Origin of the sequence: Pseudomonas sp. RIT-To-2 (assembly GCF_029623465.1) — a bacterium.
In the GTDB taxonomy this organism is placed as follows: domain Bacteria; phylum Pseudomonadota; class Gammaproteobacteria; order Pseudomonadales; family Pseudomonadaceae; genus Aquipseudomonas; species Aquipseudomonas silvicola.
In genome coordinates this window covers 54,246-166,665 of sequence record NZ_JAPYKM010000005.1, presented here as the reverse complement: position 1 = coordinate 166,665, position 112,420 = coordinate 54,246, and the positions used below count along the sequence as shown (strand labels likewise).

110 protein-coding genes (2 of these 110 only partly in view) are annotated in these 112,420 nt (G+C 61.2%); 51 read left to right on the top strand and 59 right to left on the bottom strand.

All coding sequences use genetic code 11. From position 1 onward, the window contains the following. The 12 genes from QBK88_RS06760 to QBK88_RS06705 all read left to right on the top strand — a co-directional run. On the top strand, positions 1–540 hold the 3' portion of the coding sequence (locus tag QBK88_RS06760) for an IclR family transcriptional regulator (RefSeq protein WP_268146984.1). The gene continues 285 nt to the left of window position 1, outside the view; the window shows 540 of its 825 coding nt (coding positions 286–825); its start codon lies beyond the left edge, outside the window; its stop codon occupies positions 538–540. Between the two features lies 1 nt (position 541). Then, on the top strand, positions 542–1,339 hold the full coding sequence (locus QBK88_RS06755; RefSeq protein WP_277961440.1) for an SDR family oxidoreductase: 798 nt from the start codon (positions 542–544) through the stop codon (positions 1,337–1,339). Then, on the top strand, positions 1,332–3,014 hold the full coding sequence (locus QBK88_RS06750) for a thiamine pyrophosphate-binding protein (protein ID WP_158152730.1): 1,683 nt from the start codon (positions 1,332–1,334) through the stop codon (positions 3,012–3,014). Before QBK88_RS06755 ends, QBK88_RS06750 begins: the two co-directional genes overlap by 8 nt. Before the next feature lie 10 nt (positions 3,015–3,024). Continuing rightward, positions 3,025–3,828, top strand: a complete 804-nt coding sequence (locus QBK88_RS06745; protein ID WP_268146977.1) for an aspartate dehydrogenase — start codon at positions 3,025–3,027, stop codon at positions 3,826–3,828. A gap of 9 nt (positions 3,829–3,837) precedes the next feature. Then, the gene (locus QBK88_RS06740; RefSeq protein ID WP_277961439.1) at positions 3,838–5,334 is read left to right on the top strand and encodes an aldehyde dehydrogenase; all 1,497 of its coding nucleotides are present in this window, start codon (positions 3,838–3,840) and stop codon (positions 5,332–5,334) included. Further along, entirely contained in the window at positions 5,331–6,308 is a 978-nt protein-coding gene (locus tag QBK88_RS06735; RefSeq protein WP_277961438.1) for a VOC family protein, read from the top strand. Before QBK88_RS06740 ends, QBK88_RS06735 begins: the two co-directional genes overlap by 4 nt. Further along, positions 6,305–6,622, top strand: coding sequence for a hypothetical protein (locus tag QBK88_RS06730; protein ID WP_277961437.1), 318 nt, complete (start codon positions 6,305–6,307; stop codon positions 6,620–6,622). The genes QBK88_RS06735 and QBK88_RS06730 overlap by 4 nt, the downstream gene beginning before the upstream one ends. A 1-nt stretch (position 6,623) precedes the next feature. Further along, the gene (locus QBK88_RS06725; protein ID WP_277961436.1) at positions 6,624–6,851 is read left to right on the top strand and encodes a recombinase-like helix-turn-helix domain-containing protein; all 228 of its coding nucleotides are present in this window, start codon (positions 6,624–6,626) and stop codon (positions 6,849–6,851) included. 19 nt (positions 6,852–6,870) lie between these two features. Next, entirely contained in the window at positions 6,871–7,905 is a 1,035-nt protein-coding gene (locus QBK88_RS06720) for an aromatic ring-hydroxylating oxygenase subunit alpha (protein ID WP_277961435.1), read from the top strand. After that, positions 7,902–8,339, top strand: a complete 438-nt coding sequence (locus QBK88_RS06715) for a Rid family hydrolase (RefSeq protein WP_277961434.1) — start codon at positions 7,902–7,904, stop codon at positions 8,337–8,339. The genes QBK88_RS06720 and QBK88_RS06715 overlap by 4 nt, the downstream gene beginning before the upstream one ends. Before the next feature lie 3 nt (positions 8,340–8,342). Beyond that, positions 8,343–9,302: a PDR/VanB family oxidoreductase gene (locus QBK88_RS06710; protein WP_277961433.1), complete on the top strand. Its 960-nt coding sequence runs from the start codon at positions 8,343–8,345 to the stop codon at positions 9,300–9,302. A 372-nt stretch (positions 9,303–9,674) separates the two neighbouring features. Next, positions 9,675–10,904: a hypothetical protein gene (locus tag QBK88_RS06705; RefSeq protein ID WP_277961510.1), complete on the top strand. Its 1,230-nt coding sequence runs from the start codon at positions 9,675–9,677 to the stop codon at positions 10,902–10,904. Positions 10,905–10,967: 63 nt separating this feature from the next. Here the strand turns inward: QBK88_RS06705 and QBK88_RS06700 are convergent, their stop codons facing one another. Further along, positions 10,968–11,780 (bottom strand): helix-turn-helix domain-containing protein, encoded by an 813-nt coding sequence (locus QBK88_RS06700; protein ID WP_277961432.1) that lies wholly within the window; start codon positions 11,778–11,780, stop codon positions 10,968–10,970. Between the two features lie 188 nt (positions 11,781–11,968). Here QBK88_RS06700 and QBK88_RS06695 point away from each other — a divergent pair, with 188 nt between their 5' ends. From QBK88_RS06695 to QBK88_RS06685, 3 genes are read left to right on the top strand one after another with little or no spacing between them, the layout of a single operon-like run. After that, positions 11,969–13,411, top strand: coding sequence for an alanine/glycine:cation symporter family protein (locus QBK88_RS06695; RefSeq protein ID WP_268146961.1), 1,443 nt, complete (start codon positions 11,969–11,971; stop codon positions 13,409–13,411). Between the two features lie 16 nt (positions 13,412–13,427). After that, the gene (locus tag QBK88_RS06690; RefSeq protein WP_277961431.1) at positions 13,428–14,168 is read left to right on the top strand and encodes an aspartate/glutamate racemase family protein; all 741 of its coding nucleotides are present in this window, start codon (positions 13,428–13,430) and stop codon (positions 14,166–14,168) included. Next, the gene (locus QBK88_RS06685; RefSeq protein WP_277961430.1) at positions 14,165–15,169 is read left to right on the top strand and encodes an asparaginase; all 1,005 of its coding nucleotides are present in this window, start codon (positions 14,165–14,167) and stop codon (positions 15,167–15,169) included. Before QBK88_RS06690 ends, QBK88_RS06685 begins: the two co-directional genes overlap by 4 nt. A 490-nt stretch (positions 15,170–15,659) precedes the next feature. Here the strand turns inward: QBK88_RS06685 and pdxR are convergent, their stop codons facing one another. Then, entirely contained in the window at positions 15,660–17,201 is a 1,542-nt protein-coding gene (pdxR, locus tag QBK88_RS06680) for a MocR-like pyridoxine biosynthesis transcription factor PdxR (protein ID WP_277961429.1), read from the bottom strand. A 92-nt stretch (positions 17,202–17,293) separates the two neighbouring features. Between pdxR and QBK88_RS06675 the strand changes: the two genes are divergently transcribed. From QBK88_RS06675 to QBK88_RS06665, 3 genes are read left to right on the top strand one after another with little or no spacing between them, the layout of a single operon-like run. Then, positions 17,294–17,920 carry an FMN-binding negative transcriptional regulator gene (locus QBK88_RS06675; RefSeq protein WP_277961428.1) on the top strand — a complete coding sequence of 209 codons (627 nt, stop codon included), beginning with the start codon at positions 17,294–17,296 and terminating at the stop codon, positions 17,918–17,920. Between the two features lie 9 nt (positions 17,921–17,929). Then, positions 17,930–18,373, top strand: coding sequence for a GNAT family N-acetyltransferase (locus QBK88_RS06670; protein ID WP_277961427.1), 444 nt, complete (start codon positions 17,930–17,932; stop codon positions 18,371–18,373). Positions 18,374–18,382: 9 nt separating this feature from the next. Then, complete coding sequence (locus QBK88_RS06665) at positions 18,383–19,051, top strand: GNAT family N-acetyltransferase (protein ID WP_277961426.1); 669 nt, start codon at positions 18,383–18,385, stop codon at positions 19,049–19,051. On the opposite strand, the gene QBK88_RS06660 is transcribed toward QBK88_RS06665, so the two are convergent. Further along, the gene (locus QBK88_RS06660; protein WP_277961425.1) at positions 19,048–19,944 is read right to left on the bottom strand and encodes a homocysteine S-methyltransferase family protein; all 897 of its coding nucleotides are present in this window, start codon (positions 19,942–19,944) and stop codon (positions 19,048–19,050) included. The two genes, QBK88_RS06665 and QBK88_RS06660, sit on opposite strands and share 4 nt — an antisense overlap. 110 nt (positions 19,945–20,054) lie before the next feature. On the opposite strand from QBK88_RS06660, the gene QBK88_RS06655 reads away from it, so the two are divergent. The 3 genes from QBK88_RS06655 (at position 20,055) to QBK88_RS06645 (ending at position 22,403) form a co-directional block, all read left to right on the top strand. Then, positions 20,055–20,876, top strand: coding sequence for an ABC transporter substrate-binding protein (locus tag QBK88_RS06655; protein ID WP_277961424.1), 822 nt, complete (start codon positions 20,055–20,057; stop codon positions 20,874–20,876). Continuing rightward, positions 20,873–21,706 (top strand): amino acid ABC transporter permease, encoded by an 834-nt coding sequence (locus QBK88_RS06650; protein WP_277961423.1) that lies wholly within the window; start codon positions 20,873–20,875, stop codon positions 21,704–21,706. Before QBK88_RS06655 ends, QBK88_RS06650 begins: the two co-directional genes overlap by 4 nt. Before the next feature lie 124 nt (positions 21,707–21,830). Then, a complete protein-coding gene (locus QBK88_RS06645) occupies positions 21,831–22,403 on the top strand; it encodes a hypothetical protein (protein ID WP_277961422.1) in 573 nt (190 codons plus the stop codon). A gap of 84 nt (positions 22,404–22,487) precedes the next feature. On the opposite strand, the gene oadA is transcribed toward QBK88_RS06645, so the two are convergent. Both oadA and QBK88_RS06635 read right to left on the bottom strand, forming a co-directional pair. After that, positions 22,488–24,296: a sodium-extruding oxaloacetate decarboxylase subunit alpha gene (gene oadA / locus QBK88_RS06640; RefSeq protein WP_277961421.1), complete on the bottom strand. Its 1,809-nt coding sequence runs from the start codon at positions 24,294–24,296 to the stop codon at positions 22,488–22,490. 104 nt (positions 24,297–24,400) lie between these two features. Continuing rightward, on the bottom strand, positions 24,401–25,816 hold the full coding sequence (locus tag QBK88_RS06635; protein ID WP_277961420.1) for an acetyl-CoA carboxylase biotin carboxylase subunit: 1,416 nt from the start codon (positions 25,814–25,816) through the stop codon (positions 24,401–24,403). A gap of 187 nt (positions 25,817–26,003) precedes the next feature. On the opposite strand from QBK88_RS06635, the gene QBK88_RS06630 reads away from it, so the two are divergent. Next, positions 26,004–26,966: a LysR family transcriptional regulator gene (locus QBK88_RS06630; protein ID WP_277961419.1), complete on the top strand. Its 963-nt coding sequence runs from the start codon at positions 26,004–26,006 to the stop codon at positions 26,964–26,966. Here the strand turns inward: QBK88_RS06630 and QBK88_RS06625 are convergent. The 3 genes from QBK88_RS06625 to QBK88_RS06615 all read right to left on the bottom strand — a co-directional run bounded on the left by QBK88_RS06625 (position 26,908) and on the right by QBK88_RS06615 (position 31,132). After that, entirely contained in the window at positions 26,908–27,126 is a 219-nt protein-coding gene (locus tag QBK88_RS06625) for a PA3496 family putative envelope integrity protein (protein WP_268146934.1), read from the bottom strand. The two genes, QBK88_RS06630 and QBK88_RS06625, sit on opposite strands and share 59 nt — an antisense overlap. A 180-nt stretch (positions 27,127–27,306) precedes the next feature. Next, positions 27,307–28,173 (bottom strand): transcriptional regulator HexR, encoded by an 867-nt coding sequence (hexR, locus tag QBK88_RS06620; protein ID WP_158152959.1) that lies wholly within the window; start codon positions 28,171–28,173, stop codon positions 27,307–27,309. Between the two features lie 88 nt (positions 28,174–28,261). Then, positions 28,262–31,132, bottom strand: a complete 2,871-nt coding sequence (locus QBK88_RS06615) for a putative bifunctional diguanylate cyclase/phosphodiesterase (RefSeq protein ID WP_445764903.1) — start codon at positions 31,130–31,132, stop codon at positions 28,262–28,264. A gap of 187 nt (positions 31,133–31,319) precedes the next feature. Here QBK88_RS06615 and uvrD point away from each other — a divergent pair, with 187 nt between their 5' ends. From uvrD to QBK88_RS06600, 3 genes are all read left to right on the top strand, one after another. Next, a complete protein-coding gene (uvrD, locus tag QBK88_RS06610; RefSeq protein WP_277961417.1) occupies positions 31,320–33,503 on the top strand; it encodes a DNA helicase II in 2,184 nt (727 codons plus the stop codon). 227 nt (positions 33,504–33,730) lie between these two features. Further along, positions 33,731–34,579: a Tim44 domain-containing protein gene (locus QBK88_RS06605; protein ID WP_277961416.1), complete on the top strand. Its 849-nt coding sequence runs from the start codon at positions 33,731–33,733 to the stop codon at positions 34,577–34,579. A gap of 119 nt (positions 34,580–34,698) precedes the next feature. Next, positions 34,699–35,106: an SMI1/KNR4 family protein gene (locus tag QBK88_RS06600; RefSeq protein WP_158152963.1), complete on the top strand. Its 408-nt coding sequence runs from the start codon at positions 34,699–34,701 to the stop codon at positions 35,104–35,106. Positions 35,107–35,155: 49 nt separating this feature from the next. On the opposite strand, the gene QBK88_RS06595 is transcribed toward QBK88_RS06600, so the two are convergent. Further along, a complete protein-coding gene (locus QBK88_RS06595; RefSeq protein ID WP_277961415.1) occupies positions 35,156–36,913 on the bottom strand; it encodes a cation:proton antiporter in 1,758 nt (585 codons plus the stop codon). Positions 36,914–37,134: 221 nt separating this feature from the next. Between QBK88_RS06595 and QBK88_RS06590 the strand changes: the two genes are divergently transcribed. Next, positions 37,135–37,620 (top strand): acyl-CoA thioesterase, encoded by a 486-nt coding sequence (locus tag QBK88_RS06590; protein ID WP_158152965.1) that lies wholly within the window; start codon positions 37,135–37,137, stop codon positions 37,618–37,620. On the opposite strand, the gene pdxY is transcribed toward QBK88_RS06590, so the two are convergent. Further along, a complete protein-coding gene (gene pdxY / locus QBK88_RS06585; protein ID WP_277961414.1) occupies positions 37,617–38,489 on the bottom strand; it encodes a pyridoxal kinase PdxY in 873 nt (290 codons plus the stop codon). The two genes, QBK88_RS06590 and pdxY, sit on opposite strands and share 4 nt — an antisense overlap. A gap of 117 nt (positions 38,490–38,606) precedes the next feature. On the opposite strand from pdxY, the gene QBK88_RS06580 reads away from it, so the two are divergent. Further along, positions 38,607–38,996 (top strand): DUF3301 domain-containing protein, encoded by a 390-nt coding sequence (locus QBK88_RS06580; RefSeq protein ID WP_277961413.1) that lies wholly within the window; start codon positions 38,607–38,609, stop codon positions 38,994–38,996. Between the two features lie 78 nt (positions 38,997–39,074). Here the strand turns inward: QBK88_RS06580 and QBK88_RS06575 are convergent, their stop codons facing one another. Beyond that, positions 39,075–40,040, bottom strand: coding sequence for a CobW family GTP-binding protein (locus QBK88_RS06575; protein WP_277961412.1), 966 nt, complete (start codon positions 40,038–40,040; stop codon positions 39,075–39,077). Positions 40,041–40,067: 27 nt separating this feature from the next. Here QBK88_RS06575 and QBK88_RS06570 point away from each other — a divergent pair, with 27 nt between their 5' ends. Beyond that, on the top strand, positions 40,068–40,421 hold the full coding sequence (locus QBK88_RS06570; protein ID WP_277961411.1) for an NADH:ubiquinone oxidoreductase: 354 nt from the start codon (positions 40,068–40,070) through the stop codon (positions 40,419–40,421). Here QBK88_RS06570 and zigA read toward each other — a convergent pair whose 3' ends face one another. The 3 genes from zigA to QBK88_RS06555 all read right to left on the bottom strand — a co-directional run bounded on the left by zigA (position 40,422) and on the right by QBK88_RS06555 (position 43,822). Then, positions 40,422–41,627, bottom strand: a complete 1,206-nt coding sequence (zigA, locus tag QBK88_RS06565) for a zinc metallochaperone GTPase ZigA (protein WP_277961410.1) — start codon at positions 41,625–41,627, stop codon at positions 40,422–40,424. It abuts the gene before it with no gap. A 102-nt stretch (positions 41,628–41,729) separates the two neighbouring features. Next, positions 41,730–42,974, bottom strand: coding sequence for an N-acetylmuramoyl-L-alanine amidase (locus QBK88_RS06560; protein WP_277961409.1), 1,245 nt, complete (start codon positions 42,972–42,974; stop codon positions 41,730–41,732). 320 nt (positions 42,975–43,294) lie between these two features. Next, entirely contained in the window at positions 43,295–43,822 is a 528-nt protein-coding gene (locus QBK88_RS06555) for a DUF3617 domain-containing protein (RefSeq protein ID WP_268146910.1), read from the bottom strand. A 149-nt stretch (positions 43,823–43,971) separates the two neighbouring features. Here QBK88_RS06555 and cls point away from each other — a divergent pair, with 149 nt between their 5' ends. Beyond that, complete coding sequence (gene cls / locus QBK88_RS06550) at positions 43,972–45,411, top strand: cardiolipin synthase (RefSeq protein ID WP_268146908.1); 1,440 nt, start codon at positions 43,972–43,974, stop codon at positions 45,409–45,411. Between the two features lie 18 nt (positions 45,412–45,429). On the opposite strand, the gene cfaB is transcribed toward cls, so the two are convergent. After that, on the bottom strand, positions 45,430–46,614 hold the full coding sequence (gene cfaB, locus QBK88_RS06545) for a C17 cyclopropane fatty acid synthase CfaB (protein WP_277961408.1): 1,185 nt from the start codon (positions 46,612–46,614) through the stop codon (positions 45,430–45,432). Positions 46,615–46,880: 266 nt separating this feature from the next. Here cfaB and QBK88_RS06540 point away from each other — a divergent pair, with 266 nt between their 5' ends. From QBK88_RS06540 to QBK88_RS06530, 3 genes are all read left to right on the top strand, one after another. Then, positions 46,881–47,309 carry a DUF2231 domain-containing protein gene (locus QBK88_RS06540; RefSeq protein ID WP_277961407.1) on the top strand — a complete coding sequence of 143 codons (429 nt, stop codon included), beginning with the start codon at positions 46,881–46,883 and terminating at the stop codon, positions 47,307–47,309. Further along, positions 47,306–48,598 (top strand): PQQ-dependent sugar dehydrogenase, encoded by a 1,293-nt coding sequence (locus QBK88_RS06535; protein WP_277961406.1) that lies wholly within the window; start codon positions 47,306–47,308, stop codon positions 48,596–48,598. Before QBK88_RS06540 ends, QBK88_RS06535 begins: the two co-directional genes overlap by 4 nt. Positions 48,599–48,767: 169 nt before the next feature. Further along, on the top strand, positions 48,768–48,974 hold the full coding sequence (locus QBK88_RS06530) for a hypothetical protein (protein ID WP_277961405.1): 207 nt from the start codon (positions 48,768–48,770) through the stop codon (positions 48,972–48,974). Positions 48,975–49,063: 89 nt separating this feature from the next. On the opposite strand, the gene glmS is transcribed toward QBK88_RS06530, so the two are convergent. The 20 genes from glmS to QBK88_RS06430 all read right to left on the bottom strand — a co-directional run bounded on the left by glmS (position 49,064) and on the right by QBK88_RS06430 (position 67,785). Further along, complete coding sequence (gene glmS, locus QBK88_RS06525; protein ID WP_277961404.1) at positions 49,064–50,899, bottom strand: glutamine--fructose-6-phosphate transaminase (isomerizing); 1,836 nt, start codon at positions 50,897–50,899, stop codon at positions 49,064–49,066. An 11-nt stretch (positions 50,900–50,910) separates the two neighbouring features. Further along, positions 50,911–51,678, bottom strand: a complete 768-nt coding sequence (locus tag QBK88_RS06520) for a DeoR/GlpR family DNA-binding transcription regulator (protein WP_268146843.1) — start codon at positions 51,676–51,678, stop codon at positions 50,911–50,913. A gap of 166 nt (positions 51,679–51,844) precedes the next feature. Then, positions 51,845–53,212, bottom strand: coding sequence for a bifunctional UDP-N-acetylglucosamine diphosphorylase/glucosamine-1-phosphate N-acetyltransferase GlmU (gene glmU, locus QBK88_RS06515; RefSeq protein ID WP_277961403.1), 1,368 nt, complete (start codon positions 53,210–53,212; stop codon positions 51,845–51,847). A gap of 112 nt (positions 53,213–53,324) precedes the next feature. After that, positions 53,325–53,750, bottom strand: coding sequence for a F0F1 ATP synthase subunit epsilon (locus QBK88_RS06510; RefSeq protein ID WP_158152982.1), 426 nt, complete (start codon positions 53,748–53,750; stop codon positions 53,325–53,327). Positions 53,751–53,794: 44 nt separating this feature from the next. Next, positions 53,795–55,171, bottom strand: a complete 1,377-nt coding sequence (atpD, locus tag QBK88_RS06505; protein WP_277961402.1) for a F0F1 ATP synthase subunit beta — start codon at positions 55,169–55,171, stop codon at positions 53,795–53,797. Positions 55,172–55,198: 27 nt separating this feature from the next. Further along, the gene (atpG, locus tag QBK88_RS06500) at positions 55,199–56,059 is read right to left on the bottom strand and encodes a F0F1 ATP synthase subunit gamma (RefSeq protein WP_158152984.1); all 861 of its coding nucleotides are present in this window, start codon (positions 56,057–56,059) and stop codon (positions 55,199–55,201) included. Between the two features lie 50 nt (positions 56,060–56,109). Then, a complete protein-coding gene (gene atpA, locus QBK88_RS06495; RefSeq protein WP_158152985.1) occupies positions 56,110–57,654 on the bottom strand; it encodes a F0F1 ATP synthase subunit alpha in 1,545 nt (514 codons plus the stop codon). A gap of 21 nt (positions 57,655–57,675) precedes the next feature. Next, positions 57,676–58,212 carry a F0F1 ATP synthase subunit delta gene (locus QBK88_RS06490; RefSeq protein WP_277961401.1) on the bottom strand — a complete coding sequence of 179 codons (537 nt, stop codon included), beginning with the start codon at positions 58,210–58,212 and terminating at the stop codon, positions 57,676–57,678. Positions 58,213–58,224: 12 nt separating this feature from the next. Beyond that, positions 58,225–58,695 carry a F0F1 ATP synthase subunit B gene (locus QBK88_RS06485; protein WP_008367083.1) on the bottom strand — a complete coding sequence of 157 codons (471 nt, stop codon included), beginning with the start codon at positions 58,693–58,695 and terminating at the stop codon, positions 58,225–58,227. 54 nt (positions 58,696–58,749) lie between these two features. Then, positions 58,750–59,007: a F0F1 ATP synthase subunit C gene (atpE, locus tag QBK88_RS06480; RefSeq protein ID WP_002555987.1), complete on the bottom strand. Its 258-nt coding sequence runs from the start codon at positions 59,005–59,007 to the stop codon at positions 58,750–58,752. A 147-nt stretch (positions 59,008–59,154) separates the two neighbouring features. Beyond that, positions 59,155–60,024 carry a F0F1 ATP synthase subunit A gene (gene atpB / locus QBK88_RS06475; RefSeq protein ID WP_268146834.1) on the bottom strand — a complete coding sequence of 290 codons (870 nt, stop codon included), beginning with the start codon at positions 60,022–60,024 and terminating at the stop codon, positions 59,155–59,157. Positions 60,025–60,040: 16 nt separating this feature from the next. Beyond that, on the bottom strand, positions 60,041–60,448 hold the full coding sequence (locus tag QBK88_RS06470; protein WP_277961400.1) for a F0F1 ATP synthase subunit I: 408 nt from the start codon (positions 60,446–60,448) through the stop codon (positions 60,041–60,043). A 148-nt stretch (positions 60,449–60,596) separates the two neighbouring features. Continuing rightward, positions 60,597–61,469 carry a ParB/RepB/Spo0J family partition protein gene (locus QBK88_RS06465; RefSeq protein WP_268146832.1) on the bottom strand — a complete coding sequence of 291 codons (873 nt, stop codon included), beginning with the start codon at positions 61,467–61,469 and terminating at the stop codon, positions 60,597–60,599. 9 nt (positions 61,470–61,478) lie between these two features. Then, a complete protein-coding gene (locus QBK88_RS06460; protein WP_158152990.1) occupies positions 61,479–62,267 on the bottom strand; it encodes a ParA family protein in 789 nt (262 codons plus the stop codon). A gap of 18 nt (positions 62,268–62,285) precedes the next feature. Then, positions 62,286–62,924 (bottom strand): 16S rRNA (guanine(527)-N(7))-methyltransferase RsmG, encoded by a 639-nt coding sequence (gene rsmG, locus QBK88_RS06455; RefSeq protein WP_268151262.1) that lies wholly within the window; start codon positions 62,922–62,924, stop codon positions 62,286–62,288. Positions 62,925–62,929: 5 nt separating this feature from the next. After that, the gene (mnmG, locus tag QBK88_RS06450; RefSeq protein WP_277961399.1) at positions 62,930–64,822 is read right to left on the bottom strand and encodes a tRNA uridine-5-carboxymethylaminomethyl(34) synthesis enzyme MnmG; all 1,893 of its coding nucleotides are present in this window, start codon (positions 64,820–64,822) and stop codon (positions 62,930–62,932) included. Positions 64,823–65,293: 471 nt separating this feature from the next. After that, on the bottom strand, positions 65,294–65,974 hold the full coding sequence (gene msrA, locus QBK88_RS06445; protein WP_277961398.1) for a peptide-methionine (S)-S-oxide reductase MsrA: 681 nt from the start codon (positions 65,972–65,974) through the stop codon (positions 65,294–65,296). A gap of 95 nt (positions 65,975–66,069) precedes the next feature. Next, positions 66,070–66,333: a pentapeptide MXKDX repeat protein gene (locus QBK88_RS06440; RefSeq protein WP_277961397.1), complete on the bottom strand. Its 264-nt coding sequence runs from the start codon at positions 66,331–66,333 to the stop codon at positions 66,070–66,072. A gap of 70 nt (positions 66,334–66,403) precedes the next feature. Further along, a complete protein-coding gene (locus tag QBK88_RS06435) occupies positions 66,404–67,165 on the bottom strand; it encodes a molybdopterin-dependent oxidoreductase (protein ID WP_277961396.1) in 762 nt (253 codons plus the stop codon). Continuing rightward, positions 67,162–67,785: a cytochrome b/b6 domain-containing protein gene (locus QBK88_RS06430; RefSeq protein ID WP_277961395.1), complete on the bottom strand. Its 624-nt coding sequence runs from the start codon at positions 67,783–67,785 to the stop codon at positions 67,162–67,164. The genes QBK88_RS06435 and QBK88_RS06430 overlap by 4 nt, the downstream gene beginning before the upstream one ends. 145 nt (positions 67,786–67,930) lie before the next feature. Between QBK88_RS06430 and QBK88_RS06425 the strand changes: the two genes are divergently transcribed. Together QBK88_RS06425 and QBK88_RS06420 are read left to right on the top strand one after the other, a co-directional pair. Further along, positions 67,931–68,659 (top strand): response regulator transcription factor, encoded by a 729-nt coding sequence (locus QBK88_RS06425; protein WP_277961394.1) that lies wholly within the window; start codon positions 67,931–67,933, stop codon positions 68,657–68,659. After that, positions 68,656–70,116, top strand: a complete 1,461-nt coding sequence (locus tag QBK88_RS06420; RefSeq protein WP_277961393.1) for a sensor histidine kinase — start codon at positions 68,656–68,658, stop codon at positions 70,114–70,116. Before QBK88_RS06425 ends, QBK88_RS06420 begins: the two co-directional genes overlap by 4 nt. A 3-nt stretch (positions 70,117–70,119) precedes the next feature. On the opposite strand, the gene mnmE is transcribed toward QBK88_RS06420, so the two are convergent. From mnmE to rpmH, 5 genes are all read right to left on the bottom strand, one after another. After that, complete coding sequence (gene mnmE / locus QBK88_RS06415) at positions 70,120–71,490, bottom strand: tRNA uridine-5-carboxymethylaminomethyl(34) synthesis GTPase MnmE (RefSeq protein ID WP_268146815.1); 1,371 nt, start codon at positions 71,488–71,490, stop codon at positions 70,120–70,122. 82 nt (positions 71,491–71,572) lie between these two features. Then, positions 71,573–73,258 (bottom strand): membrane protein insertase YidC, encoded by a 1,686-nt coding sequence (yidC, locus tag QBK88_RS06410; protein ID WP_268146813.1) that lies wholly within the window; start codon positions 73,256–73,258, stop codon positions 71,573–71,575. A 2-nt stretch (positions 73,259–73,260) separates the two neighbouring features. Next, the gene (yidD, locus tag QBK88_RS06405) at positions 73,261–73,506 is read right to left on the bottom strand and encodes a membrane protein insertion efficiency factor YidD (RefSeq protein ID WP_158152999.1); all 246 of its coding nucleotides are present in this window, start codon (positions 73,504–73,506) and stop codon (positions 73,261–73,263) included. Beyond that, positions 73,499–73,900 carry a ribonuclease P protein component gene (gene rnpA / locus QBK88_RS06400; protein ID WP_268146810.1) on the bottom strand — a complete coding sequence of 134 codons (402 nt, stop codon included), beginning with the start codon at positions 73,898–73,900 and terminating at the stop codon, positions 73,499–73,501. The genes yidD and rnpA overlap by 8 nt, the downstream gene beginning before the upstream one ends. Positions 73,901–73,916: 16 nt before the next feature. Beyond that, the gene (gene rpmH, locus QBK88_RS06395; RefSeq protein WP_003213577.1) at positions 73,917–74,051 is read right to left on the bottom strand and encodes a 50S ribosomal protein L34; all 135 of its coding nucleotides are present in this window, start codon (positions 74,049–74,051) and stop codon (positions 73,917–73,919) included. A gap of 563 nt (positions 74,052–74,614) precedes the next feature. Here rpmH and dnaA point away from each other — a divergent pair. From dnaA to gyrB, 4 genes are read left to right on the top strand one after another with little or no spacing between them, the layout of a single operon-like run. Next, positions 74,615–76,141 carry a chromosomal replication initiator protein DnaA gene (dnaA, locus tag QBK88_RS06390; RefSeq protein WP_277961392.1) on the top strand — a complete coding sequence of 509 codons (1,527 nt, stop codon included), beginning with the start codon at positions 74,615–74,617 and terminating at the stop codon, positions 76,139–76,141. A 42-nt stretch (positions 76,142–76,183) separates the two neighbouring features. After that, positions 76,184–77,287, top strand: a complete 1,104-nt coding sequence (gene dnaN / locus QBK88_RS06385) for a DNA polymerase III subunit beta (protein WP_277961391.1) — start codon at positions 76,184–76,186, stop codon at positions 77,285–77,287. Positions 77,288–77,306: 19 nt separating this feature from the next. Next, complete coding sequence (recF, locus tag QBK88_RS06380; protein ID WP_268146801.1) at positions 77,307–78,410, top strand: DNA replication/repair protein RecF; 1,104 nt, start codon at positions 77,307–77,309, stop codon at positions 78,408–78,410. A gap of 4 nt (positions 78,411–78,414) precedes the next feature. Beyond that, the gene (gene gyrB / locus QBK88_RS06375) at positions 78,415–80,832 is read left to right on the top strand and encodes a DNA topoisomerase (ATP-hydrolyzing) subunit B (protein WP_277961390.1); all 2,418 of its coding nucleotides are present in this window, start codon (positions 78,415–78,417) and stop codon (positions 80,830–80,832) included. A 95-nt stretch (positions 80,833–80,927) separates the two neighbouring features. Here the strand turns inward: gyrB and QBK88_RS06370 are convergent, their stop codons facing one another. Further along, entirely contained in the window at positions 80,928–81,848 is a 921-nt protein-coding gene (locus tag QBK88_RS06370; protein ID WP_277961389.1) for a LysR substrate-binding domain-containing protein, read from the bottom strand. A 163-nt stretch (positions 81,849–82,011) separates the two neighbouring features. Between QBK88_RS06370 and QBK88_RS06365 the strand changes: the two genes are divergently transcribed. Together QBK88_RS06365 and QBK88_RS06360 are read left to right on the top strand one after the other, a co-directional pair. Beyond that, positions 82,012–82,908: a TauD/TfdA family dioxygenase gene (locus QBK88_RS06365; RefSeq protein ID WP_277961388.1), complete on the top strand. Its 897-nt coding sequence runs from the start codon at positions 82,012–82,014 to the stop codon at positions 82,906–82,908. Then, positions 82,905–83,504, top strand: coding sequence for a LysE family transporter (locus tag QBK88_RS06360; RefSeq protein WP_277961387.1), 600 nt, complete (start codon positions 82,905–82,907; stop codon positions 83,502–83,504). Before QBK88_RS06365 ends, QBK88_RS06360 begins: the two co-directional genes overlap by 4 nt. 3 nt (positions 83,505–83,507) lie before the next feature. Here the strand turns inward: QBK88_RS06360 and QBK88_RS06355 are convergent, their stop codons facing one another. Next, positions 83,508–84,395 carry a LysR family transcriptional regulator gene (locus QBK88_RS06355; RefSeq protein ID WP_277961386.1) on the bottom strand — a complete coding sequence of 296 codons (888 nt, stop codon included), beginning with the start codon at positions 84,393–84,395 and terminating at the stop codon, positions 83,508–83,510. A 135-nt stretch (positions 84,396–84,530) separates the two neighbouring features. Here QBK88_RS06355 and QBK88_RS06350 point away from each other — a divergent pair, with 135 nt between their 5' ends. Next, entirely contained in the window at positions 84,531–86,180 is a 1,650-nt protein-coding gene (locus QBK88_RS06350) for a GMC family oxidoreductase (protein ID WP_277961385.1), read from the top strand. Between the two features lie 97 nt (positions 86,181–86,277). Beyond that, on the top strand, positions 86,278–87,900 hold the full coding sequence (locus tag QBK88_RS06345; RefSeq protein ID WP_277961384.1) for an MFS transporter: 1,623 nt from the start codon (positions 86,278–86,280) through the stop codon (positions 87,898–87,900). Positions 87,901–88,155: 255 nt separating this feature from the next. On the opposite strand, the gene QBK88_RS06340 is transcribed toward QBK88_RS06345, so the two are convergent. From QBK88_RS06340 to glyQ, 4 genes are all read right to left on the bottom strand, one after another. Continuing rightward, entirely contained in the window at positions 88,156–88,944 is a 789-nt protein-coding gene (locus tag QBK88_RS06340) for a lysophospholipid acyltransferase family protein (RefSeq protein WP_277961383.1), read from the bottom strand. A 98-nt stretch (positions 88,945–89,042) separates the two neighbouring features. Further along, the gene (gene gmhB / locus QBK88_RS06335) at positions 89,043–89,576 is read right to left on the bottom strand and encodes a D-glycero-beta-D-manno-heptose 1,7-bisphosphate 7-phosphatase (protein WP_268146734.1); all 534 of its coding nucleotides are present in this window, start codon (positions 89,574–89,576) and stop codon (positions 89,043–89,045) included. A gap of 3 nt (positions 89,577–89,579) precedes the next feature. After that, the gene (gene glyS / locus QBK88_RS06330) at positions 89,580–91,634 is read right to left on the bottom strand and encodes a glycine--tRNA ligase subunit beta (RefSeq protein ID WP_277961382.1); all 2,055 of its coding nucleotides are present in this window, start codon (positions 91,632–91,634) and stop codon (positions 89,580–89,582) included. After that, entirely contained in the window at positions 91,631–92,578 is a 948-nt protein-coding gene (gene glyQ, locus QBK88_RS06325; protein WP_008367129.1) for a glycine--tRNA ligase subunit alpha, read from the bottom strand. Before glyQ ends, glyS begins: the two co-directional genes overlap by 4 nt. Before the next feature lie 82 nt (positions 92,579–92,660). On the opposite strand from glyQ, the gene QBK88_RS06320 reads away from it, so the two are divergent. Further along, positions 92,661–93,212, top strand: a complete 552-nt coding sequence (locus QBK88_RS06320) for a DNA-3-methyladenine glycosylase I (protein ID WP_277961381.1) — start codon at positions 92,661–92,663, stop codon at positions 93,210–93,212. 37 nt (positions 93,213–93,249) lie between these two features. Continuing rightward, on the top strand, positions 93,250–94,137 hold the full coding sequence (locus QBK88_RS06315; protein ID WP_277961380.1) for a lysophospholipid acyltransferase: 888 nt from the start codon (positions 93,250–93,252) through the stop codon (positions 94,135–94,137). Positions 94,138–94,247: 110 nt separating this feature from the next. Here the strand turns inward: QBK88_RS06315 and QBK88_RS06310 are convergent, their stop codons facing one another. The 5 genes from QBK88_RS06310 to def are packed head-to-tail and all read right to left on the bottom strand — an operon-like array spanning position 94,248 to position 98,769. After that, positions 94,248–94,538: a tetratricopeptide repeat protein gene (locus tag QBK88_RS06310; RefSeq protein WP_268151260.1), complete on the bottom strand. Its 291-nt coding sequence runs from the start codon at positions 94,536–94,538 to the stop codon at positions 94,248–94,250. 33 nt (positions 94,539–94,571) lie between these two features. After that, complete coding sequence (trkA, locus tag QBK88_RS06305) at positions 94,572–95,945, bottom strand: Trk system potassium transporter TrkA (protein WP_268146722.1); 1,374 nt, start codon at positions 95,943–95,945, stop codon at positions 94,572–94,574. Between the two features lie 12 nt (positions 95,946–95,957). Then, positions 95,958–97,271: a 16S rRNA (cytosine(967)-C(5))-methyltransferase RsmB gene (rsmB, locus tag QBK88_RS06300; protein ID WP_277961379.1), complete on the bottom strand. Its 1,314-nt coding sequence runs from the start codon at positions 97,269–97,271 to the stop codon at positions 95,958–95,960. After that, a complete protein-coding gene (gene fmt / locus QBK88_RS06295; RefSeq protein WP_277961378.1) occupies positions 97,268–98,206 on the bottom strand; it encodes a methionyl-tRNA formyltransferase in 939 nt (312 codons plus the stop codon). Before fmt ends, rsmB begins: the two co-directional genes overlap by 4 nt. 56 nt (positions 98,207–98,262) lie before the next feature. Then, on the bottom strand, positions 98,263–98,769 hold the full coding sequence (gene def / locus QBK88_RS06290) for a peptide deformylase (protein ID WP_268146715.1): 507 nt from the start codon (positions 98,767–98,769) through the stop codon (positions 98,263–98,265). A 148-nt stretch (positions 98,770–98,917) separates the two neighbouring features. Here def and QBK88_RS06285 point away from each other — a divergent pair, with 148 nt between their 5' ends. The 3 genes from QBK88_RS06285 (at position 98,918) to QBK88_RS06275 (ending at position 101,718) form a co-directional block, all read left to right on the top strand. After that, positions 98,918–99,943 (top strand): LysM peptidoglycan-binding domain-containing protein, encoded by a 1,026-nt coding sequence (locus QBK88_RS06285; RefSeq protein WP_277961377.1) that lies wholly within the window; start codon positions 98,918–98,920, stop codon positions 99,941–99,943. An 89-nt stretch (positions 99,944–100,032) separates the two neighbouring features. Next, a complete protein-coding gene (gene dprA / locus QBK88_RS06280) occupies positions 100,033–101,127 on the top strand; it encodes a DNA-processing protein DprA (protein WP_277961376.1) in 1,095 nt (364 codons plus the stop codon). A 36-nt stretch (positions 101,128–101,163) separates the two neighbouring features. Next, on the top strand, positions 101,164–101,718 hold the full coding sequence (locus tag QBK88_RS06275; protein WP_268146708.1) for an L-threonylcarbamoyladenylate synthase: 555 nt from the start codon (positions 101,164–101,166) through the stop codon (positions 101,716–101,718). A 120-nt stretch (positions 101,719–101,838) separates the two neighbouring features. On the opposite strand, the gene QBK88_RS06270 is transcribed toward QBK88_RS06275, so the two are convergent. Beyond that, entirely contained in the window at positions 101,839–102,813 is a 975-nt protein-coding gene (locus tag QBK88_RS06270; RefSeq protein WP_277961375.1) for an NADPH:quinone reductase, read from the bottom strand. Between the two features lie 166 nt (positions 102,814–102,979). Here QBK88_RS06270 and hemF point away from each other — a divergent pair, with 166 nt between their 5' ends. Beyond that, the gene (gene hemF, locus QBK88_RS06265; RefSeq protein WP_268146705.1) at positions 102,980–103,894 is read left to right on the top strand and encodes an oxygen-dependent coproporphyrinogen oxidase; all 915 of its coding nucleotides are present in this window, start codon (positions 102,980–102,982) and stop codon (positions 103,892–103,894) included. A gap of 53 nt (positions 103,895–103,947) precedes the next feature. Further along, the gene (aroE, locus tag QBK88_RS06260; RefSeq protein WP_277961374.1) at positions 103,948–104,772 is read left to right on the top strand and encodes a shikimate dehydrogenase; all 825 of its coding nucleotides are present in this window, start codon (positions 103,948–103,950) and stop codon (positions 104,770–104,772) included. On the opposite strand, the gene QBK88_RS06255 is transcribed toward aroE, so the two are convergent. The 3 genes from QBK88_RS06255 to betC form a co-directional block, all read right to left on the bottom strand. After that, complete coding sequence (locus QBK88_RS06255; protein ID WP_277961373.1) at positions 104,769–106,337, bottom strand: SulP family inorganic anion transporter; 1,569 nt, start codon at positions 106,335–106,337, stop codon at positions 104,769–104,771. The genes aroE and QBK88_RS06255 overlap by 4 nt on opposite strands. 75 nt (positions 106,338–106,412) lie before the next feature. Continuing rightward, the gene (choX, locus tag QBK88_RS06250) at positions 106,413–107,333 is read right to left on the bottom strand and encodes a choline ABC transporter substrate-binding protein (protein WP_277961372.1); all 921 of its coding nucleotides are present in this window, start codon (positions 107,331–107,333) and stop codon (positions 106,413–106,415) included. A gap of 18 nt (positions 107,334–107,351) precedes the next feature. Next, positions 107,352–108,872: a choline-sulfatase gene (gene betC / locus QBK88_RS06245; protein WP_277961371.1), complete on the bottom strand. Its 1,521-nt coding sequence runs from the start codon at positions 108,870–108,872 to the stop codon at positions 107,352–107,354. Positions 108,873–108,987: 115 nt separating this feature from the next. On the opposite strand from betC, the gene QBK88_RS06240 reads away from it, so the two are divergent. Beyond that, positions 108,988–109,908 carry a choline sulfate utilization transcriptional regulator gene (locus QBK88_RS06240; RefSeq protein WP_277961370.1) on the top strand — a complete coding sequence of 307 codons (921 nt, stop codon included), beginning with the start codon at positions 108,988–108,990 and terminating at the stop codon, positions 109,906–109,908. A gap of 43 nt (positions 109,909–109,951) precedes the next feature. Then, positions 109,952–110,290, top strand: a complete 339-nt coding sequence (locus tag QBK88_RS06235) for a DOPA 4,5-dioxygenase family protein (protein ID WP_277961369.1) — start codon at positions 109,952–109,954, stop codon at positions 110,288–110,290. A 106-nt stretch (positions 110,291–110,396) separates the two neighbouring features. On the opposite strand, the gene QBK88_RS06230 is transcribed toward QBK88_RS06235, so the two are convergent. The 4 genes from QBK88_RS06230 to trpB form a co-directional block, all read right to left on the bottom strand. Continuing rightward, complete coding sequence (locus tag QBK88_RS06230; protein ID WP_277961368.1) at positions 110,397–110,846, bottom strand: anti-virulence regulator CigR family protein; 450 nt, start codon at positions 110,844–110,846, stop codon at positions 110,397–110,399. A 35-nt stretch (positions 110,847–110,881) separates the two neighbouring features. Beyond that, complete coding sequence (locus tag QBK88_RS06225) at positions 110,882–111,325, bottom strand: hypothetical protein (protein ID WP_277961367.1); 444 nt, start codon at positions 111,323–111,325, stop codon at positions 110,882–110,884. Positions 111,326–111,451: 126 nt separating this feature from the next. After that, a complete protein-coding gene (trpA, locus tag QBK88_RS06220) occupies positions 111,452–112,264 on the bottom strand; it encodes a tryptophan synthase subunit alpha (RefSeq protein ID WP_277961366.1) in 813 nt (270 codons plus the stop codon). After that, positions 112,261–112,420, bottom strand: partial view of a tryptophan synthase subunit beta gene (gene trpB / locus QBK88_RS06215; RefSeq protein WP_277961365.1) — the final stretch only. It continues 1,064 nt past the right edge of the window; only the last 160 of its 1,224 coding nucleotides appear in the window; its start codon lies off the right edge, out of view; its stop codon occupies positions 112,261–112,263. Before trpB ends, trpA begins: the two co-directional genes overlap by 4 nt.

Sequence of the window (112,420 nt, the reverse complement as noted above, 5' to 3'; positions counted from 1 at the left end):
CAACCGCTGTTGGCGCGCTTGTGCGACAAGCTCAATTACCCCAGCAACCTGGTGGTGCGCGACGGCCGCTCGATTGTCTACGTGGCCAAGGTTTCGCCGCCGTCGGTGTTCTCCAGCGCCGTCAATGTCGGCACACGCCTGCCCGCCCATGCCACGGTGCTGGGGCGCATTCTGCTGGAAGACTTGTCTTTGGCCGAGCTGCGCGAGTTGTACCCTGAGGAGCACCTTGAACAGCACTCCCTGTGCACACCCAAGACCGTGCTGGAACTGTTCGACCTGGTGCAGGGCGACCGCCAGCGCGGCTATGTCAGCGGCGAGGGGTTCTTTGAATCGGCGATCTCCACAGTCGCCGCCCCGGTACGCGACCACAGCGGCCGGATCGTCGCGGCGCTGGGTGTGACCATTCCGACCACCCAGATAGGTCACGTCAACTTCGAGGAAACCCTGGCCCAGGTCCGTCGCAATGCCGACGAACTCTCGCGCTTGCTCAACTACACGCCCAGCCATGGCAGCCGTGTCACCGCGCTGATGAGGGACTGACATGAGCCTCTATCAAATCCAGGGTCGCACGGCGGTCGTCACCGGCGGCTCGTCCGGCATTGGCCTGGCCTGCGTGGAACTACTGCTGGAAGCCGGCGCCAACGTTGCCTTCTGCGGCCGCGACGAAGACCGTCTGCGCAGCGCCGAGGCCGACTTGCGTACGCGCTTTCCAGAAGCGGGTTTGCTGGCCCAGGTCTGCGATGTGCTCGACGCAGCCTCGGTCCAGGCGTTTGCCGCCGCCACCGACACGGCGTTCGGCCCGGCCCAGATGCTGATCAACAATGCCGGCCAAGGTCGCGTCTCAACGTTCGCAGACACCACTGATGCGGCCTGGACCGAAGAGTTGAACCTGAAATTCTTCTCCGTGATCAACCCGGTACGTGCCTTCATGGCCCAACTGCAACGTCAGGCCGGCGCCTCCATCGTCTGCGTTAACTCACTGCTGGCCAGCCAGCCAGAGCCACACATGGTCGCTACCTCCGCTGCCCGCGCGGGGCTGAAAAACCTGGTGCGTTCCATGGCCACCGAATTTGCTGAACAGGGCATTCGGGTCAACGGCATTCTCATCGGCCTGGTGGAGTCCGGCCAATGGCGGCGCCGCTTCGAGGCCCGCGAAGAACGCCACCTGGACTGGTCCCAGTGGACCGCGCAACTGGCGCAGCGCAAACACATTCCCTTGGGCCGCCTGGGCCTGCCCGTAGAGGCAGCCCGCGCGATCCTGTTCCTGGCTTCGCCCTTGTCGGCTTACACCACAGGCAGCCATATCGATGTTTCTGGAGGCCTGTCCCGTCATGCGTAACGACAACCAAGTCACCGTAGGTGCCGCTATCACCGCCTTCCTCGAGCAGTGCGACGTCAAGGCAGCGTTCGGCGTGATCTCCATCCACAACATGCCTATCCTCGATGCCTTCGCGGTACGCGGCAACATCCGTTTCGTCATGGCCCGCGGTGAAGCCGGCGCCACCAACATGGCCGATGCCTACGCCCGCACCACGGGCGGGCTGGGTGTGTGCCTGACCTCCACGGGAACCGCTGCGGGCAATGCTGCCGGTGCCATGGTGGAAGCACAGACCGCAGGCACACCGCTGCTGCATATCACCGGGCAGATCGAGACCCAATACCTGGACCAGGAGTTTGCCTACATCCATGAGGCGCGCGACCAACTGACCATGCTCAAGGCAGTGTCGAAAGCCGCCTTTCGGGTACGCAGCGTCGAGACTGCACTGAGCACCATGAAGCTTGCCGTGCAAACCGCACTCACCGCGCCTACAGGGCCGGTCAGTGTCGAGATCCCGATCGATATTCAATCGACCTTCATCACCATGCCAACCGACCTGGCGCCACTGCCTGTGCCGGTGGCCGTGCCGGCACCAGAAGCCCTGGATGCCCTGGCCGAGCGCATGGCTGGCGCCAAACGACCGATGCTGTGGCTGGGTGGCGGAGCGCGTCATGCGGGCAAACAAGTGAAGCGTTTGCTGGAAATGGGCGTCGGTGTCATTACCTCTACCCAAGGGCGCGGCGTCGTCAACGAAGACGATGAACGCTGCCTGGGCGCTTTCTCCCAGAACCGCGCCGTGGAACAGTTCATGCAATCCTGCGACGTACTGCTGGTAGCCGGTTCGCGTCTGCGCTCCAACGAAACCTTCAAGTACGCACTGAAACTGCCGCAGACCACCCTGCGCATCGACGCCAACCCAGCGATTGAAGGCCGCAGCTACAGCAGCGACCAGTTCGTGTGCGGCGATACCGCCCTGGCTTTGGACGGTTTGGCAGACCGGCTGGAAGGTCGGCTGAATATAGACCCAATGTTCCACGTGGAACTATTGCAGGTGCGCGCCAAGTCGCGCGCGCAGCTGAATACGGATCTGGGCCCCTACAGCGCCCTCGTGGAACAACTGCAAGCCGTCACCGGTCGCCACTTTTCCTGGGTACGCGACGTGACACTGTCCAACAGCATCTGGGGCAACCGCCTTATCAACCTGTTCCATCCACGCGCAGGCGTGCACGCCTTGGGCGGTGGTATTGGCCAAGCGCTGGCCATGGGTATTGGCGCGGCAGTTGCTGCCGCTGAGACTGCGCCGGAGCGCAAAGTGTTCGCCCTGGCTGGCGACGGTGGCTTCATTCTGAACCTGGGTGAGCTCGCGACCTTGGTGCAGGAAAAGGCCAACGTGGTGATCCTGCTGATGAACGATCAGCGCTACGGTGTGATTCGCAACATCCAGGATGCCATCTACGGCGCCCGGCACGCCTACGTGGAACTGCACACGCCGGACTACACCCAATTGGCCGCGTCCATGGGCCTGCGCCACGCGCTGGTCAGCGACCTGAAAAATTTCAGCGGCGTGATCGAAGGCGCCTTGGCCGAACCAGGTCCGTTTCTGCTGGAAGTGGACATGCTGGCGGTCGGTGGGTTTGCCACCCAGTTCGCCGGCCCGCCCAACAGCGAAACCAAGGCTCAAAAGGCCACCGCCTGAGGACTGCGCCATGCTGCATATCACCATGATCGGCTGCGGCGCCATTGGCGTCGGCGTTCTGGAACTGCTGGAAAAGGACCCGACCCTGTGCGTTGACCATGTCATCGCTTCGGCCGGGTCCGAAGACCTGGTGCGCCAGCGCCTTGCCAGCTTCGCGAGGCCACCGCAGGTACTCACCGCCCTGCCCGCCGACGCGCGCCCCGACCTGTTGGTCGAATGCGCCGGCCACCGCGCTATCGAAGAGCATGTGTTGCCTGCGCTGGAACGTGGCATCGCCTGCCTGATTGTCTCGGTGGGCGCACTTTCAGAGGTCGGCCTGGTGGAACGCCTGGAGGCAGCGGCCGAGCGCGGCCAGACCCGTATCGAACTGTTGCCTGGTGCCATCGGCGGTATCGATGCGTTGTCTGCCGCCAAGGTCGGCGGCCTGGACGCCGTGAACTACGTTGGCCGAAAACCGGCACGGGCCTGGAAGAACACTCCAGGCGAACACGCTTGCGATCTGGATGCCATCACCGAAGCAACGGTGATCTTCCAGGGCAGTGCCCGCTTGGCCGCGCAGCTCTACCCCAAAAACGCCAACGTGGCGGCCACCCTGTCGCTGGCTGGCATCGGCCTGGACCGCACCCACGTGACGTTGATCGCCGACCCGCACAGTGACGAAAACGTACACCAGTTCGAAGCCCGTGGCGCCTTTGGTGGCTTCGAGCTGAGCCTGCGCGGCAAGCCGTTGCAAGCGAACCCGAAAACCTCCGCCCTTACCGTCTACAGCGTGGTGCGTGCCCTGGGCAACCACGCCCATGCGATTTCCATCTAGGGGATGAACATGACCTTGGAACAGACTCTACCCATTTGCATCGCCGGCCACTGGCGCCTGGGCCACGGCGAGCGCTATGCCAGCCGCTACCCCGCCACTGGCGAACCCGTGGCCTGGCTCAATGCCGCCAACCTAAGCGACGTAGAAGAAGCCGTGCAAGGCGCCCATCAGGCTTTCCTGCATAGCGGCTGGGCCCAGCGCAAACCCCATGAACGCGCCAGCGTGCTGTACCGCATCGCTGCGCTGATTCGAGAGCGCAGTGAAGAACTGGCCCAATTGCAACGCCAGGACAACGGCAAACCCATCGGTGAAACGCGTGCCTTGGTGGCCAGCGCTGCAGGTACGTTTCAGTTCTTCGCCGCCGCCTGTGAAACACTGGAAGAAACCATCACGCCGTCGCGCGGCGACTTCGTGACCATGAGCGTCTATGAACCCATGGGGGTGGTCGCGGCCATCACCCCCTGGAACTCGCCCATTGCCAGCGAAGCGCAGAAGGTAGCCCCGGCGCTGGCCGCCGGTAATGCGGTGGTGATCAAGCCGGCGGAAATCACCCCGCTGCTGGCCCTGCAATTGGCGCGCATCTGCGAAGACGCCGGCCTGCCCAAAGGCTTGGTCAGCGTACTGCCCGGCAAGGGCTCGGTGCTGGGCGACGCCCTTGTCCAGCACCCGCTGGTCAAGCGTGTGTCGTTCACTGGCGGCACTCGAACCGGCAAGCATATCGCGCACATCGCCGCCGAGAAGATGATGCCGGTGTCGCTGGAACTGGGCGGCAAGTCGCCAACCATCGTCCTTGACGATGCTGATCTCGACCACGCCGTTGCCGGTGTGCTGTACGGTATTTTCAGCTCCTCGGGCGAAGCGTGCATCGCAGGTTCGCGGCTATTCGTAGCGCGCTCGCTGTATGAACCCTTCATGGAGCGCCTGGTGGCCGGCGCGGCAACATTGCGTCTGGGCGACCCAGCCGACGAAACCACGCAGATGGGGCCATTGATCAGCGCCAGCCATCGCGAATCGGTAGAACGCTATGTGGCCCTGGGGCTGGCCGAAGGGGGCACCGTGCGCCTGGGTGGGCAGCGCCCGGTGGGCGGTATCTACGACAACGGCTATTTCTTCCCCCCCACCATCATCGAAGGGCTGACCAACAGCCAGCAAACCTGCCAGGAGGAAATCTTCGGCCCGGTGCTGGTAGCCATGCCATTCGATGACGAAGCCGAACTGATCGAACAGGCAAACGACAGCCTGTATGCATTGGCAGCCGGCATCTGGACCGGTGACTACAAACGCGCCTGGGCGCTGGGCCGCAAGATCCAGGCCGGTACGGTGTGGATCAACACCTACAAGCAGTTCTCTATCTCCACGCCTTTCGGCGGCTGGCGCGACAGCGGCCTGGGCCGGGAAAAAGGCCGCCTGGGCATTGTGCAGTACATGGAACAGAAGAGCCTCTACTGGGGCATGAACGAACAGCCTCTGGCCTGGGCCAGCGGGCACCAAGGGGTAGCGTCATGAGCGTTTCAGGTATTGATGAAGTCACCTACGGCGTCGAAGACCTCGACACCTGCGCGCACTTCTTTGCCGACTGGGGCCTGAACAAGGTCAGCGAGCAGGCTGACGAAGTCGTCTTCGAAACCCTGAACGGCTGCCGCGTGGTGCTGGCTGCCATCGACAAGCCGGGCCTGCCGCCGGCCATCGAAAGCGGCTCGACCGTGCGCGAAGTGGTCTGGGGCGTGGCCAGCGAAGCCGACCTGGCGCTATACAGCGAACGCATCGCCAACGACCCGGGCTTCGTTGAAGGTAACGGCCGCATCGGCTGCACAGACCCCAACGGCCTGGCCATTCGCCTGCAAGTGACCCGCAAGCGCGAACTGGATATCGAATGCAGCGGCCACAACACCTGGCAAACCAAGGGCCGCATCAATAAACCCGCACCGATCTATGAGCGCGCGACGCCCATAGAAGTGGGCCATGTGGTGTTCTTCGTCACCGACGTGAATGCCTGCGAAGCCTTCTACCACGACCGTTTCGGCTTCCAGGCCTCGGACCGCTACCCCAACCGCGGCGCCTTCCTGCGCACCGCCGAGGAAGGCGGCCACCATGACCTGTTCATGCTGCAACTGCCTGCCCCGCGCGCCGGCCTGAACCATGTGGCCTTCACCGTTCGCGACGTGCACGAAGTGTTTGGCGGTGGCATGCATATATCGCGCAGCGGCTGGGCCACTGAAATCGGCCCGGGCCGCCACCCGGTGTCGTCAGCGTTCTTCTGGTACTTCAAGAACCCCGCTGGCGCGCTGATCGAGTACTACGCCGACGAAGACCAACTGACCGGCGAATGGCAACCACGGGAATTCGAGCCCGGCCCTACCGTGTTCGCCGAATGGGCCATTGCAGGCGGCATCGACGGTCACACCCGCCGTCAGCAACACGTTGAAGCGCCCCAGGGAAAATTCCTCACCGACAAGCCGAAAGAAGGCGGCCAGCGATGAGCGAGCACCTGCTGCTGACCGTGCTGCTCAAGCATGACCAGTCCAAGAACCTGGAAGACATCCAAGGCCACATGAAAAAGGTGGGCTGGTGGGAAAGCTTCCCGCCAGAAGGCGTGGAAGTGGTGTCGTGGACCGTGGCCATGGGCCTGGGCCAGATCGTCACCCTGCGCCTGCCTCCGAGCTTGCTGGGCAAGGTCAACGTTGAACTGGAGCGCGCCGCCTGGGGCGTATTCCGTACCGAATGCTACGCCACTTATGACTTTGTACCCGTGCGCGAAATGATCCGCGAACGGGTGCGCAATGGAGGCCAATGACATGAGCATTACCGAACCCTACGTGCAGCCCCATCAGGCACGCAAACGCCCCAACACCCCATTCGAAGAACTGTTGGGTGATTCCATCGAACGTGCCTACGGCAGTGGTATCGCCGACCTGCCTGCGCTGTTGGCACACCTGAACCATGCCGGCCCGCCCTGCCCCCTGACCTCTGGCGAGTGGACCGAACAATCCTACAAGACCCTGATGGCCCGGCTAGGCGCGTAAGACGCCGAGGTAAAAGAACATGAATATGCACGTGACCGCTGACCCTGTTGAGAACCTCTTGGCCAACGGCCTGAAAGACCTGTGGTTCCCGGTAATCCCTTCCGAGTTGCTGGGTGACAAACCGCTTTCTGTTCGGCGCCTCGGCTACAAGATCGCTTTGTGGCGCGATAACGATGGCCGGGTGCATGCGTTGGAAGACCACTGCCCTCACCGCGGTGCGCCGCTATCCCAGGGCCCGGTACTGGGCGACCGCCTGCAATGTCCTTACCACGGCGTCGAAGTACGCTGCGACGGCACTGTCACCAAGGTGCCCGGCAGCCCGGGTTGCAAATTGGAAGGCGCGCGTCCCACGCGCATGTTTCATACCCGTGAGGCGGCGGGCGCCATCTTCCTGTTCAATGCCACCGACCCCCATCTGGACACGCCGCCGGAATTGGTGCTGCCCGAGCAACTGACCTCCCCCGAGTGGAGCAGCTTCCTGTGCTACACCGAATGGAAAGGCGACTACCGCTACGTGCTCGATAACGTCATGGACCCGATGCACGGCACCTACCTGCACAAGATGTCTCACTCCATGAGCGAGGGCGAAGCCACCGCCAAGTTCGTCACCCGCGACACAGACCAGGGGTTCTTCTTCGAGAAAGAAGGCCAGCGCGGCGTCAACTTCGACTGGACCGAATTCCTCGATAACGGCTGCCACTGGCTGCGGCTGGAAATCCCCTACCCGAAAACGGGCGGCCCCGGTGGCAATTTCACCATTATCGGCAGCTATACCCCCAGCAGCCGTTCCCTGGCGGCGGTGTTCCACTGGCGCGCCCGCCCGCTCACCGGCTGGCAGCGCGATACCTGGCGTTTCCTCTACAAAAACCGCCTGGAAGCCCGCCACTGGGCCGTGCTGGAGCAAGACCGGGTATTGCTGGAGTTCATGGAGCCGGACGCCAACCAGCGCGAAAACCTCTACCAGCACGATCTCGGCGTAGTGCGCCTGCGCCGCTACCTGAAGAGCCAGGCCAAGGCCCAGCTTGAACTGATCGAAGCGAAGCAACTGCCATGAGCGCCCCTGTTCAGCGCATTCAGGCGTCGAGCCGGCCCGAACTGGCCACGGCCAGTTGGTGCAATGCCCTGCTGATCGGCAATGAGGTGGTGATGTCCGGCATGACCGGGCATCCCGCCACACGTACTGCCGCACTGGCCGGCGCACCGCTGGGCGTGTATGAGCAAACCCTGCTGGTGCTGAACAAGGCTCGCGCTCTGGTCGAAGCAGCTGGCGGCCATATCGGCAATATCTACCGGCTCACGGTGTACCTGACGGCCATCGCCGACAAGGACGAAGTGGGCCGCGCACGCCGTGAATTCTTTCACGGCTTTGCCCATTTCCCTACCTCCACCCTGGTTGAAGTGAGTGCTTTGGTATTCCCTGAGCTGGTGGTGGAAATCGAAGCCAGTGCCCGGCTCGATATTGATCTACGTGCGGCGCAGGAGAGCTGACCCATGTCCAATTCCAACACCCTCACCGCGCGGGTTCGCACCCTGCGCCATGAAGCAGAAGGCATCATCAGCGTTGAGCTGACCCCTTTCGGCGATACCGTGTTCCCCCCTTTCGAGGCCGGCTCGCACATTGACCTGCACCTGCCTAACGGCCTGGTGCGCAGCTATTCCCTGCTCAACTCGCCAACCGACCAGAGTCGTTATGTAGTGGGTATCCTGCGTGATCGCAACGGCCGCGGTGGTTCCGAGTATGTGCACACTCAAGTACGGGTGGGCATGCAACTGACGATTTCCAGGCCCCGCAACAATTTTTTCCTCGACCTGACCGCCAAGCACAGCGTGCTGGTAGCGGGTGGCATCGGGATCACGCCGGTCTACTGCATGTTTCGCCAACTGCTGGCCTTGGGAAAATCGGCGCAACTGATCTACTGCGCCCGGTCGCGACAGGAGGCAGCACTGGTGGAGGAGCTCACCAGCCTCGACGCCAATGTGGTTTACCACTTCAACGACGAAAAAGGTGCACTGCCCGACTTGTCCCATTACCTGGCCGACCAGCCCAGCGACACCCATTTCTACTGCTGTGGCCCGACACCGATGCTGGATGCCTTCGAGAGCACTTGCGAGCGTCTGGGTTATCCACACGCCCATATCGAGCGCTTCGCCGCCGAACAAGTGCCGCCGAGTGATGAGGCGCAAGCAAGTTACAGCGTGGAACTGGCCAGGTCGGGGAAAACACTGAAGGTAGAACCCGGTTTGAACTTGCTCGATGTATTACTGGAAGCCGGTTGTGATATTGATTACAGCTGCAGAGAAGGCGTGTGCGGCTCGTGTGAAACCAAAGTACTGGAAGGCGACGTCGACCACCGTGATGGTGTATTGACCAAGGCGGAACGAGCGGCCAACAAGTCCATGATGGTGTGTGTATCGGGGTGCAAGAGTCAGCGACTTGTACTGAATATATGATCCAATAACGCAGTGTTCAGCCGGCCTCCAAGGCCGGCTTTTTTATGCCCTGTTTGTGGCCCTTGTGCACTAAAGAAGCACGCGATGGTTACCGCGTCCGGCAGACGTTCCAAGGACGATACATACGGTACCGTTTCACATGTAAAGCATTGAAAGACAAGAAGTTAAATTAAATGATCATTGATATTTGGCGCTGGCATAGTTCCTGCTAAATCATTACCGAGTTCACACGCAAGACGGTGATCCACCGATAAAACAGTGAACCCCTTGTTATTGACGAGTGTGGCGCGACCTTGGTGCGTTATCCGCGCCGCAGCGTCCTGTTGCCTGTTGCTTTGTAACCGAAATGATTTGGCAGGGTTGGGGAACGTAATGAAAAAGACTATGATTTGCTTGGGCCTGATATTCAACAGCTTCGCCGCACTGGCGGCCGAACCCGGGCCTGCGGCGCCCGATGTGCCCAGTGACGTGAAAAAACCATTTCCACATATTTCCTGGCGAAGCGACGATGGCGATAGCAGCCTCGATATAGGTGGAGCATTACGCACCAATTATCGTGATGAACATTGGAAGACCACAGAAAACAATGGTCGATTTCTCTTTGATACCTTCCGCCTTGATATAAAAGCCACTTATAAACAGGCCTATGGCGACATCGGTTATTGGTTTCAGGATGATGGCAAACACTCAGTGGACCACGGCTACGTCGGGTACCGCTTTGACAGCGCTTCGAACTTGCAACTGGGCGCACCCTTCAAGCCTTTTGGCCTGGAACCTTACCCACAGTTCGGCTGGAGTTACCATATTCCCTTTTTCATGGGCTATGGCGTGAGTGCCGGTACTGGTCTCAAATACAGTTACAAGGACAAGAACTGGGACTTGCAACTGGGTTATTTCCCACGCATGTTGCCTTCCGACCTGCGCTACTCGCCTGAAATCGGCCGCTACGCCGACCTCGACAACAATGCCGTGGCCATCACTCAGTCGCGCCAGGACAATGAAAAGCGCAACCAGATCAATGCCCGCGTTGCGCGTACCTTCCGTGGCAGCGACTGGAGCACTGAAATCGGCGCATCGCTGGCCGCTTCCCAACTGTACAACGCCACTACCGACGACAATGGCAGCTACTGGGCGGCGGGGGTCCACGGTATCTTCAATAAAGGCCCCTGGTCGGTCACAGGCCAAGCCATTCGCTATGAATACGATCCGAAGAACCCGACAGGCGTGAGCGATGATTCTGTTCTGATGGGCGGCAACGGCCTGACCCCTGCCTACCTGATCGCTGCCAAGGCTACCCTTGCCTCGGTCAACGTTGGCTACGACATCTACACCCCGGCGCTGGGGCAACTGAAGAAGATCAAGCTCTACAACGACTACAGCCGCATGATGAAAGACAAGAGCGGCTGGGACGACTCGCAGATGTTCACCGTGGGCGCGCAATTCATCGCCATGCCGATCATGGCTTGGGTCGATTTTACCTGGGCGAAGAACGCCAACCCCTTTGGCGGTTCGGAAAACGGCACCGGCTGGACCAGCACCTCGTCGAGCGGAAGCAACGAGTGGTACTACCGCACCAACGTGAACATCGGTTACTACTTCTGACTTGCCCCGCCACCGCAACCTCTGTAGCCGCAGCCTGGCGGCAGCGGCTACAGGATTCGCGCGCTATCCAATCTGGAACAACCCATCCACCACCTGCGTCTGCGCCAGGCGCTCGCGCAGGTCGCTGTCGATCTCCGGGTCGTCCGGCAGGTACAGGCGCACGCGCTGGTACGCCTCGACGCGATTGATGTCCTTGCCCAGAAACTCCCACACCACCCGGGTGCAGGCCGGCGCGCGATGGTCCGCGGAAGAGACGCCTATCTTCAAGCCATTGAGCCGCTTGATGCGCGCCTTGTAGCTGGGGATCAGCACCGTCTGGCAGATTTCATTGGACGTCAGCGACTCGTAATCCACGAAAAACAGCCGATTCTGCAGCGAATAGGCCACGCCCAAGTAGCGATAACGCTCGTAATCTTCACCTTTGGCGGCCGGTGATTGCAGACGTTCGCTGCGCTCATAGGTATAGTGCCCGCCCTCCTCGCGCAGGTGCACGAGCGAGCACAGGATGCGCCCAGGAACCGACATGGAGTGGTAGTACTCGTAGTAGTACCCCACATGCGCGGCCAGATCGGGCGAAGAACGCTGGCGCAGATGCTCCAGGGCACGTTGCGGCCCGGAGGCCTGCAAGGGCTCCACGACATGACGATTGCGCACGCCGATCAACCGGGTGAACTGTTCTTCCGGCAACCCGATCTCGTACTCCTCGACCCCGAAAAAGTCGCAGATGCGCTTGAGGTTGTAGGGCGTCGGCACACTTTGGCCGCTGAGGTATTTGTTGAACTGCGCACGGTTGATATCCAGGCGCCGGCATACCTCGGCTATGGACGGATAGTGCCGACACAGCAGTTGCAGGTTGGCCGGGAGGTATTCACGCATGAGCAGCTCGTCGAAATGGCGCCAAGGAGCGCGAAGGTAGCATCAAGTAGCATCATTTTCCATCAACCCGCGAAATTGCTCCAAACGGGTCAATCGCCAACCATTTGCGCCCTGAATCGGGCGTTGGGCATTGCACCCGTACCAGGCAAATTCGCCAACATAAAAAAACAAACAGCGAGGATTACTCCATGCTTGAAGTCATCAACGACTTCCTCTCGGGCAAAGTACTGATCGTGCTTATTGTCGGCCTCGGCAGCTACTTCACGATCCGCTCGCGTTTCGTCCAGCTTCGTCACTTCTTCCACATGTTCGCCGTGTTCCGCGACAGCCTGAAAAGCAGCTCGGGGCAGCTCAGCTCGTTCCAGGCGCTGATGCTCAGCCTGGCCGGCCGTGTGGGCGCGGGCAACATCGCGGGTGTCGGCATCGCCGTTACCCTGGGCGGCCCGGGCGCTGTGTTCTGGATGTGGGTCACCGCCCTGGTGGGTATGTCCAGCAGCTTCTTCGAGTGCACCCTGGGCCAGCTGTACAAGCGCTGCGACTCCGAGGGCCAGTACCGCGGCGGCCCTTCGTATTACATCCAGCACGGCCTGGGCAACCGCAAGGTTGGCATGCTGATGGCTATCCTGCTGCTGGTGACCTTCGGCTTTGCCTTCAACGGCCTGCAATCCCACGCCGTGACCCACTCGCTGAACAACGCCTTCGGCCTGGACGTCGGCAAGACCGGCATCGCGCTGGCCGTGCTGCTGGGCCTGGTTTTCGTGGGCGGCATCAAGCGTATCGCCAAGGTTGCCGACCTGCTGGTACCGGTCAAGACCCTGGTGTACATCGGCGTGACCCTGTACGTGATCGGCCTGCAGTTCGAACACGTGCCCGCCATGCTGGAAACCATCGTCAAGAGCGCCTTCGGCTTCGATCAGGCCTTCGGCGGCCTGGTGGGCAGCGCCATCGTGATGGGCGTGAAGCGCGGCGTATTCGCCAACGAAGCCGGTCTGGGCAGCGCCCCGAACGTGGCTGCCGTGGCACAGGTCGAGCACCCGATCGCTCAAGGTGTGGTTCAGGCGTTCAGCGTGTTTCTGGACACCTTCGTGATCTGCACCTGTACTGCCCTGCTGATTCTGCTGTCGGGCTTCTACACCCCAGGCTTCGAAGGTGATGGCATCGCCCTGACCCAGAACTCGCTGGCCGCCGTGGTCGGTGACTGGGGCCGCATGTTCATCAGCGTGGCGCTGGCACTGTTCGTGTTCACCTCGATCCTCTACAACTACTACCTGGGCGAAAACAGCCTGCGCTTCCTGGTCGGGGAAAACCGCAAGGCGCTGATCGGCTACCGCGCACTGGTATTGGCGCTGATCGTGTGGGGCGCGGTGGAAGACTTGAGCACCGTGTTTGCCTTCGCCGACATCACCATGACCCTGTTGGCGTTCGTCAACCTCATCGCCCTGGCCCTGCTGTTCAATGTCGGCCTGCGCCTGCTGGCCGACTACGACGCCCAGCGCAAGGCCGGAATCAAGACCCCGGTGTTCGACGCAGCGAAGTTCCCGGACCTGGACATCGACGCCAAGGCCTGGCCCGCCGTCTCGGCACCGGCAGCCGCTGAAAACGCAGCAAACCTGGCCCAGGCTTCACGCTGACATGGCCGGGGCATTCATGCCCACCGACCTGGCCCCGGGCGACTATGTCGCCCGGCCCAGGCTCGGGATCATCACCGGCTCGGGGCCTGAAGCCGGGATGGACATGTGGGCCAAGTTGCTGGATGAAAACCGTCGCCGCCTTGGCCAGGCGTTTCGCGGCGACCTGGACGCCCCTGCGGTGTCAATCCTCTCGGACCCCGAACTGGGGTTGTCGATGGAACTGCAAAAAACCGAACAGCAAGTGTGGAATGCATTGCGCCAGGACGTGCTCGCCCTGGACGGCAAGGTAACGGCCTTCGCCATCGCCTGCAACACCTTGAACCTGTTTGCCGAACGCATTCGCGCCCTGAACCTGCAAACCACGTTCGTCTCATTCTGCGACGTACTGGAAGCCTTCCTGCGCCGCACCGGCCAGCAGCGCGTATGTCTGCTGGGCGCCAGGCCCGTGGCCGAGCTGGGCGATTGGTCGCCCTACCGCTCGCTGCGCCAGCACGTGGCATTCGAGCCAGCGCCGGCCCAGGCCTTGCATCAACTTATCTACGACATCAAGGCACTGGGACCGAAACATCCGGATCTCAGGCCGCGTTTCAGCCGCATGCTGGAGGGCATCGAATCTGACACGGTGCTGCTGGCGTGCACCGAACTGCCGTTGATTGCCGATATCGATACTGACAAACAACTGGTCGATGTCACCCAGCTGGTGGTCGAAGCCCTGCTCGACCATACCGGCGTCATTCGTGAGGAGACCGGGACATGAACCCAGCCCAAGCAGTACCCGCGCGCCAGGTCATGGTGCTCTACACCGGTGGCACCATCGGCATGCAAGCCACCGCCAATGGCCTGGCTCCGGCCTCGGGCTTCGAACAGCGCCTGCGCGAGCAACTGGCCGACCACCCGGACCTGGCCATCCCGGCCTGGCAGTTCCGTGAACTGCTGCCGCTGATCGACAGCGCCAACATGACCCCGGACTATTGGCAGCGGCTGCGCGAGGCCGTGGTACAGGCCGTGGAAGTGGACGGTTGCGACGCGGTGCTGGTGCTGCACGGTACCGACACCCTTGCCTACAGTGCGGCGGCCATGAGCTTCCAATTGCTGGGCCTGCCGGCACCAGTGGTGTTCACCGGCTCCATGCTGCCTGCCGGTGTACCGGACAGTGACGCCTGGGAAAACATCAACGGCGCGCTGGTGATGCTTGCCGAGGGCCTGCGCCACGGCGTGCAGTTGTACTTCCACGGCGAGCTGCTGGCCCCTACCCGCTGCGCCAAGGTTCGCAGCTTCGGCCGCAACCCGTTCGCCGCCCTCAAGCGCAGCGGCGGCGTGGCCCGTGCCGAGGCGGTGCCAGCGGCACTTGCCTACAATCAGCCCAAGGCGTTGGCCAACGTCGCAGTGTTGCCCCTGTTCCCGGGGTTTGGCGCACAGCCATTCCAGGCGGTCGTGGACAGCGGTGTACAGGCACTGGTGCTGGAATGCTATGGCAGCGGCACAGGCCCATGCGACAACCCAGGCTTCATCGCTGCATTGAAAGCCGCTCACGAACGTGGCGTGGTGATTGTGGCCGTGACCCAATGCCAGGAAGGCGGCGTCGAGTTCGACGTCTACGAGGCCGGCAGCGGTCTGCGCACCGCTGGGGTGCTGGCCGGTGGCGGCATGACCCGCGAAGCGGCATTTGGCAAGCTGCATGCCCTGCTGGGCGCAGGTTTGCCCGTGGCAGAGGTCCGTCGCCTGATGGAAGTCGATCTGTGTGGTGAACTGGCCTAGGCCACACCTGCACAGAAATCCCCCAGCCCGGCGTTCCCTCCCAAGGTGCCGGGCGGTGCGGTATGCCTGATGCCCCGCGGTGTGACCTTCCCGAGCTTCGCCCGGTCCCACAGGGGTTGCCGTGCAGGCATGGCTTGCACTGTGGGACCGGGCGCCAGCTCGGGAACCCGGCGCCGCGGTATGCCTGATGCCCCGCGGTGTGACCTTCCCGAGCTTCGCCCGGTCCCACAGGGGTTGCCGTGCGGGCACGGCTTCCCACTGTGGGACCGGGCGCCAGCTCGGGAACCAGGCGCCGCGGTATGCCTGATGCCCCCGCAGTGCGGCCTTCCCGAGCTTCGCCCGGTCCCACAGGGGTTGCCGCGCAGGCATGGCTTGCACTGTGGGACCGGGCGCCAGCTCGGGAACCAGGCGCCGCGGTATGCCTGATGCCCCCGCAGTGCGGCCTTCCCGAGCTTCGCCCGGTCCCACAGGGGTTGCCGTGCGGGCGATGCTAGCTTTTCCAGGCCTGGCGCAAGCGATCGAGCGCGGCCAGCGTGGCAGCGGGAGCCACGGCTGCGAACCCGAGTACCAGGCCGGCCCGGTTACCCACAGGTTCAGCGGACTCAGGCAGCCAGTAATGGCTCAGCCCATTGAGCTCTACCCCCACGGCTTCTGCGGACGCCAGCAATTGCTGCTCCCGCGCCACGCTCTCCACCGGCACCGTAAAGTGCAGGCCCGCGTTTACTTGGGGCAGCGGGCCGACCCCGGGGATGTCCTCAGGCCAATTACCCAACAAGGCATCGCGCCGCGCCAATGCCGCGCGGCGCATGCGGCGAATGTGGCGCTGGAAATGACCGTCGGCGATGAATCGCGCCATGACCCGCTGAGTGCCGATCTCGGAATGACGCAGAGCCACGGCGCGCTTGCGCGAGAACGCCTCTACCAACCCCTCTGGCACCACCAGGTAGCCGAGGCGTAACGCCGGGAAAGCCACTTTGCCGAACGTGCCGACATACAGCACCCGCCCACTGCGATCCAGCGCGGCCAACGGTGCCAGTGGCGCCCCGCTGTAGCGGTATTCACCGTCGTAGTCGTCCTCGATGATCCAGCCCCGGTTGCGCTCAGCCCATTCCAGCAACGCCAGGCGCCTGGCCAGGCTCAGGGTCACGCCCGTGGGGTACTGATGGGCGGGCGTCACGTAGACCATGCGGCACGGCTCACCTTCCTCAAGCGCCGCACCTGTCAGCCCTTCTTCATCCACCGGCACGCCCTTGAGTTTTGCACCGGCATTGACGAAGGCATGACCCGCCGCGCGGTACCCGGGATTTTCCACCGCCACGGTGTCTCCCGGGTCCACCAGCAACTGTGCACAAAGGCTTATGGCCTCCTGCGCGCCGGTGGTGATCAGAATTTGCTCAGCGCGGCAGTTCAACCCCCGCGAACTGCGCAAGTAGGCCGCGATCAGGCTACGCAGCTCAGGGTCACCGGCCGGGTCGCCATAGCCAAGCAATTCAGGGTCAGGGTTTCGCCAGAAAGCCGCGTAAAGCTTGGCCCACGTGGCAAATGGAAAGAGATCGAACGCCGGAACACCGACACGGAATGCCCGCGGCGGACCGCTGCGAAAGGGTGGAAGATGATACTCATCCAGGCATTTTGACGCTGCGGTGTGGATAACTTTACTGGATACAAAGCCAGTATCTTCAGGTGTTTTTGTGGATAACCCTGTGGAAAAACCCAGGGATAACCCTGTGGACAGTTTTGTGGATAGTTTTTCGGGCACGCCTTCCAACAGCGCCACATACGTACCATCCCCCACCCTTCCGGCAAGAAAGCCTTCGGCGTACAACTGGTCGTACGCCCGCACCACGGTATTGCGCGATACAGCGAGCGCCTGGGCCAGGTCACGGCTGGCCGGCATGCGGGTACCACTGGCCAGCCGACCATCGAGTATTCGCGCCCGCAGCGCCTGATACAGGCCTCGGCTTAGCCCCAGCTTGGCATCCAGCTGGATGCCCGCAGGGTCGAACGGCAGGGAAGCGGTGCTGGTGGTCACGTGATTGGCCCTACACAAATGACTGGAAATGGATCTTACAAAGGTCCAATTGGCTACCTAGGATAAGCACACACGCCGAGGAAGATCGAGCCATGTATTTACCCACCGCTTTCCACGACACCGACATCGAACGCCTGCAGCAGCAAATGGCCGAGACCCGCCTGGCCATCGTCGTTACCCATGGCGAGCAAGGCCTGTTAGCCAGCCATGTGCCCCTGTTGCTGGACCGCGACGAAGGTGAGTTCGGCACGCTGCGTGGCCATCTGGCCCGCGCCAACCCACAGTGGCGCGACCTGGCCAACGGCAGCGAAGCCATGGTGATCTTCAGCGGCGCCGATGCGTACGTAAGCCCTGGCTTCTACCCCAGCAAGGCCGAGCACGGCAAAGCGGTGCCGACCTGGAATTTCCTGGCGGTGCATGCCTACGGTCACGCCGAGGTGTTCAGCGAGCCAGAGCGTTTGCACGCCCTGGTCAGCCGCCTGACCAACCAGCACGAAGCTGGCCAGGCTGCGCCCTGGCAAGTGGAGGATGCGCCAGCCGACTACCTGCACGGCATGCTCAGGGCCATCGTCGGGTTTGGCGTGCCGATCCGACGCCTGGAAGGCAAACGCAAGCTCAGCCAGAACCGCAGCCCCGAAGACATCGCCGGTGTGCAACGGGGCCTCGCCGCCAGCAGCGATCCCCTGGACAACGCCGTGGCCCAGCTCATGACTCAGTAAGGAGACACCATGCCTGTTGAAATTCGCCCGGTCAGCGCCGCCGACCAAACCTACTGGCTTGCACTGTGGCAGGCCTACCTGCGCTTCTATGAGACCGAGTTGGCCCAGGAAGTCGCCGATTCCACCTGGAAGCGTTTGCTAGACCCGGCCGAGCCCACCAACGCGGCCCTGGCGTGGGAAAACGACCGCGCCGTCGGCATGGTGAATTTCATCTACCATCGTTCGAACTGGAGCATCGAGAACGCCTGTTACTTGCAGGACCTCTACGTGACCGAGCAGGCCCGCGGGCTGGGCGTGGGCCGCAAGCTGATCGAACATGTGTATGCGACGGCCGCGGCCAACGGCTGCAACAAGGTGCACTGGTTGACCCATGAAACCAATGCCACGGCGATCCAGCTCTATGAGCGCATTGCTGAACGCGGTGGCTTTATCCAATTTCGCAAAACTGTGTAGGAACTGCCCATGTCCAACACCCTCGCCGATTGGCAAGCTGCTGTTTTGCCCAGCGGCTCCACCCTGCAAGGCCGCTTCATTCGCTTGGAAAAACTGGACGCGTCCCACCACGGCGCTGACCTCTGGTCCGCGCTGCAAGGCCCCGACCCGAAGCTGTGGGATTACCTGCCCTACGGCCCATTCGCCGAGCGCGGCCTGTTCGATGCCTGGCTCAAGGGCCAGGCTGCCGGTAGCGATCCGTTGTTCTACACGGTGGTCGACAAGGCCACGGGCCAGGCCGAGGGTATCCTCAGCCTGATGTCCATCGTGCCGGAGCACGGCCGTATCGAGATTGGCCATGTGGCGTTCGGCGCGACCATGCAGCGCACACCGAAAAGCACTGAAGCGGTGTACCTGCTGGCCAAGCTGGCGTTCGCCCTGGGTAACCGCCGCCTGGAATGGAAGTGCAACAACGATAACGCCCGCTCCAGGCAGGCAGCCGAGCGCCTGGGCTTTACCTTCGAAGGGGTGTTCTGGCAGCACATGATCGTCAAGGGCCGCAACCGCGACACCGCCTGGTATTCGATCACCGACGCCCAATGGCCAGCGGTACATGCCGCGTTCGAAGCCTGGCTGGCAGATGCCAACCAGACCGCGAACGGTCAGATGAAAAGCCTGAGCGAGCTTCGCGCCGGTTAGAGGCTGGCTGCCAGCACGGCGATGTGCTCCGGGCCGATGCCACAGCAACCACCGATGTGGGTCGCACCTCGGGCGCGCCAATCGGCGGCCCACTGCAGGTAGCCGGGCGGGTCCAGGTCCTCGCGCAATTCGTCGAGGCCATCATTGGCCTTGGCGTCCTTGGGCTGCGGCGGAAACGCGTTGGCGTAAGCGCCAATGGCCACATCGGCCCCCAGGGCAGCGAACGTTTCGCGTGCAGCATCAATGGCCGCGCCGATCACTTCCGGCTGGCTGCAGTTGAACAACAACGTCTGCACACCCAGTTCGACAGCGGCTTTGGCCGCTTCCGCCACGGGCTCCCCAGAGCGCAGACGAGGCACGTCGTCGGTGTCTTCATCCTTGAGTGTGAACGATAGCCAGAATGGCTTGCCATCGGCCGGCAACCCAGCGCGGATGGCACGGGCCTCGGCGATACAACTCTGGGTCTCGGCCAGCCACAGGTCTACATGAGGGGAAAGGCCAAGGACCAAGGGTTGAAGCAGCTCCGCTACACGTTGAGGCTGGAACAAGTCCGGGCGATACGAGCCGAACAGCGGCGGCAGCGACCCCGCGACGAGTGCCTTGCCAGACGCCGCGTCAGCCGCTTCCCGTGCCAGGCGCCCGGCAATGTCAGCCAACGCCTGACCTTCACGGGCAAACCGTTCTTCGCCGATATGAAAAGGCACCACCGCGTAGCTGTTGGTGGTGATGACCTGTGAACCACTGTCGATATAAGCCGCGTGTACATCACGCACCGCTTCAGGCGCCTCACCCAGTGCCAGGGCGGACCACTCAGGCTGGCGGAACGGCGCCCCCCGGCGCTGCAGTTCCCGGCCCATGCCACCATCGAGAATTACCACTGCCGCTTGAGTCATATGCAATCCGCTTATATCGATATGAAAAAAACTCACTATGAGCGAGTTACTTATAACTATTTAATACGTCACTTCGTCTGACTTACAACCATTTTCTTCAGGAGACTTTCGTGAAACTACGCGCATTGCTGGGCCTTGGCCTGCTGGCTCTTGCCGCCTCCACTCAAGCCCTGGCGGGCGCCACGCTGCAGCGTGTGCAAGACCATAAGGAATTGGTTGGTGTACTGATGGAAAGTTATCCACCGTTCTCGTTTCTCGATGACCAGAATCAGCTGGCCGGTTTCGACGTCGACGTCGCCAAGGCCGTTGCCCAGAAGCTGGGCGTGACGCTGCGCCTCGAGACCCCCTCGTGGGACGTGATCGCCGCCGGCCACTGGAGCGGTCGTTACGACATCTGCATCTGCTCCATGACCCCAAGCAAGGCTCGCGCCGAAGTGTTCGACTTCCCGGTCGAGTACTACGCCTCGCCAGCGGTGATCGTGGTCAACGCCAATGATGACCGCATTCACTCGGCCAAGGACCTCTCGGGCATGAAAGTGGGCCTCACCAGTGCCTCCAGCTACGAAAGCTACCTGAACAAGAACCTGGTGATCGAAGGCGCGGAAGACAAACCGTTGGTCTACCCCTTCGAGAACGTTCAGGTCGCACCCTATGACACCGACAACGTTGCCTTCCAGGATCTGGGGCTGGGCGCTGGCAAGCGCCTGGATGCCATCCTCACCAACCTGGTCACCGCCCAACCGCGCCTGAACCAGGACAAACGCTTCAAACTGGCCGGTGCGCCGTTGTATGAAGAGCCCAACTCCGTGGCTATCGAAAAAGGTGACGCTCAATGGGACGCCAAGGTGCGCCAGGTGTTCGCCGAGCTGAAGCAGGACGGCACCCTGAGCAAGTTGTCGCAGAAATGGATCGGCGCCGATATCAGTAAATGACTTCTTTCGAGCCCCCACGCCCACCCCAGCAGGTACGCCAGAGCCTGCTGCAACGGGTTTTCGGTTTCCGCACCCGGCTGTACCTGACCTGGGCAGCGATGTTCTGTTTGTTCGCCGGGTTCTTCCTCAGCTTTGACCTGAAGCTGTCGATCATCGCCGACAAGTTGCCGAACCTGATCGGCTTGCACCTGGCGCCCAACGGCTTCCTGCAGGGCGCGGCCCTGACGCTGTTCCTGTGCGTGTGCTCGATCGTGGTGTCGGTGCTGCTGGGGTTCGTCACGGCCCTGGCGCGCCTGTCGAGCAGCGCCGTGGCCTTCGGCGTGGCCAGTTTCTATGCGTCGTTCTTCCGAGGCACACCGCTGCTGATCCAGATCCTGCTGATCTATCTGGGGTTGCCACAGCTCGGTATCGTCCCAGGCGCCATCAGCGCCGGTATCATCGCCCTGTCCCTGAACTACGGTGCCTACCTGAGTGAAATTTTCCGCGCCGGCATTATCGGTGTCGCCACCGGCCAGCGCGAAGCAGCCTTGGCATTGGGCCTGCGCCCTGCGCAGATCTTCTGGCGCGTCACCCTCCCCCAGGCCATGCGTACCATCATCCCGCCCACGGCGAACCAGTTCATCTCCATGCTCAAGGACTCGTCGCTGATTTCAGTGATGGGGGTGTGGGAGGTGATGTTCCTGGCCCAGTCCTACGGACGCTCAAGCTACCGCTACATCGAGATGTTGACCACCGCAGCAATCCTGTACTGGATCATGTCCATTGGCATGGAGTTGTTGCAGGCGCGGCTGGAGGCTTATTACGGCAAGGCCTACCGCGATCGACGATAGGTCGCATGACCCTTTGCGGAATGTTTTCCGAATTTCAGCAAATACTGATTTCGCCGAGAGTAAGTCCAACGCCAATCCGGTTTTCCGACCGGGTTGGTCTTACTCACGGATTGAGGAAATCAGTATGAGCAATTATGTCGACAGCGCCGAATGGTGGCGCGCTCCACAACCACAACTGCACTTGGGCAAGTATCACAGCATCATTCTTGATCACGGCGAAATGACCAAGGCGGTGCCGGACTCCAAGAATCAGTACCTGTTTTCGGAAGTCGGTGCCGGGTTGAAAACCCTCGCTACGGTGGGTACAGCCCTCCAGATCGTGGAACTGCTGGAGCGCACGGCTTCGCGCAGCATCGTCAACTCCGTTGACAATCTGTCGGATATTTACATGGGTATCGCCCTCTACGAACCCAAACAGCGCTTTGAAGGCGTGTTCCCGCCCAATGAAGTAGCCATGGACTTCATGAAATTCGGTATCGCGTTATGGGCCAAGTATCGGGATTCAAAACCGGAGAAGGTCGCGCGGTTCATCGCCGAGCTGTTGAAGGCGCCCGTGCGCGAAAAACAACAAGGCCGAAACCTGATCGTGAAACTGAGCTACCTGCCCGAGAAGGGCATGAGCAAGATCGCCAGCGGTAAAATCAGCTGCAAGGCGTTGCAGAAAATGATCCTCGACCATTTGCCGCCACTCGGTTAAGCGACAGGGCGCTCGCACTGTCTTGGACGACCGAAAAAAAGGGGGCAGAAGCCCCCCGAGGTAAATCGTAACCGCAAGGTCCTGTCAGCCAACGATCTCGATCAGGATCTCGCCCGGGTTCACCCGGTCGCCCTTGGCGATGTGGATGGCAGCTACCTTGCCGGCGACCGGCGCCTGCACTTCGGTTTCCATCTTCATCGCTTCGGTGATCAGCAACGCCTGGCCAGCCCGGACCACGTCACCTTCCTTGACCAGCACATCAACGATGTTGCCCGGCATGGTAGTGCTGACGTGGCCCGGCTCGCTGGCCTGCTTGCGCTTGCCGATGCCGCTGCCAACGAATTCGTTGAGCGGTTCGAACACTACCTCCTCGGGCATGCCGTCGATGGACAGGTAGAAGTGGCGTTTGCCCTCGGCCTTGACCCCGACCCCGGTGATGTCCACCCGGTAGGTTTCACCGTGCACGTCGATGACGAATTCGGTCGGCACGCCTTCGCCGCCAGCCGACGGCGCTTTTCCTGGCTCCGGAATGGGCAGCAGCACTTCAGGGGTCAGCTTCCCGGCTGCGCGCTCTTCGAGGAATTTGCGGCCGATATCCGGGAACATGGCATAAGTCAGCACGTCTTCTTCCGACGTGGCCAGGGTGCCGATCTCACCACGCAGGCGCACCATTTCCGGCTTCAGCAGGTCAGCGGGGCGCACATCGATGACGTCTTCGCTACCGATGGCCTGGCGACGCAGCTTCTCGTTGACCTGGCCCGGCGCCTGGCCGTAACCGCCCTGCAGGTACAGCTTCACCTCGTTGGTGATGGTTTTGTAGCGCTCGCCAGCCAGCACGTTGAAGAACGCCTGGGTGCCGACGATCTGCGAGGTGGGCGTCACCAGCGGTGGGTAGCCCAGGTCTTCGCGTACACGTGGTATCTCGGCCAGCACTTCGTTCATGCGGTTGAGGGCGCCCTGCTCCTTGAGCTGGTTGGCCAGGTTGGAAATCATCCCGCCCGGCACCTGGTTCACCTGAACACGGGTGTCGACAGCGGTGAATTCGCTTTCGAACTGGTGGTACTTCTTGCGCACGGCGTAGAAGTACAAACCGATTTCCTGCAACAGTTCCAGGCTAAGGCCGGTGTCGAATTCGCTGCCCTTGAGCGCCGCGACCATGGACTCGGTACCCGGGTGGCTGGTACCCCAGGCGAAGCTGGAGATAGCGGTGTCGATATGGTCGGCGCCGTTTTCAACGGCCTTGAGCTGGCACATGGCAGCCAGGCCGGCCGTATCATGGGAGTGGATGAATACCGGTAGCGATTGCTCAGCCTTCAGCGCCTTGACCAGTTCGCCCGTGGCATAAGGGGTCAGCAGGCCCGCCATGTCCTTGATCGCGACCGAGTCGCAGCCCATGGCTTCCATTGTCCTGGCCTGTTCCACGAAAGCCTTGATGGTGTGCACCGGGCTGGTGGTGTAGGCGATAGTACCCTGGGCGTGCTTGCCAGCGGCTTTCACCGCTTCGATGGCCACGCGCAGGTTACGCACATCGTTCATGGCGTCGAAAATGCGGAAAACATCGATACCGTTGACCGCTGCCTTGGCCACGAAGGCACGCACAACATCATCGCTGTAGTGGCGGTAGCCCAGCAGGTTCTGGCCACGCAACAGCATTTGCAGGCGGGTATTGGGCAACGCGGCGCGCAATTTGCGCAAGCGCTCCCACGGGTCTTCCTTGAGGAAGCGCACACAGGCGTCGAACGTAGCGCCGCCCCACACTTCCAGCGACCAGTAGCCAACCTTGTCCAGCTTGTCGCAGATGGGCAGCATGTCGTCAGTACGCATGCGGGTCGCCAGCAGGGACTGGTGGGCGTCGCGCAGGATAGTGTCGGTAACGAAGATCTTCTTAGTCATTGGTATCTCCTCATGAGCTGCAAGCTTCAAGCTTTTAGCTGCAAGCAAAAGCGGTTCTCACGCACTCTGCTTGCAGCTTCAAACTTGCAGCTCGCAGCTGCTGTTCATAGCCCTGCGTGGGCGGCGATGGCGGCGGCGATGGCCAGGGCCAGCTCTTCGGGTTTGCGCTTGATCGAGTAGTTGGTCAGTTCCGGGTGGCTTTCCACGAAGCTGGTATTGAACTGGCCGCTACGGAATTCCGGGTTGCGCAGGATTTCCTGGTAATAGGCGGCGGTGGTCTTGACCCCTTGCAGCCGCATGTCATCCAGGGCTCGCAGGCCGCGGTCCATGGCTTCTTCCCAGGTCAGCGCCCACACCACAAGCTTCAGGCACATGGAGTCGTAGAAAGGCGGAATGGTGTAGCCGGTGTAGATCGCCGTGTCGGTACGCACACCGGGGCCACCGGGGGCGTAGTAACGGGTGATCTTGCCGAAGCTGGGCAAGAAATTGTTCTTCGGGTCTTCGGCGTTGATGCGAAATTGCAACGCGAAACCACGGTGGTGGATGTCTTCCTGCTTCACCGACAGCGGCAGCCCGGAGGCAATGCGGATCTGCTCGCGGACGATGTCGATACCGGTTATTTCCTCGGTGATGGTGTGCTCCACCTGCACCCGAGTATTCATTTCCATGAAGTACACCTCGCCCTCGGCGAGCAGGAACTCCACGGTACCGGCGTTCTCGTAACCCACTGCCCTGGCCGCACGCACCGCCAGGTCGCCGATGTAGGCGCGCTGTTCCGGAGTGAGCTGCGGGCTGGGGGCAATTTCGATAAGTTTCTGGTTGCGGCGCTGGATGGAACAGTCGCGCTCGAACAGGTGCACCACATTGCCGAAGCTATCCCCGAGGATCTGCGCCTCGATGTGCTTGGGGTTGACGATGCACTTTTCCAGGAACACTTCAGCCGACCCAAAGGCCTTGGTCGCCTCGGAAATGACCCGAGGGAAATTCTGTTCCAGTTCTTCCCGACTGTTGCAGCGGCGAATACCGCGACCGCCACCGCCGGAGGTGGCCTTGAGCATCACCGGGTAACCAATGCGCTCACCTTCGGCAAGGGCCTCTTCGATATCGGCGACATTGCCCTCGGTACCCGGGGTGACCGGCACACCGGCCTTGATCATGCTGCGGCGTGCTTCGGTCTTGTCACCCATGCGGCGAATGACGTCGGCCGAGGGGCCGATGAACTTGATCCCCCGCTCGGCACAGATGTCAGCCAGCTCCGGGTTTTCCGAGAGGAACCCGTAACCGGGGTGCAAGGCATCACAGCCGGTTTCCACCGCCAGGTTCACCAGCTTGCGCGGGTTCAGGTAACCGGCCAGCGGCTCGGCACCGATACTGTATGCCTCGTCGGCACGCTTGACGTGCAAGGCATGGCGGTCGGCATCGGAATAGATCGCGACGGAGCGAATGCCCATTTCGGCGCAAGCACGCACTATTCGTACGGCAATTTCACCTCGGTTGGCGATCAGGATCTTTTTTATCACTTGGATGTTCCTCGACCGTTGACTATCGGACTGGCTAAACCAGTCTGCGCATGACCCGGCCTGCTTGGCCAGCCGCCAATTAACAGTAGCGCCCTGCAACAATTAATAAAAATCAATATTTGTTAGGTCAGCCATAAAGGAAGACTTATAGTCACAGCTTCCGACAGCAGGCAGCGAGGCGTAATACATGCGTAAGTCATTGATGCGTATGACATTACGGCAACTTCAGATTTTCAACGAGGTCTGCGATCTGCGCTCGTACAGCCGTGCAGCAGAAGAAATGTCGCTCACACAACCGGCTGTCAGCCTGCAGATTCGCCAGCTTGAAGAGCTGGTAGGCCAGCCATTGTTCGAATACGTGGGCAAAAAGCTCTACCTCACCGAGGCTGCCGAGGCACTGCAACGGGCCAGCCGCGACATCTTCGGGCGCCTGGAAAACTTCGACATGCAGTTGTCGGACATGCAAGGCTCGCTGCAAGGGCAGCTGAAACTGGCAGTGGAATCCAGCGCCAAGTACTTCGTGCCGCACCTGTTCGCCGCTTTCAAACGCCAGCACCCTGAAGTGAACCTTAGCCTGACGGTATGCAATCGCGCACAGGCCATCCGTCGCCTGTCGGATAACCGCGATGACCTGATCATCATGTCGATGGTGCCCCAGGACATGGGGCTGGAGTTCATGCCGTTCCTGAACAACCCGATTGTCGCCGTGGCGCCACCGGATCACCCGCTGTGCAAGCTGGACCGCCTGCGCCTGCAGGACCTGGAGCCACACACGCTACTGATGCGCGAACAGGGCTCGGGCACCCGCATGGCCTGCGAGGAGTATTTCAAGGAAAAGCGCGTGCACTTCACGCAGACGCAGGAAGTGGCCAACGCCGATGCACAGCGCGAAAGCGTCATCGCCGGGCTTGGCCTGGCCCTGTTGACCCGCCATGCGTTGAACATGGAGTTGGCCACAGGGGTGCTCAAGGAACTACCGGTCGAAGAACTGCCGCTCTATCGCAGTTGGTGCATCGTGCAGGCCAAGGCCAAGCGGCTATCGCCCGTGGCTTTGGCCTTCCAGGCATTCATCCGTACGGAGCGGATGCAGATCACTGCCCTGGCTGAGCGTTTTTCAGGCCGCCTGCCGACGCCGCCTGCCAGTAGTTGAAGGTATCGAGATCGGGGTAGTCGGAGATTTCCTGCAGCAGGCGGCGCTGCTCGGAATAGCTTTCGATCGCGCGGCGAAATTCCATGCGGCGCTGGTCTTCCTGCTGACGCTTGGTTTGCTTGCTGCCTTGCTCCTGCGAGCCATCGAAGTAACGAGCCATTGCGTGTCTCCCAGTTCGAGTGCGGGGAGTTCAGACTGGGCTTGGGCGGTTACGATTGTGGGGCACAGGTGTGACTGTTCGGTTAAATCTGTGTTGCCTGCTTCCCGAGCTTCGCCCGGTCCCACAGGGGATCGCGCGTCATGTCGGAACGGGTGACGCCTGGTAAGGGGCCAACGCCGATCAGTCGTCGAGCGCTTTGATCGACTTGGGCGACAGCCGCAGGCTGCGCAAGCTGCGCTTGACGCTCTTGAGGTGGTTCACCAGGCTCGGGCCACGGGCCATCGCCACGCCCATGGCCAGCACGTCGATCACGACCAGGTGGGCAATGCGCGAGGTCAACGGCGTGTAGATTTCGGTGTCTTCGTGCACGTCGATGGCCAGGTTGACCGTCGACAGCTCGGCGAGCGGCGTCTGGCTGGGGCACAAGGTAATCAGGGTGGCGCCGCTTTCGCGCACCAGGTTGGCGGTAATCAACAAGTCCTTGGAGCGGCCGGACTGCGAGATACAGATGGCCACATCGCCAGGCTTCAAGGTCACGGCAGACATGGCCTGCATGTGCGGGTCGGAGTAGGCCGCTGCGGTCAGCAACAGCCGGAAGAACTTGTGCTGGGCATCGGCGGCCACAGCCCCCGAAGCACCAAAACCATAGAACTCCACCCGCTGCGCCTGAGCCATGGCGGTCACGGCACGCTGCAAGGCCTGGGCATCGAGATGCTCACGCACCTCCATCAGGGTATGCAGCGTGGTGTCGAAAATTTTCAGGCTGTAGTCAGCCACCGAATCGTCTTCGTGGATGGCGAACTGGCCGAAGCTGGCGCCCGCGGCCAGGCTCTGGGCCAGTTTGAGCTTGAGGTCCTGAAACCCCGAACAACCAATGGCTCGGCAGAAACGGACGATGGTCGGTTCACTGATGCCGACGTTGTGCGCCAGGTCTGCCATGGAACTGTGCATCACGGCCGCAGGGTCAAGCAGCACATGGTCGGCGACCTTGAGCTCCGACTTGCGTAACAGGTGGCGAGACTGGGCGATGTGTTGCAACAGGTTCAATGGACAGGACTCATTCAGGATCGAAAGACCGATGTAGCTTTCTTGTAGTTATACTACATGACCTGCGACACGCCCAGCTAAACGATAGTCAAGTTCGCGAATGAACCTGCTCAAGCTGGCCGGCATAATCATGGTCTTCCATCAGCAAGCCCCGGAAAGCCTCGGCTTCCAACGGTTTGCTGATCAGGTAACCCTGAATCTCGTCACACCCATGCGCGTTCAGAAACGAAAGTTGCGCGTGCGTTTCAACACCCTCCGCCACCACTTTCAGCTGCAGGCTATGGGCCATGGCGATGATGGCGCGGGTAATGGCCGCATCTTCACTACCTTCGGCCAGGCCACGAATGAAAGCTTGGTCGATCTTCACGTAGTCCACCGGAAAGCGTTTGAGGTAGCTGAGGGAAGAGTAGCCGGTTCCGAAGTCATCGATGGCCAGTTTTACCCCTAGCGCCTGCAACTGATGGAAGGTGGCGATAATGTGCTCCACGCTGTCCAGCAACTGGGTTTCAGTGAGCTCAAGCTCCAGGAAGCGCGGCTCAAGGCCTGTATCATTCAGAACCTGACGCACCAGGCTCACCAGCTTGCCCTGACGCAACTGGTGCACCGACAGGTTCACCGCCACCCGAATGGGCCGCAGCCCCTGGCGTTGCCACTCCCAGGCTTGCCAGCAGGCCTGGCGCAACACCCATTCACCAATCGGCCCGATCAGGCCGCTTTCTTCCGCCAGCCCGATGAATTCGCCGGGCGGGACCATGCCCATGGTCGGGTGCCGCCAGCGCACCAAGGCCTCGGCTCCGTTGAGACGCCCTGTTTCCAGGCATAGCTTGGGCTGGTAGTAGACTTCCAGCTGCTGTTCATCAATCGCCTTGCGCAATTGCTGCTCAAGCTGCAGCCGCTCCAGGGTGCTGGCCTGCAGGCTCTCGGTATAGAACTGGAAGTTGTTTCCGCCCAAGTGCTTGGCGTGTTGCATGGCCATGATCGCCTGGCTGACCAGGGCCGACACTTCCCGGGCGTTGTCAGGCAGCAGGCTGATTCCGATGGACGCGCTAACCACCAGCTCCTGGTGCTCGATGACCTGCGGCACGCGCAGTTTGGCCAGCAACCGGCTGGTAACCCGGGCCAGGCTGGACAGGTTGGCGTAGGCGTCGAACAGCACGGCAAACTCGTCGCCCGACAACCGGGCAATGGTGTCGGCCTCAGGCAAGGCATTGGTGATGCGCCGGGCCATCTGCTTGAGCAACTGATCGGCGGTTTCGTGGCCCAGGGTTTCGTTGAGCAGCTTGAACCGGTCCAGGTTGATATGCAGCAGCGCCAGGCTGCGGCCGCCCTGGCGTACCCGCTGGCTGGCTTCCTGCAAGCGCTCGCGGAACAGCGCGCGGTTTGCCAGGCCGGTCAATTCGTCGTAGTGAGTGAGGAAGCGCATGCGCTCCTCAGACTCGCGCCGGGCTGAGAGATCGGCGCAAAAGGCGATGACATGGCTGATCTTTTCCCGATGGTCGCGCACCACGCTCAACTGCAGCCACTGCGGGTAAAGCTCGCCCGTCTTGCGAGCCTCCACCAGCTCACCCTGCCAGTGCCCGATTTGTTGCAGGGCATCATCAATCTGCCGATGGTGGCGGCGGGCGTCGCGACTGCAAGGCAGCTCAACGACATTGCGGCCCAGCACTTCGTCACGGCTGTAGCCGGTGATCCTGATGAAAGCCTGGTTCACTGACAGCACCGTGTAGTCGCAATCGAGAATAATGATGCCTTCACTCGATGCCTCGAAGACCATGGCGGACAGGCGTTGCTGATCCTCCTGAGCCTTGGTGGCGCTGATATCCCGGCGGGTACCGAGCATGCGCAGCACCTTGCCCGCCTCCGTACGCTCCACGGCCCTGCCGCGGTCTTCGATCCAGCGCCAGCGACCGTCGCTATGACGAATGCGGTACTCGATACGGTAGTCGTCCGTACGCCCTTTCATATGCTCGACCAGGGTGCGTTTGAGCTGCGGCACGTCCTCCGGGTGCAAGCGCGGTTTCAGGTGGCGCAGCATGTCCGTGACGTATTCGGGCTCCAGGCCGAACAGCTGCTTGACGTGGGTGTGGTGTACCTCGTCCGATTGCAGGTCCCAATCCCACAACCCCAGCTCGCTGGCCTCCAGCGCCAGCGCCAGGCGCGCCTCGCTCTTGCTCAGTGCCTGGTTGGCGACATCCAGTTCCTGGCTACGCAACGCTACACGGGTCTCAAGGCCAACGTGGGCTTCGCGCAGCTCGCTTTCGGCGTGGCGGCGCTGCTCCACTTCCCTGGCCAGCTCCTGGTTCAGGCGGGCGCTACTGGCCTGGGCTCGCTGCAGATGCTCAATCAGGTCCTGGTTCTGGAAGCGGCGCATCAGGTTGCGCTCGATCAAGCGGTTGACCTGCCAGGCCACCACGATCAAGGCCCCTAGCAGGATGAGCCCGAGCCAGCCCCAGCCATGCTGTGCCCCGGTACCGACCAGGAACAGGAAACCGATGGGCGGTAACAGGCACGGCAAGGCAAAGCTCAGGAAGGCAGGCAGGCTCACTGCATAGGCGACGCTGGCCGACAAGGTGGCCGCACCCAGCAGGCCGAAAACCCAGGCCTGCTGCACGAAGCTGTCAGTGGGCACCAGCAGCACGGCGGCCCCGGCCAGCGTCAGGCCACTGATGAACGAGCCGAACAGAAACATGCGTAGCCAGATGGGTTCTGCCTGGCGATCCGGTATCGCCGAGTCGAACGCCGCCACCTGAATGACGCGCATCGCCACCAGCGCGGTCAGCCACACCAGCCAGATGCTCACCAGCAGGTAATGCGGCGGCTCCCACAACAGCCAAGCGCATACCAGACCGTTGAGCAGCATCAACAATGTGGGCAACAGCGAGCCCTGATACAACAGGCGCGTGCGTTCCACCGCCAGCTGGGCGGCATGTTTGCGGCGAATATCCCCTTGCCCCTCCATGGAAGCGGGACCTGTAGCAAGTGTCATAGGCAGTATTCTTATTAATGTGCGAAGCCCGAACGTGCACCGAGCATACACAAGCCCGATGCCCGGCCAAAGCCCCGCTGTGCTGATGATCGTCGGTCTTTTATCGACCACTCGCACGCCAGGTTTGCTCCAATCTCGTCCAGCACCCTAAAATGGGCGGATGCGCGATGACCTCTCCCTTCTGCTGAATTCCCTCAACGATGCCCAACGTCAGGCCGTGGCGGCCCCCGTTGGCCGTCAGTTGGTCCTGGCCGGTGCTGGCTCCGGTAAAACCCGAGTGCTGGTGCACCGTATCGCCTGGTTGATCCAGGTCGAACAGGCTTCCCCCCATTCGATCCTGTCGGTGACGTTCACCAACAAGGCCGCCGCCGAGATGCGCCAGCGTATCGAGCAACTGATGGGCATCAACCCGGCCGGCATGTGGGTAGGTACCTTCCACGGCCTGGCACACCGCCTGCTGCGGGCCCACTGGCAGGAAGCGAACCTGAACCAGAACTTCCAGATCCTGGACAGCGACGACCAGCAACGGCTGGTCAAGCGCGTGATCCGCGAACTGGGGCTGGACGAACAGCGCTGGCCGGCGCGCCAGGCCCAATGGTTCATCAATGGCCAGAAAGACGAAGGCCTGCGCCCACAACACATCCAGGCAGGCGGAGACCTGTTCCTGGGCACCATGAAGTCCATCTACGAGGCCTACGAGGCTGCCTGCGCCCGTGCCGGGGTGATCGACTTTTCTGAACTGCTGCTGCGCGCCCTGGACCTGTGGCGTGACAACAAGGGCTTGCTGGAACACTACCAGCGCCGCTTCCGCCACCTGCTGGTGGATGAGTTCCAGGATACCAACGCCGTGCAGTACGCCTGGTTGCGACTGCTGGCCCAGGGCGGCGACAGCCTGATGGTAGTGGGCGATGACGACCAGTCCATTTATGGCTGGCGTGGTGCGAAAATCGAGAATATCCACCAATACTCCGCGGATTTCCCGGATGTGGAAACCATCCGTCTGGAGCAGAACTATCGCTCCACCGCCGGCATCCTCAAGGCCGCCAACGCCCTGATCGCCAACAACACCGGGCGCCTGGGCAAGGAGCTGTGGACCGATGGCGGCGACGGTGAGCCGTTGAGCCTGTACGCGGCCTTCAACGAACACGACGAAGCGCGCTATGTTGTGGAAACCATCGAAGCGGCCATCAAGACCGGCATGTCGCGCAGTGACATCGCCATCCTGTACCGCTCCAACGCCCAGTCGCGGGTACTGGAAGAAGCCCTGCTGCGCGAGCGCATTCCGTACCGCATCTATGGCGGCCAGCGCTTCTTCGAGCGCGCCGAAATCAAGAACGCCATGGCTTACCTGCGCGTGCTGGAAGGGCGCGGCAATGATTCCGCGCTAGAGCGGATCATCAATGTGCCGCCCCGCGGCATCGGCGAGAAGACCGTTGAAGCTATCCGCGACCACGCGCGCCATGCCGAGATTTCCATGTGGGAGTCCATGCGCCAGCTGGTGGCCAACAAGGGGCTGACCGGCCGTGCAGGCAATGCCCTGGGCGCTTTCATGGAATTGATCGAAAACCTGGCCGCCAAGGTCATGGACATGCCCCTGCACCTGATGACCCAGACCGTCATCGAGCAATCGGGGCTGATCATTTATCACCAGGAAGAAAAAGGTGAAAAGGGCCAGGCACGGGTAGAAAACCTTGAGGAACTGGTCAGCGCCGCGCGCAACTTCGAAACCACCGAGGAAGACGAAGAGTTGACCCCGCTGGCCGCTTTCCTTGGCCACGCCTCGCTGGAAGCCGGTGATACCCAGGCCGACGAGCACGAAGACAGCATTCAGCTGATGACGCTGCACAGCGCCAAGGGTCTGGAGTTCCCCCACGTGTTCCTGGTGGGCATGGAAGAAGGCCTGTTCCCGCACAAGATGAGCCTGGAAGAGCCTGGCCGCCTGGAAGAGGAACGCCGCCTGGCCTATGTGGGCATCACCCGTGCCATGCAGCAGCTGGTCATGACGTATGCCGAGACTCGTCGCCTGTATGGCAGCGAGACCTACAACAAGGTGTCACGCTTCGTACGCGAGATTCCAGCAGGGCTGGTGCAGGAAGTGCGCCTGTCCAATAGCGTCAGCCGGCCTTTCGGCGGCAGCCAGAAACAGTCCACCAGCAGCCTGTTCGGCGGCGCCAGCATCCCGCAGACCGAATTCACCCTGGGCCAGCGGGTGAACCACGCCGTGTTCGGCGAAGGCGTGATCCTCAACTTCGAAGGCTCCGGCGCACAGGCCCGGGTGCAGGTGAATTTCAGCGAAGGCAGCAAGTGGCTGATGCTGGGCTACGCCAAGCTCGAAGCGCTCTGACCCGGAACGTAGCACACCGGGCCGCGTCGGCGTTGTTCGCCGCGCGCCTGGTGTTGCGCGGCGCTTGTGACGCGGCCAGGTCCGCTGCTAGCGCCATGGCAGGGCGCTGCCTGATATCACGCGTGATTTGTTTCGGCCGGTAAAAGCCCGAAACATTATGTCACTGGCCAGGACCTGCCCATCTGTGCAACATGGCAGTAGTGCAATCCACACACGAGAATTTCCCTATGCAACGTTTCCTCAGCATCGCGCTCGCGCTTTGCATTGGCCTGACCATGAGCATCGACGCTCATGCCAAGCGTTTCGGCGGTGGCAAGTCGTTCGGTAACGCACCGACCCACCAGTCCGTCACCCCTTCCTCTTCCGGCGCCGCGGGCGCGGGTGCTGCGGCCGCCGCTGGCCGCGCAGCGCCTGCCGCCGGTGGTGCTTCGCGCTGGCTCGGCCCCCTGGCCGGCATCGCCGCTGGCGGCCTGCTGGCGTCCATGTTCATGGGCCATGGCTTCGAAGGGCTGCAGTTCTTCGACATACTGATCATGGCGGTCATCGCCTTCGTGATCTTCCGCTTCATCGCCGCCCGTCGGCGCAAGCAGCAGGAAGGCCTGGCTCCCGCCGGTGCGCCATTCCAGCGTGAAACCTTCGAGCAACCGCCTCAGCCGATCTTCGGCGGCTCCGGTGGCCAGCCAGTGCGCCCGGTCATCAACGCCCCGGCCTGGTTCAACCAGCAGAGCTTCCTGACCGCCGCGCGCAGCCACTTCGAGGCCCTGCAGCAGCATTGGGACGCCAACGAGATGGACAAGATCGCCGAGTTCGTTACCCCACAGATGCTACAGTTCCTGCGTCAGGAACGTGCCAGCCTTGGCGACGGCTTCCAGTCGACCTTCATCGACAACCTGCAAGTGCAGCTCGATGGCGTGGACGACCGTGCCGACAAGACCATCGCTACCCTGACCTTCAGCGGTGTGTCGAAAAATTCGCGCTTTGACCAGGGCGAAGTGTTCAGCGAAAGCTGGAACATGGAACGTGCCCAGGGCGACAACCAGCCTTGGCTGATTGCCGGGATTCGCCAGAACGGCTGATCCCGAGGTATTGCACGGACAAACCCCGGCCCAGGCCGGGGTTTTTCATTTTTAACATTGCGAAAATATCCAGCTAATGTATAAACCGCACCGCGCAATTCGTTGAGAGGATATACACCGTGGAAGAAGTGATCGAACAACTCCGGGAAGCCAATGAACCGGTACCCGTTCCACTCGAGTTGCCCGATGAGGACCAACTGGTCGAGGTTGAAGAACAACTGTTCATCAACATCCCGTTCGTCTTCAAGGAGTTCCTGCTGACCGTCAGCGACGTGGTCTACGGCAGCCTGGAGCCGGTGACCGTCACCGATCCGCAATCGCACACCTACCTGCCGGAAGTGGCGGCCAACGCCTGGGATTCGGGCGTGCCCCGCGACCTGATCCCGATCTGCCAGGACGGCGAAGACTTCTACTGCGTCGAAGAAGACGGCACGGTGGTGCTGTGGTCCGGCGAAGAAGAACTCGTTACCGAAGAAAGCTGGGAATCGGTGTGGCACTGGGCGCGGGACGTCTGGCTGGAAAGCTGAGGCTTTGCCGCCCGCCCCTGCAGGAGCGGGCGGCGAGGCAGTTCACTGGTCAGTGGCTGTCCTGGTTGTTGCCCAGGGTCTCCAGCAGGGCCACCTGCATGCGCGTGTGCACGCGGATGAACCAGCGCCACAGTACCGCGGCCACGGCCGCCGCAACCAGCCCGACCAGTACCAGCAGCTCGCTGGTGGGCAGGATGCTGGCTGACAGGGCGGCCAGCAGAAGGAAGATCACCAGCAGCGACACCAGCGGAATCACCTCGGCCACCACGCGCCTTACTCGCGCAGTATGCCTGCCCGCCATCTCCGGTTTGACGCCCATCTCCGCCAACAGCATCGACAGCGCCTTGAGCTTGCGATAGGCCGCGATCAGGAAGGCCAGCGACAGCAGCAACGCGGCGCCCCAGATCAACGCATTGTGCCAGCGAGGTTCGCTCAGCCACTGCCCGATGTAGCGGGAAAGAGGGCCGGCGAAATAGCCAGCGCTGAAGAAGATCGCCATGACCAGCGCCAGGTTCACCCCTACCTGCAACAGGATGCGCCGGATCATCGCTGCCAGCAGCGCACCTTGCCCTTGAGGCTGAATGCTGCGCAGCCATTCCCCGTACAAACCAAATACCCGCCCGACCCGTTGGGGCACCCAGCCCGCCAGTTTTTCCGACAGCGGATCAGCGGCGCGGATGAGGTAAGGCGTGGACAAGGTCGTCAGCGCCGATACCGCTACGGCCACGGGGTAGAGAAAATCACTGGTGACCTGCAAGGTCATGCCCAGCGCAGCGATGATGAAGGAAAACTCGCCAATCTGTGACAGCCCCATGCCCACCCGCAATGAGGTGCGCCCATCATTGCCGGCGATAAACGCCCCCAGCCCGCAGGAGACCATTTTCCCAAGCACCACGGCGATGGTGATCACGGCAATGGGCCAGGCGTAGGCAACCAGAATATCGGGGTCGATCATCAGGCCGATAGCCACGAAGAAAATGGCGCTGAACATGTCGCGAATCGGCTCTATCAGGCGCTCTATCTTCAGCAACTGCCGCGACTCGGCCATGATAGCGCCGATGAGAAAGGCCCCTAGCACCATGCTGTATTCCAGCTTCACCACCAGCAGGCAGAAACCGAAGCACAGCCCCAATACGGTGACCAGCAGCATCTCGTTGCTTTCAAAGCGGGCTACGTAGGCCAGCAGGCGCGGCACCAGCAGAATGCCCACGACCAGGGCGACAATCATGAACAGTGACAACTTGCCCACCGTGGAGAACACTTCACCCGAGCTGACCGAACCGCTCACGGCAATGCCCGACAGCAAGGCGATGATGCCGATGCCCAGGATGTCCTCGACGATCAACACGCCAAAGATCAACTGGGCAAAGCGCTGGTTCTTCATCTTCAGGTCATTGAGTGCCTTGACGATGATAGTGGTCGAGGAGATCGCCAGAATCGCCCCCAGGAACAAGGAGTCCATGGTGCTCCAGCCGAACCACCGGCCAATTTCGTAGCCGATCCAGATCATCAGCACAATTTCCAGGAAGGCGGCGATGAACGCGGTGGCCCCTACCTTGAACAGTTTGCGCAGGCTGAACTCCAGCCCCAGGCAGAACATCAGGAATATCACCCCGAGTTCAGCAAGGGTCTTGATGGTGTCTTCATCGTGAATAAGGCTGAAGGGCGGGGTATGCGGGCCAATCAGGAAGCCGGCGACGATATAGCCGAGCACCACCGGCTGGCGCAAGCGGTGGAAAATCACCGTGACCACACCGGCAATCAGCATGATCACGGCCAGATCCTGGATGAAACTGATGGCATGCATGGGTCCGGCTCCTGTTCACGGTGTAACATCTCAGGGCCTGAGGTTAACACCGCGAAACAGTCGTAAAGGCCGATGCAACAAGTGGAAACAGATCCGTTCGCCCAGCCCCGGCTGTGACGCACAGGCCATGGCCAACGTCCCGAAAGAGACAGGACATGCCAGCGGGCAAGCGCCAGCATAGGTGCGCCCCTCAACTACAGCAACATAACCGTGAGTGCACTATGGAACCCGGAAACGCCCAGTTGTCGATGACCGTTCTGATGACCCCGGACATGGCCAACTTTTCTGGCAATGTGCACGGCGGCACCTTGCTCAAGTACCTCGACGAAGTGGCCTACGCCTGCGCCAGCCGTTACGCCGGCCGCTACGTGGTGACCCTGTCGGTGGACCAGGTGATATTCCGCGAACCTATTCATGTGGGTGAATTGGTGACCTTCCTCGCCTCGGTGAACTACACCGGCAACACGTCGATGGAGGTCGGCATCAAAGTGGTCACGGAGAACATCCGTGAGCGCTCGGTGCGCCACACCAACAGCTGCTTCTTCACCATGGTGGCGGTCGACGACCAGCGCAAGCCCGCCCAGGTACCACGCCTGGAACCGCAGACCAGCGAGGACAAGCGCCGTTTTGTGCAGGCCCAGCAACGCCGCCAGATCCGCCAGGAACTGGAGCAGCGCTATCGGGACATCAAGGACGACGGTATTTAAAACCCCAGGCGCTGCGCTTCGAAGCGCAGCCGCGGGTGCACGATACGGTCCTGGGCACGCACCAGTTCCAGCTCGTAGCTGGCGCAGGCCTGGGTTTCCAGCAATACCTCGTGCACCGCGGCAGCGGCGAATTCGAAGGCCGCCACCTTGCTGTCACCCAGCAACAGGCGCGCCAGGAACAGTCCCGACGTGAGATCACCCACCCCCACTGGTTGGCGTGGAAATGCCAGTAGCGGACGGCGCAGGTGCCAACCGCCCTCGGCGGTGACCAGCAGCATTTCAAAGTCCTCGGCTGCCTTGCCGGGGTAGGCCAGGTGTTTGACCAGCACCGCCTTGGGTCCCCTTGCCAGCAGCAAGCGCGCCATGGCCACGCAGTCCTCCAGCGACTGCGCCGCGCGGCCACAGAAGGTGTTGAGCTCCAACTGGTTGGGGCATACCAGGTCCGCCACGGCGGCGGCCTCGTTCAGCAGAAAGTCGCTGACTTCGGAGGGTACGCTGCAGCCTTTCTCCGGGTGGCCCATGACCGGGTCGCACAGGTAAAGCGCATGGGGGTTGGCCGCCTTCACCTGGCGCACTACTTCCAGAATGGCGCGCCCCTGGGCCGCGCTGCCCAGGTAGCCGCTGAGCACCGCATCGCAGTTGCCCAGCTCACCAATCGTCGCAATCCCTTCCACCAGCGCGGGAATTTGCGCTGGCGCCAACACTTCTCCCGCCCACTGGCCATACTGAGTATGGTTGGAGAACTGCACTGTGTTCAGTGGCCAGACGTTGACCCCCACCCGTTGCATGGGGAACACGGCGGCGCCGTTACCGGCATGGCCAAACACTACGTGCGACTGGATGGCGAGCAGGTGTGGAGTACGTTTCATGCAAATATCCCGCAGCTGTAACTGATTTTCGAGGGGCGCAGTATGGCGCTAAATACCGTCTGTACGACAGACTGAAGTCGCAGTTAAGCTGGGCCTACTTAGTTGGAGCATTCCTCGATGTTTACCCTCGGAAATCTTTTTGTGCTGATGGTACTGGGCGCCGGTGCTGCCTGGCTGTGGCATAACCATGGCCTGCGCGAGCGAGCGCTGGAGCGGGTCAAGCAGCACTGCGCCAAGCTGGATCTGGAATTGCTGGATGAGAACGTGGCTTTCAAGCGTTTCGGGTTCGTACGCGATGCCAACGGCCGCCGGCGCTTCGCACGGGTCTACACGTTTGAATTCACCGTCACTGGCGAGCAGCGCCACCCCGGCACCATCACCCAGTTCGGCGGGCATGCTGTGCAGATTGAGCTCGCGCCCTACCCCTTCGAGATCAAGACCCATCCCAGCGCCGAAGTGATCGAGATGAGCCAGTGGCGCGAAGAGCACAAACGCTGGCGCCCTTGAGCTGACTCCAGCCTGTGCATAACCCTTGGCAGCAACCGTTTCTTGCAGGAACTTGGTGGGCACCAGGCGGCCGCTTGATCAAGAAGCCACCAGGCACTCCTTCAGAGCCTGCGTCAGTTCAACATCGTTCTGCGGCTGACGGAAGATCAGCTCCAGCCGCGAATCCTTGCGCCACTCACTGGCCTGCCACCCCGGCATAACGTTATCCACAGCATTGAATGATTGCCAGTTATCCCCAACCCGGACGACTCCCTTCGCCCGACGCCACTGGGTTGTGGATAACCACGACCGCAGCTTTTCCTCGTCGAAAATCCGTTCAGGGTGCCAGCGCCAGCCGATACTCCACGCTTCAGCCTGGTTATGCACAGCCGTTATTGGGCGAAACGCGTCTGTCCACAGTGTAACCGGTGATTCTTTTGCGTCCGGAATATTATCCACACCCCCGAAAACAGGGTTTATGGGGAGCTGTTCCAAATATGAAACACCTAAAAATCCGTTATTTGTAAAAAGTGTTTTTGAATCAATAAGTTGTGATTTTATCCACAAGCGTTTTTCCACAGCCACGTCGTCTATTTTATTGACAACCACAAGCCCAGCTTCGGCCAACGCCTCGCGTTGAGCCTCCGGCAGAGGTTGTCCACAGGCCAAGGTCTCGGCATCGAGTACCATGATGATCGGTTGCACAGCCAGCACACCGCGCCACGGCGCCTGCCGTAACTGCGCCAGTACTTGCAATGGATGGCCCAGCCCGGACGGCTCGATGAACAAGCGGTGCGGCCGGGACTTGCGCAATAATCGTCCGAGCCCCACCTGAAACGGCGCACCATTGACGCAACACAGGCAGCCCCCCGCCACCTCAGCCAGTGCGATACCATCCTCGCCAGGGCTCAACAACGCGGCGTCCAGGCCGATCTGACCAAACTCGTTGATCAGCACCGCCCAGCGCTCATTGGTGGGCCGCTGCGCCATCAACTGGCGTATGAGGCTGGTTTTGCCTGCCCCCAGCGGCCCGGCGATGACATAAGTGGGTATATTCTCGAGCATCGGTTTTTTCTTGAGTGGGAGGTAGGAATGCGTTTTTGCGCTGTGCTGGTGCTGACCCTCGCGAGCAGTCACGCCTGGGCCCAGGCCTGCGTTGTCCACAGCCATGCCGAGCGGTTGGATGTGAAAGTCTGCCAGCAGAACCGCAACATGCCGGAAAAGCTGTTCCACGATGGCTTCTGTGAACCTGAACTGCCGGGGCAGAAGGTCGATGTGGAATTTGTCGACCAATGCCCGGCGGGTGCCTTTGGCGTGTGCAGCAACGCCCATGTGGACAATATGCCTTATCGCCAGGATATCCACTATTACGGTGTGGCTACCGACGCCGCCTACCTTGCGCCTTTTTGCGAGCAGCGCAGCCAGGGCACCTGGCTGAAACCCTGATCAGGCAGCGTCGTCGTGCCAGGGGCCGAACGGGTCCGGCAGCTGTTGCCACTCGGTCGTGCCCAGGGCCATCTCTGCGTCAGTCAGCAGGCACACATCCAGTTCAACGGTAAGCCGGGCGAAATCCACCCCTTGGCCGATGAACACCAGTTCCTGGCGGCAATCACCGCTGTCGGTCTGCCAGTGGGCCATGATCGACGCCGTGCTTTCGGCATCCTGGGGCCAGTGGGCCTTGGGTACGAAACGCCACCAGCGCCCGGCGAAACCGTGGCGCATCAAGCCACCGGCCTGCGACCAGCTGCCGGCTTCCTGCGGCTTGCTGGCCAGCCAGAAGAAGCCCTTGGAGCGCAGCAGCTTGCCATTGGTCCATGGGCCATTGAGCCAGTCGTGAAAGCGCTCTGGGTGAAACGGCCGTCGAGCCCGGTAGGCACCGGAAGTAATGCCGTACTCTTCGCTTTCAGGCAGGTGTTCGCCGCGCAATTCGCGCAACCAGCCTGGCGCCTGCGCCGCGCGCTCGAAATCGAACAGCCCGGTGTCGAGAATTTTCCCAAGGGGCACCTGGCCCATCACCATCGGCATGACCTGGGCCTGCGGGTTCAGGCGCTTGAGGATTTGCGTCAATTCCTCGCGCTCGCTGCTGCTGATGAGGTCGATTTTGCTGATGAGGATAACGTCGGCGAATTCCACTTGCTCGATCAGCAGGTCAGTGATGGCCCGCTCGTCCTCCTCGCCCAGGGTTTCGCCCCGGCTGGCCAGGCTCTCAGCTGCCTCATAGTCACGCAGGAAGTTTACCCCGTCGACGACGGTGACCATGGTATCAAGCCGTGCCAGGTCGGCCAGGCTTCGCCCCTGTTCGTCGCGGAAGGTGAAGGTCTCGGCCACCGGCAGCGGCTCGGAGATACCGGTGGACTCGATCAGCAGGTAATCGAAGCGGCCTTCGTCGGCCAGCCGCGCCACCTCTTCGAGGAGGTCTTCGCGTAGCGTGCAGCAGATGCAGCCATTGCTCATCTCCACCAGTTTTTCTTCGGCGCGGTTAAGGCTGACATCACGCTGCACTTCGGTGCCGTCGATGTTGATTTCGCTCATGTCATTGACGATCACCGCTACACGCAGGTTATCGCGGTTGCGCAGCACGTGGTTGAGCAACGTGCTTTTGCCGGCACCCAGAAAACCTGAGAGTACAGTCACGGGGAGACGATGGGGCATGTTCTATTCCTCCAGGGCGGCCTGGTCTTATGGAATGAACTGCCAGGCTATCTCGCAATGTTATAGTATAACATTGCGAGATAGCCACTACCGATTGCCCCTTCAGGCGGTTTGCTGGGCTTTCTGCTCCTGGCGCCAGGCCACATAGGAACCGCTCGGGGGGTTCTTGGAGAAATAGGTGTTGATGCCATCGAACAAGCGGTCAGCCACTGCCTGCTGGTGCCGCGCGGTTACCAGGCGCTGGGCATCACTGGCATTGGAGATGAACCCTGTCTCCACCAGGATGGAAGGCACGTCGGGAGACTTGAGCACTGCGAAACCTGCCTGCTCGACGCGTTTCTGGTGCAGCGTAGTAATATCGGCCAGGCTCCCCAGCACCGTATGGCCCAGTTGAAGGCTGGCGGCGATAGTGGCGTTCATGGACATGTCGATGATGACGTTCGCCAGCATCGGGTCCTTGTCCTTGAGGTTGAGCAAGCTGGCGGCACCCAGCAGGTCAGCGCCGTTCTCGCGCTCGGCCATCATCCGAGCCGTGGCGGAAGTGGCGCCGTTTTCCGACAGTGCGAATACCGAGGCGCCGGACGCGGTGAGCCGCGGCGCGGCGTCGGCGTGCACCGAGATGAACATGTCGGCGTTGCGCTGGTGGGCGAATTCCACGCGCTTGCGCAACGGCACATAGAAATCATCGTTGCGCACCAGGTGCACGGTATAGCCTTTTTCACGCTTCAAGCGCCGCGCCAGCAACTGCGCGATGGACAAGACAACATCTTTCTCGCGCTCGCCTTTGCCGCCGATCGCGCCAGGGTCCTTGCCACCGTGACCGGGGTCGACCACTACAACGATGTCGCGCTTGGGGTGAAAGCTGCTGGAACTGACCTTCTCTGGCTCCACGGGCTCTACCACCTCGGCCTTCGGCGCGCTGGCAATCGCGGCGGGTACGGCGCCATGGCCGGGTTGCATCAGGTCCAGCACCAGCCGATGCCCCTGACCAGCTTGTGGGCCCAGCAGGAAGGCCGTGGTCTGCATGGGCGCCTTGAGGTCGAACACGATGCGGGTATCGCCGTGGCCGAACGGGCCGGAGCGAATGGCTCGCACACTGGTACCTGCCAGGTTCAGGTGAGCAAGGTCACCGCTGAGTTGTGCACCGGCTACATCGACGATCAGCCGGTCGGGTGCCTGCAGGGTGAAGGTCTTGAATTGCACTGGACCACTCAAATCAAAAACGACCCGTAGCTTGTCACTGCTACGCCACAATCGTGCATCGCGCACCAGCGCCGCGGAGGCGCCAAATGGCAGGGCCAGCGTGGTGCTGGCCAGGATCAGGTTGAGCAGTTGGCGTCTGTGCATGGCGAATCCGGCTGGGTTCATCTAGGGAAGTGACAATGGTCGCATTGTTATAATGTAACATGCGGATTGTCGCCAAAGATGAAATAGCGCAGGCACAGGATCCGCATCGTGCGCGACTCTAAACCGGGCCTCTCGTCCAGATTGTGAAATTTTCTACATCTTGGAAAGTGGATGTTCCACGTGGAACTATACGCCCGCGCGAGCGCACCTGAATGTGGGACCCGCCGAAGCTCGGGACGCCAGCGCCGGGTGATATCCGGGCATTCGAGCTGCGTTATTGTCGAGCCTCAACCGGTCCCACAGGGTATCTTCCAGCAGCCCTAGCTACGTGGCCGAACGCCGCCGCAATCATTGCCCAGCCATACGGCACGGGTTTCCATGCTGCCCTTCTGCTGGGTACCTGTGGCGTTGAAAGTGCCGCTGACCTTGGTCAGAAACTCTCTCTGGCTGAGGAAGGTCGCTTGGCCAGTACCTTGCGCCTTAGGGCAGCTGAAGCGGAAATTCCACACATTGCCTTGGCGGGAAGTGATTTGCTGGGTGCACCCCGACTGAGGGTCTTGCAGGGGGATATCGTTGCTTTGCACCTGGGCCTGGGTCAGGCAGCTGCGAATGCCCTTGCCCCCCACGCTGATGCCTTGCTTGGCCATAGCCTGTTCGACCATGGCTTTCTGTTCTGGCGCCAGCATCTGCATTTGCCCCAACATGACATTGAGGTCTGGCAGTGCATTGCCGTCGACCTGCATGTTGCTGGTGGTCAGCTCCCACAAGCCCGGTTGAAGCATCTGCGCCTGCGCAAAGGGCGCCGACAGACAAAGGGCCAATGCCATAGCCGGCAAACGAATATTCATGGGTAGCTCCTGGGGGGTTGTTCCAGTCTTGGCTGGATGATGTTACTTGGACGCCGAATCGCTCGGTGCGTTGCACGCAGAATTATTTCGAGACAAGCCGCCCTTAACGTGGTCTGTTAGACACAACGCATTCGGGAGCAACGCCGCGCATGGATTATCACAGCCCCTGGTTTTTTGGCTACCTGTTTGGCCTGGTTCACCTGATCGGCATCATTGCTGCCGTCCATGCGGTGCTAACGGTTCGTACCGCCCAAGGCTCGATCGCCTGGGCGCTATCGCTGGTCTTCGTACCCTACCTGACCTTGCTTCCCTACCTGGTCTTCGGCCGCAGCACCTTCGATGCCTACATCGAGGCACGGCGCCAGGCCAACCGCGAGATGCACACTGCCATCGCCGACCTGGACTGGCGCCCCTGGGTGGAAGAAGCGCTCACCGCACGCAACTCCAGCTCCTATGACTCGCTCAGGGCCATGCCCAAACTGGGACGCATGCCTTGCCTGGCGAACAACCAGGTCAGCCTGCTGATTAATGGCAAAGCTACGTTCAACGCCATTTTCGATGCCATTCGCGAAGCCCGCGAAGTCATCCTCGTGCAATTCTTCATCATCCACGACGACCATATAGGGCGTGAGCTGCAGGCCCTGCTCCTGAAAAAGGCGGCCGAGGGCGTGAAGATCTACGTGCTGTACGACAGCGTAGGAAGCCACGCGCTACCCCACGAATACAGCGATACCTTGCGCAAGGGCGGGGTCAAGGCTCGCGCTTTCGCTACTCGCAGCGGATGGCTCAACCGCTTTCAGGTCAACTTCCGCAACCACCGCAAGATCGTGGTGGTCGACGGCCTGGTCGGGTTTGTCGGCGGTCATAACGTCGGCGACGAATACCTGGGGGGCAACCCGAAGTTGTCACCCTGGCGCGATACACACGTGCGCATCACCGGCCCGGTGGTGGCCTGCCTCCAGGAATCATTCGCCGAAGACTGGTTCTGGGCCTCACGCAAACTGCCGCCGCTGATCTTGCCGGAGACCTATGCAGACGGAGGCGTCCTCTGTCAGGTGCTGGCCAGCGGCCCGGCGGACGCACAAGAGACCTGCTCGCTGTTTTTCGTGGAAGCCATCCATGCGGCCACCGAACGAGTATGGATCACTACCCCCTATTACATCCCCGATGAAGCGGTGTTCGCCGCCTTGCGCCTGGCGGTTTTACGCGGGGTCGACGTACGTATCCTGCTGCCGTCACGGCCAGACCACAAAGTGGTGTACGCAGCGTCCAGCCTGTTTGCGTTCGAGGCAGTACGAGCGGGGGTGCGCATGTTCCGCTACGGTCCGGGCTTCCTGCATCAGAAGGTGGTGCTGGTGGACAGCGAGATCAGCGCCATCGGCAGCGCCAACATGGACAACCGCTCGTTCCGGCTGAACTTCGAAATCATGCTGCTGACGGTCGACGAGGCCTTCGCCAGCCAGGTCGAGGAAATGCTCGAGGCCGATTTCGCCCTGTCGCGGGAGATCACCGTGGAGGACAGCCGGCGCACCCACCGGCTGCAGAAATTGGGTATGCGCATCGCCAGGTTGATTTCACCCATCCTGTAAATGCGCACCCGGGCGGGGTTAGCGGTACAGATCCTCGCGGGTCCATGGCAACCCATGGCTGCCGTCGGAGTAGGTCTTCACCGACAGGATCTGATGGATGTTGATCCAGCCTTGGGCAAATGCGTATGAACAACCGGCCAGGTACAGGCGCCAGATACGCAGCGCCTGGTCGGGTACCATGGCGGCAGCTTTATCCAGGTTGGCCTCCAGCCGCTTGCTCCAGAAGTCCAATGTCTTGGCGTAGTGCAGGCGCAGGCTTTCTACATCGACCACTTCAAAGCCGGCCTCGCTGATGCGTGCCGACATCATCGCTACGTGCGGCAGCTCCCCGTGGGGGAACACATAGCGTTCGATGAACTCCCCTGCCCCGCGCCCCACCGGGCGACCATCGGTGTGTTTGGCGGTAATGCCGTGGTTCATCACTAGGCCACCCTCCCGCACGGCACCGAAGAGCTTCTCGCAATACACCTGCAGGTTGGCGTGGCCGACGTGCTCGAACATGCCGACACTGACCACCTTGTCAAAACGCCCGTCCTGAGGCAGGTCGCGGTAGTCGAGCAATTGCAGCTCCACCAGATGCTCCAGCCCTTCGGCCTTGACCCGCTCGCGGGCCAGCTTGAGCTGCTCCTTGCTCAGGGTAATACCAAACACCCTGGCACCGTATTCGCGGGCGGCATAGCGCGCCAACCCGCCCCACCCGCAGCCGACATCCAGCAGATAGTCACCGGCCTGCAGGCGAAGCTTGCGACACAGGTGCTCGAACTTGGCGTGCTGGGCTTGTTCCAGCGTCTCGGTGCCAGTCTGGAAGTAGGCGCAGGAATAGGCCATGTCCTGGTCCAGCCACAGCTGGTAGAACTCGTTGGACAGGTCGTAGTGGTAGGAGATGGCAGCGGCATCGGTGTCCTTGTCGTGCACCGTGCGAATAGGCTGGTCGCCGTCATCGTCTTGCACCAGCGCCTGGCTCAGCTCGTCACATACCCGAATGACCTCACCAATCGAACCTTCCATCTCCAGCTTGCCTTCAACGAAGGCAGTGCCCAGCAGGTCGAGACTCGGGTGAGTGAACTGGGTCACCAGTTGTGGATCTTTCACCACGATAGTGACACTGGGCGAAGGGCCCAGGTTGAACTCATGACCATCCCAGAGTCTCAGGCGCAGCGGTAACTGAAGATTCTGTAAGGCCGGTGGTAATTGCGCGAGCATGTGGTAACCCCCTGATTCAGACTTCTCTGAGATTAGGGTAGTCCAGAATTTGGCGGTGTCATGCGGTGCAATACTATGGTCTTAGACCATCGTGCGGATTTTTGTGGGATTTCTTACGTTACACATTGTTTCCACGCGAACGGTTTCAGCCCCTTCGGCCACCCCGGCAATTGCGTTGAACTTTTCAGCCGGCAGCATGATCGTTTTTAGGCGCAGTTTGAGCGTGAGCGCCCTACCCAGGGCTGCTGAACGATAAAGGAGCCATCATGACCGCTACTGCTCGCCTCCCCTACCCGACCACGCCTGGGCCGCTACACGCTACCCTGCTGGCTGGGACCGTCCCGCTGTTTCTGGGCGCACTGATCAGTGATATCGCCTACTTCCAGACGTATCAGAGTCAATGGAGCAATTTCGCGGCCTGGCTGGTGGCCGGCGCCGAGCTGTTCTGCGGCCTGGCGCTGCTCTTCGCGCTGGTCAACCTGGTGCGCGCACAACCGAAGCGCGGCAGGCCTGTCCTGTACTTCCTGCTATTGCTGGTGACATGGATACTTGGGCTGATCAATTCATTCGAGCACGCCAAGGATGCGTGGGCCGTCATGCCTGCAGGGCTGGTGCTATCGGTGATCGCTGCCCCGCTCGCCTGCATCGCCACGTGGCTGGGGCTCACCAACCTGCGCACCGGGGGTGCTCAATGAGACATTCAAGCGCACTGACCGCCTTGAGCATGGCGTTTCTGTTGAGCGCCTGCAATGGCGAAGGCGACAACACCCAGGCCCACGGCCCAGACCCGAAGTTGCCGACACCGGAACGGGGGCTGTTGCCCACCATGAAGATTGCCGAGCCGGCGGCATGGGGTGACCAGAAACCTTCGGTACCGGAGGGCTATACCATTACCGCTATCGCCACCGACCTGAAGATACCGCGCCAGACACTGATTCTACCCAACGGCGATATCCTGGTGGCCGAGGGCAAGGGCGGCACCGAAGCGGCACTCAAGCCCAAGGACGTGATTGCGAGCCTGGTGAAAGCACGCGGCACCACGCCCGTGAAAGGTGGCAACCGCCTGACCCTGCTGCGCGATGCTGATGGCGACGGTACCTACGAGGTGAAGACCGTTTTCGCCGACAATCTCAATGCACCGTACGGGTTGGCCTATGGCAATGGCCATGTCTACGTGGCCAACCAGGACCGCCTGGTTCGCTTCGACTACACCGACGGCCAGACCAAGGCCAGCGGCCCGCCTACCAAAATCACCGACCTGCCTGGGCAGGTGAACCACCACTGGACCAAATCACTGGCCATCAGCCCCGACGGGCGGTTCCTGTACGTGGGTATCGGTTCGAACAGCAACATCACCGAACGCGGCATGGAAGTGGAAATCGACCGCGCCAGGGTGTGGGAAGTGGATGCGCAAACCGGTGCCCATCGCGCCTACGCGACCGGGCTGCGCAACCCCACCGCGCTCCGGATTCAGCCGGGTACAGGCAAGCTATGGGCGGTGGCCAATGAACGGGACGAGCTGGGCCCCGACCTGGTACCCGATTACCTGACGTCCGTCAAAGACGGTGCCTTTTATGGTTGGCCCTACAGCTACTGGGGCCAGAACGTCGATCCGCGCGCACAGCCGCAGAACCCGGCCAAGGTCGCCGAGGCCATCAAGCCGGATTACAGCCTGGGCTCCCATGTGGCGGCGCTGGGCGTGGACTTCTCCCAGGCGTCCATGGGCGAGAAATTCGCGCAGGGTGCATTCGTGGGCGAGCACGGCAGCTGGAACCGGGAGAACCCGGTCGGCTACAAGGTGGTCTTCGTACCGTTCAGCAACGGCCAGCCTTCGGGTGACCCGGTGGACTTTGCCACCGGTTTTCGGGGCACTGATGGGAAAACCAGGGGCAGGCCCGTGGGTGTGACCGTGGACCCCAAAGGCGCGCTGATCATCGCCGATGACCTGTCGAATACGGTCTGGCGAGTGACACGCAGCAAGTGAAGGCCAAATCAGCGCTCACCAGCACTCGCCAGCTGATTGCCTGGTTACCGGTCAATACGCAATGTGTGGGGTGGAACGTCCTGGGGCGGCATGCCGAGACTGGACGTTCTCGGGAGACCCTCGAGAACAGACGCTTCTAATGACTGAATGGGATCAGGAGAGTCGAAAGATGACGAAAGAAGCCCGCACGTTTGCCCAACACCAGGCCAACACCAGGCCAACCTGGAAGATCAGCATCAATTCGGTAATCGGCCTCAAGGATGCGGTCACGAACCTGTACAAGGCTTTCGAAGGCGCCAAGGATTTCAAACCATTTTATTCTTTGCGGGCAGCTGGTGTAGTGGTCTTGAAGGCTTGGAAGCAGCCAAAGGCTTAGGAGATCGCAGAAGGCGGTAGATGGGTCCTACCGTCTTCCGCGACAGTTTTAATTCTCTAAAACCAGCAGCCAGCTCGGTATAGCCCCATTTACTCCACCGTCACCGACTTTGCCAGGTTACGCGGCTGATCCACATCCGTCCCCTTGAGCACCGCCACGTAGTACGACAGCAGTTGCAACGGAATGGTGTACAGGATCGGTGCCAACGCATCGACGATGTGCGGCATCGCCACCACATGGGTACCCGGGCCGTCGCGGAACTCGGCCTGGGCGTCGGCGAAGACGATCAGCTCGCCGCCACGGGCACGCACTTCCTGCAGGTTGGACTTGAGCTTTTCCAACAGCTCGTTGTTGGGCGCCACGGTGACGATCGGCATGTCCTTGTCCACCAGCGCCAGCGGGCCGTGCTTGAGCTCGCCGGCTGGGTAGGCTTCGGCGTGGATGTAGGAGATTTCCTTGAGCTTGAGTGCCCCTTCCATCGCCACCGGGAACTGTGCGCCACGGCCCAGGAACAGGGTGTGGTGCTTCTCGGCGAACAATTGGGCGACGTTCTCGACCGTGCTATCCATCGCCAGGGCCTCGCCCAGGCGAGTTGGCAGGCGGCGAAGTTCTTCCACCAGTTCGGCTTCGACGCCGGCTTCAAGGGTGCCTTTCACCTGGCCCAGGGACAAGGTCAGCAGCATCAGGGCCACCAGTTGCGTGGTGAACGCCTTGGTGGAGGCCACGCCGATTTCCGGGCCAGCCTGGGTCAGCAGGGTCAGGTCCGACTCACGTACCAGCGAGCTGATGCCGACGTTGCAGATGGCCAGGCTGCCGAGGAAACCCAGCTCCTTGGCATTACGCAGGGCTGCCAGGGTATCGGCGGTTTCGCCGGACTGGGAGATGGACACGAACAGCGTATCGGGCTGCACCACCACACGGCGGTAACGGAACTCGCTGGCCACTTCCACCTGGCATGGAATACCTGCCAGGCCTTCGAGCCAGTAACGGGCAACCATGCCGGCGTGGTAGCTGGTACCGCAGGCGACGATTTGCACGTTGCGTACCTTGGCAAACAACTCGGCCGCCTGTGGGCCGAACGCTTGTACCAGCACTTGCGCCTGGCCCAGGCGGCCTTCCAGGGTGCGTTGCACCACACGTGGCTGCTCGTGGATTTCCTTGAGCATGAAGTGGCGGAATTCGCCCTTGTCGGCGGCTTCGGCGCCTTCGTGGTACTGCACGTTCTCACGCTGTACCGGTTGACCTTCGCTGTTCCAGATGCGGACTTTTTCGCGGGTGATTTCCGCGATGTCGCCTTCTTCGAGGTACATGAAGCGGTCAGTGACCTGGCGCAGGGCCAACTGGTCGGAAGCCAGGAAGTTCTCGCCCAGGCCCAGGCCGATCACCAGCGGGCTGCCACTGCGCGCGGCTACCAGGCGGTCAGGTTGCGCCTGGTGGATAGCGGCCAGGCCATAGGCGCCGTGCAGTTCCTTGACGGTTGCCTTGAGCGCATCGACCAGGTCAGGCAGCGCCTTGAGATGGTGGTGCAGCAAATGCGCGATGACTTCGGTGTCCGTATCGGAACTGAAGGTGTAACCCATGCCTTTCAGACGGTCACGCAGCACTTCATGGTTTTCGATGATGCCGTTGTGTACCACGGCCACGGTGTCGCTGGAGAAGTGAGGGTGCGCGTTGCGCTCGGTTGGCGCACCGTGGGTCGCCCAACGGGTGTGAGCGATGCCCAACTGGCCCACCAGCGGGTCGCTCGCCAGGGCCGCCTCCAACTCGCTCACCTTGCCCACGCGGCGGCGGCGTTGCACGCCACCGGTGTTGGTGTACACGGCCACGCCGGCGCTGTCATAACCACGGTACTCCAGGCGCTTGAGGCCTTCGAGCAGGATGGCGGTGATGTTACGTTCGGCGATGGCGCCTACGATTCCACACATGGGTTGTTCTCCTAGCTGGCGGCGGCGCAGATGAGGGTGATACCGCGGGCCTGAATCTGGTCGCGTGCCGTCTGCGGCAAGCGATCATCGGTAATGAGGGTGTGGACACTGCTCCAGGGCAGTTCCAGGTTGGGAATCTTGCGGCCTACCTTGTCGGACTCGACCATCACGATCACTTCGCGGGCAACCTCGGCCATGACACGGCTCAAGCCCAGCAGCTCGTTGAAGGTGGTGGTGCCTCGCGCCAGGTCAATGCCATCGGCACCGATGAACAGCTGATCGAAGTCGTACGAACGCAGCACTTGTTCGGCGACCTGGCCCTGAAAGGACTCGGAATGCGGGTCCCAGGTGCCGCCGGTCATCAACAGTACGGGCTCATGCTCCAACTCACTGAGGGCGTTGGCCACATGCAGCGAATTGGTCATTACCACCAGCCCAGGCTGATGAGCCAGTTCGGGGATCATGGCGGCGGTGGTGCTACCGCTGTCGATGATGATGCGGGCGTGCTCGCGAATCTTACCCACGGCCGCGCGCGCAATGGCCTGCTTGTGGATAGAAACACTTTGCGCCTGCTCGGCGATCATTTCCTGAGGCACCGGGATCGCGCCGCCATAGCGACGCAACAGCAGCCCGTTGCTTTCCAAGGCAGCCAAATCCTTGCGAATGGTGACTTCGGAAGTTTCGAAGCGACGTGCCAGCGCGTCGACACTCACTTCGCCCTGTTCATTGAGCAGGGCAAGGATGTTGTGACGGCGCTGGGGAGTGTTGCGTTTCGACATGGTGGCTTTTAAGTTTCGATCCGAAAGATAACGGAAGCAATCAAAACCTATCGGCGGGTTTTCGTCAAGTGAACTGTGATTCAGGTGGCGGCAGGCGTTTTCATCAACTTATCCACAAGCTCGTAGCCGTAGCCTGACGGCAGCGGCTACGAAGTGGTTGGATACCTCAAGACTTCTTGATTTTCTCAGGGCGCTTCCAGCCGTCGATGTTGCGCTGGCGGGCACGACCCACAGCCAGTTGGCCTGCGGGCACTTCCTGAGTAATGGTCGAGCCCGCGGCCGTCGTGGCCCCGGCCTGGATATCCACAGGCGCCACCAACGAGTTGTTGGAGCCGATGAACACGTCCTCACCCATCACCGTGCGCCACTTGTTGGCGCCATCGTAGTTGCAGGTGATGGTGCCGGCGCCGATGTTGGTGCGTGCGCCAATGTCGGCGTCGCCCAGATAGGCCAGGTGGCCGGCCTTGGCGTCTTCGTGCATGTGGGTATTTTTCAGTTCCACGAAGTTACCCACATGGGCACGCGCTTCCATCACAGTACCCGGGCGCAAGCGCGCGAACGGACCCGCATCGCTGCCCTCGCCCATCACCGCGCCGTCCAGGTGGGTGTTGGCCTTCAGCACCACGCCTTTGCGCAAGGTACTGTCCTTGATGTAACAGTTCGGGCCGATGACCACGTCGTCCTCGATCACTACCTTGCCTTCCAGTATCACGTTGACGTCGATCAGCACGTCACGGCCGACCGTGACCTCACCGCGCACGTCGAAGCGTGCCGGGTCGCGCAGGGTGACACCCTGGGCCATCAGGCGGCGGCCTTCGCGAAGTTGATAGTGGCGCTCCAGCTCGGCCAGTTGCCGACGGTCGTTGGCACCCTGCACTTCCATGGCATCGTCGGGCTGCTCGGTAGCCACCACCAGGCCGTCACTGACCGCCATGGCGATCACATCCGTCAGGTAGTACTCGCCCTGGGCGTTGTGGTTGGACAGGCGCCCCAACCATTCGGCCAAGCGCTTGCCGGGTACGGCAAGAATGCCGGTGTTGCCTTCCTTGATGGCGCGTTGTGCCTCGCTGGCGTCCTTGTGCTCGACTATGGCGCTGACCAGGCCAGCACCATCTCGCACGATGCGGCCGTAGCCGGTGGGGTCGGCTAGGTTGACGGTCAGCAGGCCCAATTGCGCTGGGGTCACCAGGGCGAGCAGACGCTTGAGGGTGTCGACTTCGATCAGCGGCACATCGCCATAGAGGATCAGTACGGTTTCAGCAGTCAGTGCAGGCAGTGCCTGGGCGACGGCATGGCCGGTGCCGAGTTGCTGGTCCTGCAGGACGAAATTGAGGTCCGGCGCGGCAAGGCGTTCACGCACCAGGTCGGCACCGTGGCCGATCACCACGTGAATCCCTTCGGGGGCCAGCTGCCGGGCGCTGTGGATAACGTGGCCGAGCATGGAATTGCCCGCCACCGGGTGGAGTACCTTGGGGATGGCCGAGCGCATGCGCGTGCCCTGGCCTGCAGCAAGAATGACGATATCGAGGGACATTGACTGGCTACCAATCCGAAGCGGTCGGCAACTGCGACCGAAGAATGAAAAGCGGAAAAAGAAAAAGGGTAGCCGAGGCTACCCTTTTACTCAATCGCACAGAGGCTGCGGCTTATTTGCCGAACTTCTTGCGGATCTGCTGAACGGTGCGCAGCTGGGCTGCGGCCTCGGCCAGACGTGCGGCAGCAGCGCCGTAGTCGAAGTCGGCGCCTTGCTCGTTCAGGGCCTTCTCAGCAGCCTTGACGGCTTCCTGAGCGGAGGCTTCGTCCAGGTCGGCAGCACGCTGCACGGTGTCGGCAAGAACCTTGACCATGTTCGGCTGAACCTCGAGGAAACCACCGGAGATGTAGAACACCTCCTCTTCCCCACCCTGCTTGATCAAGCGGATCGGACCTGGCTTCAGATTGGTGAGCAACGGTGCGTGGCCCAGGGCAACGCCCAGGTCACCCAGTTCACCGTGTGCAATCACCATCTCGACCAGGCCGGAGAAGATTTCCCCTTCCGCGCTGACGATATCGCAATGGACTGTCATAGCCATCTGCTTGCCTCAACCTGATTAGCGCCCGTTGCCGGGCGCCGGGATTACAGTTTCTTGGCTTTCTCGATCGCTTCTTCGATGCCGCCGACCATGTAGAACGCTTGTTCTGGCAGGTGGTCGTAGTCACCGTTGAGGATGCCTTTGAAGCCAGCAATGGTGTCTTTCAGGGAAACGTATTTACCTGGGGCACCGGTGAAGACTTCAGCCACGAAGAACGGCTGCGACAGGAAGCGCTGAATCTTACGAGCACGGGTAACGAGTTGCTTGTCGGATTCCGACAGCTCGTCCATACCCAAGATCGCGATGATGTCTTTCAGCTCTTTGTAACGCTGCAGCACGTACTGAACACCACGAGCGGTATCGTAGTGATCCTGGCCAATGACCAGTGGGTCCAGTTGGCGCGAAGTCGAGTCCAGTGGGTCGACCGCTGGGTAGATACCCAGGGAGGCGATGTCACGGGACAGAACGACGGTAGCGTCCAAGTGGGCGAACGTGGTGGCTGGCGACGGGTCGGTCAGGTCGTCCGCAGGTACGTATACAGCTTGTACCGAGGTGATCGAACCGGCTTTGGTCGAAGTGATGCGCTCTTGCAGAGTACCCATCTCTTCAGCCAGCGTCGGCTGGTAACCCACGGCCGAAGGCATACGGCCCAGCAGTGCCGATACTTCGGTACCGGCCAGGGTGTAACGGTAGATGTTGTCGACGAACAGCAGAACGTCGTTACCTTCGTCACGGAACTTCTCGGCCATGGTCAGGCCGGTCAGCGCTACGCGCAGACGGTTGCCTGGTGGCTCGTTCATCTGACCGTAGACCAGGGCAACCTTGTCCAGAACGTTGGAGTCCTTCATCTCGTGATAGAAGTCGTTACCTTCACGAGTACGCTCACCCACACCGGCGAACACGGAGTAACCGCTGTGTTCCATCGCGATGTTACGGATCAGTTCCATCATGTTTACGGTCTTGCCTACACCGGCACCACCGAACAGACCGACTTTACCGCCTTTGGCGAACGGGCAGACCAGGTCGATAACCTTGATGCCGGTTTCAAGCAGGTCGTTGCCGCCCGCTTGTTCAGCGAACGAAGGAGCCGGCTGGTGGATACCACGGCGCTCTTCTTCACCGATCGGGCCGGCTTCGTCGATTGGGTTGCCCAGCACGTCCATGATACGGCCCAGGGTCGCTTTACCGACCGGTACCGAGATAGGAGCGCCGGTGTCGACCACGTCCAGGCCACGTTTCAGGCCTTCGGTGGAACCCATTGCAATGGTACGAACCACGCCATCGCCCAGCTGCTGCTGAACTTCCAGAGTGGTTGGCGCGCCTTGAACACTCAGCGCGTTGTAGATGCTCGGTACGCTGTCACGTGGGAATTCCACGTCGATGACGGCGCCGATGATTTGAACGATACGTCCGCTACTCATAGCAGGATCCTCTGAATATTTGAACCGTTAAACCGCGGCAGCGCCGCCGACGATTTCCGAGATCTCTTGGGTGATCGCAGCCTGACGCGCCTTGTTGTAGACCAGCTGCAATTCGCTGATCAGGTCGCCGGCGTTGTCGGTGGCGTTTTTCATCGCGATCATCCGCGCAGCCTGCTCGGCCGCGTTGTTCTCGACCACCGCCTGGTAGACCTGCGACTCCACGTACCGAACCATCAGGCCGTCCAGCAGCTCCTTGGCATCGGGTTCGTAGAGGTAGTCCCAGTGGTGCTTGAGTTCTTGATCCGGGGTTGCGACCAACGGAACCAATTGCTCGACCGTTGGCTTTTGCGTCATGGTATTCACGAACTTGTTGGACACCACGGACAGGCGATCAATACGGCCATCCAGGTAGGCATCCAGCATCACCTTGACGCTGCCGATCAGATCATTGATCGATGGCTCTTCGCCCAGGTGGCTGATCGCTGCAACGACGTTGCCGCCGAAGTTGCGGAAGAATGCCGCACCCTTGGCGCCGACCACGCACAGATCGATCTCGACGCCGCGCTCGCGGTTTACCGCCATGTCCTTGACCAGGGCCTTGAACAGGTTGGTATTCAAGCCGCCGCACAGACCACGGTCACTGCTCACCACGACGTAACCGACGCGCTTTACTTCGCGGTCGATCATGAACGGGTGGCGGTATTCCGGGTTGGCGTTGGCCAGATGTCCAATCACCTGGCGGATATGCTCCGCGTAGGGACGGCTGGCTGCCATGCGCATTTGAGCCTTGCGCATTTTGCTGACCGCCACTTTTTCCATGGCGCTGGTAATTTTTTGCGTGCTTTTGATGCTCGCAATCTTACTGCGAATCTCTTTTGCGCCTGCCATGTAACACCTATCAGGTTAGCAAGCGGGAGCCTCGCGGCTCCCGCTGCGGCTTACCAGGTTTGGGTGGCCTTGAACTTCTCGATACCGGCTTTGATGCCAGCGTCGATTTCGTCATTGAAGTCACCCTTCACGTTGATCTTCGCCATCAAATCGGCGTGATCGCGGTTGAAGTAAGCAATCAGGGCCTGCTCGAAGCTACCGATCTTGGCGATTTCGACGTCAGTCAGGAAACCACGCTCAGCGGCGTACAGCGACAGCGCCATGTCCGCGATGGACATAGGAGCGTATTGCTTCTGCTTCATCAGCTCGGTAACGCGCTGACCGTGCTCCAGTTGCTTGCGGGTGGCTTCGTCCAGGTCAGAAGCGAACTGGGCGAATGCAGCCAGTTCACGGTACTGAGCCAGAGCGGTACGGATGCCACCGGACAGCTTCTTGATGATCTTGGTCTGAGCGGCACCACCCACACGGGATACCGAAACACCGGCGTTCACTGCTGGGCGGATGCCCGAGTTGAACATGGCCGATTCCAGGAAGATCTGACCGTCGGTGATGGAAATCACGTTGGTCGGAACGAACGCGGAAACGTCGCCAGCCTGGGTTTCGATGATCGGCAGTGCGGTCAGGGAACCGGTCTTGCCAGTCACAGCACCGTTGGTGAACTTCTCGACGTACTCTTCGGAAACGCGCGATGCACGCTCCAGCAGACGGGAGTGGAGATAGAACACGTCACCTGGGTAGGCTTCACGGCCTGGTGGACGGCGCAGCAGCAGGGAGATCTGGCGGTAAGCCACTGCTTGCTTGGACAGATCGTCATAAACGATCAGCGCGTCTTCACCGCGGTCGCGGAAGAATTCACCCATGGTGCAACCGGAGTACGGTGCCAGGTATTGCAGGGCAGCCGATTCCGAGGCACTGGCGGCAACAACGATGGTGTTGGCCAGAGCGCCGTTCTCTTCCAGCTTGCGCACGATGTTGGCAATGGTCGATTGCTTCTGACCAATGGCAACGTACACGCAGAAGATGCCGCTGTTTTTCTGGTTGATGATCGCGTCGATCGCCATGGCGGTCTTGCCGATCTGGCGGTCACCGATGATCAGCTCGCGCTGGCCACGGCCGACAGGGATCATGGCGTCAACCGACTTGTAGCCAGTCTGTACAGGCTGGTCTACCGACTTACGCCAGATCACGCCTGGTGCAACTTTCTCGACCGCGTCGGTCTCGGTGTTGCCCAGTGGACCTTTGCCGTCAACAGGGTTGCCCAGTGCGTCGACGACGCGACCCAGCAGTTCCTTGCCAACCGGAACCTGCAGGACGCGGCCAGTGCACTTGGCGCTCATGCCTTCGGCCAGGGACTGGTAGGAACCGAGAATAACGGCACCTACGGAGTCCTGCTCCAGGTTGAGGGCCATGCCGAAGACGCCGCCCGGAAACTCGATCATCTCGCCGTACATGACGTCGGCCAGACCGTGAATCCGCACGATACCGTCAGATACGCTGACGACAGTGCCTTCGTTACGGGCTTGGGAGGTCACATCGAGCTTGTCGATGCGGCCCTTGATAATTTCACTTATTTCGGAAGGATTGAGTTGCTGCATTGCTCTGCTGCCCCTTCAAACTCAAGATTTCAATGCTTCGGCCAGCTGCGCGAGTTTGCCACGCACTGAACCATCGATTACCAGGTCGCCAGCGCGAATGACGACGCCCCCGATGAGGGAGGCATCTAGCGCGGCGTGCAGTCGCACTTCTCGGCCGAGCCGTGCACTGAGAACCTTGGCGAGTTTGTCTTGCTGTTCGTCGTTCAATGCAAATGCACTGGTTACTTCCACGTCTACGGATTTCTCTTGCTCGGCCTTGTACAGGTCGAACAGAGCCGCGATCTCCGGCAACAGCAGGAGACGGTCGTTTTCCGCGACAACATGAATGAAATTCTGTGCCTGGCTATCAAACTTTTCACCGCACACTTCAATAAAAGTGGCGGCCTTTTGTGCGCTCGTCAGTCGCGGGGCCTTGAGCAGGCGCTGCATGGTGTCGTCTTCCGACACCGCAGCAGCCAGGCCGAGCATGGCTGACCAATTGGCCAGTTGCTGGTGGGCCTGGGCATGCTCGAAGGCTGCCTTAGCGTAAGGTCGGGCCAACGTGGTCAGTTCTGCCATGATCGCCCTCGCTTAGATTTCTGCAGCCAGTTTGTTAACCAGCTCCGCGTGCGCGTTTTGATCGATTGTGGCGCCCAGGATCTTCTCGGCACCGCCTACGGCCAGAGCACCCACTTGGGCACGCAGCGCGTCTTTGACACCGTTCAGTTCCTGCTCGATCTCGGCCTGAGCCTGAGCCTTCACGCGATCAGCTTCGACACGGGCCTGTTCACGGGCCTCGTCGACGATCTGAGCGCCGCGTTTCTTGGCTTGCTCAATGATTTCGGCTGCCTGAGCTTTAGCATCGCGCAGTTGCTGACCCGCTTTGTCTTGGGCCAGCTCCAGGTCGCGAGCTGCTCGTTGTGCAGCGTCCAGTCCATCCGCGATCTTCTTCTGACGTTCTTGCAAAGCCGCGATGACCGGAGGCCACACGAACTTCATGCAAAACAGTACAAAAATGAAGAACGCAACGGACTGGCCAATCAGGGTTGCATTAATGTTCACGCCAACACCTCGCTCGTTCTTTGTTCACACCAATCAGCTCGAAGGTTCGAGAGATTAGCCAGCGAGTTGACCAACGAAGGGGTTCGCGAAGGTGAAGAACAGAGCGATACCAACACCGATCATGGTGACGGCGTCGAGCAGACCGGCAACGATGAACATTTTAACTTGCAGCATTGGGACCATTTCTGGCTGGCGAGCTGCGCCTTCCAGGAATTTGCCGCCCAGCAGGCCGAAGCCGATAGCAGTACCCAGTGCGCCCAGGCCGATCAGCAGAGCAACAGCGATAGCGGTTAGACCAACTACAGTTTCCATCTTTCCTCCCGACTTTTACGTCGTATTGGTTAGGTTTTCTTAGATTAAAGCGGTAAAACAAATCGTTTTTGCAGCAGCCCCGGCAGACTCCCCCCAAGGGCACCCTCCCACCAGGGTGGAAGGGTCATCAGACACGCCAGGCGGGTCTTAATGGTTCTCTTCGTGCGCCATCGACAGGTAGACGATGGTCAGCATCATGAAGATAAAGGCCTGCAGGGTGATGATCAGGATGTGGAACACAGCCCACGCCCATTGCAGGACAACACCCAGACCGCTCAGCCACAGCAGGCCACTGCCGAACATCACGGCGATCAGGATGAACACCAGTTCGCCAGCGTACATGTTGCCGAACAGTCGCAGAGCCAGAGAGATTGGCTTGGCGATCAGTGTCACGAATTCCAGCAGGAAGTTGACCGGGATCAGAATGATCTGAACCAGCATGTTCTTGCTGCTGAACGGGTGCAGGGTCAGTTCGCCGATGAAGCCACCCAGGCCCTTGATCTTGATGCTGTAGAAAATGATCAGTGCAAACACCGAGAGCGCCATGCCGAGCGTGGCGTTCGGGTCGGTGGTGGACACTGCGCGGAACGGGATCTCGTGGTCGCCGGTCACCAGGGCTGCCAGATGAGGAATCCAGTCGACCGGTATCAGGTCGATAGCGTTCATCAGGAACACCCAGGCGAAAATGGTCAGGGCCAGGGGAGCGATCACGGCGCTACGGCCGTGGAAGCTGTCCTTGACGCTGCCGTCGACGAACTCTACCAGCACTTCAACGAAGTTCTGCAGGGCGCCAGGCTGGCCCGAAGTCGCCTTTTTCGCCGCCATGCGGAAAATCAGGACGAAAATCAGGCCCAGGGCCACAGACCAGCCGAGAGTATCGACGTGGAAAGCCCAAAAGCCCATTTCCTTGGCTTGTGCTGCGGAGTGGGCAAAGCCCCAGCCGCCGTCTGGTAGTTGACCGAAGGTCAAGTTCTGCAAGTGGTGCTGGATATAGCCCGAAGCGGTTTCTGCTGCCATGGTTGCCTCAAACGCCCTAAGGTCTCGAAAGTCTTGTTTTCATCAGCAGGGGTGCGAACCAGCTGACCAGTTGGGTCAGCACGAAGACACCGAATACTGCCAACGGCGCCAATGGCTTCACTCCTGCAAACGTCAGCGCGAACAGCACTGCCGTCAAAATCAATTTGCCTGCCTCGCCAGCGTAGAACGACCGGACGATGGCTTGCGCGGCTCGGGCTCCGGAAAACCGGAAAGCCTTGTGAGCGAAATACAAATTCGGCAACCAGGCAATCAGTCCTCCAAGGAGGCCTGAATATCCACTGACTGCCCCGCGCCACTGCCACAACGCCAAGGCTGCCAACAGAAACACGACACATTGAGCCAGCAATACCGGAAATACCGCCAAGCGATGGAACGGCAGGCGGTTTGGCGTGCGGGTTTCCATCACAAATTGCTCCTCGTGAGTCGGCGCGCCAAAATCAATGACTTGGCATAATTTGTGCCGACAAAATGCGCGCAGAGTATAGGGGCGGTTAAGCCCCTATTCAACTGCCGGGTAGTGATTTCCGACTGCGCGCTACAAAAGGATTGTTTCAGCGGATGTGGGCGAGCACGCCCTGAAGCTCGTCCAGGGAGTTGTAACGGATCACCAACTGGCCCTTGCCCTTTTGCCCGTGACGAATCTGTACATCAGAGCCTAGACGCTCTGCCAGGCGCTGCTCGAGCCGGGTGATGTCCGGGTCTGGCTTGGCCGCTTCAACCGGTTCCGGCTTGCCGGCCAGCCACTGGCGAACCAGTGCTTCAGTCTGGCGCACGGTCAGGCCACGTGCGACAACATGTCGCGCCCCTTCCACCTGCTGTTCGTCCGGCAAACCGAGCAATGCACGGGCGTGACCCATTTCCAGGTCGCCATGGGCAAGCATGGTCTTGATCACTTCCGGCAGCGAGATAAGGCGCAGCAGGTTGGCCACGGTCACACGCGACTTGCCAACGGCATCGGCCACCTGTTGCTGGGTCAGCTGGAACTCGTGCTGCAGACGCTGCAGAGCGATGGCTTCCTCGACCGGGTTCAGGTCTTCGCGCTGGATGTTCTCGATCAGCGCCATGGCGATGGCGGCTTCGTCGGGCACATCACGAACCATGGCCGGAATGGTTTCCATCCCGGCCTGCTGGCTGGCACGCCAGCGGCGCTCACCGGCGATGATCTCGAACCGGTTGTTGCCGATTGGCCGTACCACGATCGGTTGCATCACGCCCTGGCTCTTAATCGAGTGGGCAAGTTCCTCCAGCGCTTGCGGGTCCATGTCCCGGCGAGGCTGGTATTTGCCGCGCTGGATGACGTCCAGGGGCAGGTGCTGCAATTCTCGCTGGTCGACTTTGACAGCCTGTTCTTCCAGCGCACTGACGGTTGGCCCGCTTAGCAGGGCATCCAGTCCACGTCCGAGACCTCGTTTCTTCACGGCCATGTGGATTCCTTAAGCTTTTTCAGCGCGAGTTTGGCGGCGCTGGCGACGAACCATCTCGCCCGCCAGGGCCAGGTAGGCCAGTGCGCCACGCGATTGTTTGTCGTAGGCCAGGGCCGGCATGCCAAAGCTTGGGGCTTCTGCCAGGCGGACGTTGCGCGGAATGACAGTGTCGTACAGCTGGTCACCGAAGTGTTCCTTGAGCTGCGCGGACACATCGTTGATCAGGCTCAGGCGCGGGTCGTACATGGTCCGCAGCAGGCCTTCGATCTTCAATTCCGGGTTCAGCAGTTCGGCAATGCGCTTGATGTTATCCACAAGGTCGCTGAGACCTTCCAGGGCGAAGTACTCGCACTGCATGGGGATGATCACCCCATCGGACGCCACCAGGGCGTTGAGGGTCAGCATCGACAGCGACGGCGGGCAGTCGATCAGGATGTAGTCGTAGCTCTCTCGGATGGGCGCCAGCGCGGTGCGCAGACGGCTCTCCTTCATCTGCATTTCCAGCAGTACCACTTCGGCCGCGGTGAGGTCACGGTTGGCCGGCAGCAGCTGGTAGCCGCCGTGTTCGGAGAAGTGCATGGCCTGGGACAGGTCGCACTCGCCAATCAACAGGTCATAGACCGAGTTTTCCAGGCCGTGCTTATCCACACCGCTACCCATGGTGGCGTTGCCCTGTGGATCGAGGTCGATCAGCAGCACGCGGCGCTTGGTCGCGACCAGCGATGCTGCGAGGTTGATGCAGGTGGTGGTTTTGCCCACACCACCTTTCTGGTTCGCGATCGCGAATACCTTAGCCATTATTGCGTGTGTTCCCAATCATGCCGTGCGGCGCAGTATCAGCAGATGACGTTGGCCTTGGCAACCCGGTACGGTCAAGGCCTGTGCGCTTTCGAGGTGAAAATCTGCCGGTAATGCTACCAGTTCATCAGCCGGATGCAGCCCTTTCATTGCCAACCAGCGTGTATTCGTGTCACCGAGGTGGCGCGTCCAGTTGCTGAAGTCCTCCAGGCTGCTGAACGCACGGGAGATGATCCCGTTGAACGGCACCTCTGGCTGGAAGGCCTCGACCCGGCTGTGGATAACTTGCAGGTTGTCCAGCTTCAGTTCCAGTTTGACCTGGGTGATGAAGCGGGTCTTCTTGCCGTTGCTGTCCAGGCAGGTGATTTTCTTTTCCGGAAACAGGATGGCCAGCGGCACGCCAGGCATGCCGCCGCCGCTGCCCACGTCCAGCCAGCGCTCGCCTTCACCGATGTGGGCGATCACGCTGAGGCTGTCCAGCAGGTGGCGCGACACCATCTCGTCGGGGTTGCGCACGGCGGTCAGGTTGTAGGCCTTGTTCCACTTTATCAACAGGGCCAGGTAGGCCAGCAGTTGATCGTGCTGGGCCTGGGTCAGTTCGACCCCCAGTTCCCGAGCCCCTTGGGCCAATTCCTGGGAGTGGTGCGGGGTGACCATAGAACTCAAGCGCTTTGCTCCAACTCACGGCCTGCGCCGCGTTTTTTCAAATGAATCATCAACAGCGAGATGGCCGCCGGCGTGACACCCGGGATGCGCGAAGCCTGGCCCAGGGTCTCGGGACGGGTGGCCCCCAGTTTGCCTTGAATCTCCTTGGAAAGCCCGGAGATGGCCGCATAGTCGATATCCACAGGCAGCCGGGTGTTTTCGCTGGCCCGCAGGCGAGCGATTTCGTCCTGCTGACGGTCGATGTAGCCGGCGTACTTGGCCTTGATCTCGACCTGTTCGGCCACCTGTGGGTCGAGGGCACCTTCGCCGGTCACCTCGATCAGGCCGTTGTAGTCGATTTCCGGCCGGGTCAGCAGGCTCATCAGGTTGTATTCGTGGCCCAGTGGCGTGCCGAATTTCTCGGCGATGGCATCGCCGCGCTCGGTACCCGGGCGTACCCAGGTGCTTTTCAGCCGCTGTTCTTCCAGCTCGATGGCTTCGCGCTTGGTGCAGAACGCTGCCCAGCGGGCGTCATCGACCAGGCCAAGCTCACGGCCTTTCTCGGTCAGGCGCAGGTCGGCGTTGTCTTCGCGCAGGATCAACCGGTATTCGGCGCGCGAAGTGAACATGCGGTAAGGCTCCTGGGTACCCAGGGTAATCAGGTCGTCGACCAGCACACCGATGTAGGCCTCGTCACGGCGCGGGCACCAGGCATCACGGCCTTGTGCACGCAGCGCGGCATTGGTACCTGCCAGCAGGCCCTGGGCACCGGCTTCTTCGTAACCGGTGGTGCCGTTGATCTGGCCAGCGAAAAACAGGCCACCGATGACCTTGGTTTCCAGGCTGTACTTCAGGTCACGCGGGTCGAAGTAATCGTATTCGATGGCGTAGCCGGGGCGAACGATATGGGCATTCTCCATGCCGCGGATCGACCGCACGATCTGCAACTGCACGTCGAACGGCAGCGAGGTGGAAATGCCATTGGGGTACAGCTCATGGGTGGTCAGGCCTTCCGGCTCGATGAACACCTGGTGGCTTTCCTTGTCGGCGAAGCGGTGGATCTTGTCTTCGATCGACGGGCAATAGCGCGGGCCAACACCTTCGATCACACCCGAATACATGGGTGAACGGTCCAGGTTGGCGGCAATGATCTCGTGGGTACGGGCGTTGGTGTGGGTAATCCAGCAACTGACCTGGCGTGGGTGCAGTTCCTTGTTCCCCATGAACGACATCACCGGTATGGGCGTGTCACCCGGTTGCTCGGTCATTACCGAGAAATCCACCGAACGGCCGTCGATGCGCGGTGGCGTACCGGTTTTCAGGCGGCCCACGCGCAGCGGGAATTCACGCAGTCGACGTGCCAGCGCCGTGGAGGGCGGATCCCCTGCACGGCCGCCCGAGTAATTTTCCAGACCGATGTGGATAAGTCCGGCAAGGAAGGTACCAGCGGTCAACACCACCGAGTCGGCGAAGAAACGCAAACCCATTTGCGTGACCACGCCGCGAACCTGGTCCTGCTCGACGATGAGGTCGTCGCACGACTGCTGGAATATCCACAGGTTGGGCTGGTTTTCCAGGATCTCGCGTACCGCGGCCTTGTAGAGAATGCGGTCGGCCTGTGCACGCGTGGCGCGAACGGCTGGACCCTTGCGGTTGTTCAACACGCGGAACTGGATGCCGCCTTTATCGGTAGCCAAAGCCATGGCGCCGCCCAGTGCGTCGATCTCCTTGACCAGGTGGCTTTTACCGATGCCACCGATAGCCGGGTTGCAGCTCATCTGCCCGAGGGTTTCCACGTTATGGGTCAGCAGCAGGGTTTTTGCGCCCATGCGTGCTGACGCAAGCGCAGCCTCGGTTCCGGCATGGCCGCCGCCGATGACGATCACTTCAAAACGGGAAGGGAAATCCACCACGCACCTCGTGCCTGTTCATTGATGGGTAATTGGGATAGCTCACCAGTATAGGGACTTACCCCCCCCTAAAGGAACCTTTTGCACAAAATTTAACCAGCTGTGGATGAACGGCAGAAATAAAAATAGAGAAAGAAATTTATAAAAGCTTTGTTTTTATGTTTATTCTTATGCACATGCCTATCTGTGGATAAAGCTCTACAGGCCTTTATCTGCGTACTGTACAGAGAAATTGAACCCTGTGATCATGTGGCCCGGAGCCCCTTGGATAACCGGATTTAACCTGTGGATGAAAGTGGTGGTTATCCACAAGGGGTTTTATCTACATCTTTCGAGCCCGCTTATCACCAGACCTGAGGCATGGTTTTCCACAGGGCTTATTTCACGCCTGTTGGTAAGTTTTCGTGCGAGCGGGCATGAAAAAGCCGCCCGAAGGCGGCCTTGAAATGATCCACAGGTGGATAAGCAGGGTTATCGGCTGACCAGCACCGGGTCATCGCGGTAGCGGTCGGGGAACAGCTTGGCCAGGTTGGCGATCTTGGGCTGATCGTTGATCACGATGTAGAGGCTGTGAGGGTTCTGCACCAGGTAGTCCTGATGGTATCCCTCCGCAGGGTAGAAGCCGTTCAGGTTCTCCACAGTGGTCGCCAATGGTCTGGAAAAGACGTGTGCCGCGTCCAGCTGCGTGATGTAGGCCTGCGCGACCTGTTGCTGCTCAGTATTGCCGGCAAACACGGTTGAACGGTACTGGGTGCCCGTGTCAGGCCCCTGGCGGTTGAGTTCAGTGGGGTCGTGGGCCACGGAGAAGTAGACCTGCAGTAGTTGCCCGTAGGTGATCTGCGTGGGGTCGTACGTCACTTGGACCGACTCGGCGTGGCCGGTATCGCCGTTGCCGACTTCCTCGTAATGCGCGGTTCGCGCCAGCCCGCCGGCGTAACCCGAAACCGCCCGAGTCACGCCTTTCACGTGCTCGAACACCCCCTGCACGCCCCAGAAGCAGCCACCGGCGAACACGGCCGTCTCGCTGTGGGCAACTTTTGTACTCTCGTCGAGCTTGGGTGCCGGTACAACCGCCGCAGGTTCTGAAGCCCCTGCACAGGCCGCTGTGGACAATATGCCGATAGCCAGCAGTGAACGGAATAGCGAATTCATGGGCACTCTCCTGCAGAACTTATTCACAACTCAAGCCTTGCCTGAATCCGCGACATTCATCCACTACCGCGCGGACTCGCTGGAGGTGTATGGGCTCATTGATCCTTTTTCATGGTGTCCTGGGGCATGGTGTCCTTCTTCATGGTCCCCTTCTGCATGCTCTCGCCTTTCATCGCCCCCTTGGACGTAGTGGTGTCCTTTTTCATCGTCGTGTCCTTCTTCATCGTGTCCTTGGACATGGAACCGCCGGACATGCTGCCGTTGCCCATGGAGTCATTGCTCATGGTATCGGCGGCATAGGCAGCGGCCGTGCCCAAAGCCAGACACAGGGACAGAACGATTGTGGATACTTTTTTCATGGTGTTACTCCTTCACGCGTGGGTTAGCCTGCACGACGGGACGCCGTGCGGTGGATAAACACTAGGTTTGTCAGCTGCCACCAAACCAGTTGTAGCCTTGGTCCTCCCAGTAGCCACCGGGGTAGGTGTTGGTGACGAAAATCGCCTGGATATGCTTGGGGTTTTTGTAACCAAGCTTGGTGGGCATGCGCAGCTTCATTGGAAAGCCGTACTGGCGTGGCAGCGTCTGGCCGTCGTAGGTCATTGCAAGCAACGTCTGCGGGTGCAGGGCGGTGGCCATGTCGATGCTGGTGTAATAGTCATCGGCGCATTTGAAGCCAACGAAGCGGGCACCGGTGTCAGCACCCACGCGCTTGAGGAAGTCGCTGAAGCGTACCCCACCCCAGCGGCCGATCGCACTCCAGCCTTCCACGCAGATATGGCGGGTGATCTGGTCGGTCTGGGCCATGGCCTGCAGTTCCTCCAGGCGCCAGCTGCGCTTGTCCGCCACCAGCCCGGTGACTTCAAGCCGGTAAGTGGCCTGCTCTACACTGGGAGCATCGTCCTCGCCATAAAAGGCGTTGAAGGGGAATGGCCGGGTGATCATCGACTCGTCGTACACCGGTGCCAGCGCTTTTGGGTCGAACAGCCAGCCCTGTACCCGGTCGTTGAAGCGCGAAATGCTCGCCAGGGCCGTTTCCACCTGCTTGTCATTGCTGACGCCACACCCGCTGAGCATGGCCACCCCGCCCAAAGTAAGGCTGCGCAGCAGGAATTGGCGACGGCTGCTGTCATGAATGCGTGGGGCCAGCAGTTTGCGTGCCTCATCAAGAATGTACTTATCCACAGTCATGATGCCCTGCCCCCTTTGCCGGTAATCATCAGCAACAAGGTGCGCGGCACCAGCGCCACCATCACCAAGTGCACTGCCACGAAGGCCATCAACAAGGCCATGGCAATGAAGTGCACACGCCGCGCTGACTCGTAGCCGCCCAGCAATTCACGCAACAGGCCGAACTGCACGGATTTCCACAGCACCAACCCGGACATGACCAACAGGGTGATATCCACAATGGCGAACAGGTACGCCAGCCGTTGCACCTGGTTGTAATGGCTGAGGTCGTCGTGCGTGAGCTTGCCGCGCAGGGCTGTGGATAAATCCCGGAGTACGCCGCGGGGCGAGAGCGGGAAGAAGCGCCGGAGCAGGCGGCCGCTGGCTATATTGAGCATCAGGTAGAACACACCGTTGGCGAACAGCAACCACATTCCGGCGAAATGCCACTGCAACGCGCCGCCCAGCCAGCCGCCGAAGGTCACAGCTTGTGGAAAAGAAAAACCGAACAGGGGCGAGGCGTTATAGATACGCCAGCCGCTGGTGACCATGATCAGTACGGCCAGGGCATTGAGCCAATGGGTCAGGCGCAGCCAACCTGGGTGGCTGGCGCTATCGCTCATGGTTGCTGTGCTGGCCATCGCGGGCTCCGGGTATCAGCGTTCATGGGGCTATTGTTCGGCCCTGCCGATCTCGAAGTCCTCACGCAGACTTAAATTAAATGTGATAACTGCCAGCGGGCTTTTTCGCGACAATGGCGTTCAAGACGCCTGGGGATAACTTCATATGGAACGGCCAAAACGCGTGCTCATTGTTGAAGATGACGCCCACATCGCTGACCTGCTGCGCCTGCATCTTCGCGATGAAGGCTATGTGGTGGAGCACGCCGACGACGGTCATCTGGGCGTGCGCATGCTGGAAGAGGGCCAGTGGGACGCGCTGGTTCTGGACCTGATGCTGCCTGGCATCGACGGCCTGGAGATCTGCAAGCGTGCAAGGGCCATGGCCCGCTACACCCCGATCATCATCACCAGCGCGCGCTCAAGCGAGATGCACCGCATCCTGGGCCTGGAGCTGGGCGCCGATGACTACCTGGCCAAGCCCTTCTCCATGCTGGAGCTGGTGGCCCGGGTACGGGCGCTGCTGCGCCGCACCGATGCCATGGCTCGCAATGCACGGCTGGAGTCAGGCCTGTTGATAACTCATGGGCTCACCATCGACCCGGTGGCGCGTACTTCCAGCCTGGACGGCAAGCCGGTAGAGCTGACGCCACGGGAGTTCGACCTGCTGTATTTCTTCGCCCGTCACCCCGATCAGGTTTTTTCGCGTATGGACTTGCTCAACGAAGTATGGGGTTATCAACACGATGGCTACGAGCACACCGTGAATACCCATATCAACCGCCTGCGAACCAAGATCGAAGAGGATCCGGCAGCGCCACGGCGAATTCTCACGGTGTGGGGGCGCGGTTATAAGTTTGCCACCCTGCCAGCGACCCCACAGGCGGCCTCATGAAATTCCTTACCCTCAGCCAGCGCCTGTCGCTGGTATTCGCCGCCTTGCTGCTGGCGTGCAGCGGCGTGGCGATCTGGCTGCAGATCAGCGCCAGCACCCGCCACGAGCAGGAAGTGGTGCAGCGCCTGTCCAGCGGCCTGGCCGCCCACATCGCCGGCACGGCCCAGTTGATGGATACCAGCGGCTGGCGCCCGGAAGCGGTCCACGAGCTGTTCGACAAGCTGATGGCGGTCAACCCCTCCGTGGAGCTGTACCTGTTAACCAGGGACGGCAGGATCGTGGGTAACGGCGCCCCCGACAACAATCTGAAGCGGCAGACCGTGGACCTTGCCCCTGTGCATAAGTTTCTGGGCGGTGCACCGCTGCCGGTACTGGGGCAAGACCCACGCAACCTGGATGTGGATAAAGTGTTCAGCGCCGCGCCAGTGCAGGTGGGGGGCCACGATGGCGGCTACGTCTACGTGGTATTGCAGGGGGAAGCCCATGATGCCCTGGCCGCCGCGCTGTCCCGCGACTCAACCCTGCGGGTGGCCCTGTGGATAATGTTGTTCATGGTGGTGCTGAGCCTGATCATGGGCTTGATCGCTTTCCGCCTGATCACTCGGCCGTTGCGCGCCTTGACGCAAACCGTGCGCGAATTCGACGCCAATGGCGACAAAGCGGTGGTATTGCCACTGGGTGCTGTGGATAAAGGTGATGAGATTGGCGTGTTAAGCACTGCGTTCGCCCAGATGCGCCAGCGTATCGCCGAGCAATGGCAGGAATTGACGCGCCAGGACCAGCAGCGCCGTGACCTGGTGGCCAATATTTCCCACGACCTGCGAACCCCCCTGACTTCGCTGCATGGGTATCTGGAAACATTGCGAATCAAAGATGAGAGCCTGAGCCAGGAAGAACGCCGCCATTATCTGGACGTGGCGCTGGGGCAAAGTAGAAAGGTAGGGCGGCTGGCGCAGGAGTTGTTCGAACTGGCGCGGCTGGAATCAGGCCTGGTTCATCCACAGGCTGAAGCGTTCGCATTGCCCGACCTGGTTCAGGATGTGCTGCAGAAGTTCGAACTGGCCGCCGAGGCACGTCAGCAGAAACTGGAAGTGGACATGCCCGCCGCCGTGCCGACGGTCACTGCGGACCTGGGCATGATCGAACGGGTACTGACCAACCTGCTGGACAATGCCATACGCCACAACCCGCCGGGCACACGGATCATCGTGCGCCTGCAAGGCCAGGGAGCGAAGGTTCAGGTGGAAGTCATCGATACTGGCAAGGGCATTGCGCCTCAGCTGCATGCAGGGCTGTTCACTCGTGCTTCAGCCTTGCGCCGATCATCACCAGAAAGCGGCGGGTTGGGGTTGATCATTGTGCAGCGGATGTTGCAGTTGCATGGCAGTGATATACACATCAGCGCAGGGCAGCCTTCGGGCACTATCCTGCGTTTCAGGTTATCCACAGCGGCCTGACGGTTACTTCCCGATACAAAAGCTCGAAAAGATTCGTCCCAGCAGATCATCGGAGCTGAACGCGCCGGTGATTTCACCCAGTGCATGCTGGGCCTGGCGCAAATCTTCCGCCAACAACTCGCCGGCACCTGCCAGTGTCAGTTGATCACGGCCATGTTCCAGTGCCGTGCTGGCGTGGCGCAATGCATCCAGGTGACGACGGCGGGCGCTGAAGCTGCTTTCGGCTGTCTGTTCATAGCCCATGCACGCCTTCAGGTGGTCGCGCAGCAGGCCCAGGCCCTGCCCCTCGTCCTTGGCGCTGAGGCTAATGGTCACATGGCCGTCTGCACTTTGCTGCATATCCACAGGCTCGCCAGTGAGGTCTGCCTTGTTGCGAATCAGCGTGACCTTGGCCATGGCCGGGCGGGTTTCGAGGAATTCCGGCCACAGGGCGAACGGATCACTGGCCTCCGGCGCGGTCGCGTCTACCACCAGCAATACTCGGTCAGCTTCACCGATAGCCTTCAGGGCACGCTCCACACCGATTTTTTCCACCTGGTCATCGGTGTCGCGCAGGCCTGCGGTGTCCACTACGTGCAGGGGCATGCCATCAATGTGGATATGTTCGCGCAAAATATCCCGGGTGGTGCCGGCGATATCGGTGACGATGGCGGCCTCGCGACCAGCCAGCAGGTTCAGCAGGCTGGATTTTCCGGCATTCGGCCGCCCAGCGATGACCACCGTCATGCCGTCGCGCAGCAAGGCGCCCTGCCCGGCTTCGCGCATGACTGTGGACAAGTTGTCCCGCACGTCATCGAGCATGCTCAGCACGTGCCCATCGGCGAGAAAGTCGATTTCTTCCTCGGGGAAGTCGATGGCCGCCTCCACGTAAATGCGCAGCGCGATAAGTTTTTCCGTGAGGTTATCCACACGGCGGGAAAAAGCCCCCTGCAGTGAACGTACGGCGTTGCGCGCCGCCTGGGCGGAACTGGCTTCGATCAGGTCGGCGATAGCCTCGGCCTGGGCCAGGTCGAGCTTGTCGTTGAGGAATGCGCGCTCGCTGAATTCACCCGGCCGGGCCAGGCGGCAACCCAGTTCCAGGCAGCGTTGCAGCAGCATGTCCAGCACCACAGGGCCACCGTGGCCCTGAAGTTCCAGCACGTCCTCACCGGTGAACGAGTTCGGCCCGGGGAAGTAAAGTGCCAGGCCCTCGTCGATGACATCCCCATCAGCGCTGCGCATAGGCCCGTAGTGCGCATGGCGCGGGGTTAGCTGGCGGCCGGCGATGGCCTGGGCTGCCGCGCTCGCCAGTGGCCCGGAAATGCGCACGATGCCTACACCGCCACGGCCCTGGGCAGTAGCAATGGCGGCGATGGTTTCGCGGGGAACGTTCATGGTGCAGGCCTCACATAAAATCGACAGATAGCAAAACGCCCCACGAATGGGGCGTTTATCCACAGGTTAGATGATCAACCTGTCAGGCGGCAGCTTTCTTGCTTTTCGCCTCGATACCACGGGTGATGTACCACTGTTGCAGAATCGACAGGGTGTTGTTGGTCACCCAGTACATCACCAGACCTGCAGGGAACCACAGGAAGAAGAAGGTGAAGACGATCGGCATCAGCTTCATCACTTTGGCCTGCATCGGATCCGGCGGCGTCGGGTTCAGACGCTGCTGGATGAACATGGTCGCGCCCATGATGATCGGCAGGATGAAGAACGGGTCCTTGATCGACAGGTCGGTGATCCACAGCAGCCAAGGCGCCTGGCGCATCTCGACGCTTTCCAGCAGTACCCAGTACAGAGACAGGAAGACCGGCATCTGCACCACGATCGGCAGGCAGCCACCCAACGGGTTGATCTTCTCTTTCTTGTACAGCTCCATCATGGCCTGGGACAGTTTCTGACGGTCATCGCCAAACTGTTCCTTCAGCTGGGCCAGGCGAGGAGCCACGGCACGCATGCGCGCCATCGACCTGTAGCTGGCGGCCGAGAGAGGGAAGAACAGCAGCTTGATCATCAGGGTCAGGACGATGATCGAGAAGCCCCAGTTACCCAGCAGCAGGTGGATATGTTTCAGCAGCCAGAAGATCGGCTGGGCGATGAACCACAGAATGCCGTAGTCGACAGTCAGTTCCAGGCCAGGGGCCAGGGTCTTGAGCTTGTCCTGGATCTTCGGGCCTGCGTACAGCACAGCGCTGGTCTCGACCTTGGCGCCAGGTGCGGCGGTCAGCGTCGGGCCAGTGAAACCGATGATGTAGTTGCCAGCACTGTCCTTGCGGGTCGACATGGCGTTGTTGTCCGAACTGCTCGGAATCCACGCCGTGACGAAATAGTGCTGCAGCCAGGCTACCCAACCACCCTGAACGGTTTCTTTCAGGTTGCCCTTGTCGATATCTTTCATCGATATCTTCTTGTAGGGCTCGGCCGGAGTACCCAGGGCGGCGCCCAGGTAAGTCGCGGTACCGGTGGCGGTGCTCGACGACGGGTCGGCGCTGTTGTCACGCTTGAGTTGCGCGAACAGGTTGCCCGACCACGGCGTGGTGCCCTGGTTGTCGATCAGGTAGCTGACCTTCAGGTCGTACTCCCCGCGGTCCAGGGTGAAACGCTTGATGTAGTTGACGCCATTGGACGAAAACTTCAGGTCCACCACCAGTTGGTTCTGGCCTTCAGCCAGCTGGTAGCTTTTCTGTTCGCTGCTGTACAGCGGGCGGCCCGTGGAGCGCGAGTCCGGGCCGTCGGTGCCGACCAGGCCGCTTTGTGCCAGGTAGGTACGTTCGCCGCCGTTGTCGAACAGCTGGAACGGCACGTCAGGATGGTCCTGGCGGCGCGGGTATTCCGGCAGAGTCAGTTGGGCAACGTCGCCCCCGTTCGGATCGATAGCCAGATCCAGGACATCGGTCTTGATTCGGATCAGGTTCTTGCTGCCGGCGTCCGGGGCCAGGGTAGGCGCGGGAGCATTGGCAGAGGGTGCGCTGGGTACGTCGGCACTTGCTTGAGCATTGTTACCCAACGGGGCTTCGGGCAAGTCCGATGCGCCAGTGCTGGTAGCAACATTCTGAGTCGGCAAGGCAGCCTGGCCATAGTCCTGGTTCCATTTCAGGACCATGGAGTAGGACACGACTGCCAGTGCGGCGATCAGGATCGTGCGTTTAATATCCATGATTACTCGGCTATCGAAGAATTACGGGGAGATGGGGCAGGCGGAACCGGGTCTAAACCACCGGCGTGCCATGGGTGGCATCGACCCAGGCGTCGGAGGGTCAGCCAGCCGCCGCGAAGAAGTCCATGGAGTTCGATGGCTTCCAACGCGTAGCAGGAACAGCTGGGGTAAAAACGACAGTGGTTGCCCATCAGCGGGCTGATGGCATAGCGGTAAAACTGGATCGGAACGATGGCCAGTTTACGCATCTTGACTGTCTACCCCTACAGTTTCGGTCTTCACCACTGGAGCGGCGCGACTACGAGCAAGTCGCTTCCAGAGTTTGCCAAAATGCTGATGCAATTCCGGGTTTTCTACGTCACCCAAACCTTTACGCGCGACAATGACGATATCCCAGCCGACCAGGATGTCCTGGTGCAGACGGAACGAGTCGCGCATCAAGCGTTTGAGTCGGTTGCGCTGAACGGAGAGCTTGACGCTCTTTTTGCCGATCACTAACCCCAGACGAGGGCGATCGAGCTCGTTTTCGCGCGCAAGGAGCAGCAGGTTTTTCCCTGGAACCTTGCCGGTCGGGGAGTCAAAGACCGCTTTGAAGTGTCGGGCTGTCAGAAGACGCTTTTCCCGACTGTAGTCCTGACTCACCCCCAGTGCCGAGTGATCAAACTGCCAGACGCGCACGGCCTTTGGCACGGCGACGCGACAGTACGGCACGGCCGTTCTTGGTGGCCATGCGAGCACGGAAGCCGTGGGTGCGGGCGCGTTTGATGGTGCTGGGTTGGAAAGTACGTTTCATGGCGTGTTACCTGGTTCGTCCACAACGGGCCGGAATGGACCCCGTTTTAAGAGACCGGCGATTCTATTGAAAGCAAGGCCTCAGGTCAATTTCCAACCAGCTTTTCCTTTCCATGGGCATGACCGTCGGTCTGACAGGCCAACCTCGCGGAAAATATAGAAATAGAGAAGGGACTTATTTAAAGCTTTTCTGAAGAATTTATAGATCTTAGGGCGGCACCCTTCTGTGGATAACCGGTTATAGGCCTTATTTTACGGGGTTTTCAGAGATCCGTAACCCTGTCGAGAAACGGTGCTGCGGCTGTGTGGCGACCTCGGAAAAGCTGTGCATGAAAAGGCGAGTTATGCACAGGCGAGTTATGCACAGATTTCAACCCCCAGTTGTGCAGAACCCTCAGAGGCGGTTATCCACAGAGTTTATTCACAGGGCCTTTTATCCCTTTCAGAGGCATAACGTGCTGATTTGCCTTTATCTGCACAGCACCTACATGTGGATAAGTAGGCGCGTCGCCGGTACAATGGTCGCTGTTTTTGCCTCTCCGGCTTTCAACTCAGGGGATATCCGTGTCAGTGGAACTTTGGCAGCAGTGCGTGGAGCTTCTGCGCGATGAACTGCCTGCCCAGCAATTCAACACCTGGATCCGTCCGCTACAGGTCGAAGCCGAAGGCGACGAGTTGCGTGTATATGCGCCCAATCGCTTCGTACTGGACTGGGTCAATGAAAAGTACCTGGGGCGTCTGCTTGAACTCCTGGGTGAGCACGGCAGCGGAATCGCGCCTGCTCTTTCCTTATTGATAGGCAGCCGCCGCAGTTCGGCACCGCGTGCCGCGCCAAACGCCCCGCTGGCAGCTGCCGTGGCCGCGTCCCAGGCAGCCCAGCAGCAGGCCGCCGCGCCCACTGCCGCGCCAGCGAAGGAACCGGCTGCCCAGGCCGCCGCGCCTGCCGTGGCCGCCGAGGTCAGCGAAGAGCCTTCGCGTGACAGCTTCGACCCCATGGCCGGTGCCGCGTCCCAGCAGGCGCCGGCGCGTGCCGAACAGCGCAACGTGCAGGTGGAAGGTGCGCTCAAGCACACCAGCTACCTGAACCGGACGTTTACCTTCGAAAACTTCGTCGAAGGTAAATCTAACCAGCTGGCACGCGCGGCCGCCTGGCAGGTAGCAGACAACCCCAAGCATGGCTACAACCCGTTGTTCCTTTATGGCGGCGTGGGCCTGGGTAAAACTCACTTGATGCACGCTGTGGGTAACCACCTGCTCAAGAAGAACCCCAATGCGAAGGTTGTGTACCTGCACTCCGAGCGTTTCGTCGCCGACATGGTCAAGGCCCTGCAACTGAACGCCATCAACGAGTTCAAGCGTTTCTACCGGTCCGTGGACGCGCTGCTCATCGATGACATTCAGTTCTTTGCCCGCAAGGAGCGCTCTCAGGAAGAGTTTTTCCACACCTTCAACGCCTTGCTTGAAGGCGGCCAGCAGGTGATTCTCACCAGTGACCGCTACCCCAAGGAAATCGAAGGCCTGGAAGAGCGCCTCAAGTCGCGCTTTGGCTGGGGGCTGACGGTTGCCGTCGAGCCGCCGGAACTGGAAACCCGCGTTGCCATTCTGATGAAGAAGGCCGACCAGGCGAAGGTGGACCTGCCGCACGATGCAGCGTTCTTCATCGCCCAGCGAATCCGCTCCAACGTCCGCGAACTGGAAGGCGCGCTCAAGCGTGTGATCGCCCACTCGCACTTCATGGGCCGCGACATCACCATCGAGCTGATTCGCGAATCCTTGAAAGACTTGCTGGCGCTGCAGGATAAACTGGTCAGTGTGGATAACATCCAGCGTACGGTGGCCGAGTACTACAAGATCAAGATTTCCGATCTGCTGTCCAAGCGTCGCTCGCGTTCTGTCGCGCGCCCACGCCAGGTAGCCATGGCCCTGTCCAAGGAACTGACCAACCACAGCCTGCCGGAAATCGGCGATGTGTTCGGCGGCCGCGACCACACCACCGTGTTGCACGCCTGCCGCAAGATCAACGAACTCAAGGAATCCGACGCGGATATCCGCGAGGACTACAAGAACCTGCTGCGGACGCTGACCACGTGATAAATGTCAGCGCAGCTTCTTATTAAGGCAAGGGACTAGACCATGCATTTCACCATTCAACGCGAAGCCCTGTTGAAACCCCTGCAACTGGTCGCCGGCGTCGTCGAGCGCCGCCAGACCTTGCCGGTATTGTCCAACGTATTGCTGGTTGTCGAAGGCCAGCAACTGTCGCTTACCGGTACCGACCTGGAAGTGGAGCTGGTTGGCCGCGTGCAGTTGGAAGAGCCCGCCGAACAGGGCGAGATCACCGTGCCTGCGCGCAAGCTGATGGATATCTGCAAGAGCCTGCCCAACGATGCGCTCATCGACATCAAGGTCGACGAGCAGAAGTTGGTGGTCAAGGCCGGCCGCAGCCGCTTCACCCTGTCGACGCTGCCTGCCAATGACTTCCCGACCGTGGAAGAAGGCCCTGGCTCGCTGACCTGCAGCCTGGAACAAAGCCGGCTGCGCCGCCTGATCGAGCGCACCAGCTTCGCCATGGCCCAGCAGGATGTGCGTTACTACCTCAACGGCATGCTGCTGGAAGTATCCAATGGCCTGATGCGCGCCGTCGCCACCGACGGACACCGCCTGGCCATGTGCTCCATGAAGGCCGCCATCGAACACAGCGACCGTCACCAGGTGATCGTTCCGCGCAAGGGTATCCTTGAGCTGGCGCGGCTGCTGACCGAGCCTGACGGTACCGTGAGCATCGTCCTGGGCCAGCATCACATTCGCGCGACCACGGGTGAATTCACTTTCACTTCCAAGCTGGTGGACGGCAAGTTCCCGGACTACGAGCGTGTTCTGCCCAAAGGTGGCGACAAGGTTGTGCTGGGTGACCGTCAGGCCCTGCGTGAAGCATTCAGCCGTACCGCGATTCTCTCCAACGAGAAGTACCGTGGCATCCGTTTGCAACTGGCTGCTGGCCAGCTGAAGATCCAGGCCAACAACCCTGAGCAGGAGGAGGCGGAAGAAGAAGTGGGCGTGGACTACAACGGTGGTTCGCTGGAAATCGGCTTCAACGTCAGCTACCTGCTGGACGTGCTGGGTGTGATGACGACTGAGCAGGTTCGCCTGATCCTGTCTGATTCCAACAGCAGCGCCCTGGTGCAGGAATCCGACAACGACGACTCCGCTTATGTCGTCATGCCGATGCGCCTGTAACTTGCCCAGCAGACTCTAGATGTCCCTCAGTCGTGTCTCTGTCACCGCGGTGCGTAACTTGCACCCGGTGACCTTCTCCCCCTCCCCGCGAATCAACATCCTTTACGGCGCCAACGGCAGCGGAAAGACCAGCGTGCTGGAAGCTATCCACTTGCTCGGGCTGGCGCGGTCATTTCGCAGCACCCGCCTGTTGCCGGTCATCCAGTATGAGCAAGGTGCCTGCACCGTGTTCGGCCAGGTTGAGCTGAATGAAGGTGGCCATGCCGCGTTGGGTGTTTCACGTGAGCGCCAGGGCGATTTCACTATCCGCATTGATGGCCAGAATGCGCGCAGCGCGGCTCAACTGGCAGAAATCCTGCCGCTGCAACTGATCAACCCGGACAGCTTCCGCCTGCTGGAAGGCGCGCCCAAGATTCGTCGGCAGTTTCTGGACTGGGGCGTGTTCCACGTGGAACCGCGCTTCATGGGTACCTGGCAAAGACTGCAGAAGGCCCTGAAGCAGCGAAACTCGTGGCTTCGGCATGGTACACTGGACGCTGCTTCGCAAGCTGCATGGGACCGGGAGTTATGCCTGGCCAGTGCTGAAATTGATGAATACCGTCGGGCCTATATCAAGGCATTGAAACCGGTGTTTGAGCAGACCCTCAGTGAGCTCGTCGCGCTGGAAGGTTTGACCCTCAGTTACTATCGCGGCTGGGACAAGGAGCGAGACCTCTCAGAGGTACTTGGCACTTCCCTGCTTCGTGACCAACAAATGGGCCACACCCAGGCTGGACCGCAACGCGCTGATCTGCGGTTGCGACTGGGTGCCCACAACGCTGCGGATATTCTTTCCCGCGGCCAGCAAAAGTTGGTGGTGTGCGCCCTGCGTATTGCCCAGGGCCACCTCGTCAGCCAAGCACGGCGCGGTCAATGTATTTATCTTGTGGACGATTTGCCGTCAGAACTCGACGAGCAACACCGCCGCGCACTTTGTCGCTTGCTAGAAGAATTACGCTGCCAGGTGTTCATCACCTGTGTAGACCACGAATTATTGAGCGAAGGCTGGCAGACGGAAACGCCAGTCGCTTTGTTCCACGTGGAACAAGGGCGTATCACCCAGACCCACGACCATCGGGAGTGAAGGCATGAGCGAAAATCAAACGTACGATTCCTCCAGCATTAAAGTGCTGAAAGGGCTGGATGCCGTACGCAAACGTCCCGGTATGTACATTGGCGACACCGATGATGGTAGCGGTCTGCACCACATGGTGTTCGAGGTCGTCGACAACTCGATCGACGAAGCCTTGGCCGGCCACTGCGACGACATCACCGTCATTATCCACCCTGACGAATCCATCACCGTACGCGACAACGGTCGCGGTATCCCGGTTGATGTGCACAAAGAAGAAGGCGTTTCCGCGGCAGAGGTCATCATGACCGTGCTGCACGCTGGCGGTAAGTTCGACGATAACTCGTACAAGGTATCCGGCGGCCTGCACGGTGTAGGTGTATCCGTAGTGAACGCCCTTTCCGAGACGCTGATCCTGACTGTTCGCCGTAGCGGCAAAATCTGGGAACAGACTTACGTGCACGGCGTGCCGCAGGCTCCGATGAAGATCGTTGGCGAGAGCGAAACCACCGGTACCCAGATTCACTTCAAGCCCTCGGCCGAAACCTTCAAGAACATCCACTTCAGTTGGGACATCCTGGCCAAGCGTATTCGCGAGCTGTCGTTCCTGAACTCGGGTGTGGGCATCTACCTGAAGGATGAGCGTTCGGGCAAGGACGAGAGCTTCAAATACGAAGGCGGCCTGCGTGCGTTCGTCGAGTACCTGAACACTAACAAGACGCCGGTCAACCAGGTGTTCCATTTCAACGTTCAGCGCGATGATGGCGTGGGCGTCGAGATCGCCCTGCAGTGGAACGACAGCTTCAACGAGAACCTGTTGTGCTTCACCAACAACATTCCGCAGCGTGACGGTGGTACTCACCTGGTGGGTTTCCGCTCGGCCCTGACTCGCAACCTGAACAACTACATTGAACAGGAAGGTCTGGCCAAGAAGAACAAGGTAGCCACCACTGGCGATGACGCCCGTGAAGGCCTCACCGCGATCATCTCGGTAAAAGTGCCTGACCCCAAGTTCAGCTCGCAGACCAAGGACAAGCTGGTTTCGTCCGAAGTGAAGACTGCGGTCGAACAGGAAATGGGCAAATACTTCTCGGACTTCCTGCTGGAAAACCCGAACGAAGCCAAGGCGGTGGTCGGCAAGATGATCGACGCTGCCCGTGCCCGTGAAGCCGCACGCAAGGCCCGTGAGATGACCCGCCGCAAAGGCGCGCTGGACATCGCGGGCCTGCCAGGCAAACTGGCGGACTGCCAGGAGAAGGACCCTGCCCTCTCCGAACTGTACCTGGTGGAGGGTGACTCCGCAGGTGGTTCGGCCAAGCAAGGCCGCAACCGTCGTACCCAGGCGATCCTGCCGCTCAAGGGCAAGATCCTCAACGTCGAGAAAGCGCGCTTCGACAAGATGATCTCGTCCCAGGAAGTGGGCACGCTGATCACTGCGCTGGGCTGCGGTATCGGGCGCGAAGAGTACAACATCGACAAGCTGCGTTATCACAACATCATCATCATGACCGATGCTGACGTTGACGGTTCGCACATTCGTACCTTGTTGCTGACCTTCTTCTTCCGTCAATTGCCGGAGCTGATCGAGCGCGGTTACATCTACATCGCTCAGCCACCTCTGTACAAAGTGAAGAAGGGCAAGCAGGAGCAGTACATCAAGGACGACGAGGCCATGGAAGAATACATGACCCAGTCGGCCCTCGAAGATGCCAGCCTTCACCTGAACGACTCGGCCCCAGGCATTTCCGGCGAAGCGCTGGAGCGCCTGGTCAATGACTTCCGCATGGTGATGAAGACCCTCAAGCGCCTGTCGCGCCTGTACCCGCAAGAGCTCACCGAGCACTTCGTGTACCTGCCGGCAGTGTCGCTGGAGCAGCTGTCGGACCACGCTGGCATGCAAGCCTGGCTGGCCAAGTTCGACGCGCGCCTGCGCAACACCGAGAAGTCTGGCCTGGTCTACAAAGCCAGCCTGCGTGAAGACCGTGAACGCAACGTGTGGCTGCCGGAAGTGGAAATCACCTCCCACGGGCTTGCGAGCTACATCACCTTCAACCGCGACTTCTTCGGCAGCAACGATTACCGCACCGTCACCGCCTTGGGCGCGCAGTTGGCGACCCTGCTGGATGAAGGTGCCTACGTTCAGCGTGGCGAACGCAAGAAGCCGGTGGTCGAGTTCAAGGAAGCGCTCGAGTGGCTGATGACCGAGAGCACCAAGCGCCACACCATCCAGCGCTACAAAGGTCTGGGTGAGATGAACCCGGACCAACTGTGGGAAACCACCATGGACCCAACCGTGCGCCGCATGCTCAAGGTAACCATCGAAGACGCGATCGCAGCTGATCAGATCTTCAACACCTTGATGGGTGATGCGGTAGAGCCGCGCCGCGAGTTCATCGAGAACAACGCGTTGGCGGTATCGAACCTGGACTTCTGATTCAGGTGAACAATAAAAAGCCCCGGCCATGGCCGGGGCTTTTTATTGGGTGCTCGCTGACATCGCACCCTCCCCGTCAGGACGACAGGGCCGACTCAGTCCAGCATGAGGATGTCTGTTGCAGGAATGCCGGGTACGTTGGCCAGCAGGAAATCCCGTACCCGCTCCAACAGGTAATGCTCAGGGTTGCGCTGCGACCAGATCAGGTAATAGCTGTCCCCCGTGCGCACCGCCGTGCGAATCGGCAGCACGAGTGATCCATCCTTCAACTGCGTACCCACCAGCGCCAGGTCGCCAATGGAGACACCATGGCCTCCCGCGGCGGCGGTCATGCCCAGCTCCAGCGTGTCGAAGCGTTTGCCTTCGTTCCAGTCCACCGCATCACCCTCCCCTTGCCGTTCCAGCCACCGCCGCCAGTCGCGACAGTCCCGTGATGGGTGGATGAGTTCGGCTAGCGCCAGGTGTTCGATGCTCCAAGGTCCCTTGCCGTAGACCGACGGGGCGCAAACAGGTACCAGCCACTCATCGAACAGCTTGATGAAATTCCAATCCTTGGGGAAGTCGCCGTTGCTCAGCAACACCGCGCAGTCGAAGGGTTCATTGCGAAAGTCTACGGTGTCCAGGTCCATCCAGGCGCTCGTCAGCTGCACCCGGTCAGTGGCATTGGCAGCCTGGAAGCTTTCCAGTGCTTGCATCAGCCATCGCATGGTTACCGTGGATGGTGCTTTTACGCGCAAGGTACCCTTGGGCCGGCGGGCGGTGGCGCAGGCGTTTTCTATGGCGTTGAAGCTGCGTTCGAGCTCATGGGCCAGTAGCCGGCCGGTGTCGGTCAGGGCCAGCTTGGGGCCCTTGCGTTCGAACAGCGGGGCGCCCAAATGGTCTTCCAGCGTCTTCACGTGACGGCTTACTGCACTTTGAGTAATGCACAGGTTTTGCGCAGCCACAGTGAACGATCCATAGCGCGCCGCAACTTCAAAGGCTCGTAGGGCATACAGCGGAGGAAGCCGCGAGGTCATGACACTTTCCTTAACCATGATTTTTGCTCATGCAACCCGAACACTTTATCCGTTTTTCAACGTTATGCCCGTACCCATACTCTGATCTGCTCCAAGGTATGCCCCACCCACTTCAGGAGAAAGGAGGTGACCTGGACTGCCAATGGATCAAGAGAACGAAGACATGCCAAACACCAACATTGATGAGCTGCTGGCCGCAAGCATAAACAGTGGGGGATTGAGTCAGGAACAGATCGCGCAAATCCTGCACTTCAGAATCTTCGGCAACAGGTCCGGTTTCCTGCACTTGCAAGGCCTGCCAATCGGCCACATCCCTGCTACCCCTACCAGCCGCGAAGCGCTTGCCAAACCAGACGATGCCAGCGAAAAGTGTCTCCTGCAAGCAACCGCGTTGCTGGGCCAGGCCATTGGATATCCACAGGAGTCCAATGGCGCCATCATCAACAATTTCTTTCCCCACCAGGCCCAGTCCAAGGCAGCAAGCTCGGACAGCTACGACACCGAACTGGACCTGCACACCGAGAACGCCTTTCACGCGGTATTACCCGATTACTTGCTGCTTCTGTGCCTGCGCCAAGACCCCCTGGGTGAGGCAATTACCTACGTGACGTCCATCGACGCGATGCTCGAACACTTGTCCAACGATGACGTGGCTTACTTCTTTAACCAAAAGTACAACTTCCTCTCGGACTATAGCGCCACCTCCAAGAATTGCCGGTTGGATATCAACAAGCATCAGTCAGTACTGTACGGCGACCCCGATTCGCCCTATTTCCGTTTCGACCCTCAGTTCATGGTCGCGCCCGCGCCCCAAGCCCAGGCCATGCTGAACCATCTCAACAACATTGCGTGGGCGGTCAAACAACCAGTGAAGTTATCCACTGGCGACCTGCTGGTCATCGACAACCGCAAGACGGCCCACGCGCGCAGCCCCTTCACCGCCCTGCTCGACGGCAGCGACCGCTGGATTCAGCGTACCTTCGCCATCACCGGGCAGCACTACTACACCGAAATGCTGGGCAAGAACCAGCGTGTCTATGACCTGGTAGCTGAACTATGAGCACAACCTATCTCTCCTTTGCCCTGGCCGTATTGTTATTGATCGCTTCGCCAGGGCCTATCGTCGCCATGGTAGTTGCCGACGCGCGCCGAGCCTGGCCGGCGTGGACCATCGCTGGCGGCGTGGTCTCGGCTCAGGTGTTGCTGGTCTGCGCTCTGGTGGCTATCTACACCACGTTGCACATCAACGCCGCAGTGCTCAACTGGGGCCAGATCCTGGGGGGGGTCTATTTGGCATGGCTGGGGGGGAATGCACTGGTGAACGCTTCGTCCGAGTCGGCGCAGTCGGGGAGTGGTCGTTACGGTTTCTGGAAAACCATGGGGGTTGGACTATCAAACCCCAAGGACATTTTGTTCTTCCTGGCCTTCCTGCCCGGCTTCATCTCGCCCCACGAGCCATTTACTGTGCAGGCCATGGTGCTGATCCTGATCTGGGCGGCCATCGACATTTCCATCCTCATTGCCTACAGCCTGTTATCACGCCGCCTGGACCGGTACCGCCGGGTTCGCCGCCTGCTCGATGCCGCCCCTGGCATCGTTCTGCTGGCGCTGGGCCTGCTGTCATTTTCGTTGGGCGTCTTCCGCGTATTCCAGTGAGCATCATGGCCGAAGCAGTCGTGCCTGCTCATCCGTGCACAACTGCAACAGATAGTCCCATACCACCCGCAACCGGACTGACTTGTGCAGTTCGCGGCGTGTGCTCATCCAGTAGCTGCGCTGGATGGTTTCCCCGGGGAGTAGCCTGACCAGCTCGGGGTCGTCGGCGGCCATGTAATTGGGGAGCACGGCGATCCCCAGCCCGGCCTTGGCCGCTTGCTGCTGGGCGATCACGCTGGTGCTGCGAAACACCACGTTGGGGGCTCTGCAAAAGCTGTTCAGGAACAGCAGTTCCTGGCTGAACAACAGGTCGTCCACATAACCGATCCACGCATGAGCGGCCAGGTCATCGCGGCCGTTTAGCGCCGGTGAGCGTTTCAGGTACGCGGGGCTTGCATAAAGCGCCAGGCGGTAGTCGGTAAGCTTGCGGGTTATCAACAGGTCGGCAGCAGGCCGGTCCAGGTGAATACTGATCTCGGCCTCGCGGTTGAGGATACTGACGAAGCGCGGCACCGCTACCAACTCCACTTCCAGCCCCGGGTAGCGAGCGAACAAGCCGCCCAACCGTGAGGTCAGGAACATGATGCCGATTCCTTCGGTGACCCCGAGGCGAATCTTGCCCAGCGGCATCATGGGTTGGGTCATTTCCTCTTGCGCCAACAGCGCCACGTTCTCCATGGCCTCGGCGTGCTTGAGCAGCGCCTGGCCTGCCGGGGTCAGTTCGTAACCCTGTGCGTGCTGCACGAACAGCGCGTTGCCCAGACTGTGCTCGATGGACTCGATATGACGCGCCACCGTGCTGTGGGTGGTGTTGAGCCGCTTCGCGGCGGTGAGCAGGCGCCCGCTGCGATGCAGTTCGAGGAAAAAGCGCAGGTCATTCCAGTCGAACATCGGGTGTCCTTGTGAACAGGTCAAACGCCTATTGTTCAAAAACGCACAGCCGGTGGGCGAAAACGGGTGTTTTCATCTCGAAGCTAATCAATACCATGAGGTAAGACAAGAAGAAAAAACGGCGCGAGGTTCCCCATGCCATCAGCTCCACGCACATTCGACTACGTGATAGTCGGTGCCGGCCCCGCAGGTTGCCTGCTGGCCAATCGACTTTCTGCCAACCCCGATGTCTCGGTCCTGCTGGTTGAAGCCGGTGGCCAGGACAACTACCCCTGGATTCACATTCCTGTGGGCTACCTGTTCTGCATTGGTAACCCTCGCACCGACTGGTGTTTCAAGACTGAAGCGCAACCAGGCCTCAAAGGTCGCGCACTGAGTTACCCGCGGGGCAAGGTGCTGGGTGGCTGTTCTTCCATCAATGGCATGATCTACATGCGCGGGCAGGCGGCCGATTACGACGGCTGGGCGGCTCAAGGCAATTCAGGCTGGGGCTGGAAAGACGTGTTGCCGCTGTTCCGCCAGAGTGAGAACCACTATGCCGGCGATTCTGCAGCCCATGGCGGCAAAGGCGAGTGGCGTGTCGAGCTGCAGCGCTACCGTTGGCCGATCCTGGATGCGTTTCGCAGTGCCGCGTCCCAATGTGGTGTCGAGAGCGTGGATGACTTCAATACTGGGGATAACCAGGGCTGTGGATACTTTCAGGTCAATCAGCGCTCCGGTATCCGCTGGAATTCGGCCAAGGCGTTTCTGCGCCCAGTTCTGAAGCGTCCGAATCTTACTGTGTTGAGCGGCGTGCAAGTGGACCGCCTGGTTGTGGATAACGCCAGAGCCACGGCTGTTCACGCCCGTCATGAAGGTCGCGATGAGTTATTCACAGCCCGCCAGGAAATTGTGCTGTGCGCCGGCGCCATTGGCTCGCCCGGTATTCTGCAGCGGTCGGGCATTGGCCCTCGACCGCTGTTGGAGCGCCTGGGGATAACGGTTCTGCATGAATTGCCGGGTGTGGGCGGTAACTTGCAGGACCATTTGCAGTTGCGGCTTATCTACAAGGTCAACAATACCCGTACCCTCAACCAGGTCGCCAACAGCTTATGGGGAAAAATGGGCATGGGCCTGCGCTACCTGTACGACCGCAGCGGGCCTCTGGCCATGGCGCCGAGCCAGTTGGGGGCGTTCATCAAGTCTGATCCGCAGCAGCCCAGTGCCAACCTCGAATACCACGTGCAGCCCTTGTCGTTGGAGCGTTTCGGTGAACCCCTGCATGGCTTCCCGGCGTTCACCGCGTCTGTCTGCAACCTGCGCCCCAAAAGTCGTGGGCGTGTGGATATCCGCTCATCCAACCCTGACGACGCCCCGATCATCGACCCCAATTACCTCAGCGACCCGGAAGACTTGCGGGTAGCCGCCCAGGCCATTCGGCTGACCCGACGAATTGTCGAGGCCCCTGCCCTGCGTGTGTTCAGCCCCGAGGAATACCTGCCCGGTGCCGCGCTGGTGAGTGAAGCGCAGTTGCACGAAGCGGCAAGTGCCATCGGTACGACTATATTTCACCCAGTGGGTACCTGTCGGATGGGCAGTGGCCCCCAGGACGTGGTCGACGCCACCCTGCGTGTGCATGGCATCGAAGGCTTGCGCGTAGTGGATGCCTCGATCATGCCCGAGATCGTGTCGGGCAATACCTGCACGCCGACGTTGATGATCGCTGAAAAGGCTGCGCAGATGATCCTGCAAGGCACCCCCCGGCTGGAGGAAAAGAATCGGCAACAGGCGCTGCCCGTCACTTGACGGGCCGTGAACGGCGATGGTCGCGGCAGTCAGCGGCCATCGGCAGTGGACAACAACAATAATCACTGTGCCCCTAGGGCCTGAAGGACATAGACACATGGCGGACTACATCCAGCAACAGGGTGCCGGCATTACGCCGACCACCGCGAGCGAAGACCGGAAAATCATTTTTGCCTCATCCCTGGGGACGGTTTTCGAGTGGTACGACTTTTTCCTCTATGGCGCCCTGGCGGCGGTGATCAGCAAGCAATTTTTTGCCGGGGTCAATGAAACCACCGCGTTCATCTTCGCCCTGATGGCTTTTGCCGCTGGCTTCCTGGTGCGGCCCTTCGGTGCCTTGGTGTTCGGCCGTCTGGGTGACATGATCGGCCGCAAGTACACCTTCCTCATGACCATTGTGCTGATGGGCCTGTCCACGTTCGCGGTGGGCCTGCTGCCGACTTACGGCACCATTGGCATCGCGGCCCCCGTTACGCTGGTGTGCCTGCGTATGCTCCAGGGGCTGGCGCTGGGCGGTGAATACGGTGGCGCCGCCACTTACGTGGCCGAACACGCACCGGCTGACAAACGCGGCCTGCACACTGGCTGGATTCAGTCCACGGCCACCCTGGGGCTGCTGTTGTCATTGCTGGTGGTGCTGGTATGTCGTTACCTCACCGGCGACGCCTTCGAGACCTGGGGCTGGCGCCTGCCGTTCCTGCTGTCGATTGTGCTGTTGATCGTCTCGACCTGGATTCGCATGAGCCTGCATGAGTCGCCTACCTTCGCCCGCATGAAGGCTGAGGGCAAGACCAGCAAGTCGCCGATCAAGGAGTCTTTCGGATCGTGGCAGAACCTGAAGATCGTGTTGATCGCCTTGTTCAGCATCAACGCTGGCCAGGCCGTGACGTTCTACTGCGCCCAGTTCTACGTACTGTTCTTCATGACCCAGATGCTCAAGATGGACCCTGCGCAGGCCAACAGCCTGCTGATCGTCAGCGTGATTATCGGGGCGCCTTTCTTTGTTATCTGTGGCTGGCTATCGGACCGTATCGGCCGCAAGCCAATTCTCATGGTTGGGTTACTGCTCGCCACCCTGTTCTACTTCCCGCTGTTCAAGGGCCTGAGCCATTACGCCAACCCGCAGATCGACCAGGCCAGCCGTCAGGCGCCGATCACCGTGTTGGCTGACCCGGCCGGTTGCACCTTCCAGTTCGACCCGGTGGGCAAGGCACGGTTCGACAGCCCCTGCGACAAGGTCAAGACCTTCCTGGTGAAAGCGGGTGTGCCCTATACCTCCGCTGGCGCCGACCCCGCCAACGCTGTAGTGGTGACGATTGGCGACAAGCGTATAGCGGGTTACGACGAGGGGGCCTTGCGCGCGGCTATCACCACGGCAGGCTACCCGGCGAAAGCCGACCCGAGCCTGGTGAACCAACCCATGGTCGTGCTGTTGATCGTGGCGATGATCCTGATCGCCACCATGACCTACGGGCCGCTGGCCGCGGTGATGGTAGAGTTGTTCCCTACGCGGATTCGCTATACCTCGCTGTCACTGCCTTACCACATCGGTAATGGCTGGTTTGGTGGGTTTCTGCCGACGGTATCGTTCGCCCTAGTGGTGTACACCGGCGATATTTTCTATGGCCTGTGGTACCCGGTGCTCGTGACTGGGGTGAGTTTGGTGGTTGGCCTGCTGTGCCTCAAGGAAACCCGCGGCGTCGACCTTGATCACGTATAGGGCCCACGCGTCGTGCCTGACACACCGCAGCGTCCCCTTCCCGACCTGGCGCCCGGTCCTGCAGGTCGTTTCTGCGTAGCCAGGGTTTCTTTGCGCGTATAAAAAAACCGGCAATCAGAGCCGGTTTTTTTATACGTCGAAAAACTTATGCACGTTTACCATGAAGCCATAGCGTGTAGAAATAAGCTTCTAAATTAACTAGTTACGAGCGTTTTTGGAAAATTCCAGAAATACTGTACACAAGTTATCCACAGATCAGCCAACTACCGGCGTCTCTTCAACTTCAGGTTTTTCCGGCAACGAACCCAGCGCACGCTGGGTCTGCTCGTTCCACGCCGCCACCCGGTCGTTCAGTTCGGCGATGGCTCGCGGCCCGGTGCCATTGGCGTACATCGGTTCGCCAATCACCACCTCGATGGTACCCGCACGTTTGCCCCAGCCTTCCTTCGGCCAGAACTTGCCAGCGTTGTGGGCGACGGGCAGCACGGGTAGCTCGGCGTTGACCGCCAGGGCCGCGCCGCTGCGCGAGAACTTGCCGATCTTGCCAAACGGCACGCGGGTGCCTTCCGGGAAAATCAGCACCCAGACGTTGTCCTTGAGCAGCTCGTCGCCTTTGCTGGCCACGACCTTCAGGGCTGCCTTGGGGTTTTCACGGTCAATGGCGATAGGCCGCAGCATGGCCATCGCCCAGCCGAAGAATGGCACGTACAGCAGTTCGCGCTTGAGCACCTGGCTCAAGGGCTGGAAATAGGCAGAGAGGAAAAAGGTTTCCCATGTGCTCTGGTGGTTGGAAACGATCACGCAACGGCGTTCCGGCACGTTTTCGGCGCCAGTCACCTTTACCTGGATGTTGAGAATGCTGCGGGTCAGCAGAATCGCAAAACGGCACCAGTACACGTTGATGAAACGGTAACGGGCCGGGAAAGACAGGAAAGGAGCAACGAAGAAGCTCAGGGTGCACCACAGCAGTGAGCTGGTGCCCAGCAACAAGTAGAAGACGAAAATTCTGATCGCCTGCAGTGTCGACATAGCGGCTTGTACCATTGCGGGCGAACCCGCCTGTTGAAAGCGCGCGCCTGAATCGACCCAACCGCGCCGGCCACCAGTGACGGCACGGCATGGCTCAAGGATTCAGAGGCGCCCTAGGTGTGGATAAGTGCTCTGGCTACAGCAGCCAGATCATCGAAAATCAACGTCCCCTCGGGCAAAGCCTTCGCCAGAGTCTTCGGGCCTTTCCCGGTTTTCACCAGAACTGGCTGAGAGTCGACGGCCAGCGCAGCCTCCAGGTCACCCATACTATCGCCAACGAACCACAACCCGGCCAAGTCGGCCTGGTAGTGAGCCGCGATGGCCTTGAGCATGCCGGGACGTGGCTTGCGACAGTCGCAGCCAGCATCCGGGCCATGGGGACAATAGACGATCAGCCCGACTTCGCCACCCTGCTCGGCCACCAGCGTGCGCAAGCGCGCATGCATGGCGTCCAGGGTAGCCAGGTCATAGTAACCGCGAGCGATGCCCGACTGGTTGGTTGCCACGGCAACCGTCCAGCCGGCCTTGCTCAACTGCGCGATGGCATCGATGGACCCGGGGATCGGAATCCATTCCTGCACCGACTTGATGTAAGCGTCGGAGTCTTCATTGATGACCCCGTCGCGGTCCAGTATCACCAGCTTCAAGGCTTACCCCAGCAACGAGATGTCGGCGACGCCCAGGAACAACCCACGCAGGCGCGACAGCAAGGCGTAGCGGTTGGCACGGACCTTGGGGTCTTCGGCGTTGACCATCACGGCCTCGAAAAACGCATCCACCGGTTCGCGCAGGGCGGCCAGGCGGGCGAGCGATTCGCGGTACTGACGGTTGGCCGCCATCGGGTGCACAGCCTGGTCGGCCTGCTGGATGGCCGAGTACAGCGAGAACTCGTTGGCGTTGTCGAAGTACTTGGGTTCCACGGTAGTGGCAACCGAGCCTTCAGCCTTGCTCAGCAGGTTCGATACACGCTTGTTCACCGCGGCCAGGGCGGCGGCTTCCGGGAGCTTGCGGAAAGCCTGAACAGCCTGCACGCGCTGGTCGAAATCCAGTGCCGAACCCGGCTTCAGGGCACGTACCGACAGGTAGGTGGCGACGTCGGTGCCTTCGTCTTCGTAGCGCGCGCGCAGGCGGTCGAAGATGAACTCCAGCACTTGCTCGGCGAGACCGGCGGCCTTGACGTTGGCTCCGAATGCGGACACGGCGAACGCCACGGCCGTGGTCAGGTCCAGGTCCAGCTGCTTGTCGATCAGGATGCGCAGGATACCCAGTGCCGCGCGACGCAGTGCGTAGGGGTCCTTGCTACCGGTGGGCAGCATGCCGATGCCGAAGATACCCACCAGGGTGTCCAGCTTGTCGGCGATCGCCACGGCCGCACCGGTCAGGGTGGTTGGCAGCTCGGCGCCGGCGCCGCGAGGCATGTACTGTTCGTTCAGCGCCAGGGCGACATCGTCCGGCTCACCGTCGTTGAGCGCGTAGTAGTAACCGGCGACACCTTGCATCTCCGGGAACTCGCCGACCATCTCGGTGGCCAGGTCGCATTTGGACAGCAGGCCGGCACGGGCGGCACGCTGGGCGTCGCCGCCGATCAGCGGGGCGATGTAGGCCGCCAGCCTGGAAACACGCACGGCCTTGTCGTAGACGCTGCCCAGCTGAGCCTGGAATACCACGTTCTTGAGGCGCTCGTTGAAGCTTTCCAGCGGCTGCTTCTTGTCCTGCTTGAAGAAGAACTCGGCGTCGGTCAGGCGCGGACGCACGACTTTCTCGTTGCCCAGCACGATCTGGCTCGGGTCCTTGCTCTCGACGTTGGCCACGGTGATGAAGCGCGGCAACAGCTTGCCGTCCACATCCAGCAGGCAGAAGTACTTCTGGTTGTCCTGCATGGTGGTGATCAGGGCTTCCTGCGGCACTTCCAGGAAGCGCTCTTCGAAAGAGCACACCAGCGGCACTGGCCACTCCACCAGCGCGGCAACCTCTTCCAGCAAGGCCGGCGGCACGATGGCGGTGCCTTCCTGCTGCATGGCCAGCTCGGCGGTGCGCTTGCTGATGATGTCGCGACGCTCGTTGCCGTCGGCCAGCACGTAAGCCTTGCGCAGGTCTTCGGCGTAGTTGGCCGGCGAAGTGATGCGCACGTCTTCAGGGTGGTGGAAGCGGTGGCCACGCGAATCGCGGCCGGCCTTCTGGGCCAGGATGGTGCAATCCACCACCTGGTCACCCAGCAGCATCACCAGCCACTGGGTCGGGCGGACGAATTCTTCCTTGCGCGCACCCCAGCGCATGCGCTTGGGAATCGGCAGGTCGTTGAGCGAGTCTTCGACGATGGTCGGCAGCAGGCTGGCGGTCGGCTTGCCGATGATGCGCTGGCTGAAGCGCAGCTTCGGGCCGCTCTGGTCGATTTCGGCCAGGTCCACGCCGCACTTCTTGGCAAAGCCCAGGGCTGCCTGGGTAGGGTTGCCTTCAGCGTCGAAGGCCGCCTGGCGTGGCGGGCCATCGAGGTTGATGCTGCGATCGGGCTGCTGGGTGTCCAGGCCGCTGATCAGCACGGCCAGGCGGCGCGGGGCCGCGTAGTAGCGCTTGGCGGTGTAGTTCAGGCCGGCGGCTTGCAGGCCCTTCTCGATACCGCTCAGGAAGGCTTCGCCCAGGCTGTTCAGGGCCTTGGGTGGCAGCTCTTCGGTGCCCAGTTCAACCAGGAAATCTTGAGCACTCATTGTGCAGCCTCCAGCTTAGCCAACACTTCATCACGCAGATCAGGGGACGCCATGGGGAAGCCCAGCTTGGCGCGAGCTTGCAGGTAGCTCTGGGCCACGGCACGGGCCAAGGTACGCACGCGCAGAATGTATTGCTGGCGGGCGGTTACCGAGATGGCGCGGCGCGCGTCGAGCAGGTTGAAGGTGTGCGATGCCTTGAGGACCATTTCATAGGTCGGCAGCGGCAGCTCCAGCTCGATCAGGCGGTTGGCTTCGCTTTCGTAGAAGTCGAACAGTTCGAACAGCTTCTCGACGTTGGCGTGCTCGAAGTTGTAGGTCGACTGTTCCACTTCGTTCTGGTGGAACACATCGCCATAGGTGACCTTGCCGAACGGGCCGTCGGTCCAGACCAGGTCGTAGACCGAGTCCACGCCCTGCAGGTACATGGCCAGGCGCTCCAGGCCATAGGTGATTTCACCGGTGACCGGGTAGCACTCGATGCCGCCCACTTGCTGGAAGTAGGTGAATTGGGTGACTTCCATGCCGTTCAGCCAGATTTCCCAGCCCAGGCCCCAGGCGCCCAGGGTCGGCGATTCCCAGTTGTCTTCGACGAAGCGGATATCGTGGACCAGCGGGTCCAGGCCGATATGCTTAAGCGAGCCCAGGTACAGCTCCTGGAAGTTTTCCGGGTTAGGCTTCAGCACCACCTGGAACTGGTAGTAGTGCTGCAGGCGGTTGGGGTTCTCTCCGTAGCGGCCGTCACCAGGGCGGCGGCTTGGCTGCACGTAGGCGGCGTTCCAGGTTTCCGGGCCGACGGCGCGCAGGAACGTGGCGGTATGGAAAGTGCCGGCGCCTACTTCCATATCGTAGGGCTGAAGCACCACACAACCTTGCTCGGCCCAGTATTGCTGGAGCGCGAGGATCAAGTCTTGGAAGGTACGCACGGCTGGCGTAGGCTGGCTCACGAAATTCACCTGTTTCTAGGGCTGCGAATATAAAGAGCGGGAGTATACCCCGATTCGCCCTGACCTCTACCCTTGGAGCCTTATGCCACGCTGCTTTTGGTGCACGGACGAGCCGATCTACCAGGCTTATCACGACGAGGAATGGGGGGTTGAGCTACGTGACCCCGCTCGTCTTTTCGAATTGCTGTTGCTGGAAGGCTGCCAGGCCGGGTTGTCGTGGATCACCGTGCTGAAGAAGCGTGAACACTACCGCAAGGTGATGCTCGGCTTTGACCCAGAGCGGTTGGCGCGCATGACCGATGAGGAAGTGGAAGAGCGCATGCTCGACCCGGGCATTATCCGTAACCGCCTGAAGATCAAGGCCGCGCGGCAGAACGCCCAGGCATGGCTCAAGCTTGAAGACCCGGCCGCCTTCCTCTGGTCGTTCGTCGGCGGTACGCCGAAAATCAACCATTTTCCCGACCGCAGCCATATCCCCACCCAGACGCCAGAGGCCGAAGCCATGAGCAAGGCGCTGAAGAAGGCCGGCTTCACGTTCGTTGGCCCTACCATCTGTTACGCCTTCATGCAGGCCTCGGGCATGGTCATGGACCATACCCGGGATTGTGATCGCTACGCCGCTTTGGCCCGCTGACGGTTACAATGGCGGCTTGCTGAAAAAGGAGTGGTCTGTGGATAAGTTCAAAGGCGCCCTGATGGTCGGGGCCCTGCGGTTGTTTGCCTTGCTGCCATGGCGTGCGGTTGAAGCAGTGGGCGCGGCCATCGGCTGGTTGACCTGGAAACTGCCGAACCGCTCGCGCGAGGTAGTGCGCGTCAACCTGGCCAAATGTTTTCCCGAGCTGGACCCGGTGGCGCACGAGCGCCTGGTGGGCCAGAGCATGATGGACATCGGCAAGAGCCTGACCGAAAGCGCCTGCGCGTGGATCTGGCCCGCCGAGAAATCACTCAAGCTGGTGCGTGAAGTGCAGGGCCTGGAAGTGCTGGAACAGGCGCTGGCATCGGGCAAGGGCGTGGTGGGTATCACCAGCCACCTGGGTAACTGGGAGGTGCTGAACCACTTCTATTGCATGCAGTGCAAACCGATCATTTTCTACCGCCCGCCCAAGCTCAAGGCGGTGGATGAGCTGTTGCAGAAGCAGCGCGTGCAACTGGGCAACCGCGTGGCGGCGTCCACCAAGGAAGGCATCCTCAGTGTCATCAAGGAAGTGCGCAAGGGCGGCCAGGTAGGTATTCCGGCCGATCCGGAGCCGGCCGAGTCGGCAGGTCTGTTCGTGCCGTTCCTCGGTACCCAGGCACTGACCAGCAAGTTCGTGCCCAACATGCTGGCCGGTGGCAAGGCGGTGGGCGTGTTCCTGCATGCCCTGCGGCTGCCGGACGGTTCGGGGTTCAAGGTGATTCTGGAAGCGGCGCCCGAGGCCATGTACAGCACCGATACCGAGACCTCGGTGGCGGCGATGAGCGAAGTCATCGCCAAATATGTACGGGCTTACCCCAGCCAATACATGTGGAGCATGAAGCGCTTCAAGAAGCGCCCAGCTGGCGAGGATCGCTGGTACTAAGGGCCCCCCCTGTGGGACCGGGCGAAGCTCGGGAAGAAAGCACCGCGGTCTAACAAACAGACCGCGGTGGTCCTTTCCCGAGCTTCGCCCGGTCCCACAGGGGGAGGGTGTTAAGCGGTGCGATCCAGCTTTTTCAGGAACACGGTCATTTCCTTCTCGGCCTGTTTGTCGCCATGGGCCTGCGCCGCCGTTATCCCCTGCTGCCACGCCGCCCTGGCGCCCGCCGCATCACCCTGCCCCTGCAACGCTTTTCCCAACAGCTTCCACGCCGCCGAATACTTGGGGTCTTGTTCCACGCAACGGGCCAGGTGCTGCGCCGCCTTGGCAGGCTCGCCCAGATCCAGGTAACCCTTGCCCAGCCCAAAGCGCAGCAGTGCGTTATCCACACCCTTGGCCAGCATCTTTTCCAATGAATCGAGCACGCGGCATTCCTTCTAGAAAAACGTCAGGCCTACGTGGAACAGCTTCTCCACGTCACGAATGTACTTTTTATCCACAACAAACAGGATCACGTGGTCCCCCGCCTCGATGACGGTTGTACCCCGGGCGATGATCACTTCCTCGTCGCGGATGATGGCGCCAATGGTAGTACCGGAGGGCAAGGCAATGTTTTCCACAGCCCTGCCCACTACCTTGCTGGAGCGAGCGTCGCCGTGGGCCACGGCTTCGATCGCTTCGGCGGCGCCCCGGCGCAGGGAGTGCACACTGACGATGTCACCACGACGCACGTGGGCCAGCAGCGTGCCGATGGTGGCCAACTGTGGGCTGATGGCGATATCGATCTCACCGCCCTGAACCAGGTCCACGTAGGCCGGGTTGTTGATGATGGTCATCACCTTGCGTGCGCCCAGGCGCTTGGCCAGCAGCGACGACATGATATTGGCCTCGTCATCGTTGGTCAGGGCCAGGAAGATGTCGGCCTGGGCGATGTTCTCTTCCACCATCAGGTCGCGGTCCGAGGCGCTACCTTGCAGGATCACCGTGCTGTTGAGGGTGTCGGACAGGTGCCGGCAGCGCGCCGGGCTCATCTCGATGATCTTCACCTGATAGCGGCTTTCGATGGCCTCGGCCAGGCGCTCGCCAATCTGCCCACCCCCGGCGATCACCACGCGCTTGTTGCGCTCGTCCACGCCCCGCAGTTCGCCCATTACCGCGCGAATGTCCTGCTTGGCGGCGATGAAGAACACCTCGTCATCGGCCTCCACCACGGTGTCACCGCGCGGGAGAATAGCGCGGTCACGGCGGAAGATAGCCGCCACGCGGGTCTCGACGTTAGGCATGTGCTCGCGAATCTGGCGCAGTTGCTGGCCCACCAGGGGGCCGCCGTAGAAGGCTTTCACTGCCACCAATTGCGCTTTGCCGCCGGCGAAGTCGATCACTTGCAAGGCGCCGGGTATTTCGATCAGGCGCTTGATGTAATGGGTCACCACCTGCTCGGGGCTGATCAGCACATCCACCGGAATGGCTTCATTGGCGAACAGCGCGTCGCGGGTCAGGTAGGCGGCCGAGCGCACCCGGGCGATCTTGGTGGGCGTGTGGTACAGGGTGTGCGCCACCTGGCAGGCGACCATGTTGGTCTCGTCGCTGTTGGTCACTGCCACCAGCATGTCGGCATCTTCGGCGCCGGCCTTGAGCAGCACCGTGGGGAACGAGGCGTGGCCCTGCACGGTGCGGATGTCCAGGCGGTCACCCAGGCTGCGCAGGCGCTCGCCATCGGTGTCTACCACGGTGATGTCGTTGGCCTCGCCGGCCAGATGTTCGGCCAGGGTGCCGCCGACCTGGCCGGCACCCAGGATGATGATCTTCATCCGTTACTCCTGTCAGCTCGGGCGGTGCGCCGCGATCTTGATCAGCTTGGCATAGTAGAAGCCATCGTGGCCGCCTTCCTGCGCCAGCAGCTGGCGGCCGTGGGGCTGCTTGATGCCGGCCGCGGTGGCCAGGTCCAGCTCGCGAGCGCCGGGGGTGCGGGCCAGGAAAGCCTCGATCACCTCGGTGTTTTCGGTGGGCAGGGTCGAGCACGTGGCATAGAGCAGCACGCCCCCCACTTCCAGGGTGGGCCACAGTGCGTCCAGCAGCTCGCCCTGGAGGCTGGCCAGGGCCTGAATGTCATCGGGCTGTCGGGTCAGCTTGATGTCGGGGTGGCGCCGGATCACGCCGGTGGCCGAGCATGGTGCGTCCAGGAGGATGCGCTGGAAGCCTTGGCCGTCCCACCATTCGCCGGTGTTGCGGGCGTCACAGGCGATGAGCTGGGCGTCGAGCTTGAGGCGGTCCAGATTTTCGCGAACCCGTACCAGGCGTTTGGCCTCAAGGTCGATGGCCACCACGCCCTTGAGCGCAGGCTCGGCTTCCAGCAGGTGGCAGGTCTTGCCGCCTGGGGCGCAACAGGCATCAAGCACGCGTTGGCCGGGGGCCAGGTCGAGCAGGTCGGCGGCCAGTTGCGCGGCTTCGTCCTGCACGCTGACCCAGCCATCGGCGAAGCCAGGCAGGTCACGCACGTCACAGGCCTGTTCCAGCACGATACCGTCCTGGCTGAAGGTGCAGGCACTGGCAGCTACGCCGGCCTGGGCCAGCAATTGCAGGTAGGCGTCGGGACGGTGATGGCGGCGGTTGACCCGCAGAATCATCGGCGGGTGGGCGTTGTTGGCCGCGCAGATGGCTTCCCATTGCTCTGGCCAGAAGGCTTTCAACGACTTCTGCAGCCAGCGCGGGTGGGCGGTGCGCACCACGGGGTCGCGCTCCATCTCTGCCAGCAGCTCGGCGCTGTCGCGTTGGGCGCGGCGCAACACGGCGTTGAGCAAGCCCTTTGCCCAGGGTTTCTTCAGCTTGTCGGCACAGCCCACGGTTTCGCCAATGGCCGCGTGGGCGGGTACACGGGTGTAGAGCAACTGGTATAGGCCGACCAACAGCAGCGCCTCGACATCGGCGTCAGCGGCCTTGAATGGTTTCTGCAGCAGTTTTTCCGCCAGTGCCGACAGGCGCGGCTGCCAGCGGGCAGTGCCAAACGCCAGGTCCTGGGTGAAGCCGCGGTCGCGGGCTTCTACCTTGTCCAGTTGCAGGGGCAGCGAACTGTTGAGCGAGGCCTTGCCGGTCAGAACAGCAGCCAGGGCACGGGCAGCGGCGAGACGCGGGTTCATTGGCCCAGCACCGTGCCGACGGCGAATTTCTCGCGGCGGCTATTGAACAGGTCGCTGAAGTTCAGCGGCTTGCCGCCCGGCAGTTGCAGGCGGGTCAGGCACAGGGCGTGTTCGCCGCACGCCACGACCAGGCCCTCCTTGCTGGCGGCCAGGATGGTGCCGGGCGCGCCCTGCCCGTCGGCCACCTGGGCTGCCAGCACCTTCACGGCTTCGCCGTTCAAGGTGCTATGGCAGATGGGCCAGGGGTAGAAAGCACGCACCAGGCGCTCCAGCTCGTTGGCCGGGCGGGCCCAGTCGATGCGCGCCTCATCCTTGTTGAGCTTGTGGGCGTAGTTGGCCAGGGTGTCATCCTGTACCTCGCCCGGCAGCGTGCCGGCGGCCAGGCCGGCAATGGCCTCGACGACCGCGGGTGGGCCCATCTCGGCCAGGCGGTCATGCAGGCTGCCGCCAGTATCGCGGGTGCTGATCGGGGTGCTGACCTTGAGCAGCATCGGCCCGGTGTCCAGGCCGGCCTCCATGCGCATGACAGTGACGCCGCTCTCGGCATCACCGGCTTGCACGGCGCGCTGGATCGGCGCTGCACCGCGCCAGCGCGGCAGCAGTGAGGCATGGCTGTTGATGCAACCCAGGCGCGGGATATCCAGCACTGCCTGGGGCAGGATCAGGCCGTAGGCCACCACCACCATCAGGTCAGGTTTGAGCGCGGCCAGTTCAGCCTGGGCATCTTCGTTGCGCAAGGTGGGCGGTTGCAGCACGGTAATGCCATGCTCCAGCGCCAGCTGCTTGACCGGGCTGGGCATCAGCTTCTGGCCACGGCCGGCCGGGCGGTCTGGCTGGGTGTAGGCGGCCACCACTTCATAGGGGCTGGCCAGCAGGGCCTTGAGGTGTTCGGCGGCGAATTCGGGCGTGCCCGCGAAGACAATGCGCATGCTCATGGTTTACTCGCTGGAAAAGAAAAAGGCTTGCCGTGGCAAGCCTTTGGGAGGGTGGGTCAAGCTTGCTGGCGGTGGGCTTTTTCCAGCTTCTTCTTGATCCGGTCGCGTTTGAGGTTGGACAGGTAGTCAACGAAGAGCTTGCCATTGAGGTGGTCGCATTCGTGCTGGATGCACACGGCGAGCAGGCCTTCGGCGATCAGCTCGTAGGGCTTGCCGTCACGGTCCAGGGCCTTGACCTTGACGCGCTGTGGGCGGTCGACGTTCTCGTAGAAACCGGGTACCGACAGGCAGCCTTCCTGGTACTGGCCCATTTCGTCGGTCAGCGATTCGAACTCGGGGTTGATGAACACCCGTGGCTCGCTGCGATCTTCGCTCAGGTCCATGACCACGATGCGCTTGTGCACGTTGACCTGCGTGGCGGCCAAGCCGATGCCAGGCGCCTCGTACATGGTTTCAAACATGTCATCGATCAACTGGCGAACTTCGTCATCCACCACGGCCACAGGCTTGGCGATGGTGCGCAGACGCGAGTCTGGAAATTCGAGGATGTTTAAAATAGCCATATGCGTATTTGCTGCACTGTGAGGTAAAGTCAAAGGTAGCAGCCGCTGCAAGGTGTCGGGGGCGGGCTGCCTGTCAAACGTTCTCCCAGGGAGAAAGGCCATTTCGGCTGCGTTTCACGTGAACGCACATAATAAAGGGATTCACGGCATGAGGAAATCACTACTCGCCCTGCTGCTCATGGCGTGCGCCGGCCTGGCCAACGCCGATGTGCAGCTCAAGGATGGTTATCCACAGCGCTACACTGTGGTTCAGGGCGACACACTTTGGGACATTTCCGCCAAGTTTCTGCGTCAACCCTGGCAATGGCCACAGATCTGGCACGCCAACCCCCAGATCGCCAACCCGGACCTGATCTACCCCGGCGACTCCCTGGTACTGAGTTACGTCAATGGCCAGCCGCAGCTGATGCTGGAGCGTGGCGGATCCCGTGGCACCATCAAATTGTCACCGCGTATTCGCAGTACACCGGTGGCCGAGGCCATTCCCAGCATTCCGCTGCAATCGATCAACAGCTTCCTGCTGAGCAACCGAATCCTGGACACCACCCAGGCGTTCCAGAGCGCCCCGTATATTGTCGCCGGCCAGGGAGAGCGGGTAGTCAGTGGCATGGGCGACCGCATCTATGCCCGCGGCGCGTTCGACCCGGCACACGCCGCCTATGGCATCTTCCGGCAAGGCAAGGTCTATACCGACCCGGTCACCAAGGAAGTACTGGGGGTAAACGCCGACAACATGGGCGGCGGTGAAGTGGTGGCTACCGAGGGTGATATCGCTACCCTCAACCTGCAGCGTTCCAGCGAGGAGGTGCGTCTGGGCGACCGCCTGTTCGTCAGTGAGGAACGGCCGGTCAATTCCACCTTTTTCCCCAGCGCGCCGAGCAACCCGGTCAGCGGCACCATCATTGATGTGCCACGAGGTGTTACACAGATCGGCAAGTACGACGTGGTCACCCTGGACCGTGGCAGCCGCGACGGGCTCAAGGAGGGCAATGTTCTCGAGATCTACAAGACCGGGGAAACCGTCCGCGATCGGATAACCGGCGAGCAGGTAAAGATCCCCGACGAACGGGCGGGATTGTTGATGGTGTTCCGCACCTACACAAAGCTGAGCTATGGTTTAGTGCTCAACGCCAACCGCTCCCTGGCGGTCATGGACAAGGTGAAAAATCCTTGAAACACGGGGAAGTTGTCAAACAGTTACCAACAGAGTTATCCACAGCTTTTTCCCAGTGATGACCAGGGGCCTGAATCAAGGATGATCAGATGCCGCTCTTTACCTGCAACACCCCCGACACGGGTGAACTGGAGGCGCGCCTGCGCCTCCATCGGCTACCCGACACCGGCCCGAAACGCTTCCACGAATTGATCGCTGCCTTCGGCAGTGCGGCCCAATCCCTGCTCGCGCCTGTCAGTGCCTGGCGCCGGCTCGGGCTGTCGGCGGCTGCCTGCGCAGCCCGTGATAGTGCCGATCTGAAAACCGGCGCACAGGCTGCAATGGCCTGGCTAGAGCATCCCGGCCAGCATTTGCTGATGTGGGACGACCCCGCCTACCCCGCGCTGCTGGCGCAAATCAGCGACGCGCCACCGCTGCTGTTCATCGCCGGCGACCCCAGCATCCTGGAAAAACCACAGCTGGCCATCGTTGGCAGTCGCCGTGCTTCGCGGCCTGGCCTGGACACCGCCGCAGCGTTTTCCCGCAGCCTGGCCGCCGCGGGTTTTGTCATCACCAGCGGGCTGGCCGCCGGGGTAGATGGGGTGGCTCATCAGGCTGCCCTGGACGTTGGTGGGCTCACGATAGGGGTACTCGGCACAGGCATCCAGAAACTTTATCCACAGAAGCACAAAGCCCTCGCCGCACAAATGGCTGACTCGGGGAGTGCCGTGGTTTCGGAGTTCCCGCTGGACGCCGCGCCGGTGCCCGCCAACTTCCCACGCCGCAACCGCATCATCAGCGGTTTGTCGCTGGGGGTGTTGGTGGTGGAGGCCAGCGTCGCCAGCGGGTCGTTGATTACCGCCCGCCTGGCCAACGAGCAGGGGCGCGAGGTTTATGCCATTCCCGGCTCCATCCACCACCCCGGTGCGAAAGGCTGCCACCAGTTGATCCGCGATGGCGCGCAATTGGTGGAGACGGTGGAGCACATCCTCGAACCGTTGCGCGGCTGGCAGCGCGTTTCAATGCCAGCCCCGGCTATCGACCACCCGTTGTTGAAGCTCCTGCATGCCGCGCCCCAGAGCAGCGAAGCGCTGGTGCGCAGCAGCAATTGGGCGTTGCCCCGGGTTCTGGAGGCGCTGACCGAACTGGAACTGGAGGGGCGTGTGGTCAACGAGGCCGGGCGTTGGTTTGCGCGAGTTAGCTAAGTACACTGCTCACAGCCTTTAAGCGGAGTAACAGCAATGGTGAGCAGTTGGCGTGTGCAACAAGTCGCGCGCGATGTCAGGGCGGGCGCGGTGATTGCCTATCCAACCGAAGCGGTCTGGGGGCTGGGGTGCGACCCGTGGGACGAGGAAGCGGTTTACCGGCTGCTGGCGATCAAGTCCCGGCCTGTGGATAAGGGCTTGATTCTGGTGGCTGACAACATCCGCCAGTTCGATTTCCTGTTCGAGGACTTTCCCGAAGCCTGGATGGACCGCATGGCCAGCACCTGGCCGGGGCCCAATACCTGGTTGGTGCCGCACCAGGATCTGTTGCCGGAATGGATCACCGGCAAGCACGCCAGTGTGGCACTGCGGGTCAGCGACCACCCGCTGGTGCGTGAGCTGTGTGCGTTGGTAGGCCCGATCGTTTCTACTTCGGCCAACCCCACCGGACGCCCGCCCGCCATGTCGCGCCTGCGTATCGAGCAGTATTTCCGCGGGCAGGTGGACGTCGTGCTCAATGGTGCGCTGGGTGGGCGCAAGAACCCCAGCGTGATCCGTGACCTGGTGACGGGGGAAGTCATTCGTCCCTGAATGACAGTGGGGGTTTCACCCCGGCAGCGGAGCTGGCCGCGGCTGGAACGCTGCGGGGTATCAGGTATATCGCTTGCGCCGCCGACGCGGCCAGGTCCGCTGCTACGAGGGAGGCTTGGATCAAGGCAACAGGATGGTCGAACCCATGGTCCGGCGGCCCGACAGCTCGGTTTGCGCCTTGGCCGCTTCGGCCAGTGGGTAACGCTGGCTGATCTCCACATCCAGCTTGCCGCTGGTGATCATGCCGAACAACTCGTCAGCCATGGCCTGCAAGGCGTCGGCCGTGGCGTAGGTCGCCAGGGTCGGACGGGTGACGTACAGGGAACCCTTGGACGCCAGAATGCCCAGGTTCACGCCACTGACCGCGCCCGAGGCGTTGCCGAAGCTGACCACCAGCCCGCGGGGCTCCACGCAGTCCAGCGAGGTTTCCCAGGTGTCCTTGCCCACGCCGTCATACACCACCTGGCATTTCTTGCCCCCGGTAAGTTCCTGCACGCGCTTGACCACGTTTTCGTGGCTGTAGTCGATGGTTTCCCAGGCCCCCAGGGCCTTGGCCCGCGCGGCTTTCTCCGGAGAGCTGACGGTACCGATCAGCTTTGCGCCCAAGGCTTTCGCCCATTGGCATGCCAGGGAGCCCACCCCACCTGCAGCGGCATGGAACAGAATGGTTTCGTCGCGCTTGAGCTCGTAGGTCTGGCGGAACAGGTACTGCACGGTCAGGCCCTTGAGCATCACCGCGGCCGCCTGTTCAAAGCTGATGGCCTCAGGCAGTTTGACCAGCACCGTGGCAGGCAAGGTGTGTACTTCGCTGTAGGCGCCCAGCGGGCCGCCCGCGTAGGCCACGCGGTCACCGACCTTGACCGTGGTCACATCGCTGCCCACAGCCTCCACTACACCGGCGCCCTCGGTACCCAGCCCCGATGGGAAGGACGGCGCCGGGTACAGGCCGCTGCGGAAGTAGGTATCGATGTAGTTCAGGCCGATGGCCTTGTTGCGCACCCGGACTTCCTTGGGGCCCGGCTCGGCGGGTTGGAAATCGACGAATTCGAGGACTTCCGGACCACCGTTAGTGCTGAACTGAATACGTTTGGCCATCTGCAATCTCCTGAACCAGGCATGGAAAGCCTCTATCGGACGCTTTTGTCCGGGCGCCGTCAACCGCTCAAAGTGTGTCACCGATGCTATGCTACGCGCCGAATTTGCTCTCGGGCCGCGGTTTCCCCCAGCGCTGCCCGGCCTCTGCCCGTTCCAAGGTGAAGCCATGACTACCCGCACCGAAGCCGTAAAAGCCTACCTGCTCGATCTGCAAGAGCGCATTTGCAGCGCCCTTGAAACCGAAGACGGCGGTGCCCGCTTTGTCGAGGACGCCTGGAACCGCGCCGCCGGTGGCGGTGGCCGCACGCGGGTGATCGAAAACGGCACGGTGATCGAGAAGGGCGGGGTCAACTTTTCTCACGTGTTTGGCAGCGGCCTGCCGCCATCCGCCAGCGCCCATCGCCCGGAACTGGCGGGCCGTGGGTTCGAGGCCCTGGGTGTGTCACTGGTGATCCACCCGCACAACCCGCATGTGCCTACCTCGCATGCCAACGTGCGCTTCTTCATTGCCGAGAAAGAAGGCGAAGAGGCCGTTTGGTGGTTTGGCGGTGGCTTTGACCTGACCCCCTACTATGCCAACGAAGACGACTGCATTCACTGGCACCGGGTGGCCGAGCGTGCCTGTGCGCCGTTCGGCGCAGATGTCTACCCGCGCTACAAGGCCTGGTGCGATCGTTATTTCCATATCAAGCACCGCAACGAGCCGCGTGGTATTGGCGGCCTGTTCTTCGATGACCTGAACGAGTGGGACTTCGACACCAGTTTCGCCTTCATGCGGGCCATCGGCGACGCTTATCTCGAGGCCTACCTGCCCATCGTCCAGCGTCGCAAGGCCGCCGCGTACACCAACCAGCAGCGTGAATTCCAGGAATTTCGCCGTGGCCGCTATGTAGAGTTCAACCTGGTGTACGACCGGGGCACCCTGTTCGGACTGCAGTCGGGTGGCCGTACCGAGTCGATCCTGATGTCGCTGCCACCGCAAGTGCGCTGGGGCTACGACTGGAAGGCCGTGCCTGGCAGTGAAGAGGCACGCCTGACCGATTACTTTCTCACCGACCGCGACTGGCTGGCCGAGGCCTGACAGCCGCTGTGGATAACCCTTTAGTGCGAGACACAGATTAGGAGCTGGCAGAAATGGATCGTTACGTCGTCTTCGGTAACCCGGTGGGCCACAGCAAGTCGCCCGCCATTCACCGCCTGTTTGCCGAACAGACCGGCCAGGCCCTGGACTATAGCGCCCGCCTCGCCCCCCTGGACGGCTTCACCGAGGACGCCCGGGACTTCTTCCAGGAAGGCCTGGGGGCAAACGTGACCTTGCCGTTCAAGGAAGATGCCTACCGCCTGTGCAACGTGCTCACCCCCCGCGCCGAGCGTGCCGGTGCCGTGAACATGCTCACGCGCCAGGCCGATGGCAGCATCCGTGGCGACAACACCGACGGCGTGGGCCTGGTGCGCGACCTGATGAATAACGCCGGCGTCACGCTCGAAGGCAAGCGCATTCTGTTGCTGGGCGCCGGTGGGGCGGTGCGGGGCGTGGTGGAACCGATCCTGGACCAGCACCCGGTCTCTCTGGTCATCGCCAACCGTACCGTGGACAAGGCCGAACTGCTGGCGCAGATCTTCTCTGGCCTGGGGCCAGTGGCTGCCAGCGGTTTCGACTGGCTGGAAGAGCCTGTGGATATCATCATCAACGCCACCTCGGCGAGCCTGGCCGGTGACGTGCCGCCCATCAGCAGCAGCCTCATCCAGCCTGGCGTCACGGTGTGCTATGACATGATGTACAGCAAAGAGCCGACGCCATTCTGCCGCTGGGCCACCGAGCATGGCGCTGCCCTGGCGCTGGATGGCTTCGGCATGCTGGTGGAACAGGCCGCCGAGGCATTCACCTACTGGCGCGGGGTGACCCCGGACTCCAAGGCCGTCCTGAAGACATTGCGCCAGGAACTGGCGGCCAGTTAATGCTCGAACTGGATCGGGCAGTGCGCTGCCCCTTCCAGCTTGTACAACTCCTCGATGACCTGCGCGCGCGCATGGCGCAAGGTCAGGCTGCGGGACTGGGCGCGCAGGCGCCGGGCTTCCTGGTGCAGCATCTCCACCCCTGAGTAATCGATGAAGTTGATCTGTTGGGCGTCGATGACTACCCGCAGGCCTTCGGCCCTCTGCAGCCGTACCTGCAGGTAATGGCTGGCGCCGAAGAAGATCGAACCACCCACGCGCAATACCTCCTCGTCACCGTCGCGCCATTGCTGCACCCGCGGCTGCGAGGTGCGCTTGAGGTAGAAGAACAGCGATGCCAGTACCCCGGCATAGATGGCGGTCTGCAGTTCCAGCAGCAGGGTGGCCAGGCAGGTCAGGGCCATGACCATGAACTCCGAACGGCTCACCCGAAACAGCGCGCGAATACCGCGATGGTCTATCAGGCCCCAGCTGATGAGCAGGATGCTGCCGGCCATGGCCGGGATCGGGATCTGCGCAATCAACTGCGCGCCGGTCACGGCAAACAAAGCCACCCACAGTGCCGAGAACACACCGGCCAGGGGCGAGCAGGCGCCGGCCTCATAGCTCAGGCCTGAGCGCGTGAACGAGCCCGCCGATAGCGAGCCAGAGAAGAACGCCCCCACGATGTTCGACAGCCCCTGGGCGCGGACTTCCTGGTTGGCGTCGAGCAACTGCTGTGAACGTGTGGCGATCGAGCGGGCGATCGACAGGCTGGTCACCAACCCGAGCATGCCTACCGCCACGGCGCTGGGCAGCAGGCGCAGGATAAGCGCAGGGTCGGTGGGAAGTGTGCTGAAGGGGGGCAGTTGGCCGACAAAGGCGCTGACCCGTTGTACATGGCCGAACATCGTAGGCCATAGCCAGGCCAGAAGGCTGCCGCTGACCAGTGCGATCAACAGGGTTGGCCAGCGCGGTACCAGTGCCTTCAACGCTAGCCCCAGCGCCAGCGTGAACAACCCCAGCATCAAAGAGGGCCGATCCAGTTCGTTCAAGTGCTCGAACAGGTTGGCCAGGCTGGCGAAGGCCGTGGCCTGGCTGCTCAAGGTGATACCCAGCAAGCTCGGGAACTGTCCAATGGCAATGACGATGGCGGCACCGAAAGTGAAGCCCAGCACCACTGAGTGGGACACGAAATTCACCAGCGCGCCGAAGCGCAGCATGCCCAGCAGCCACTGAAAGATGCCCGCCAGAAAGGTCAGCAGCAGGATCAGGGTGACGTAGTCTTCGCTGGCGGGCACGGCCAATGGACTGACGCTGGCGTAAAGCACAATGGAAATGGCCGCCGTTGGCCCGCAGATCAGGTGCCAGGACGAGCCCCACAGGCAGGCGACCAGCACCGGGATGATTGCCGCATACAGGCCGTACTCGGCCGGCAGGCCGGCAATCAGGGCGTAAGCGATGGACTGCGGCAGGGCCAGGATGGCGCCGCTCAGCCCCACCACCACATCTCGGCTGACGCTGGCGCGGGTCTGGCGTGGGAGCCAGGTAAGGAAGGGCAGCAGTCTAGCCAGTCTGGACCAGCGCATTGGTCTCTCTATTCTTCAGATCGTTTTGTGGGAGCTGGCTGGCAAGCCAGCTCCCACAAGGGACTCGGTCTCGCGTTACAGGTGTGCGTTCACGACCGGCAATGCATCCTGGCCATCCAGGGTCTTCACCCCTTCCAGCCACTTGTCGAGCACCGCCGGGTTGGCCTTGATCCACTTTTTCGCCGCGGCAGGGTAACTGGCTTTGGTGTTGACCACGTCGGCCATGATGCTGTTCTCCATGTCCTGGGTAAAGACAAGGTTGCCCAGTAGCTTGGCGACATTCGGGCAGGCCTGTGCATAACCCTTGCGGGTCAGGGTGTAGACGCTGCCGCGGGAGCCGAAATAGGCCTCGCCCCCACTCAGGTAATGCAGCTTGATCTCAACGTTCATCGGGTGGGGGGTCCAGCCGAGGAAAACCACGAACTGTTTTTTATCCACAGCCTTTCGAACCTGCGAGAGCATCGCCTGCTCGCTGGATTCCACCAGCTTCCATTTACCCAGGTCGAATTCGTTCTTCTTGATGATCTGTTGAATCGACAGGTTGGCCGGGGCGCCGGAGCCGATACCGTATATCTTGCTGTCGAATTTTTCAGCATATGTGTTCAGGTCGGAAAAGGTGTGCACCCCGGCCTCCCAGACATAGTCGGGTACCGCCAGGGTGAATTCGGTGCCCTCAAGGTTTTTTGCGTACTGGGTCACGTCTCCCGTGGCGATGAATTTATCGTAGAAGCCCTGCTGCGCTGGCATCCAGTTGCCCAGGAAGACATCCACTTTGGCGTCCTTCAGGCCACCGTAGGCAATAGGGACCGCGAGGGTATCGACCTTGGCCGTGTAACCCATGCCGCCCAGCAGCAAGCCAGCGATGGCATTGGTGGAGGCGATGTCGCTCCACCCGGGATCGGCCATCTGCACCGTGGCGCAGCTTTGCTCGTCGGCCGCCGCGTGCAGGCTGGCCAATGCCAAAAGGCCGGAGGCAACCAGTGTGGATAACTTCATCGAACATCCCCTTGTGGATTATTGATCTGGGCAGGGTTGTGGATAACGCGCCTTGCGCTCCAGATCGTCCAGGTCGATATGGTTGCGCATGTACTGCTGACTGGCGTCTACCAGCGGCTGGTGATCCCAGCTCTTCAGCGTGCCGATGCTCAGCGCCTCGGCCACCAGGCGGCGGCGACGCTGGCTGGCGAGCACCTGGTGGTGTATCGCCTGGATATCCCATTTGCCCCGGGCTTCGGCCAGCAACGCGGCAAATAGCGCGTGGTGCTCGGTTGACTGGCTGAGGTCTTCACGCTCATGCGGGTCATGCCGCACGTCGAAGAGTAGGCAAGGGTCGTCCTCACTGTAGATAAATTTGAAGTCGCCGCGGCGAATCATCATCAGTGGGCCGACGGTGCCCTCGGCCATGTACTCGCCAAACACTTCATCATGGCCGCCCTGCCCTTGCAGATGGCTGACCAGTGAACGGCCGTCGAGTGGCAGCCGTGGGTCGACCCTGCCCCCGGCCAGTTCCACGAAAGTAGGCAGCAAGTCGGCCGTGGAAACTGCTGCGTCGATGCGCCCTGGCTTGAATTGCCCTGGGGCGCAGACCAGCAGCGGTACCCGTGCCGACATCTCGAACCAGTGCATCTTGTACCAGAGCCCGCGCTCGCCCAGCATGTCGCCGTGGTCCCCGGAAAAAACAATGATGGTGTCGTCGGCCAGTCCTGTTTCTGCCAGCGTTTCCAGCAGTTTCCCGACGTTGCTATCGATGTAGCTGCACGCGCCGAAATACGCCCGGCGCGCGTCGCGGACCTTATCCACAGGCAGGGTTTTCTCCCACAGGTCATAGACTTTCAGCAGCCGTCGGGAATGTGGGTCCAGTTTTTCCTGGGCCGGTACATCGGCTGGCAGCGGTATGTCCTCCTCACGGTACATGTCCCAGAAATGCCTGGGGATGGTGTAAGGGTCATGGGGGTGCGTCATCGACACGGTCAGGCAGAACGGCTGGTCGCCTGGCTCGCGCACATGGTCGAACAGGTACTGCCGGGCCTTGAAGACCACCTCTTCATCGAAATCCAGCTGGTTGGTGCGCACACAGGGTCCGGCCTGCAATACCGAGGACATGTTGTGGTACCAGGTGGGGCGCACGTCCGGCTCATCCCAGTTCACCGCCCAGCCGTAATCCGCTGGGTAGATGTCGCTGGTCAGGCGCTCTTCGTAGCCATGCAATTGGTCCGGCCCGCAGAAATGCATCTTGCCCGATAGTGCTGTGCGGTAGCCCAGGCGGCGCAGGTAGTGGGCATAGGTGGGCACATCGGCCGGAAAGTCCGCGGCGTTGTCGTAGGCGCCGATCTTGCTGGGCAGTTGGCCGCTCACCAGGGTAAAGCGCGATGGCGCGCACAGGGGGCTGTTGCAGTAGGCGGCGTCAAACACCACGCCTTGCTGCGCCAGCCGGCTCAAATGGGGTAGGTGGATAACGGATCGGTCGTTGTACAGGGGTAGCAGTGGCGCGGCCATCTGGTCGGCCATGATGAAGAGAATGTTCTTGCGCTTCATGGGTGGGCGGCATTCCATAGTGTTTAATTATGCGAAAGTGCTCACCATCGAGCATGGGACCGCTTTGAAATGCGGTAAAGCCCACGTCAGGCAATGCCTAGGATAAGCCCTGCTTATGTTTGATAGCCTCGCCGAGCTCTCGCTCGATCTGCTGCGCGCCTTCGAATGTGCCGGGCGCCACCGCAGCTTCACCGTGGCCGCGGTAGAGCTGGGCACTACCCAACCGGCCGTCAGCCAGCAGATCAAGCGCCTTGAGGAACGACTGAACACCCGCCTGTTTGACCGCATCTACCGGGGCATCGAATTCACTGATGCCGGCAGAACGCTGTTCGATGCAGTGCACAAAGGCTTGCAGGAATTCGACAGCGGTCTGGCCGCGATCACTGCCCAGCCCCAGCACGAAGTGCTGCAGGTGGCCACCGACTTCGCTTTCGCCGCTTACTGGCTGATGCCGCGCCTTCACCGCTTCCACCAGGCCAACCCGCACGTCGACGTCAGCCTGGTGACCAGCGAACGCAGCCACGCTATGTTGCGGTCTGATATCGATGTGGCGGTGCTGTTTGGCGATGGCCGCTTCAGGCAGGGGGAAAGCCACTGGCTGTTTGCAGAAGAAGCCTTTGCGGTGTGCAGCCCTCGCCTGCTGCAAGGCCGCGCCCTGCCCTTGCCCGCCACGGCATTGCTTGACCTGCCTTTGCTGCACCTGCGCGGGGAAAGCACCAGTGAGTGGTTTGACTGGGCAGGCCTGTTTCGCACACTGGGCATTCACAGTGCACCCGCACCGGGGCAGCTGCGGTTCGATAACTACACCTTGCTGATCCAGGCGGCGATTGCCGGGCAAGGGGTGGCGATTGGCTGGCGCCACCTGGTAGACGCATTGATCGACCAGGGGCTGTTATGCCGGCCCATCGTGGAAACGGCCAGCTCGGCGTTGGGGTACTACGTGGTGTTGCCACAGCGCAAGCGGCGGGGAGAACTGATCGGGCGGTTTGTGGAGTGGTTGCGCGGGGAGCAATCGGGCCCACAGGAAGTGCGGTGAGACATGATACTGTGATGTCGCCAGACTGCCCGGAGACAACGTTTTGCAATCCATCAACGGCTACCACGCCCACGTCTACTTCGATGCCTCGACCATCGCTCAAGCCCGCGCTCTGTGCGAAGAAGCCGCGCGCCTGTTTCCCGCAGTGGTGATGGGCCGGGTTCATGAAAAGCCGGTAGGACCGCACCCCGACTGGAGCTGCCAGTTGGCGTTCGGCCCGGAACTGGTGAGCGAAGTGCTGCCCTGGCTGGCGATGAACCGCAAGGGGCTTGTGGTGTTCATGCACCCGCTGAGCGGGGATGAATTGGCGGACCATCGGGACCATGCGATCTGGATGGGGGCGGTACGCCCTTTGAAGCTTTCGGTGTTTGGCGCCGACTAAGCTGTGGGATCGGGCGAAGCTCGGGAAAGTCGCCACGGTTGCGAAGGGGGTCCGCAGTGGCTGCTTCCCGAGCTACGCCCGGTCCCGCAAGGGTGTTGCGGACTTATCAGTTCAACACACCGTCGAGAATCTCGTACACCACGCCGGTGCCCACCGAGATCAGCACCACGTCGGTGCCCAGGCGGCGCCATTCGTAGCCCGGGTAGCGTGGCAGTTGCGACAGTGCGCGGCTGTCCAGGCGCTTGCCGTAGCCGTGGGGCAATGGGCGGCCTTTCTCTACGTGCACGTTCGACGGCAGGGGGCTGCCGCGGCCGAAGCTGTCACGGTGCTGCTGGATGGTCTGGCGCACAGGGCCGAAGTCCTGTGGTGGCCGGTTACCACCGCCGGCGTGCTGCTGTTGTGGCGCGCCATGTTCGTCGCCGCGCGGCCCACCTTGCTGCTGATGTTGCTCACCGCCCTGGCGTTGGTCATCCGGGCCGGGTGCTGCTTGCAGCAGAGGGGTGACGCCGACCAGCAGCACGCCCATACCTGCGATCAGGGATTTTGGCAGTTTCATACGCGTTCCTCGCGGTGGTGTGTCGAAAAGGTCAATCAGTAAGCCAGCACGCCCTGCAGAACCTGGTAAACCACACCGGTTCCGTCCTGAACCAGGACGATATCCGGGCCGTAGGCGATCCACTGGTAGCCTGGGTAGTAAGGCAGTTGTTCCAGTTCACGCGGCCCCAGCGGGCGGCCGTAACCTGGCGGCAGTGGGCGGCCCTGGACTACGAACACGCCTGGCGGCAGGCGTTCGGCATGGCCGAAATAACCGCGGTGTTCAAAGGCATGCTGACGGATCGGGCCAAAGTCGCGCGGCGGCGGGCCGCCGTGGTCGAAGCGGCGGTCATCATGGTGGTCGTCATGGCGGTCATCACGATGGTCGTAGCGGCCATGGTCATCCGGGCCACCTGGGCCCCATTGGTCTGCATGCGCCAAGGATGTCATGCCCACAAGCATGAGGCCCAGGCCGGCAATCAATGGTTTGGAGAGTTTCATCGAGCGAATCCTCACTGCTCAGGCAACAAAAAAGGGAACCGGATCTTATCGATCAGGTTCCCTCTGGTCTTGTGAAATTAGTCAAAGAAATCAGCCACTAATTCCTTTGTAACAAGATATTTACCTTCAGCTTACACGAGCCTTACGTACGCCCTGGGCCAAGGCCGAGCACAGCTCCAGAACATCACCTACTGCCTGGTCTGGCGAAGCGGCCTTGGCGATCTTGTCCACCAGCGCCGACCCTACCACCACGCCGTCGGCCAGGCGGGCGATCGCCGCTGCCTGTTCAGGGGTGCGAATGCCGAAACCGACGCTGATCGGCAGGTCTGTGTGGCGGCGCAGGCGCTCGATGGCGCTGCTGACCGCTTCGGTGGTCGCGGAACCGGCACCGGTCACGCCGGCCACGGACACGTAGTAGACAAAACCGGAGCTGCGCTCCAGTACGCGGGGCAGGCGCGCATCGTCGGTGGTCGGCGTGGTCAGGCGGATAAAGTCGATACCCGACGCCTGGGCCGGTGTGGCCAGTTCGGCGTCATGCTCTGGCGGCAGGTCGACGATGATCAGGCCGTCCACGCCCGCTTCCCTGGCTTCGCCCACGAAGGCTTCGACGCCAAAGCGGTGGATGGGGTTGTAGTAGCCCATCAGCACAATCGGGGTGGTGTCGTTGTCGACGCGGAACTCGCGCACCATCTGCAGGGTTTTCTTCAGGGTCTGGCCAGCGTCCAGGGCGCGCAAGGTCGCCAATTGGATCGCCACGCCGTCTGCCATCGGGTCGGTGAAGGGCATGCCCAGCTCGATCACGTCGGCGCCTGCGGCAGGCAGGCCCTTGAGGATGGCCAGCGAAGCGTCGTAGCCAGGGTCGCCGGCGGTGACGAAGGTCACCAGGGCGGCACGGCCTTCGGCTTTTAGATCGGCGAAGCGTTGTTCAAGACGGCTCATGCCAGTTTCTCCTGGTCGGCGGCGGCCATATGGCTCATCACGGTTTGCATGTCTTTGTCGCCACGCCCGGACAGGCAGACGACCATGAGGTGATCCTTGGGCAGGGTCGGCGCGCGCTTGATGGCCTCGGCCAAGGCGTGGGCAGTCTCCAGGGCC

Bases quoted from the DNA above. Each gene is read 5' to 3' on its own strand.
- QBK88_RS06755 (WP_277961440.1), top strand. From the start codon at position 542: ATGAGCCTCTATCAAATCCAGGGTCGCACGGCGGTCGTCACCGGCGGC.
- QBK88_RS06750 (WP_158152730.1), top strand. From the start codon at position 1,332: ATGCGTAACGACAACCAAGTCACCGTAGGTGCCGCTATCACCGCCTTC.
- QBK88_RS06745 (WP_268146977.1), top strand. From the start codon at position 3,025: ATGCTGCATATCACCATGATCGGCTGCGGCGCCATTGGCGTCGGCGTT.
- QBK88_RS06740 (WP_277961439.1), top strand. From the start codon at position 3,838: ATGACCTTGGAACAGACTCTACCCATTTGCATCGCCGGCCACTGGCGC.
- QBK88_RS06735 (WP_277961438.1), top strand. From the start codon at position 5,331: ATGAGCGTTTCAGGTATTGATGAAGTCACCTACGGCGTCGAAGACCTC.
- QBK88_RS06730 (WP_277961437.1), top strand. From the start codon at position 6,305: ATGAGCGAGCACCTGCTGCTGACCGTGCTGCTCAAGCATGACCAGTCC.
- QBK88_RS06725 (WP_277961436.1), top strand. From the start codon at position 6,624: ATGAGCATTACCGAACCCTACGTGCAGCCCCATCAGGCACGCAAACGC.
- QBK88_RS06720 (WP_277961435.1), top strand. From the start codon at position 6,871: ATGAATATGCACGTGACCGCTGACCCTGTTGAGAACCTCTTGGCCAAC.
- QBK88_RS06715 (WP_277961434.1), top strand. From the start codon at position 7,902: ATGAGCGCCCCTGTTCAGCGCATTCAGGCGTCGAGCCGGCCCGAACTG.
- QBK88_RS06710 (WP_277961433.1), top strand. From the start codon at position 8,343: ATGTCCAATTCCAACACCCTCACCGCGCGGGTTCGCACCCTGCGCCAT.
- QBK88_RS06705 (WP_277961510.1), top strand. From the start codon at position 9,675: ATGAAAAAGACTATGATTTGCTTGGGCCTGATATTCAACAGCTTCGCC.
- QBK88_RS06700 (WP_277961432.1), bottom strand. From the start codon at position 11,780: ATGCGTGAATACCTCCCGGCCAACCTGCAACTGCTGTGTCGGCACTAT.
- QBK88_RS06695 (WP_268146961.1), top strand. From the start codon at position 11,969: ATGCTTGAAGTCATCAACGACTTCCTCTCGGGCAAAGTACTGATCGTG.
- QBK88_RS06690 (WP_277961431.1), top strand. From the start codon at position 13,428: ATGCCCACCGACCTGGCCCCGGGCGACTATGTCGCCCGGCCCAGGCTC.
- QBK88_RS06685 (WP_277961430.1), top strand. From the start codon at position 14,165: ATGAACCCAGCCCAAGCAGTACCCGCGCGCCAGGTCATGGTGCTCTAC.
- QBK88_RS06675 (WP_277961428.1), top strand. From the start codon at position 17,294: ATGTATTTACCCACCGCTTTCCACGACACCGACATCGAACGCCTGCAG.
- QBK88_RS06670 (WP_277961427.1), top strand. From the start codon at position 17,930: ATGCCTGTTGAAATTCGCCCGGTCAGCGCCGCCGACCAAACCTACTGG.
- QBK88_RS06665 (WP_277961426.1), top strand. From the start codon at position 18,383: ATGTCCAACACCCTCGCCGATTGGCAAGCTGCTGTTTTGCCCAGCGGC.
- QBK88_RS06660 (WP_277961425.1), bottom strand. From the start codon at position 19,944: ATGACTCAAGCGGCAGTGGTAATTCTCGATGGTGGCATGGGCCGGGAA.
- QBK88_RS06650 (WP_277961423.1), top strand. From the start codon at position 20,873: ATGACTTCTTTCGAGCCCCCACGCCCACCCCAGCAGGTACGCCAGAGC.
- QBK88_RS06645 (WP_277961422.1), top strand. From the start codon at position 21,831: ATGAGCAATTATGTCGACAGCGCCGAATGGTGGCGCGCTCCACAACCA.
- oadA (WP_277961421.1), bottom strand. From the start codon at position 24,296: ATGACTAAGAAGATCTTCGTTACCGACACTATCCTGCGCGACGCCCAC.
- QBK88_RS06630 (WP_277961419.1), top strand. From the start codon at position 26,004: ATGCGTAAGTCATTGATGCGTATGACATTACGGCAACTTCAGATTTTC.
- QBK88_RS06625 (WP_268146934.1), bottom strand. From the start codon at position 27,126: ATGGCTCGTTACTTCGATGGCTCGCAGGAGCAAGGCAGCAAGCAAACC.
- QBK88_RS06615 (WP_445764903.1), bottom strand. From the start codon at position 31,132: ATGGAGGGGCAAGGGGATATTCGCCGCAAACATGCCGCCCAGCTGGCG.
- uvrD (WP_277961417.1), top strand. From the start codon at position 31,320: ATGCGCGATGACCTCTCCCTTCTGCTGAATTCCCTCAACGATGCCCAA.
- QBK88_RS06605 (WP_277961416.1), top strand. From the start codon at position 33,731: ATGCAACGTTTCCTCAGCATCGCGCTCGCGCTTTGCATTGGCCTGACC.
- QBK88_RS06595 (WP_277961415.1), bottom strand. From the start codon at position 36,913: ATGCATGCCATCAGTTTCATCCAGGATCTGGCCGTGATCATGCTGATT.
- QBK88_RS06590 (WP_158152965.1), top strand. From the start codon at position 37,135: ATGGAACCCGGAAACGCCCAGTTGTCGATGACCGTTCTGATGACCCCG.
- pdxY (WP_277961414.1), bottom strand. From the start codon at position 38,489: ATGAAACGTACTCCACACCTGCTCGCCATCCAGTCGCACGTAGTGTTT.
- QBK88_RS06580 (WP_277961413.1), top strand. From the start codon at position 38,607: ATGTTTACCCTCGGAAATCTTTTTGTGCTGATGGTACTGGGCGCCGGT.
- QBK88_RS06575 (WP_277961412.1), bottom strand. From the start codon at position 40,040: ATGCTCGAGAATATACCCACTTATGTCATCGCCGGGCCGCTGGGGGCA.
- QBK88_RS06570 (WP_277961411.1), top strand. From the start codon at position 40,068: ATGCGTTTTTGCGCTGTGCTGGTGCTGACCCTCGCGAGCAGTCACGCC.
- zigA (WP_277961410.1), bottom strand. From the start codon at position 41,627: ATGCCCCATCGTCTCCCCGTGACTGTACTCTCAGGTTTTCTGGGTGCC.
- QBK88_RS06560 (WP_277961409.1), bottom strand. From the start codon at position 42,974: ATGCACAGACGCCAACTGCTCAACCTGATCCTGGCCAGCACCACGCTG.
- QBK88_RS06555 (WP_268146910.1), bottom strand. From the start codon at position 43,822: ATGAATATTCGTTTGCCGGCTATGGCATTGGCCCTTTGTCTGTCGGCG.
- cls (WP_268146908.1), top strand. From the start codon at position 43,972: ATGGATTATCACAGCCCCTGGTTTTTTGGCTACCTGTTTGGCCTGGTT.
- cfaB (WP_277961408.1), bottom strand. From the start codon at position 46,614: ATGCTCGCGCAATTACCACCGGCCTTACAGAATCTTCAGTTACCGCTG.
- QBK88_RS06540 (WP_277961407.1), top strand. From the start codon at position 46,881: ATGACCGCTACTGCTCGCCTCCCCTACCCGACCACGCCTGGGCCGCTA.
- QBK88_RS06535 (WP_277961406.1), top strand. From the start codon at position 47,306: ATGAGACATTCAAGCGCACTGACCGCCTTGAGCATGGCGTTTCTGTTG.
- QBK88_RS06530 (WP_277961405.1), top strand. From the start codon at position 48,768: ATGACGAAAGAAGCCCGCACGTTTGCCCAACACCAGGCCAACACCAGG.
- glmS (WP_277961404.1), bottom strand. From the start codon at position 50,899: ATGTGTGGAATCGTAGGCGCCATCGCCGAACGTAACATCACCGCCATC.
- QBK88_RS06520 (WP_268146843.1), bottom strand. From the start codon at position 51,678: ATGTCGAAACGCAACACTCCCCAGCGCCGTCACAACATCCTTGCCCTG.
- glmU (WP_277961403.1), bottom strand. From the start codon at position 53,212: ATGTCCCTCGATATCGTCATTCTTGCTGCAGGCCAGGGCACGCGCATG.
- QBK88_RS06510 (WP_158152982.1), bottom strand. From the start codon at position 53,750: ATGGCTATGACAGTCCATTGCGATATCGTCAGCGCGGAAGGGGAAATC.
- atpD (WP_277961402.1), bottom strand. From the start codon at position 55,171: ATGAGTAGCGGACGTATCGTTCAAATCATCGGCGCCGTCATCGACGTG.
- atpG (WP_158152984.1), bottom strand. From the start codon at position 56,059: ATGGCAGGCGCAAAAGAGATTCGCAGTAAGATTGCGAGCATCAAAAGC.
- atpA (WP_158152985.1), bottom strand. From the start codon at position 57,654: ATGCAGCAACTCAATCCTTCCGAAATAAGTGAAATTATCAAGGGCCGC.
- QBK88_RS06490 (WP_277961401.1), bottom strand. From the start codon at position 58,212: ATGGCAGAACTGACCACGTTGGCCCGACCTTACGCTAAGGCAGCCTTC.
- atpE (WP_002555987.1), bottom strand. From the start codon at position 59,007: ATGGAAACTGTAGTTGGTCTAACCGCTATCGCTGTTGCTCTGCTGATC.
- atpB (WP_268146834.1), bottom strand. From the start codon at position 60,024: ATGGCAGCAGAAACCGCTTCGGGCTATATCCAGCACCACTTGCAGAAC.
- QBK88_RS06470 (WP_277961400.1), bottom strand. From the start codon at position 60,448: ATGGAAACCCGCACGCCAAACCGCCTGCCGTTCCATCGCTTGGCGGTA.
- QBK88_RS06465 (WP_268146832.1), bottom strand. From the start codon at position 61,469: ATGGCCGTGAAGAAACGAGGTCTCGGACGTGGACTGGATGCCCTGCTA.
- QBK88_RS06460 (WP_158152990.1), bottom strand. From the start codon at position 62,267: ATGGCTAAGGTATTCGCGATCGCGAACCAGAAAGGTGGTGTGGGCAAA.
- rsmG (WP_268151262.1), bottom strand. From the start codon at position 62,924: ATGGTCACCCCGCACCACTCCCAGGAATTGGCCCAAGGGGCTCGGGAA.
- msrA (WP_277961398.1), bottom strand. From the start codon at position 65,974: ATGAATTCGCTATTCCGTTCACTGCTGGCTATCGGCATATTGTCCACA.
- QBK88_RS06440 (WP_277961397.1), bottom strand. From the start codon at position 66,333: ATGAAAAAAGTATCCACAATCGTTCTGTCCCTGTGTCTGGCTTTGGGC.
- QBK88_RS06435 (WP_277961396.1), bottom strand. From the start codon at position 67,165: ATGACTGTGGATAAGTACATTCTTGATGAGGCACGCAAACTGCTGGCC.
- QBK88_RS06430 (WP_277961395.1), bottom strand. From the start codon at position 67,785: ATGGCCAGCACAGCAACCATGAGCGATAGCGCCAGCCACCCAGGTTGG.
- QBK88_RS06425 (WP_277961394.1), top strand. From the start codon at position 67,931: ATGGAACGGCCAAAACGCGTGCTCATTGTTGAAGATGACGCCCACATC.
- QBK88_RS06420 (WP_277961393.1), top strand. From the start codon at position 68,656: ATGAAATTCCTTACCCTCAGCCAGCGCCTGTCGCTGGTATTCGCCGCC.
- mnmE (WP_268146815.1), bottom strand. From the start codon at position 71,490: ATGAACGTTCCCCGCGAAACCATCGCCGCCATTGCTACTGCCCAGGGC.
- yidC (WP_268146813.1), bottom strand. From the start codon at position 73,258: ATGGATATTAAACGCACGATCCTGATCGCCGCACTGGCAGTCGTGTCC.
- yidD (WP_158152999.1), bottom strand. From the start codon at position 73,506: ATGCGTAAACTGGCCATCGTTCCGATCCAGTTTTACCGCTATGCCATC.
- rpmH (WP_003213577.1), bottom strand. From the start codon at position 74,051: ATGAAACGTACTTTCCAACCCAGCACCATCAAACGCGCCCGCACCCAC.
- dnaN (WP_277961391.1), top strand. From the start codon at position 76,184: ATGCATTTCACCATTCAACGCGAAGCCCTGTTGAAACCCCTGCAACTG.
- recF (WP_268146801.1), top strand. From the start codon at position 77,307: ATGTCCCTCAGTCGTGTCTCTGTCACCGCGGTGCGTAACTTGCACCCG.
- gyrB (WP_277961390.1), top strand. From the start codon at position 78,415: ATGAGCGAAAATCAAACGTACGATTCCTCCAGCATTAAAGTGCTGAAA.
- QBK88_RS06370 (WP_277961389.1), bottom strand. From the start codon at position 81,848: ATGACCTCGCGGCTTCCTCCGCTGTATGCCCTACGAGCCTTTGAAGTT.
- QBK88_RS06365 (WP_277961388.1), top strand. From the start codon at position 82,012: ATGCCAAACACCAACATTGATGAGCTGCTGGCCGCAAGCATAAACAGT.
- QBK88_RS06360 (WP_277961387.1), top strand. From the start codon at position 82,905: ATGAGCACAACCTATCTCTCCTTTGCCCTGGCCGTATTGTTATTGATC.
- QBK88_RS06355 (WP_277961386.1), bottom strand. From the start codon at position 84,395: ATGTTCGACTGGAATGACCTGCGCTTTTTCCTCGAACTGCATCGCAGC.
- QBK88_RS06350 (WP_277961385.1), top strand. From the start codon at position 84,531: ATGCCATCAGCTCCACGCACATTCGACTACGTGATAGTCGGTGCCGGC.
- QBK88_RS06345 (WP_277961384.1), top strand. From the start codon at position 86,278: ATGGCGGACTACATCCAGCAACAGGGTGCCGGCATTACGCCGACCACC.
- QBK88_RS06340 (WP_277961383.1), bottom strand. From the start codon at position 88,944: ATGGTACAAGCCGCTATGTCGACACTGCAGGCGATCAGAATTTTCGTC.
- glyS (WP_277961382.1), bottom strand. From the start codon at position 91,634: ATGAGTGCTCAAGATTTCCTGGTTGAACTGGGCACCGAAGAGCTGCCA.
- QBK88_RS06320 (WP_277961381.1), top strand. From the start codon at position 92,661: ATGCCACGCTGCTTTTGGTGCACGGACGAGCCGATCTACCAGGCTTAT.
- QBK88_RS06310 (WP_268151260.1), bottom strand. From the start codon at position 94,538: ATGCTGGCCAAGGGTGTGGATAACGCACTGCTGCGCTTTGGGCTGGGC.
- trkA (WP_268146722.1), bottom strand. From the start codon at position 95,945: ATGAAGATCATCATCCTGGGTGCCGGCCAGGTCGGCGGCACCCTGGCC.
- rsmB (WP_277961379.1), bottom strand. From the start codon at position 97,271: ATGAACCCGCGTCTCGCCGCTGCCCGTGCCCTGGCTGCTGTTCTGACC.
- fmt (WP_277961378.1), bottom strand. From the start codon at position 98,206: ATGAGCATGCGCATTGTCTTCGCGGGCACGCCCGAATTCGCCGCCGAA.
- def (WP_268146715.1), bottom strand. From the start codon at position 98,769: ATGGCTATTTTAAACATCCTCGAATTTCCAGACTCGCGTCTGCGCACC.
- QBK88_RS06285 (WP_277961377.1), top strand. From the start codon at position 98,918: ATGAGGAAATCACTACTCGCCCTGCTGCTCATGGCGTGCGCCGGCCTG.
- dprA (WP_277961376.1), top strand. From the start codon at position 100,033: ATGCCGCTCTTTACCTGCAACACCCCCGACACGGGTGAACTGGAGGCG.
- QBK88_RS06275 (WP_268146708.1), top strand. From the start codon at position 101,164: ATGGTGAGCAGTTGGCGTGTGCAACAAGTCGCGCGCGATGTCAGGGCG.
- QBK88_RS06270 (WP_277961375.1), bottom strand. From the start codon at position 102,813: ATGGCCAAACGTATTCAGTTCAGCACTAACGGTGGTCCGGAAGTCCTC.
- hemF (WP_268146705.1), top strand. From the start codon at position 102,980: ATGACTACCCGCACCGAAGCCGTAAAAGCCTACCTGCTCGATCTGCAA.
- aroE (WP_277961374.1), top strand. From the start codon at position 103,948: ATGGATCGTTACGTCGTCTTCGGTAACCCGGTGGGCCACAGCAAGTCG.
- QBK88_RS06255 (WP_277961373.1), bottom strand. From the start codon at position 106,337: ATGCGCTGGTCCAGACTGGCTAGACTGCTGCCCTTCCTTACCTGGCTC.
- choX (WP_277961372.1), bottom strand. From the start codon at position 107,333: ATGAAGTTATCCACACTGGTTGCCTCCGGCCTTTTGGCATTGGCCAGC.
- betC (WP_277961371.1), bottom strand. From the start codon at position 108,872: ATGAAGCGCAAGAACATTCTCTTCATCATGGCCGACCAGATGGCCGCG.
- QBK88_RS06240 (WP_277961370.1), top strand. From the start codon at position 108,988: ATGTTTGATAGCCTCGCCGAGCTCTCGCTCGATCTGCTGCGCGCCTTC.
- QBK88_RS06230 (WP_277961368.1), bottom strand. From the start codon at position 110,846: ATGAAACTGCCAAAATCCCTGATCGCAGGTATGGGCGTGCTGCTGGTC.
- QBK88_RS06225 (WP_277961367.1), bottom strand. From the start codon at position 111,325: ATGAAACTCTCCAAACCATTGATTGCCGGCCTGGGCCTCATGCTTGTG.
- trpA (WP_277961366.1), bottom strand. From the start codon at position 112,264: ATGAGCCGTCTTGAACAACGCTTCGCCGATCTAAAAGCCGAAGGCCGT.